The sequence below is a fragment of the Haemophilus sp. SZY H56 genome (genome assembly GCF_054332415.1).
Genome location: NZ_JBTGNX010000003.1, coordinates 1 through 115,343, shown reverse-complemented (window position 1 = coordinate 115,343; position 115,343 = coordinate 1). Strand labels below are relative to the sequence as shown.

Below are 115,343 nucleotides of genomic sequence, written 5' to 3'. Positions count from 1 at the left end.
GAAGCCGATATTGAACCATTCCGTGGTTTATTGCTCGGTCTCTTCTTTATGGGCGTGGGAATGTCGCTTGACCTCAGTTTAGTCTTCAATGATGCGGTTTGGTTGTTAGGTATCGTATGCCTTTACATCGTCGGCAAAGCCTTAGCCGTTTATACCGTGGCGCGTATTACAAAACTTGACCGTACCGAATCGGTTGGACGAATGACCATCATGGCGCACGGTGGTGAATTTGCATTCGTACTCTTCTCTGCTGCGACTACTGCAGGCGTGATGACAAAAGATCAAAATGCGACTTTTACCGCTGCAGTCATTATCTCAATGTTATTCTCACCATTGATTGGCTTATTAATGCGTAAAATCAACCAACGCAAATCAGCGAATCAAGAGGAAAAAGTCGATACTAGCGATCTCGATCCAATTGTGGATTTAGAAGATAGCGTGCTCGTGATTGGTTTTGGTCGTTTCAGCCAAATCGTGTGTCAATCGCTTCTTGTTCGTGGTATTAACGTATCGGTGATTGACCGTAACATCGAAAACATTCGTGCGGCAGCTAAATTTGGTTTTAAAGTTTATTACGGTGACGGTATTCGCCTTGATGTTTTACGTGCAGCGGGTATCGAAAAAGCTAAATGTGTTGTCATCGGGATTAACGATACACAACGTATTGAAAACATCGTTCAGAATTTGAAAGATGCTTATCCGAAACTCCCAATATTGGCGCGAACTTATGACCGCCAAACAACCGTGAGTCTTATTAAGCTAGATGTGGACTTTATTGTACGTGAGACCTTTGAGTCTGCCCTCACGCTCAGTCATGCAGCGTTAATGCAATTAGGTGTAAACAAAATTGAAGCAGATGAAATCATTGCGGAAGTTCGTTATTTAGATCAAGAACGCTTAAATGAAGAAGTTTTACATGGTTTCTCAACAGACATCATCCGAAAATATTGGATGCCTAAACCCTTCATCAAACCACATTCTGATGCTAAAGCATTAAATGAAGAAGCAGCGGAAATCTTAGAAAAAGAAGATGAGATCAATGATGAAGCTGCGGCGAAACCCTTCTTCATGATGATTCTGAAACCGAAAAACAAAAAGAAGTCGAATAACAAAAAAGCCCGATAAATCATTATCGGGCTTTTTATTAGGCTTTCATTGTCACAACCCAGCAGTTGTGGATTTGTTTATTTCGCTCAAAATCAAGCGGTAAGGTTTTCGCTGAAATTTCGACCGCACTTAATCCTAATTCATCTAACGCCTCAAAATCCATTTTAAAACCACGTTTATTGTTCGAGAACACGATGGTGCCGTTAGGACGTAAAATACGCTTAAGATTACGCATTAATTTGATGTGATCACGTTGTACATCCCAACTGTCTTCCATACGCTTAGAATTCGAGAATGTTGGCGGATCCACGAAAATCAAATCAAACTGGCAATCACATTTCTCTAACCACTGCAAACAATCTGCCTGGATGAGCTTGTGCTGCTTGCCTTCAATATCATTTAAAATCAGGTTTTGCTCTGCCCAGTTTAAATAAGTGTTAGACATATCCACGGTTGTTGTCGATTTTGCCCCACCTAATGCTGCGTGAACCGTTGCTGAACCGGTATAAGCAAAAAGATTGAGGAAATCTTTGCCTTTTGCCATTTCACCAAGTATTTTACGGGTTAAACGATGATCTAAGAATAATCCTGTATCTAAATAATCCGTTAAATTCACCCAAAGCTGTGCGCCGTATTCATTTACATAGAAATATTCGCCTTTATTGGCCAATTTTTCATATTGATTGGTGCCTTTTTGTTTTTGACGGACTTTCAAAATCAGTTTATTGGTTTCAATACCAGTGACTTGCAAGGTTGCAGTCACTGCATCCAATAAACGTTGACGGGCTTTATTTTCATCAATATTTTTCGGGGCGGCATACTCTTGCACCACGATATGATCGCCATAACGATCCACCGCTACGTTATATTCCGGTAAATCAGCATCATATAAACGATACGCATCAAGGCCTTGCTGTTTCGCCCATTTTTCAATTTTCTTGATATTTTTTTGCAAGCGATTCGCAAAATCCACCGCGACCGTTGAAGTGCGGTCAAATTCAAGCGGATTTTCAACCGCACTTTCTTTGCGCTCGGAAATTTGATAATTCTTCTGAACACAATCTAATGGGCCATTTTTCGCTTTAAATTGACGATAAGAACGCATACGCAAGCAATCAAGCAACGTAGATTCACTACTGAAAATCGATGCATTCCAACCACCAAATTCATTTTTAAGACGTTGTCCAAAGACTGAATATAGTGCAATCAACGCAGGGGTTGTGCCTAAACGTTCACCGTAAGGTGGGTTACAAATCACTGTTCCCACTTCATCTGGGCTTGGATTCTTTAATGCGGCGACATCACCTTGTTTCCACTGGATTAAATGTGCCACACCTGCATTTTGTGCATTTTTTTGTGCTTTTTTCAGTACGCGATGATCGAGATCGAAGCCATAAAAATGCGGTTTTAGATTTTGATTAAAATAAGTTTCCGCTTGTTGTACCGCCTCTGCTTTCACCTTATCCCAAGCATCTTGATTATGCCCTTTCCAGCAATCAAAGCCCCAATGTAAACGATGTAATTGCGGTGCAATTTGTGCTTCCATCTGTGCCGCTTCAATTAGCAAGGTGCCAGAACCACACATTGGATCCACTAACGGTGTTCCTTTTTTCCAACCTGAACGAAGCACAATCGCGGCGGCTAAGGTTTCACGTAAAGGCGCTTGCCCTGTATCTTCACGATAGCCACGCAAATGCAATGCTTCACCACTTAAATCGAGTGAAACAACGAGTTCTTCTTTATTTAAATAAGCATGAATTCGAATATCCGGATAGTCTTTATCCACATTTGGGCGCGCTTTCCCTTGGCGTTCAAAATAATCCACAATGGCATCTTTCACACGCATCGCACCAAATTGGGTGTGACGAATTTCTTGGTTTGTCCCGTTGAAATCAACAAAAAATGTGGCTTTCTCGTCAAAATAACTTAACCAATCTTGCCCTGTCACAATTGAATACAAGTCTAAATCACTGTATACCTTGCCATTTACAATAGGTAACAAAATACGTGAAGCTAAACGTGACCATAGTAAGCTTCGATAAAGTGTTTCATCATCAGCCTGAAAATGTACGCCGCCTTGTGCAATTTTACATTCTGTTGCACCAAGCTCAGCCAGTTCGACTTTTAAGAGTTCTTCAAAACCACGGGCAGTTGTGGCAAATAGTTGTTTCATGCGTTTTCTCGATAGGGAAAAATTGGGCGGATTATAGCACGAAAGTGCGGTTAAATTTGGGGATATTTCAAGAATATTCCCCCTCTTTTGTAAAGAGGGGGCGAGGGGGAGATTTTTGATTATTTACTTAAACATTGAGCATAGCTATCAGCGGTGGCTTGAAGGAAATTCGCATAAGAATTTGGACCAAGCTGTACATTATCGCCAATAGGATCTAAACGACCAACATTAACTTTTGTGCTTTGTGCAAGCGAATCAATCACTTTTGGTGTGAATTGCGGTTCAGCAAAAAGACAATTTACATGGTGTTCTTCTATTTCTTCTTTGATGTGAGCAATGGTTTTTGCACCTGGTGCCACTAATGGATTAATGGTGAAATAACCGGTTTGATTTAAACCATAAGCCTCATTGAAATAGCTATAAGCATCATGGAACACAAAGAAACCTTTATCTTTGAGTGGCGCTAATTGTGCTTTGATCTTGTCGCTTTGCTCAGTCAAAGTGCGGTTAAAATCGGCTAAGTTTTTCGCAATGAGCTCTTTTTTATCCGGATGTTGTTCCGTTAATTTATCCGCCACTTTCTGTGCCACAATTTGGCTGATGGCTGGTGAATACCATAAATGCCAGTTCACGCTTAATCCATTTTCATCCACGTCGTGGTGATGATGCTCATGGTCATGACCATGTTCGTGCTTATGATCGTGTCCATGTTTATGATCATGACCGTGCTCGTGTTCATCGCCTTCATGATAATGTTCATGATGGACTTTGCTTAAAAGCGGTTTAATTTCTGGAATATCAGAAATATTGATGACTTTTTTACTATCAATTTGGCTAATCGGTTTCGCTAAGAAAGCGTCAATATCTTCACCAACCCAAAGCACTAAATCTGCAGATTTCACTTTTTGCACATCTGAAAGTTTTAAGCTGTAATCATGTGGAGAAGCACCAGCTGGTACTAAAACCTGTGTATCTGTCACACCGTTTGCAATAGATGATGTAATAAAACCGAGCGGTTTCACGGAGGCCAATACATCAGCATTTGCCATCATTGGAAGGGTTAAAAGTGCGGTAGAAATTGCACTCATTTTTAATACTTGTTTCATTTTGTTTCCTTACTTTTATTGGGAATTATTCTCAAACCCAACATAGACTACGCCTTTTTGATAAAATTGCAACATTTCAAATTAAAAAAATGAAGTGATATTTCTTCATCTTATTGAATACTTTTATTCATAAAGAAAAAGCAACGTTTTCACGTTGCTTCATTTCTTTATTTTAATAACTTGTCTATTACCCTAGAAACGGCAAAAAATCCAAAGGTTGCGGTGATCATGGTTGCCGCACCAAAACCATTTGCACAATTCATGGTGGCTGATACTTTACAGCCCTCGCCCATTTTAGGGAAAATCAAAGGCTGGGTTGAAAACACCGCATCAACTGCAAATTTACGTTGTGGATTTTGGGTAAAATTAAAATCCTTACGTAAAACTGACCGCACTTTCGCCAATAATGGATCTTGAATCGTTTTGCTTAAATCAGCAATTTGGATTTTGGATGGATCTGTCTGACCACCTGCGCCACCAATAGTAATAATCTTGATTTTATTACGTTTGCAATAGGCAATCATGGCTGCTTTGGTTTTCACATTATCAATGGCATCAATGACATAATCATAACCACGATTTAAGTATTCGGCTTGATTATCCGGTGAAATGAAATCATCGATAATATTCACCACACATTCTGGATTAATCAGCTTAACGCGTTCTGCCATCACTTCCGTTTTAAGCTTGCCAATATTGCCACTCAACGCAGGAAGCTGACGATTAATATTAGTGACACAAATATCATCCATATCAATCATTGTGATCTGCCCTACGCCACTTCGCGCAAGCGCTTCCACCACCCACGAACCTACACCGCCAATACCAATGACGCACACATGAGCCTGACGCAAACGCGCCAAGCCTTCTGGTGTGTAAAGGCGGCCAATGCCGCCAAAACGTTGTTCGTAGTTATCAACTCGAGCCATTATTGTAGTACCCAAACGCGTCCATAGTGTTTTGATAACCCCGCAATATGACCCGCTTGATCGCCAATACCACGGTATAAGTCAAAGTGGTGACCATTTACTGCTCCGCCCACATCAAGTGCTACCATTAAGTGTAATTTGTGTGTGCCCATCCAGTTACCCTCATTATCAATATCAGGTACTTCAACCAATAATACGGTTCCAGAAGGAATCACATTGCGATCAGAAGCAACAGCAGCCATTGGCACTAAAGGCACACCAGCAGAACCTTTCACTTTACCTGTCGGATCGTTTTTAAAGAAAACATAAGATGGGTTACGTTCTAACAATTCTCGTACTCGAGATGGGTTTGCTTTCCCCCATTCACGAATCGCTTGAATAGACATTTTTTCTTTTGGAATTTCACCATCTTCTACTAACAAACGACCAACCGCTTGATATTTATAACCATTTTGACCCGCATAGGCTAAATAATTTAAATTGCCATCACCGTAATCAACATAGCCACTCCCCTGCACGCCTAGTAGGAAGTTATCCATCATTGAATCACTGTAAGCGAGCTCTAAGCCTTGTCCTGCCAATGCACCATTATAAATTTCTGCACGGCTATAACGTTTATAGCTTGGCATCGCATAAATTGGATGTTGATATTGACCTTGTGCAGTACGGCGTGCATGAATCACTGGCGAATAATAACCTGTCATCAACACGTTTTGATAACCATCGAAACCTTTCATAATCTGTGGGTTGATGCCGTATTGCGCTAATTCATTCACATTGGCCCCTGCAAGTACCCAGTTAGTGATTTTGCCATAATTCGCCGCAAAGCGATTTGTTAATGAATTTGAATAATCACGAACATTCGTCAACTGCGTTAAAAAATCACCTTGGTTAACTACCGCACCTTTGTTCTCCACGGAAGCCACTGGGCTTAAAATAGCTTGTTGATAATTACGTCCGCTATACTTTGCCCCAAATTTTTGTGGATCATCGCCCGTTGCTGTACGCGGCAAGCTAGAATTATTTTTAGAAGAGACTTTACTTGGTGCTGAACCACATGACGCAAGCACCGAAACTGCCGCCATTACAGAGAGCATTTTTACAGCGAGATTTTGACGAAATTTCATTCTTATTTTCCTAAATTAAACTAACTCAATACAAAGGTGCATACGCTATCAAAAATTCCCTTTTAGGACTAGCACTATTTCATAAAATGGTTAATTAATATTCATTTTGTTTATTTTTTTAACAAACGGAAAGTCAAATTCAGTTTAAATCTTGCAATAATTTTTGAAACGAGTATATTACGCGCCATCAGACGCGGGGTGGAGCAGCTTGGTAGCTCGTCGGGCTCATAACCCGAAGGCCGTCGGTTCAAATCCGGCCCCCGCAACCAAATTACAAAGCACCGAAATTTCGGTGCTTTTTTCGTTTTTAAATAAAGGTAAATTTAATCGAAATAAAAAGGCACAATGTCCTGAAACATTATGCCTTTATCTATCAATCTTATTAGATTTGATACTTTGTCTTATCGCCAATATCAAAATGTAATGGCATTCGCCATTTTTGAACCGCTAGAATTAATAATAATCCGCCAACAATCACCGACAAAATTCGGACAATCCAACCACCTTCAAATACCCAAGTAAACCAAAGTGCGGCGACAAATGCAGGTTGTAAATTTAATAGCGGTACTCTAAAACAGAAGTATTCTTTAAAACATAAACCGCCCAGTGTGACCAATGCTCCACCCAGTGCCAATTCATGCCAACCTAAAAGCGCACATAAGAGTGCAAGCCACGTGGCAAATTGGAATGTTAAACGGAAATGCTTTAAATAAATATGAAGGGATGATGCACAACAAGTTGCCGCAATCAACACGGCAATTTGAGCTTGTTGAGGATACCAAGTTAAAGCCAAGATGCTAAATGCCGCAATGACAAAGCCTGTGCGATAAATAATGACAGTGAGTTTATCCCAAACATCCATTAGAGATTGAATATGTGGATCAGCCATGTAATTTCCTTATTTTTGATAATAAAAAGTGCGGTCAAAAACACTCTCATTTTTGACCACACTTAACATTGAGATTATTTTAATCGATCTAAAATCTTTTGATGAATGCCGCCAAAGCTACCATTTGACATCACAAGAATATGATCCGTTGGTTTTGCTTCTGCCACAATCATATCGACTAATTTATCAACATTTCCTGTGTAATGTGCAGGTTGCACACATTGTCCTGCAATTTCAGCCACATCCCATGGAATATTATCTGGTTGTAGCATAAACACCGCATCAGCACGTCCAAGCGCTGGCGCAATTTCATCTTTATGCACGCCCATTTTCATGGTGTTTGAACGAGGCTCTAATACGGCAAGAATACGTACGCCACCGCCTACTTTGTCACGCAACGCAGTAAGTGTCGCCAGAATGGCTTCTGGATGGTGAGCGAAGTCATCATAAACCGTAATACCGTTTACTTCCCCCTTCACTTCTAAACGACGTTTTGCATTGATAAAGCTGCCCAATGCCTGACATGCATCTTCAATTTTGATACCCGCATGGTAAGCCGCCGCAATCGCCATTAACGCATTGTGCATATTGTGCTGTCCGACAATATTCCATTTCACTTCAGCAACTTTTTTACCGTGATGGAATACAGTAAATTCTGAGCAATCATTAGTAATACGTTCCGCAAACCATTCTTTATCTTTACCAATAAACTGCTGTTCTGACCAACAGCCCATATTGAGGGTTTCTTTCACGCTCTGCTCATCTGCAAAAGAAAGAACGCGTCCTGTAGAAGGAATAGTTCGGATCATATGATGGAATTGACGCTGGATCGCGTGAAGATCATCGAAGATGTCAGCATGATCGAAGCTGATATTGTTAATGATCAAGGTTTTCGGATTGTAATGTACAAATTTAGAACGCTTGTCAAAGAACGCCGTATCATACTCATCCGCTTCAATCACAAAGAACTCACTTTCCCCTAAACGAGCAGAAGTACCAAAGTTGCCCGCAATTCCACCGATTAGGAAACCTGGTTTTAAGCCATTTTGTTCTAAAATCCAAGTCAACATCCCCGTTGTTGTGGTTTTACCATGTGTACCTGAAACCGCTAACACCCAACGATTACGCAATAAATGGTCGTGTAACCATTGAGGACCTGATGTGTAAGGCAAGGCATTATCCAAAACATATTCCACACAAGGATTACCACGCTTCATGGCATTTCCGACAATCACCATATCTGGCGCAGGTTGAAGTTGAGCGACATCATAATTAGGAATAATTTCAATGCCCTGCTCTTGTAAAAAGGTGCTCATCGGTGGGTAAACATTAGTATCGGAACCTGTTACTTTATAGCCCATTTGTTTGGCAATCATCGCAACGCCACCCATAAAAGTCCCGCAGATGCCTAAAATATGAATATGTTTCATTATTCTTCTCTAGTTGCTAAAAATGCTGACTATGATAAATCAACTCAAAGATTGAGTAAATAAGGGCTGTTTACATAAACAGCCCTCTTTCTTATTTGATTCGGTCAAAACCCGCTTGAAGATCAGCAATTAATTCATCTGTGTCTTCAAATCCAATATGCAGACGAATTAATGATCCCGTTAATTTACGCTCAATACCTGGGCGAATTTTTGCAATTTCTTCTGGTTGATTGCATAAAATGAGCGATTCAAACCCGCCCCAAGAATAAGCCATTGTGAAAAGATCAAGATGATCCATAAAGGCAGAAAGTTCTTCATCATTTAAACGTTTATGCAATTCAAAAGAGAATAAACCGCTTGCGCCGGTAAAATCACGTTTAAAGTTTTCATGGCCAGGACAGCTTGGCAAAGCAGGATGATACACTGCTTTAACTTGTGGTTGTTCACTTAACCATTTGGCGACTTTCAAACTGCTTTCATGATGTTGTTTTAATCGCACACCTAAGGTACGAATACCGCGTGCTGTTGTATAAGCGGAATCTGCATCAACCATTTGCCCCATTAAATAGGAATGTTCGCGCAATTTATCCCAAGTACGTGCATTAGCCACCGCAGTACCAATCATAATATCAGAATGCCCCACTAAATATTTCGTTCCTGCTTGAATAGAAATATCAATACCGTGCTCTAACGCTTTAAATAATACGCCTGCCGCCCATGTATTATCGATCATAATGACGATTTCAGGACTCACGGCTCGAACGGCTTTAACAATTGCCGGAATATCAGGCACTTCCATCGTTAAAGAGCTTGGCGACTCTAAAAATAAGACTTTTGTATTTGGCTGCACGAGTTTGGCAACATCTGCGCCTATCATTGGATCATAATAGGTCGTATCAATATGCATTTTTTTCAAAATCACATTGCAAAAATCTTGTGTCGGCTCATACGCCGCACCTGTCATTAAAACGTGATCGCCCGTTTCTACAAATGACAAAATAGCGTTTGTTACCGCTGCAGCACCACAGGGATAAAGATAACAACCTGCCCCGCCTTCCATTTCACACATTAAATCTTGAAGAGCAAAGTGTGTTAACGTGCCTCGACGACCGTAAAAAAGCTCTCCCTTGTAACGATTTTTTGTGCAATGTTTTTTATCTGCAATAGTTTCAAACACTAAAGAAGAAGCACGTTGGATCACTGGATTTACAGCCCCTTGGGTAAAACGTTTTTTACGTCCTGCATGAACCAGTGTGGTCGATAAAGTATGATGTTCTGACATATATTTCACCTGTAACTTAGACAATATTAATTAATTTAATAGATAAAAACAGCTGTTAAAGTGCGGTTAATTTTTTTAAAATATTCTCCGCATTTTGCATTCGCAAAATTTTTATTAACATTCATATAGGAATTATGACTATGGTATTAGTAACTCGTCAAGCTCCAGATTTTACTTCCTCTGCAGTTTTAGGCAATGGTGAAATCGTTGATAACTTCAATTTCAAAAAACACATCGAAGGTAAAGCAGCGGTATTATTCTTCTACCCATTAGACTTCACTTTCGTTTGCCCATCTGAGTTAATCGCATTCGACCACCGTTATGAAGAATTCAAAAAACGTGGAGTTGAAGTTGTTGGTGTATCTATTGACTCTCAATTCACTCACAATGCATGGCGTAATACCCCAACTGAAAACGGCGGTATCGGTGCAGTCAAATATGCATTAGCAGCTGACGTTAAACATGAGATCGCGAAAGCATACGGTATCGAACATCCAGAAGAAGGTGTTGCATTACGTGCTTCATTCTTAATCGACAAAAACGGTGTTGTTCGTCACCAAATCGTAAACGATTTACCATTAGGTCGTAACATCGATGAAATGTTACGTATGGTTGATGCGTTGCAATTCCACGAAGAACACGGTGAAGTTTGCCCTGCTCAATGGGAAAAAGGTAAAGAAGGCATGAAAGACAACCCTGAAGGTGTTGCTAAATACTTGAAACAAAACGCTGATAAACTTTAACTTTTAAGAAAAAGCCACACTAAGTGGCTTTTTTTATTTTTGTAGATCCTTTAGAATGAGCGTATCTTTAACCAAAGTACGGTTATTTTTTTATGAAATATAATATTCCTATTTTTCTGACGATTCTCCGAGTGATTTTAATTCCATTCTTCGTCGTGGCGTTTTATTTGCCTATCCCTTCTGCACCTTTTATTACAACGCTTATCTTCTTTATCGCCGGGGTCACTGACTGGTTTGATGGCTATCTTGCTCGAAAATTAAAACAAACAACACGTTTCGGTGCTTTCCTTGATCCTGTTGCCGATAAAGTAATGGTGATCACTGCGCTAGTATTAATTGTAGAATATCAACATTCTTTCTGGATTACTATTCCAGCGATTATCATGATTTCACGTGAAATCATTATCTCTGCTTTACGTGAATGGATGGCTGAATTAGGTGAGCGTAATAAAGTGGCTGTTTCATGGCTAGGAAAAGTAAAAACAACCTCTCAAATGCTCGCTTTAGGTGGATTACTCTGGCGATATAATGTGTATATGGAAACGCTAGCAATTGTATTGCTCTATTTAGCTGCGATTTTAACGGTTTGGTCAATGCTTCAATACTTAAAAGCAGCAAAAGGCAGCTTGTTAGATAACATTGAATTATAGAATTGACTAAATTTTAAATAAAAGGTGCGGTTATTTTAATCGAACCTTTTATTTTTGAACTATTTTTAACCAATCAAAAACTTTTTTTACGAATTTTATTTGACACAATGAGATAAATCCGTAAAATACGCCCCGTTGTTTGGCAACAAGCAAACGCGGGAATAGCTCAGTTGGTAGAGCACGACCTTGCCAAGGTCGGGGTCGCGAGTTCGAGCCTCGTTTCCCGCTCCAATTTGCCCGAGTGGTGGAATCGGTAGACACAAGGGATTTAAAATCCCTCGCCTTTCGAGGCGTGCCAGTTCAAGTCTGGCTTCGGGCACCATTTAAACACCAGTCAAAAGATTTTAAAATTTACTTTAAAATCATCTAGTTGGGTCGTTAGCTCAGTCGGTAGAGCAGCGGACTTTTAATCCGTTGGTCGAAGGTTCGAATCCTTCACGACCCACCAATTCTTTCTTAAGTGGCGATAAAGTGGCGGTTAAATTTCCATTTTTTTACACTTTCATTTATAAATTATTTATCTCAGTGGCGATGCCGCCAATCATTAAAAATGAAATAAAAATTTCTTATTAACTATCACGTAAAAGATAAAAACACCTTATAAATCAATATACTGTAATCTCCTACAAACTTACACAGATCTCTTTTAAGTGAAAAACACTGTAAAACCCCGTAAATTTTACAGTTAAGATCCCTATTCTTTCAGTAAAATGATCTCTTTTACCTCAACTACTTACCCAATTTTACAATCTGAAAATTAACTGAAAAAATGTAAATTTTTAACGCAAATTCAGCGGGGGAGGAAGTGGATTTTCCGTGCCTTGTGTTTTTACGTGAAAAATTTCCGTGGAATTGTTTTATATTGCTTATTACGTAGATTTATTTGTTATAACAATCACTTAGATTTTCCGTGGTTAATGTCTCTGATATACATATCGGAAACATAAAGAAAAGCCGCAACATTGTGCGGCTTTGGTTTTATGTGAAGTGCGGTAGCTATTCAATAATCGGCGTGAGTTTGCCTTTTATTGTTTTTGCTTTGTTTGCCTGCTGGTTGAATATGCTTGCTTGATCTGGCGAAGGTGAACCAGCGTGTGTGTGCGTTGCTAAGGTGCTTACAACTTCTCCCAACAGTTGAATAGTATCTTCCAACAGTCTAAATATGTTTTGCCCTTCAGTACCCACATAACTTAGCGGCGCCACAAATTTATTCTTTTCGTCTGAAACACGTTGCGCCAATCCAACGATTTTTTCTTGTAGCGTGCCACCTGTTCCTACAGTACGATTGCTTGCAGTCGTGTCATTGATACTACCCAATACGCTAACAGTTTTATTTCCGCCTATAGTTTGCGTACTATCTGAATCTACTGTTTTTGTCGATGTACCAATTTGTTTTACTTCACTATCTGTTTCGATGTGTCGTTCAAAGGATTTATCTGTAATCTTCTGATCGGTTTACACAGTGAATTTACTCGATATTATTGTGCATGCAAGAATCCCCTATGCGGACACCGCTTTGTAATGAATATGGAGTTTGGGCATACCACACGCGCCAGTAAGCTGACAAAAGACAAATTGCTTGAGCTTGTTTTGGGTAAATTATCGGACGAAGAAAAAGCCAATTTGAGAAAAATATTAGATGATGAAAAAAGCCGCTAGAAATAGCGGCTTTTATTTTTATGCAGCAAGTAACTTATTTGTAGCAATCTGTGCCAAAAAGTTGCTTCTGTTTTTATATTCGGGATGTGTTGCCACAAAATTATCAATGCGTTTAATTAGAAGACTAGGCAAGGTTACATTGATTTTTTCAGCTTTCCCCATTAGATGCGTTAAATCTACATCCACAAAACTAAACGTAAAGCCTTCATACTCTGGGTTTTTAACATGCTCTTGCAGAGATGTTGGCTGTGGGATTTCCTCTCCATCTTCTAACATGCCTTCAATATGGAAGGCAATTGCCTCTTTTGCGTTGATGAATGCTTCTTCTAATGTATCACCAGCTGAAAAACAGCCTGGTACATCAGGCACAACCACACCGTATGCGTGATTTTCATCGCCCATTTCTATTCCGATTGGGTATAACATATAAAAGCCTTATAGATTTAAAGAAATGTAAAACAAATAAAACTAGTATCTAAGATAATAGACGTAATAAACAATTAATAAAACAAATATAGATAAAAATAGCGATATATAAATTGCAATATAAAAAATAAAATCTTGCAAAAGTAGGGCTTACTTTTTAAGCCCTGCTTGTTTCAATATTGATCTAACTGTATTTAGCGGTAAATCTTTTTTAGGGTGTGGAACTGTGACTCGCCCTATTTTTTTATCATGCTTAAATTGATGATGGCTCCCTTTTATTTCAACAAGATACCAGCCATCTTCTTCAATTTGCTTTATTAATTGTTTACTGTTCACATTATCTTTTACCTCGTAAAATTGTTTATTTAGGGGTATTATAACCCCAAAAAAAATTAAAAGCAAGCATTTTTAGAGTTATTGGAGTTATTTTTTCTTTCATTTCGTGCATAGACACATAAGATGACTTCAAACTGCCGTAAGGGGCTTTTGGCTCAAATAGTACAAGCATTTGTGGCTTGTTATTTTGGTCTGTTTCTTCGCCAGTTTCATTGTTGATGAAAGGGATTCGTGAATTAGTGATATACACGATTTCTTTTGCGTTGCGTACACACATATCAAACCATTTTGTCGAACCATCTACATTAAGCAACATTACCACCGTCTTGTTATGTAACACGCTTTGCTGGATGGCGCGCAACACAAACGGCAACGGCTTGACCGCTGATTAATCGGCGCAATTCACGCTAAACGGAAATTGATGCGCCACCGTAGAATTGGAACTGACGAATGCCCCAACGGCTCGCCCAAGCACGAACGCGCAATGCGTTATCGTATAGAGCAGCGGACTTTTAATCCGTTGGTCGAAGGTTCGAATCCTTCACGACCCACCACTTTAAATCAGCATCTTAATTGGTGTTTTTTTATGCCTAAAATTCAGGATAAAGACTTTCCTACTCTCTTTTCTAAAAAACACATAAAAAAATAACCGCACTTTCGTACGGTTACTTATCTATATTCTTAATATGATTAGCCGTGATAACGTCCTACGCCTAATTCATCTTCTTTACGAGTACGATTCATTACTTCTTGTGGAGATTGTGCAATACGTAATCCCATTTGATCTTCAGTACGCACCACATCGCCACGTAGAGAGTTAGTATAAACATCGGTAATCTTGATATCGACAAACTTACCAATCATATCTGGTGAGCCTTGGAAATTTACAATACGGTTGTTTTCCGTACGTCCTGTTAATTCCATAATATCTTTCTTAGATGGCCCTTCCACCAACACGCGTTGCTCTGTACCAAGCATACGGCGACTATATTGTGCCGCTTGTTGGTTAATACGCTCTTGTAAAAGATAGAGACGTTGTTTTTTCTCTTCTTCGGTTACATCATCTGGCATATCTGCTGCAGGTGTACCTGGACGCGCAGAATAGATAAAGCTGAAGCTCATATCAAAATTCACTTGTGCGATTAGGTTCATTGTTTGTTCAAACTCTTCATTGGTTTCACCAGGGAAGCCCACAATGAAATCTGAGCTGATTTGAATATTTGGACGCACTGCACGTAATTTACGAATAATCGATTTATATTCTAACGCGGTATGACCACGTTTCATCATGGTTAAAATACGGTCAGAACCAGCTTGCACCGGCAAGTGTACAAAATCTACTAATTCTGGTGTGTCGCGATACACGTCAATAATATCATCAGTAAATTCGATTGGGTGACTGGTGGTAAAACGTAAACGGTCGATACCGTCAATAGACGCGACTAAACGCAATAACTCCGCAAATGTACAGATACCGCCATCAAATGTCGGGCCACGATACGCATTTACGTTTTGGCCTAATAAATTGATTTCACGTACACCTTGATCGGCCAACTGCGCAATTTCAAATAATACATCATCAACAGGACGGCTCACTTCTTCACCACGGGTATAAGGCACCACGCAGTAAGTACAATATTTATTACAGCCTTCCATAATAGACACAAACGCTGTTGGGCCTTCTGCGCGAGGCTCTGGTAAGCGGTCAAATTTCTCAATTTCAGGGAAACTTACATCCACCACCGAACTTTTGCCGCCACGGATTTGGTTAATCATTTCTGGCAAACGATGTAAAGTTTGCGGACCAAATACGATATCCACATAAGGTGCACGATGACGAATATGCTCACCTTCTTGTGATGCTACACAACCGCCCACACCAATCACTAAGTTTGGATTTTGTTTTTTTAATTCTTTCCAACGACCTAATTGATGGAACACTTTCTCTTGTGCTTTTTCACGAATAGAACAGGTGTTAAGAAGTAACACATCGGCTTCTTCTGGAATATCAGTTAATTCCAAACCATGTGTATTTAAGAGAAGATCGGCCATTTTTGATGAATCGTATTCATTCATCTGACAGCCCCATGTTTTAATATGTAATTTTTGCGTCATATTGCTTAAAAATAAAGATTAGTAAAAAGATAAAATCGGTCGGCTATTGTACAGATTTGTGGGAATTCTGGCTAGTGTAAAATGGACTTTTACCCCTTTCGGTATAGAAAAAGTGCGGTTAAAATCACCTGAATTTTAACCGCACTTTGTTCAGTATCCTTCTTCCTCCATATTTGGCAAGAACGTTTTGTGTTTGATTCTCTTCACCCTTGTTTCAATTCGCCCATCTGGATGTAGCTCAATTTCACGCCAACCTGGTTGTAAGGTATCTAAAGCAAAATGGTTGCTGTCCGGCTTAAATTGAATACAAGTCGCTGGTGTTGCCATGGTTTGATAACCTTGCCAATAGCCATCGACTTCTTGATGAATATGACCGTATAAAATCCCTCTTACATTGTTGAATTGAGCAAGAACCTCTGAGAATTCATGCGCATTACGTAAGTTATGCTGATCAAGCCATGCTGAATTCGTTGGCAATAGATGGTGATGTAAGACGACTAAGCTATGACGAGCTGGATTTTCGGCTAATTTTGTTTTTAACCAATCTAGCTGATAAGCACTCAATTCGCCATGAGGCACACCAGAAACTTGGCTATCTAACAAAATCACTTGCCAATGTTTGCCAAGAAGTAAATGTTTTGATGCGTTAATAGGTGATTGGCTTAAATGCTCGACCATTTTAGGTTGAAAATCATGGTTACCTGGAAGCCAAAATACTGATTTATTTAACGGTTTAACCATTTCAACAAATCGTAGATAACCTTCGTCGCTACTATCTTGTACCAAATCACCTGTCGCAAGCACGACATCATAATTAAAAGACTCTGCCTGAATTTCTTTTAACACCTGAGAAAAGCTTTCATGCGTGTTGATACCTAATAAGTCTTTGCTTGTATCCTTAAACAAATGAGGATCGGTGATTTGTAATAATTTGACGATCTCACTTGCGGACTCGCATTCAAATGTATTGTTCATGGGACTCCTATTGCCAACGCTGCCGCAATTGGGCGTAATTTAATTGAAGCCATTGCAAGCCCATTACTGCAATACCATTATCAATTTTGCCATCACACATCCATTGGTAGGCTTGTTCACGTTTCACCACATGAACACGGATGTCTTCATTTTCTTCAGCTAAACCATGAATACCCTTGGCTTGCGAGCTATCTACTCGACCGACAAACAGATGAATACGTTCGACGACACCACCCGGGCTATCCCATACACTTAAACAATGAGTAAGATCTTGAACTGAGACAGCCGCTTCTTCTTCACTTTCACGCAAAGCCACTTCTTCAGGTTGTTCCCCCGCTTCGACCATGCCGGCGATCAACTCTAATAACCAAGGAGAACGATCTGAGCCAGGTTGATATGCACCAATACGTACTTGTTCAACCAAAACTACCGAATCTTCTTTCGGATCGTAAGCAATCACGGCAGAAGCGGCACCTTTTACCAATAATTCACGTGTCACCACGCCACTTTCACTACCGGCAAAAAGCTTGTGTTTGAACTGTACTTTCTTAAGTGTAAAAAAACCTTTGTAAACAGTTTCTTCATTAAGAATTTCTATATCATGCTGACTAAACTGTTGAATATCTGACATCATTACTCTCCTAGTATTGAGGTCGCATAATACTCCCATAAAAAAATAAAAAAAACTGAACCATCTATTTTTTTGTTGAAACTTTGAAGCCGGTCACAAAAAAAGAAAACCTATGATGATTTCTTATTCATCATAGGTTTACATTAAGAATCCAGTTAAATTAACAAACGCGGCTGATTATTTCCCCGTCAGCGACTTTCGTTTTAATCATATCGCCTGTTTTGACTTGTTTCACGCTCACAATGGCATGTCCTTTGACATCTTCCGCGATGGAATATCCTCGTGCTAATACTTTTAATGGGCTTAATCCATCCAACTTGCCACACAACGTCGCCAATTTATTTTGACGCTCCGTGACTTGACGATTCGCCCCTAAATTTAACCGCACTTGTAACTGAGCTAAATATTGGGATTGTTTTTGCAATTGATAAGGCAACGGATTTTGCTTTAAGCGCGCGGAAAGTGCGGTCAATTTTTGCTGCGTTTTATCCATTTGACGCTGCATCGCTAATAAGAGACGATGATGTAATTGCGCCGTTCTGGCTTTTTGCATCAATAATTGATTTTGTGGATGTTGATTTTGCAGGCGCAAACGTAACTGTTGCAAACGTTGTTGTTGATGACTAAAAATACGATCTAACGCCATCTCCAAACGCTGTTGTTTATAGGCTAACTGTTGAAGTAATTCCTGCTGATTGCGACTCACTAACTCCGCCGCAGCAGAGGGGGTTGGCGCACGTAAATCAGCCACAAAATCGGCAATGGTGACATCGGTTTCGTGACCTACCGCGCTGATAATCGGTAAATTAGAACGGAAAATCGCACGTGCCACTTCTTCTTCATTAAAGCACCAAAGATCTTCTAAAGAACCACCACCACGGCCGACAATCAATACATCCACTTCTTGACGGGCATTAGCGAGTTCAATCATTTGGACGATTTCAGCCGTTGCTTCTTTGCCTTGCACTGCCGTTGGATAAATCACCACTTTTAAACTTGGATCGCGGCGAGCCAAAATATGCAGAATATCTTGTAAAGCCGCGCCTGTAGAAGACGTAATAATGCCCACTGCTTTGGCAAAGTCTGGCAAGCTTTTCTTCAGGTTTTGTGCAAACAATCCTTCAGCTGCCAATTTCATTTTTAGCGCTTCAAATTGCTGTTGCAATAATCCCTCACCGGCAGGGTGCATGGATTCAATAATCAGCTGATAATCACCGCGAGGCTCATATAAACTGACATTCGCCCGCACCAAGACCTGCATGCCGTTTTGCGGACGAAACCCCACACGCAAATTTTTCATGCGGAACATCGCACCGCGAACTTGGGCATTTTCATCTTTTAGCGTTAAATACCAATGCCCTGACACAGGTTGAGTGAAATTAGAAATCTCCCCTGTAAGCCAAATCTGTGAAAAATTCCCTTCCAACATTTGGCGGGTTGCGCTGTTAAGCTGGGAAATGGAGTAAATGTTTTCAGACATTATTCAATCAACACCCAACCGTCATCTAGCCAGTTACAAATCGAATCAAGTAATAATTCCATTGTACTTTCAGGATCTTCTGTATCATTCACTAAATTATTTAAGAATGCCCAATCTAGCGATTCCCCATCAGAAAGACGTTTCAACACTTCCGCTTCAATGACATTCACTTCATCTAACCATTCGCCATTAGCATAAATGCGGAGCGGATTTTCGGTGTAAAGCAACTTGCAGTTATTGTCCTGCATTAATACACCTTGTTCCTCTTCTAAAATTGACCGCACTTCGTCAGGATCGGACATTTCATCGGATACCAACATTTCATAGCGACGTGAGCTCACTGCACTGGCTACTGCTTGTTTGAACAAGGCATCAAAGGCTTCAGACTCTGCCAATTTCGCTAAGAATTGCTTTTTCATTGCCTGAATATTTTCATCAGCCAATTTGCCCGTACGCTGCTCTGCTTGCGTTAAACGTAACGGTAATTGGAATTCGCTTAAATTCAATTCAGGATCTTGATGACAAAACGCTTTATTCACGTTATCGAAAATATCTGCTAAATTCGGATAACGCAAACCAAAAGAAAAGGTCAAGCAATCATCTTCTGCTACACCGTAATGTGACATACGAGCCGGAATATAAAGAATATCACCTGGATTCATCACTTCATCAATCACCAATTCGCCCATATCATCAAAAATACGAATCGGCTGATTCAGTTTAAATTCTGTAGAAGAATCACACCATTTACCTAACTGCCAACGGCGATGACCATAACCTTGCACCAAGAATACATCATATTCGTCATAATGCTTACCAACGGAACCGCCTTTAGGTGCATAAGACACCATAATATCGTCGCGTTGCCATTGTGGGATAAAGCCAAATTTATTCCAAAGCTGACCTAATTCAGTACTCCATTGCTCTAAATTTTGGACGAGCACCGACCATTTCTCTGGCACATCTGCAAAATCTTCTTCAGATAACGGACTGAAAAACACTTTCCAATTATCATCTGAAAAGGTTTTCACTAAACGTGCCGTCACATCTTCGCCTTGTGCTAATTCGATAATATCGTCAGGCTCGAATTGGCCAACAATTTCAGGCAAGCCATTACGAATAATCAATGGTTTTTTCTGCCAATAATCACGCAGGAAAATTTCAGGGGTAATGCCATCAGGCAGACAATATTGGTTGGAAAGTGCGGTCATTTTTTACTCCTTTTCCTGTTTTTCTTGTTGAGCTTTTTCTTGTGCGGCTTTGGCTTGCTCCGCTGCACGTTTACGACGAATTTCTTTAGGATCGGCTAATAATGGACGGTAAATTTCAATACGATCGCCGTCTTTTAATTGATCTGTTAATTTTGCAGGGCGGGAATAAATCCCCACTTTATTTTCACGCAAATCGATTTCGGTAAACTGTTGTAAAATGCCCGATTGTAAAATAGCCGTTTGGATCATCGTGCCTTCATCCACTTTGAAGGATTTCAAATAATAGCGATCCGGCAAGGCATAGGCGATTTCAATATTAATTTGGTTCATGTCTTATTCTGTCTTAATGAGTTTTCCGTTATTATAGCGGAAAAGTGCAATCAATATTAACGATAAAATAGGAACACATCATGAATTGGGTATTTTTTGCTATTGGTTCAGCCTTTTTCGCTGGACTTACCGCTATTTTAGGTAAATTAGGGGTTGAAGGCATTAACAGTAATCTCGCGACTTTTATCCGTACAATTGTGGTTTTACTCGTTACAGCAGGTATCATTAGCGCACGTAACGAATGGCAACTGCCACAACATATTGCTGCAAAACCGTTTACCTTTTTAATTCTTTCCGGTGTTGCTACGGGCCTATCTTGGCTTTGTTATTATCGTGCGTTACAAATGGCGCCCGCCTCTTGGGTTGCGCCCATTGATAAACTCAGTGTGGTCATTGCCATTATTTTAGGCGTAGTTTTGTTAGGCGAACCCTTAAGCATGAAATTAATCATGGGAAGTTTATTAATCTTAAGTGGCGTTCTAATACTTATACTATAAAAAAGAAAAGACCGTTTAAATCGGCCTTTTCTTCCTATAAAAGAACTAGTCAATCGGTGGTACATAGGTGCCGTTTGCAATTGCATCTTTAATGCGGTTTGCTTCAGCTAAGACTTGAGCTAACAATGCTTTTACATTTTCAAGCGTAGCAATCGGGCTTAATGTCGTCATTTTTAGCGATTGTTTATCGCCAACTTTAGTCACACCAATATTCGCTTCGCCACGGGCAAAGAGTTCATCCGCCACATTTTGGTTTAAGGCATCTAAAAATTCTGCTGGATAGCCTTTTGGCACTACACGGAATAGCACTGATGCAAACTGCGTTGGCACGAGCATTTCTAACTCTTCGGCTTCATTGATATAACCTTCTACTTCTTTGGTCAATTTAACACCATGGTCAATCATTGAAGCATAGAGTGCTTCGCCTAATGCTTCCACAGTAAACCATAATTTTAAGGCATCAAAACGACGCGTTGTTTGTAGAGATTTTGCCACCAAGTTTGGCACACCGTGCTCTTCATCATATTCTGAATTGAGATAATCTGCTTTGTAGTCAATAAAACGATAGTTCGCTTGATCTTTAAGCAAGAATGCCCCACAAGAAATGGTTTGGAAGAAATGCTTGTGGAAATCAAGTGTAATTGAATCTGTTAGCTCAATGCCATCTAAGAAATGACGGAATTCTTGAGAAAGCAATAACGCACCGCCCCAAGCGGCATCAACGTGTAACCATGCTTGGTATTCATCAGCTAGTTTTCTAATCGCTTTGAGATCATCAATCGCGCCAGCATCTGTGGTGCCTGCCGTCGCCACAATACAAGCGACTATTTTACCTTCAGCTTTTAATTGCGCCAAAGTTTGTTCAAGCGCGTTGACATCCATTTGTGCATTGGCATTCGATGGTACAGTAACCACAGATTGGAAACCCATTCCCATCATTGCCATATTTTTTTGCACAGAAAAATGCGCATTCTCTGAACAAATGACTTTAACTTTCTTCATGGCATCAACTGGAATACCATCGCGTTGCACCGACCATTCTGAACCATCTTCATTTTTCCAGTGATTCGCAATCGCCCAATCGCGTGCTAATAATACGCCCATTAAGTTAGACTGCGTACCGCCCGAGGTAAACACCCCAGAAGTGCCTTGGCCATAGCCCACTTTTTGACGTAACCAATCAATCAAATGCTCTTCCATAATTGAACCCGCTGGGCTTTGATCCCAAGAGTCCATAGATTGGTTTGTGGCATTGATTAACACTTCCGCAATTTGGCTCGTTACCATCGTTGGGCAATGTAAATGCGCCAATGAATGGGGGTGATGTACTTTTAAACTTGGATTTAAGAAAATTTCGACGAGGTGATCCAGCGCATTTTCTACGCCCACGCCAGCTTGGCTTGGTTTAAATCCATCAATCAAAGCACGCATTTGTTTGATTGAGCCACCCGTGTACATTTTGTCGTTTTTCAACCAATTTGAGACCGCTTGCACAGCTTTATTCATCGCATTTTCATAGTCTTTAATCGACTGCTCATCGCGACAAAAAAGGGATTGTTTATGTTGTTTAAGATCTGACATAGCCATTCTTTCCTAAAAAATTCCCCTCTTTGACAAAGGGGGGAGCTCAAGCGGTCAAATTTCACAAAATATCTGCAAAATCTGACCGCTCTTGATTAACCACGTACGGCTTTTAATGCATCTGCAACAGATTGTTTAAAGCGTTTAATAAACTCTTCACATTCTGCTTGATTGATGTTTACCGCACAAAGTACACGCACAACGTTACCGCCACGTCCACCACGCTCTAACAATAATTTATTATTAAAGCAGGCTTTTTGGATAGCGACCGCAAGTTCGCCATCTTGTGGGTATGCACCTGTTGCATCTTTGGCTTGACGTTCATCAACAATATCAATCCCCATCATTAAGCCTTTACCACGCACGTTACCGATACATGGGTATTCTTTGCTTAATTCGCGTAATGCATTAGTTAAGTACTCGCCACGTTCTTTAGCATTTTGCGCTAAGTTTTCATTACGCATGATTTTTAGTGAAGCATAACCTGTTGCCATCGCTAATTGGTTACCACGGAAAGTACCGGTATGGCCTGCTGGTTGCCAAGCATCAAATTCTTTTTTGATTGCAAGCACGGCTAATGGCAAGCTACCGCCCACCGCTTTTGACATCACAACGATATCTGGTTGGATGCCTGCATGTTCAAACGCAAACATTTTACCTGAACGACAGAATCCCGCTTGAACTTCATCTACGATCATTAAAATGCCATGTTTTTTGGTTACTTCACGGACTTTTTGTAAGAAGCTAATTGGCGCTGGCACAACACCACCTTCACCTTGAATTGCTTCTAAAATTACCGCAGCTGGTTTTACCACACCACTTTCAACATCTTCAATAAAGTGTTCAAAGTAATGTTCAACGGCTTTTGCCCCAGCTTCGCCACCAATACCAAATGGGCAACGGTATTCGTGCGGATAAGGTAAGAATTGCACGCCCGGCATTAAGTTTTGCACAGCATTTTTCGCACTTAAGTTACCCGTTAACGATAATGCGCCGTGAGTCATACCATGGAAACCGCCAGAGAACGCGATCACGTTACCGCGGCCAGTATAAGTTTTCGCTAATTTAATTGCCGCTTCATTTGCATCTGCGCCTGATGGGCCGGTGAATTGTAAAATGTATTCATCTTTCGGGAAGAACGACAATAATTCTTCAGTGAATGCATCTTTTAATGGGGTGGTTAAATCCAGTGTATGTAAAGGCAAACCGCTATCTAACACATCACGAATCGCCTGCATTAATACAGGGTGATTATGCCCTAATGCTAAAGTGCCAGCACCGGCTAAGAAATCAAGGTATTTGTTGCCTTCAACGTCAGTAACCCAGCAACCTTCTGCTTTTTCATAAGCAAACGGTAATTTACGCGGATAGCTACGAACGTTTGATTCCATTGCATCTTGGCGATCTAAAAAGTGTTTATTGGAAGCAAGAATCGCTTTTACAGGAGTGGTAATTGTCATTGATAAAAACCTTCTAAAAGAGGTGAAAAAAATAAGTCGGGTGCCTTGCGGGAAGCCTAAACTTTCTGTTTCTGAAAAAACAGACGCCATGGGGCATTTGACTCGCTACTTATTAAAAAAAGCGTTTCAGCTTTTTTGTTTTTACCCTAATTGCCCAAAAGAGGTTGGCTAGGTTGGAAACACATCTTAAATATGGGTCATATTTAAAACGTTGCCGCATTTTACATTTCTTTTATAAAAAAGAAAGCCAAACGTTTAAATCGCATAAATTTTTATTAACTCGTCGGATTTCATCAGTTACAACCTAACCTAAAATATGGGAGCTTTACAGCGATGATTGAGAAATTAGCCCTTTTTCGCTACAATACACCACTATTTTTATTCAAGCAGAAAACTATGTCTGAAATTAAACTCATCGTGGGGCTGGGTAATCCTGGCGATAAATATGCAGAAACCCGCCACAATGCAGGGGAATGGCTGATTGAGCGCTTGGCTCGTCGCTTTAATGTTTCGCTTAATGCAGAAAATAAATTCTTTGGTTACGTAGGAAAAACGCTAATTAATGGCAAAGAAGTCCGTTTTTTAGTACCTACGACGTTTATGAATTTAAGCGGAAAAGCAGTAAGTGCACTTGCTAATTTTTATCGTATCAAACCAGAAGAAATTTTAGTGCTACACGATGAATTAGATTTACCGCCAGGCACCGTAAAATTAAAACAAGGTGGCGGACATGGCGGTCACAATGGTTTAAAAGATATCGTGGCACAGCTTGGTAACAGCAACAATTTCTATCGTTTACGCATTGGCATTGGCCATCCTGGACACCGTGATTTAGTTTCAGGTTTTGTGCTTAACAAACCTGCGCCTGCAGAAAGAGAAGCGCTCGATAAAGCTTTAGATGAAGCGACCGATTGCATTGAATTGCTTTTCAAAGAAGGCATGGTGAAAGCCACCAATCGCTTAAACAGTTTTAAAATTTAACTCAAAAGTGCGGTGAAAAAACACCATAAATTTTAACCGCACTTACGCTTACAATAAGGAAAACATCATGGGATTTAAATGTGGTATCGTTGGTTTGCCAAATGTCGGTAAATCTACCCTTTTTAATGCATTAACCAAAGCCGGTATCGAAGCGGCAAACTATCCGTTTTGTACAATCGAACCAAATACTGGCGTGGTACCAATGCCGGATCCGCGTTTAGATGCGTTAGCGGAAATTGTTAAACCTGAACGCGTATTACCCACCACCATGGAGTTTGTGGATATCGCTGGTTTAGTTGCGGGTGCAAGTAAAGGTGAAGGCTTAGGTAATAAATTCCTAGCTAACATCCGTGAAACTGATGCAATTGGTCATGTTGTTCGTTGTTTTGAAAATGATGACATCGTGCATGTTGCGGGTAAAATCGATCCATTAAGCGATATCGAAACTATCAATACCGAATTAGCCCTTGCTGACTTAGACAGCTGTGAACGTGCAATCCAACGTTTACAAAAACGCGCTAAAGGTGGTGATAAAGACGCAAAATTTGAACTCTCTGTGATGGAAAAAATCCTTCCTGTACTTTCTGAAGCAGGCATGATTCGTTCTGTTGAGTTAGATAAAGATGAACTATTAGCAATTAAAAGCTATAACTTCCTCACATTAAAACCAACCATGTACATTGCGAACGTGAATGAAGACGGTTTTGAAAACACCCCATATTTAGACAAAGTACGTGAATTTGCTGAAAAAGAAGGCTCTGTTGTGGTGCCTGTATGTGCGGCGATTGAAGCAGAAATTGCTGAACTTGATGATGATGAAAAAATCGAATTCTTACAAGATCTTGGTATTGAAGAACCAGGCTTAAACCGTGTAATTCGTGCGGGTTATGCCTTATTAAATCTTCAAACCTACTTCACTGCGGGTGTGAAAGAAGTGCACGCATGGACAGTTTCTGTGGGTGCAACCGCCCCTAAAGCAGCGGCTGTAATCCACACAGACTTTGAAAAAGGCTTCATCCGTGCAGAAGTAATTGCTTACGATGACTTCATCCAATTCAAAGGTGAAAACGGTGCAAAAGAAGCAGGTAAATGGCGCTTAGAAGGTAAAGACTACATCGTCCAAGATGGTGATGTTATGCACTTCCGCTTTAACGTATAAAAACGCTTTAGACCGCATGATTATGCGGTCTTTTTGTATTTATAAAAGGAAAAAACAATGTCAGATAAATTAAATCAACTCATCGAATTGTTAAAACTAGAAAAAATTGATGATCTTATCTTTCGTGGTGCGAGTGAAGACTTAGGTTTTCGCCAAGTGTTTGGTGGCCAAGTCGTGGCGCAATCTCTTTCTGCCGCGATGCAAGTTTCCCCAGCGGAGCGTGTACTCCATTCTTGCCATGCTTACTTTTTAGCACCTGGCGACAGTCAACACCCGATTATTTATGATGTAGAAACTTTACGTGAAGGACGCAATTTCTCTGCGTTACGCGTAAAGGCCATTCAACATAAAAATGTGATTTGTCATGTCACAACTTCATTTCAAGTACCCGAAGAAGGCTTTGACCATCAATCAGCCATGCCGCAAGTGCCAGGCCCTGAACAATGCATTGATGAACATGAAATCATGTTAAAAGTAGCACAGACTTTGCCCGAAAGCTTGAGTGAAAAATTTGCTCAAGAGCGACCATTTCAGATTCATAGCCGATATTTGAACAATCCATTTGATGGTCGCGAACTCCCACCCGAACAATATGCTTGGTTTAAAACCAATGGAGAGGCACCACTGGATTTGCAGACTCAACAATGCCTCTTGGCCTATTTTTCTGATTTCCACTGTATTTTGACCGCACTTCACCCACATGGGAAAGGCTTTTTACAGAAAGGGATGAAAGTCGCCACAATCGACCACAGCATTTGGTTCCACCGCCCTTTCAATTTAAATAATTGGCACTTACATGCCATTGAAAGTAATAATGCTTTTGCTGGGCGTGGTTTAGCGAGAGGACAAATTTTTGCTGCAGATGGCACATTAATTGCCACCACACAGCAGGAAGGTTTAATTCGTTATCAAGAATAACCGCTCTTAAAATAAGGTGCAGACTAGCCTTCGTAACCGATATCTTCGAAGGTCGGATTTTCTGCGCCTTGTTTGGCTAATTCATCACAAATTTCATTTTCACGATGGCCTGAATGGCCTTTCACCCACTGCCAATCAATGTTATGGGTTTGAATCGCCTGATCTAACGCAATCCATAAATCTTGGTTTTTTACCGCTTTGCCCGTACTCGCTTTCCAATTGTTTTTCTTCCAATTGTAAATCCATTGTGTGATGCCATTTTTCATATATTGGCTATCGCTATAAAGCGTTACATGGCAAGGCTCTTTTAAGCTATTTAAAGCCTCAATCACTGCTCGTAATTCCATGCGATTATTGGTGGTTTTGAAATACCCTTTTGAAATATGTTTTTCATGCTGTTTATAGCGCAGGACAATCCCTATGCCACCGGCTCCCGGATTGCCGAGGCAAGATCCATCCGTAAAAATTTCAATCTGTTTTTGCATAACTAATTCGAGCTTGTGTAAAATAGACGGTATTTTAAAGGAAACAAATAGGTAGAACAATGATAAATCCGGATCGCCAAATTGTACTGGATACTGAAACCACCGGTATGAACCAAATTGGCGCACATTACGAAGGACATTGCATTATTGAAATTGGTGCTGTGGAAATGATCAACCGTAAATACACGGGCAATAATTTTCACATTTATATTAAGCCGGATCGTTTAGTTGATCCCGATGCTATTAAAGTTCACGGTATTACGGATGAAATGCTGGCGGATAAACCGGATTTCAAAACAATTGCACAGGACTTTATAGAATACATTCGTGGTGCTGAACTGCTGATTCACAACGCCCCCTTCGACGTGGGCTTTATGGACTATGAATTCCGTAAACTTGGGTTAGATATCAAAACGACCGACATTTGCCTCGTTACTGATACATTGCAAATGGCTCGCCAAATGTATCCTGGAAAACGTAATAGCTTAGATGCGTTGTGTGATCGTTTAGGCATTGATAACAGCAAACGAACACTCCACGGTGCGTTACTGGATGCGGAGATTTTAGCCGACGTTTATTTGTCCATGACGGGCGGGCAAACCAGTCTATTTGATGAAGATCATGCGGATAGTTCAATTATCCAAGCTGGCTCCAATATGCAAGATCTTCAAAGTGCGGTCAATTTTTCGCAAAATTTAAAAGTGTTACAACCCACTGATGATGAACTCCAAGCCCATTTAGATTTCCTTAAATTGGTCAATAAAAAAAGCGATGGCAAATGTTTTTGGTCGATTCGTACGGGGGATGAAACCTCACATTAATCGGTTATCTATTAATCAGATAAACATAAAAAAGAAAAAAAAGATTGACGCTTTTAACGTTCATCATTATTATACCCAGCACTTAGCGGAGTGGTAGTTCAGCTGGTTAGAATACCTGCCTGTCACGCAGGGGGTCGCGGGTTCGAGTCCCGTCCATTCCGCCAATTAAGCCGAGATAATGAAGCACCAGAAGGTGCTTTTTTTATGCCCGAATTTTACCTGTCAGCCAACATTCGCTATAATTAACCAAATTTACACTTTACAGAGATATTTTTATGACAACTCCTGTCGTTGCCTTAGTGGGTCGACCAAACGTAGGCAAATCCACCCTATTCAACCGTTTAACCCGTACCCGAGATGCGCTTGTCGCTGACTTCCCTGGTTTAACCCGAGATCGTAAATACGGTCATGCCAATATTTCTGGCTATGATTTCATTGTGATCGATACTGGCGGTATTGATGGCACTGAAGAAGGTGTTGAAGAAAAAATGGCAGAACAATCCTTATTAGCGATTGAAGAAGCCGATGTGGTGCTTTTCTTAGTAGATGCGCGCGCAGGTTTAACAGCTGCAGACATTGGCATTGCCAATTACTTACGCCAACGTACGAATAAAACAACCGTGGTTGTAGCAAATAAAACTGACGGTATTGATGCCGACTCACACTGTGCGGAATTTTATCAATTAGGCTTAGGTGAAATTGAACAAATCGCCGCATCACAAGGCCGTGGCGTGACTCAATTAATGGAGCAAGTGCTTGCACCTTTAGCGGAAAAATTACAAGAAAACGAAGCAGAAAATGACCGCACTTCTGATGAAGAAGAAAAAGATGAATGGGATCACGAATTTGACTTCGATTCAGAAGAAGATACTTCATTGATTGATGAAGCATTAGACGAAGAGCTTGAAGAAGAACAAGATAAAAATATCAAAATTGCGATTGTAGGCCGTCCAAACGTCGGTAAATCCACATTAACCAATCGTATTTTAGGTGAAGATCGCGTGGTGGTTTACGATATGCCAGGCACAACACGCGACAGTATCTACATTCCAATGGAACGCGATGGGCAACAATACACCTTAATTGACACAGCAGGTGTGCGTAAACGTGGTAAAGTGCATTTAGCCGTTGAGAAATTCTCTGTTATTAAAACGTTACAAGCGATTCAAGATGCAAACGTGGTATTACTCACAATTGATGCGCGTGAAAATATTTCAGACCAAGATCTCTCTCTACTTGGCTTTATCTTAAATGCAGGACGCTCACTCGTGATCGTCGTGAATAAATGGGACGGCTTAGATCAAGATGTGAAAGATCGCGTCAAATCTGAATTAGATCGCCGTCTTGATTTCATCGACTTTGCCCGTGTGCATTTTATTTCTGCTTTACACGGCAGTGGCGTGGGGAATCTTTTTGATTCGATTAAAGAAGCTTATGCTTGTGCGACACAAAAAATGACGACGTCCCTTCTCACCCGAATCTTACAAATGGCAACGGATGAGCACCAACCACCAATGATTGGCGGTCGTCGTATTAAATTAAAATATGCTCACCCAGGTGGTTATAACCCACCAATTATCGTGGTGCATGGTAACCAAATGGATAAATTACCGGATTCATACAAACGTTATTTATCTAATTATTATCGTAAGAGTTTGAAAATTATTGGTTCGCCAATTCGCTTGCTATTCCAAGAAGGTTCAAACCCATTCGCGGGTAGAAAAAATAAACTCACACCAAACCAATTACGTAAACGTAAACGCTTGATGAAGTTTATTAAAAAAGCGAAACGCTAATCTTAACAAACAAAGAGCGGTCAAAAATCACTGTGAATTTTGACCGCTCTTTTTATTTTATACTAAAAATAATTCAACATTCATTTCAGCGATTCTAGCTTGAGCATTTTCGGGTAATCCTTTATCACAGATAATCGTATCTAGTGAACTAAGTGGATATAGTAGAAATGTTGCTACTTTGCCATATTTGGATGAATCAGTAACAAGGATATTTTTTTGACTAAATTGGATAATAGCCTTTTTGACAGGAATTTTTTGCTCATCAGGCGTGGTTAGCCCTTTTAAATTCCAAGATGAAGTCGAGATGAACGCAATATCAACTGAAATTTGATGTAGAAATTGGGCAGCAAATTCTCCCACAGAGGAACGATTTGATTTATTAATGAGCCCACCAGTATGCATAATATTACATTGGCTATTGACCATTAAATAATGGGCAATAACAAAATCATTAGTAATTACAAGTAGATCGTTTCGATTAGCGATTTGTTTTGCGATTTCAAGTGTTGTCGTGCCAGCATCTAGATATATAGTGGAATGTTCTTGTATTAACTCAACTGCTTTTTTACTAATAGCCGTCTTTTCAGTCGTTGCTAGTAATGATTTATCGTCATGTGTTGGTTCACTGGATAAACGTTCAAGTAATTGAACCCCCCCCGAAACAGAGATGACTTTTCCATCCTCTTCGAGCTTTTGTATATCACGACGTACGGTCATATGCGATACGCCTAAGATATTGACTAAGTTATTTATACTAATAACGCTTTGTTTACTAATTAAGTTTAATAATGTCTTTTGCCGTTCAGCAGGAATCATCTTTTTCTCCATACCTGATTTCAAATCAGATTATGAGCCCATAACGTTTCATCACAAAAATTAACAAAAAATAACATTTTTTATCATTTTGTGACGTAGATCTCAGATTTAATTTATTGTATCGGCTAATATACAGATAAATTTGGTTAAGATCTATTGGGAGATTAAAAATGGAAAATCAAAATTATTCAGTCGCAGTGATTGGTCTTGGTTCTATGGGTATGGGCGCAGCGGTATCTTGCATTAATGCAGGATTAACGACCTATGGTATTGATTTAAACCCAGTTGCACTTGAAAAACTAAAAGCGGCAGGTGCAAAAGCTGTAGCGGCAAATGGCTATGACTTCGCTCACGAACTTGATGCTGTAGTGGTTTTAGTGGTTAATGCAGCCCAAGCTAACGCAGTATTATTTGGCGAAAATGGTATTGCTAAAAAATTAAAAGCAGGTACAGCGGTGATGGTTTCTTCTACCATGGCGGCTCAAGATGCTCAAATAATTTCACAAAAATTAACAGAATTAGGTTTGATTATGTTAGATGCACCTGTTTCTGGTGGTGCAGCTAAAGCATTAAAAGGTGAAATGACTGTTATGGCATCGGGTTCAAAACAAGCATTTGAGTTGTTACAACCTGTTTTAGATGCCACTGCGGCAAAAGTTTATAACATTGGTGAAGAAATTGGTTTAGGTGCAACGGTGAAAATCGTCCATCAATTATTAGCCGGCGTACATATTGCAGCAGGTGCGGAAGCTATGGCTCTTGCCTCAAAAGCGGGTATTCCACTTGATGTTATGTATGATGTTGTGACCAATGCAGCTGGTAACTCTTGGATGTTTGAAAACCGGATGAAACACGTAGTAGAAGGTGACTATACGCCGCTTTCTATGGTTGATATTTTTGTGAAAGATTTAGGCTTAGTTAATGACACTGCAAAATCACTTCATTTCCCACTTCATTTGGCAAGCACAGCCTATTCTATGTTCACTGAGGCAAGCAATGCGGGTTATGGTAAAGAAGATGATAGTGCAGTGATTAAAATTTTTAGTGGCGTTAACTTACCGAAAAAAGGAGCGTAGCGATGTTAGGTGTTATTGCAGATGATTTTACAGGCGCAAGCGATATCGCCAGTTTTTTGGTTGAAAATGGCTTAAGTACGGTGCAAATGAACGGTGTTCCAACACAATCGTTAAACAGCAAAGTAGATGCCATTGTGATCAGTCTAAAATCACGTTCCAACCCTGTGAATGAAGCCATTGAACAGTCATTAAGGGCTTATCAATGGTTAAAGGAAAATGGTTGTACGCAATTTTATTTTAAATATTGTTCCACCTTTGACAGCACAGCAAAAGGCAATATCGGTCCTGTCACGGATGCTTTACTAGATGAATTAAATGAAGATTTCACCGTTATTACACCAGCCTTACCTGTAAATGGTCGCACTATTTTTAACGGCTATTTATTCGTAGGTGATGTATTGTTGAGTGAATCAGGCATGAAAAACCACCCGATTACACCAATGGTGGACGCAAATTTAATGCGTTTGATGGATGCACAAGCCAAAGGAAAAACAGGCTTAGTCGCTTATGCTGATGTGATTAAAGGTGCGGCACGTGTGAAAGAACGTTTTGCGGAACTCAAAGCCCAAGGCTACCGTTATGCGGTTGTTGATGCCGTGGATAATTCGCAGTTGGAAGTACTTGCTGAAGCGGTGGCGGATTTCAAATTGGTGACAGGCGGTTCTGGTTTAGCAGCATATATGGCGGCGCGTTTAAGTGGTGGTAAAAAAGGCACCAATGCCTTTACGCCAACTAAAGGTAAAACCGTGGTGCTTTCAGGGTCTTGCTCTGTGATGACGAACAAGCAAGTGGAAAAATATAAAGAAAAAGCACCGCACTTACACCTTGATGCGGCGCAAGCGATTAACAATCCAAACTATGTGGAAGAACTCTCTCAATGGGTTATCGCTAATTTAGATTCACCGCTTGCACCAATGGTATATGCCACTGTACCACCTGAAGCATTGAAAGAAATTCAAAATCAATTTGGTGTGGATAAAGCCAGCCATGCTATTGAAAACACGTTTGCTAAATTAGCCGCGAAGTTAAAACAATATGGCGTAACAAACTTTATTAATGCAGGTGGAGAAACTTCTAGCATTGTGGTGCAACAACTTGGGTTTACAGGTTTTCATATCGGTAAACAAATCGCTCCTGGAGTGCCTTGGTTAAAAGCAGTGGAAGAGGATATTTATCTCGCATTGAAATCAGGTAATTTTGGTAAAGACGATTTCTTTGAATACGCACAAGGAATGTTTGTATGACAGATCTTGAACAAAAAGAATTGATGGTACAACTCGGACGTTCTTTTTATGAGCGCGGTTATACCGTTGGCGGGGCAGGCAATTTGTCTGTCCGCCTTGATGAAAATCGTGTATTAGTCACGCCAACAGGTTCATCTTTAGGTCGTTTAAAAGCAGAATGCTTATCCGTGTTAGATATGGATGGCAATGTGTTAGAAGGTGATAAACCCTCTAAAGAATCCGTGTTTCATTTGGCTATGTACAAGAAAAATCCTGAGTGCAAAGCCATTGTACATTTACATTGCACGTATTTGACCGCCCTTTCTTGCCTTGATGGATTGGATGTGACTAATGCAATGAAAGCTTTTACACCCTATTACGTAATGCGTGTAGGCAAACTGCAAGTGATACCTTATTACCGACCTGGTTCGCCAGAGATCGCACGTGAACTCAGTGAACGCGCCTTAACAGGGAAAGCATTTTTACTTGCCAATCATGGTGTTGTGGTGACAGGTTGTGATTTGCTTGATGCAGCTGATAATACGGAAGAGCTAGAAGAAACTGCCAAATTATTCTTCACTTTGCAAGGACAAAAAATCCGCTATCTCACTGATACCGAAGTGAAAGATTTAGAAAATAGAGGAAAATAATTATGCCTAAATTTGCAGCAAACTTAACAATGATGTTTAACGAAGTGCCATTTTTAGATCGCTTTGAAGCGGCGGCTAAAGCAGGCTTTAAATATGTCGAATTCTTATGGCCTTATGATTACCCTGCACAAGAACTCAAAGCAATTTTAGATAAGCATGGCCTAAAAGTTGTGTTATTTAATACCCCAGCTGGTGATGTAAACAAAGGTGAATGGGGTGTTTCGGCAATCCCTGGCCGAGAAGCTGATAGCCATAGAGATATTGATTTGGCTCTTGAATATGCACTTGCATTAGGTTGTCCAAATGTACATATCATGTCAGCAGTTGTGCCAGAAGGTGCAAGCCGTGAAGAATATAAACAAACCTTTATTAAAAACATACGCTATGCATCTGATAAATATAAACCATATGGGATCAAAATTCAGCTTGAAGCTTTAAGCCCTGAAGTGAAACCTAATTATTTACTCAAAAGCCAATTTGATACGCTTGAAGTGGTGGAATTGGTTGATCGTGATAATGTATTTGTTCAACTCGACTATTTTCATGCACAAAATGTAGATGGCAATCTTGCGCGTTTAACCGATAAATTAAATGGCAAATTTGCTCACGTTCAAATTGCTTCTGTACCAGACCGTCATGAACCCGACGAAGGTGAAATTAACTACCAATATATCTTCGATAAACTAGATGAAATCGGTTATACAGGCTATGTTGGCTGTGAATACAAACCACGTGGCGAAACCGTAACGGGATTGGATTGGTTTCAGAAGTATAAATAAATATTCTTAAATTTAACTGCGGTTTTAAAAACATATATTATCTAAGGAGGATAAAATGAAAGTTGTAATTACTGGTGGGCAAGGGTTCTTAGGACAACGTTTAGCCAAAACGCTATTAGCCCAGAATAATATTCATATTGATGATTTAATTTTAATTGATGTTGTTAAGCCTATTGCGCCAAATAATGATCCTCGTGTTCGATGTTATGAAATGGATTTACGTTATCCAACAGGATTAGATGAATTAATTACTGAAGAAACGGATGCTATTTTTCATTTAGCGGCTATCGTAAGTAGTCATGCAGAACAAGATCCTGATTTAGGTTATGAAATTAATTTCTTAGCAACACGAAATATCCTTGAAATTTGTCGCAAAAATAATCCTAAAGTGCGGTTTATTTTCTCTAGTTCTTTAGCCATATTTGGTGGAGAACTACCTGAAACTATTTTAGATAGTACAGCATTCACACCGCAATCTACCTATGGTACACAAAAAGCAATGTGTGAATTGCTGATTAATGATTACTCACGAAAAGGCTTTGTAGATGGTATTGTTGTTCGTTTACCAACCATTTGTATTCGACCAGGCAAACCAAATAAAGCTGCATCCTCATTTGTTAGCAGCATTATGCGTGAACCTCTACATGGGGAAGATGCCGTGTGTCCTGTATCGGAAGAATTACGTTTATGGTTATCTAGCCCAAATACAGTAGTTGCAAACTTTATTCATGCTTTACAACTTCCATCACTTCCATTGCGTAGTTGGCATTCTATTAATCTTCCAGGGTTTAGTGTTACCGTAAAACAAATGTTATCTGATCTCACTCAAGTAAAAGGTGAAGCAATTTTAGAACATATTAAATTTGAGTTCGATGAAAGCATTAACAATATCGTTGCTAGTTGGCCTGCAAGAATTGATAACACCCAAGCATTAGCTCTTGGTTTCAAAGTGGATAGCAATTTCCAAAATGTTATCCAACAGTTTATTGAATATGATATGTAGGAGGCACTATGTTTGGCTTACCGATTCCAATTATTGGATTATTAATCGCTGTATTTGTTCTCGTTTTTCTCGTATTAAGAACGCGAGTTCATGCTTTCATCGCAATGCTAATTGCAGCTTCAATTGCAGGTTTAGTAGGTGGTATGTCAGCTGATGAAACCTTAAATTCCATCACAAAAGGATTTGGTGGCACACTAGGTAGTATTGGGATTGTTATTGGACTTGGTGTAATGATGGGTAGCGTCTTAGAAGTTTCTGGTGCGGCAGAAAAAATGGCATATAGTTTTATCAAAATGCTAGGTCAGAAAAAAGAAGAATGGGCATTAGCTATTACAGGTTACGTAGTGAGTATTCCAATTTTCGTAGATTCTGCATTTGTTATCCTTTATCCAGTAGCAAAAGCTCTCGCAAAAAATGGTAAACGCTCATTATTAACTCTAGGCGTTGCTTTGGCTGGTGGCTTGGTTGTGACACACCACACCGTTCCACCAACACCAGGTCCATTGGGAGTAGCTGGGTTATTTGGTGTAGATATTGGCGCAATGTTACTCACTGGAATGTGTATGGCTGTCTTGCCTGTTGTAGGAATAGTTCTGTATGCTAAATGGTTAGATAAAAAATACCCTAACTTTAATCAAGAAGTGTTCACGGAAGAAGAATTAAAACAAAAATATGATAGTTATATTGAAAGTCGTGAGAAAAAAGAACTTCCTAGTTTAGGGCTTTCTTTACTACCAATTGTATTACCGATAGTATTAATCTTCATTAAAGCAGTTGTACATTTATTCGTTAAAGATGTACCTGAAGCATTGACAAGTATACCTTATCAAATCGTTTCATTCCTTGGTCACCCTGTTATTGCTTTAGCATTAAGCGTATTAATTTCTGTTTACACATTATTACCAAAAGCCGATAAAAATACGACTGCACTTCATCTTGAAGAAGGTGTTAAAACAGCTGGTATTATCTTATTAGTAACAGGTGCGGGTGGTGCATTAGGTGCGGTATTGCGCGATAGTGGTGCAGGAAAACAATTAGCAGAACAGATCGCAAACTTACCTATTTCACCAATTTTAATTCCATTTATCGTATCGACTTTAGTGCGTTTTATTCAAGGTTCAGGTACAGTTGCAATGGTTACAGCTGCTTCAATTTCAGCCCCAATCCTTGCGCAAATACCCGGTGTCAATATGCTATTAGCCGCTCAAGCTGCTACCATGGGATCGCTTTTCTTTGGCTATTTCAATGATAGTTTATTCTGGGTGGTTAACCGTATGATGGGAATTAATGATGTGAAAAAACAAATGGTCGTTTGGTCTGTACCAACCACGATTGCTTGGGGGATTGGTGGTATTTCAGTAATTCTTGCTAACTTGATTTTTGGCAACGATGGCTCTGTATTTGATCTGCTTTTCCCTATTGTCGTGTTAGCCAGCATTTTATTCTATATCAAACTTCAGAATAAAAATCTTTAATTACGGTTAAAATTTAATCAGGAGATCAATGATGTTTATATATTTATCACACACATTAGATCCAAATAATTTAGCTTGGCCTGGCTAACCTGTAGTGAAGTGATACGTTGTACAGATATAAATGAGATAACACCATTTAGCAGTTTTATCTCTAAAATACCAAATCATTGCGGTACACATATGGATGCGTCACGCCACTTTGTAAAAGATGGTTTTAAGTATCAATGAACTGCCAATTAAATTGCTTCTGTACCAGACCGTCATGAACCCGACGAAGGTGAAATTAATTACCAATACATTTTCGATAAACTTGATACTATTGGTTATGATGGCTATGTTGGCTGTGAATACAAACCACGTGGCGAAACCACAGCAGGATTAGATTGGTTCCAAAAATATAAATAATTGATAAAAATTTAACCGCACTTTAAATTTTAAAGTGTTATCTCAGCTAAACGTTCTGCTTTGGCAGAACGTTTTTGAATAAGAGGGCATCTTTATGTCAAATGAAGTTCTTATTTTAATCGGTGTTGTGAGTGTTATCGCGCTTTTGACTTTGATGATTAAAGGTAAAGTTCATCCATTTATTGCGTTAGGGCTGGTGAGTATTGCAGTTTCGCTTTCTGCTGGCATTCCGATGGGGAAAGTTATTCCAACGTTAATTAGTGGTATGGGTGGCACCTTAGGTAGCGTTGCTTTGATTGTTGGTCTTGGAGCAATGTTGGGTAAAGTGATTGAGAAATCTAATGGCGCAGATGTACTTGCGAGTTGGTTGCTTGATAAGTTTGGTGCCAAAAGAGCGCCATTTGCATTAGCAATGACAGGTTTTATTTTTGGTATCCCTGTTTTTGTTGATGTTGGTTTCATTGTATTAATCCCAATTATCTTCAGTGTAGCTCGTCGCCTTGGTGGTAATATGTTGGTCTATGCATTACCAATTGGTTTGTCTATGTTGACAGTGCATGTACTTATGCCACCTCATCCAGGTGTAGTTGCTGGTGCTCAAGTGTTAAATGCTGATATTGGTTTAGTACTAGGATTAGGCTTTGTCGCAGCGCTTCCTGCAGTTTTAATTGGTCAAACATTTATTCCATTTTTTACAAAAAATAATTTTGTGAGCATTCCAACTTCAAGTGATCTACTTGAATATCAAAAACTTCGTTCACAAGAAGATAATGGCTTACCATCATTTGGAACTGTGTTATCAATGATAGTTTTCCCATTAGTATTAATCATGTTGGGGACAGTAACAGCTACAACATTACCAAAAGAAAGTGTTGTTCGTGAATTTTTTAGTATGGTAGGGGCGTCACCGTTTGCTTTAATGATTGCCGTATGCTTATCCTCTTATGTACTTGGTATTAAACGTGGCTGGGGCAAAGATCAATTAGAAGAAATCTTAAACTCAGCATTAGCACCTATCGCGGGCATTATCTTAATTACTGGTGCTGGTGGTATGTTTGGTAAAGTGTTAGATGCGAGTGGCGTAGGTAAAGCATTAGCAGATGTCTTATCCAGTACTGGATTACCTGTCTTATTGCTCGGTTTCATTCTTGCCGCATTGTTACGCGCAGCACAAGGTTCAGCTACAGTAGCCGTAATTACTACAGCAACTATTTTAGCGCCAGCAATTACTACAGCAGGTTATACGGGTATTCAAGCCGCATTAGTTACCGCAGCGATAGGAGCTGGTTCTATGACCTTATCACATGTTAACGATAGCTTGTTCTGGGTATGGACGAAATTCTTTGGCATTACAATTTCTCAGGGACTGAGAACTTGGTCAATTCTCACGACAATTTACGGCACAATCGCATTTGGATTTGTGTGTTTAATGTGGGCTTTTGTTTAATCAATGCTAAGGCAAGTTATGGCAACATAGCTTGCCTTTATTTTATGAGGAACTTTTTATGTTTAAAAATCTCTTCTCATATTATCTTTTGGGGATGACGTAGATTAGCCCTAAATACCACTCCATTTTCGCAATGTTTTAAGTTGTTCTTTTGGTGATCCAAAGTTAAACCAAAATTCACATTTCTTCAATAATAAAGGAAGTTTTTTCGGTCGATGCCATTATATTTTCGGAGTATTCTCTTCGCCTGACTCCAGAAATTTTCTATTCCATTTATGTGGTTTTGTTTCACCGCAAATAGTTCGGAATGATTGATTCGTTCGTGGTGAAATTTGCTCACATCAAGAGCATCATAGCTTCGATAAGTATCGGTATAAACCCAGCTGTCAGGCTTGATTTTTATCATAATAACAGGCATTAATGTCTCTGTTCTGGTATTTTCTACCACCACCGTAAATACTTTTCCTTGTCGCTTTAACAAACCGAATACAGTAACTTTTCCTGCTGCGCCTCGACCTCGTTTTCCTTTACGATGACCGCCAAAATAGCTTTCATTAAGCTCAAGTTGACCATCAACAACCTCATCGGCTTCAAGGGCTAAATGATAGCTAATGACTTCACGAATTTTTCTGTAAAAAAAATCGCTGAATTGGCTTAGATACCGAGTAAATCAGCCGCTGCTCGGGCTGTCACTTCTAATACAAAAAATTCAAGGAGCTTATTTTGTATAGATTTCTTTAATTTACAATGAGTTATATTCATTTTTTATAGACTAGCACACTTACTAATCTACATCATCCCCCAAATAAATTATTCGTCTATAACCACTTTACCAATATAGCCTAGATTACGATAACGTTGAGCGTAATCAATACCATAGCCGACAACAAATTCATCCGGAATAGAAAAACCAATCCATTCAACCGGTACTTCCACTTCTCGGCGAGAAGGTTTATCTAACAAGGTACAAATCGCCAAGCTTGCAGGATCGCGTAAATTTAAAATGCCACGCACTTTTTCAAGGGTGTAACCTGTATCAATAATGTCCTCAACAATTAGCACATGTTCATTACGAATATCGCCTTCAAGATCTTTCGTAATTTTAACATCGTGATTACTTGTCATCCCAGCGCCATAACTTGATGTGGTCATAAACTCCACTTCTACCGGTAATTTTAATTTACGTACGAGATCGGCCATGAACATAAATGAACCACGTAAAAGCCCAACAACAATCAGTTTATCAACGGCTTGTTGTTGATAAAAATGCGTAATTTCTGCGCCAAGTTCAGTAATGCGGCTACGAACATCCGCTTCTGAAATTAAAATATCGACGTGGTGTTTTTTCATGGTCTTTCCCTTTTAATTTAATCGTTTGCGTATTCTACAATAAAAAAGGCTGAAGTTTAAACCTTCAGCCTTTTTAACCCTAACGAATTTACTTTCTACTCTACCTGTTGGAGCAATCTGCAATCGCTGCTAAACAGATGTGCGTATAGTAGCAGAAAGAAATTACATGTCAATAAGAATTATTATCATTTTAAAAAATTTATTAATTTCCTGAAATTTTCATCTTATCTAACAAGATTGAACCTGTTTGAATATTGGAGCGATGTTCAATATCATCTGCTACTGCCACAATATTTTTCAACATATCCTGTAATTGACCGGCAATGGTAATTTCAGCAACTGGATACTGGATTTCACCATTCTCCACCCAGAAGCCTGCTGCGCCACGGGAATAATCCCCCGTCACAATATTTACGCCTTGCCCCATGACATCTGTCACCAATAAACCGGTGCCCATTTGACGTAAAAGTGCGGTCAATCCGCCCGTTAAATTTGGTTTCACAAGCCAGTTATGAATACCGCCTGCATGACCGGTACTTTGCATGCCCATTTTTCTACCGCTGTAACTGGTGAGCAAATAGGTTTGCAATACGCCATCTTGAATAATTTCAAGATCCTGTGTTCGCACCCCTTCGCTATCAAAAGGCGTGGATGCTAAACGTTTTAACAAATGAGGACGCTCACTAATTTGGAACCAATCTGGCAATACTTGTTTTCCAAGATGATCGAGCAAGAAACTGGATTTACGATATAAGCTGCCGCCACTAATCGCGCCAGTTAAATGAGAGATTAATCCTGTTGCCACATCATTTAAGAAAATCACCGGCACTTCACGTGTCGTTAATTTTTGTGGATTTAAACGCGCAATCACTTTTTTTGCACAATTCTGTCCTACCCAATCCGCTGGAGAAAGCGCATCAAACTCACGTGAAACTGTATATTCGTAGTCATTTTCAAGTTGATCTAGCTCGCCACCAATCACCGAACAAGATAAAGAATAGCGGCTAGATAAGTAACTTTGTAGCATGCCGTGTGTATTGCCATAAACACGCACGCCAGTATGCGAATTAAAGCTTGCGCCATTACTATTCACAATTTTAGCATCGTATTCCAACGCTGATTTTTCAGCTTCTAAAGCTAATTTTGTAGCCTGTTCGACATCGACATTTGCACTATGATAAAGCGCTAAATCAGGTGCTTCAAAAGCCATTAGTTCTTTATTGGCTAGCCCTGTGCAATCATCTGGTGAAGTATATTTTGCAATAGCAAGTGCTGCTTCAACGGTATTTTTAATCGCTTCTTCACTTAAGTCTGAGGTAGAAGCATTGCCTTTTTGTTGGCCTAAATAAACAGAAATGCCTAATGCCCCATCATTAGTAAATTCAACATTTTCAATCTCTTGCAGACGGGTTGAAACCGATAAACCACTCACTTTTGTCACACCGACTTCAGCGGTTGCCCCCGCTTTCTGCGCGGTTTCAATCGCAAAACTGACTGCATCACGCAATGTTTGCTCTTGAGATTTTAAAAGTGCGGTTAAATTTTCTGCTGTTTTCATGATGATAATCCTATTAAAAATTTGCGCCATTTTATCTTATTTTGAAAGTTTATGCTAAAATGCACCAAATTTTTCATAAGGTAATAGAATGGCAAAACGTAAGAAAAAAGAAGCCTTTGATTGGGAAGATGAAGACCAAGAAGAGATTATTTGGGTAAGTAAAAGTGAAATCAAACGCGACGCTGAGGATTTAAAACAGCTCGGCGAGAAATTGGTGAACTTAACCAAAGCAAATCTGACTAAGGTTCCACTAGACGATAGCTTGAAAGATGCCATTGAATTAGCGCAACGCCTGCAAAAAGAAGCGCGTCGTCGCCAATTACAATATATTGGAAAGCTCTTACGCTCAATTGATGCTGAGCCTATTCGTGAAGCGTTAGAAAAAATTGAAAACAAACATAATCAGCAGCAAGCGATGTTGCATAAATTGGAAATCTTACGTGATGAGTTGGTTGTGAAAGGTGATGCAGCACTGACTGATTTGTTAAATGAGCATCCTTCTGCAGATCGCCAACAATTACGTAATTTGATTCGTGCAGCACAAAAAGAAAAGGAACAAAATAAGCCGTCAAAAGCTTATCGCGAGATTTATCAGATCTTAAAAACTCTCATTTTAGAAGACTAAAATACAGCTATTTTTGACCGCACTTTGTGTCAAAAAAGTGCTATGATTAGTTACCCTTTTAAGAAGGAAAGAACGTTATTTATGAATATTCGTTGGAATATTATTTTAGGTGTCATCGCCCTGGCTTTATTAGGCTGGTATTATTCGCTTAATCAAGATCATAGCGATTTACAAAGCCTCATTAAAAAACCTGATAGCCCAGAATACGTCGGCAATAAAATGGAAACCACCGTATTCTCGCCTGAAGGCAAAAAGCAATATCTCGCGATTTCCGACAAAGTGGAATATTACACGCAAGACGGTCATACGGATTTTATTTCACCGTTAGTCTATCTTTTTGATGTTTCTTTGGACAATAAAGACAAAGAAGCAAAAACCGATAAAATTCAATTAGAAAAACAAAATTGGAAGCTTAGCGCGAAAAAGGCAAAATTAACAAAAGATCAAATACTCTATCTTGAAGGCGGCGTGGTTGCCGAGAGTCTTGATCCTTTATCTCGCCTGCAACGTGTTGAGACTGAAGCGGCAGTGATTAATTTAAAAACACAAGACATTACTTCCGATACACAAGTAAAAATTAACGGATTAAACTTTAACTCAAGTGGATTGAAGCTCGTCGGAAATTTACGTCAGCAAGTTGCAACTCTAAAGGAACAGGTAAAAACATATTATGAAATCAACAAACAATAAAATTCTGCTTTTAACGGCGTTAATGATGACTTCTTTATCTGCTTTTGCGTTAAAAGACGATACTAATAAACCGATTAATATTGTCTCAGATAATCAATCTTTAGATATGGAAAACAGCGTGGTAACCTTTACAGATAACGTTGTGATTACACAAGGTTCCATTTTGATTAAAGCCAATAAAGTGGTTATTACTCGTCCACCAGAAAATTCAGGTAAAAAAGAAACTGTTGAAGCCTTTGGTAGCCCTGTTACTTTCCACCAACAACTTGATGATGGGAAGCCTGTTGATGGTAAAGCCAATAAAGTTCACTACGATTTAGGCACAGAATTCTTAACATTAACCGGTAAGGCTGAATTAAAACAATTAGATAGCAAAATTAACGGTGAACGCATCACTTATGATGTGAAAAAACAACAGTTAAAAGCCAATGGTAATGGAAAATCACGCGTGCAAACCGTCTTAATTCCAACCCAATTACAACAAAAAGGTAAAAAATAACCGATGTCTGTATTACAAGCCGAATTCCTCGCAAAAAGTTATAAAAGCCGAAAAGTGGTTTCTGATGTGAGTTTAACCGTAAACTCCAATGAAATTGTGGGCCTACTAGGTCCAAATGGTGCCGGTAAAACCACCACTTTCTACATGGTCGTCGGTTTAGTGCGTCACGATCAGGGGAAAATCACCATTGATGGCGATGATATTAGCGTATTACCTATGCATGAACGTGCACGCAGAGGAATTGGCTATTTACCACAAGAAGCCTCTATCTTTCGCCGTTTAACCGTATATGAAAATCTTATGGCGGTATTAGAAATTCGTAAAGATCTCACTGCAGAACAACGCAGAGAGAGAGCGGATGAGTTAATTGATGAGTTCAATATTAGCCATATTCGTGATAGCCTGGGACAATCTCTTTCTGGTGGTGAACGTCGTCGTGTAGAAATTGCGCGCGCCTTAGCAGCAAATCCAAAATTTATTTTATTAGATGAACCTTTTGCGGGTGTGGATCCTATTTCGGTCACGGATATTAAGAAAATCATCACGGATCTCCGTAATCGTGGCTTAGGCGTGTTAATTACTGACCATAACGTACGCGAAACCCTTGATGTTTGTGAACGCGCTTACATTGTTGGTGAAGGGAAAATTATCGCGACCGGCACACCGGAAGAAGTTATGAATGATGAGCACGTTAAGCGTGTCTATTTAGGTGAGCAATTTAAACTATAACCTATGAAATTTACGACCTTACTCTCCCCTGATGATATTCGTCAGGGGGTTGTTTTTTCTAGCAAGAAACGATTATTTGAATCCATTGCAGCTTTCGTTGTGGAGAAACTTCATGGTGAAAATGGCGAGCAGGCTTGTTTTGAATGTTTATTTGAACGAGAAAAATTAGGCAATTCTGGATTAGGTAATGGCGTCGCAATGCCTAAAGCCAAATTACCTAAAAATGTTTTAGATAAAATATTAACCATATTTATGCAGTTAGATAGTCCTGTTGAATATGATTCTGCAGATAACAAACCGGTAGATATCGTTTTTGCGGTACTCGTACCTGAAAATCTCTGCCAAGAATACATCCCAGTTTTGGCTAAGCTCACTGAAAAATTAACCGATAAAAGCTTAATTAAACAACTTCGCTCTGCAAAAAGTGCGGATGAAATTTGGCAAGTTTTTGAATGTGCCGATCATTCTGAAAAAACTAATGATAATAAAAAGTTAGATAAAGTATAATCTCAAAAAATATCACTTAACCGACTAAATTATAAGGAATATCGTAGATGGAAATTATTATTATCAGCGGTCGCTCAGGCGCAGGAAAATCTGTCGCATTACGAGCTTTGGAAGATATGGGCTATTATTGCGTGGATAATCTTCCTCTCGATTTACTTCCTCAACTCACCAATATTCTCGCCAAAACTCAAACGGCTGTCGCCATCAGCCTCGATATTCGAAATCTTCCTCATTCAAGTGCTGACTTAGACAAAATTCTGACCGATATTCAAGGTACTTATTCCGTCAAAATCATCTTTCTGGACAGCGATCGTAGTACACTTATTCGTCGTTACAGCGATTCACGTCGTCTTCATCCACTTTCAGCACAAGATCTCCCGCTTGAGTCAGCGATTGATTTAGAATATCAGCAACTTGAGCCTTTAATTCAACATGCTAATTTTATTATTGATACTGCGCCACTTTCCACTCATGCGTTATCTGAACGTTTAAGGGAAGTTTTACGCGGTAATACAGATAAAGAACTGAAGATCGTAGTTGAGTCATTTGGCTTTAAATATGGCATTCCGCTTGACGCTGATTATGTCTTCGATGTGCGTTTTCTACCTAATCCGCACTGGAATCCAGAACTGCGCCCAATGACAGGGCTTGATGAACCTGTTGCACAATTTTTGCTTGCGCATGATGAAGTGAATAATTTTATCTACCAAACGCGTAATTACATTGAAACGTGGTTACCGATGTTAGAGCAACATAATCGAAGCTATTTAACCATTGCCATTGGTTGTACGGGCGGTAAACATCGTTCTGTTTATATCGCTCAACAAATCGGTGAATATTTCCAAGCTAAAGGTAAGAATGTAAAAATTCAGCATAAATCCTTGGAAAAAAATAAAAAGAATTAATCAATATCATAAAAAACGCAGCGACCTCGCTGCGTTTTTTTGTTAAACCACATATTGTTCAAAAATCTCAGGCAAGTGTGTAATTAACGTTTCTTTTCCATCCACGATTTCATGCTGCCAAACTTTCAATAGTACATCTGGCGTAAATAATTGTGAGGCCTGATCAGCTAAAGGTAAATAGCTAATATGCCAAGGCTCTCGGCCGATTTTTTTACCTTCTGGTTGGCTAATAAAAGGCAAAGCAAAATCAAAGTGCGGTAGATTTTCAGTGAGAAATTCACTAAGTTCAAAGAAATAACCACCCTTTTCATATTCCCAAGGTTCAAGTTGTAAAGATTGACCTTGAGGCAAAAGATCAGGATCAAAAATATCGATTTCACTTCCCCAATGATGACGACTGCCACCCGGAAGCGCTGACCAACGTAAAATAGCTTGTGCTTTTTGCCAATCATCTAACAACGCTAAATCTAATGAATTTCCCGCATCATCATGAACCTTGCGTTCACCGTTAAATTTACCGTTCCAAATGAGTTGTTGACGTTCAAAATCACGAAAGCTACTCGCGGGTTGCAAATTAAAGCCATTTTTGACCGCACTTTGTTGCAATCCTTGAAACGCTTTCATTGCCTCTGCTTGCAAAAAATGATTCAGAGAATGAGGTGTAGGCAAATTGATCAAATGTTCACGAGATTTGCCGGTTAACATTTCGGGCGTTAATTTCATCTTACTTATCCAATAAATTCACTAACATTTGATGATAAATCTGACCGCACTTGGCAAGATCATCAACGTTTACACATTCATTCACTTTATGAATGGTTGCATTAAGCGGCCCAAATTCCACAACTTCAGCACCCATTAATGCAATAAAACGTCCATCAGAGGTACCGCCACCTGTTTCTGCTTGTGGTGTAATACCGGTTGTTTGCTCAATTGCGGTCGTTAATGCATCTAATAATTTACCCGGTTTGGTTAAAAATGGTTTACCCGATAAATTCCAATCCATACGGTATTTCAATCCATGTTTTTCAAGCATTTCTGCCACTTTCTGCTTAATAATTTCGTCTGTAACTTCCGTACAATAACGTAAATTGAATTGCACATAAAGCTCACCAGGGATGACATTATTACTCCCTGTACCCGCATGAATATTTGCAATTTGTAAACTGGTCGGCGGGAAAAATTCGTTACCATTATCCCATTGATAGGCGGTTAATTCCTGCAAGAAAGGCGCCGCTTTGTGAATTGGGTTTTCCGCTAAATGAGGATAAGCCACATGACCTTGAATGCCTTGAATGTAGAGGTTACCTGTAATCGAACCCCGACGACCATTTTTGACTACATCGCCTAATGTTTTCGAGCTCGACGGCTCACCAACCATACAATAAGTAATTTTCTCATCATGCGCCATTAAAGTCTCAACCACTCGCACAGTACCATCTTTTGCAGCGGCCTCTTCATCAGAGGTAATCAATAATGCAATCGTACCCTTATGATTCGGATTGGCTTTTACATATTCTTCTGCCGCAACAATCATTGCAGCAAGGGATCCTTTCATATCCGCCGCACCGCGACCATAAAGCATACCATCAATAATTTCAGCAGAAAACGGAGAATACGACCATTGATTTTCATCACCAGTAGGAACAACATCCGTATGTCCAGCGAAAGCAATAACTGGCTCACCCGCTCCGTGTTTTGCCCATAAATTCAACGTATCATTAAAAGACATCCATTCAATTTGAAAACCTAACTTTTCTAAACGTTCGGCAATAATTTTCTGACATCCCTCGTCATTAGGGCTAATAGAGGGGCGACGAATGAGGTCTTGTGCCAAAAAAATCACTTTTTCTTTCATAAAAACTCCTAAGAAAATAACCGCACTTTAGGCAAAAGCAGCCTGATATTCCTTTTCATTAAATCCAATTAATGCCTTTCCATCTTGTAAAATAATTGGGCGTTTAATTAAGGTTGGATTCTCAGCTAGCACGGAAAGTGCGGTGGTTTTATCAAGGGAATTTTTAACTTGTTCATCCAAATTACGCCAAGTTGTACTGCGTTTATTCATCAACACATCCCAGCCAAATTGAGCTTCTGCCAGAGTTAAAAAATTCGAATCTAAACCATCAACACGGTAGTCGTGAAGTTTGTGTTCAATATGGTGATCCGCCAGCCACTTCAACGCTTTTTTCACTGTATCACAATTTTTAATGCCATAGACTATTAGCATAATATCCCCTAATCTTTCATTTTTTGTTTTAATAAATTTACTATATCTCTTAAAGTTTCTAATTCACTTTCTCTTTGTTTCAATAATTCATCTTTATGTTTTAATTCTAACTTTAATTTTTCTACTTCTAACTCAGCTGATTGATTACCATAATAGTTATTACGAAAATGATTTTGATTATTTTCTCCACCAACTAAAATAACGCCGCTATCATGGGTAGATAACAAATCCAAAAGATCTATTTGTAGGACTGATGCTATCTGTTTCAATTTATGAAGGCTTATATTCGTTTCACCTCTTTCAATTTTTGCATATCCAGCCACAGACATATTCATTCTTTCAGCCATTTCCTCTTGAGACCATTGATTCAACTCTCTGAATAATCTTACTTTCTCATTAACGCTCATTTTAGACCTCATATTTTGTCAAGTAACAAATAGTATAGAACATCATTACAACAACTATCTTTTGCATAATATCCATAAAATTATAATTTCTAAGAATATACACCGCATGAAGATTTTAACCTAAAGTCAATTTAGTGTCGTGTTTTATTCATACTACGTTTAATTTACATTGGAGTATATATGAAAAAAATTGTAATGATTTTATTAGCAACATTTGCTTTAGGTACATTTTCATCTTTTGCTAACGCAGGAAGATGTGATCATTATTGGCAAACCGCAAAAGATGGCTCAGCCTGTGGAGATCGTGCCGCTGATCGTCGCCCAGGCGGACAATAAAAAAAAGAAAAGCCTACATTTATCTTATTTACAACTAAGTAATGAAAATAAGTTAGGTGGTGAAATAAATAAAATAATCTATTCAAAAATAGATTGAAACTAAAAACGCCTTGGAACTACACCAAGGCGTTTATTCATTATGCCAACAACTTATTAATGCGCTTAATAAACGCAGCTAGATTTTCCAAAGATCCGCGCTCTGCTAACATAGCTTGTTCGAGCAACAATTCCACCCAATCAGCAAATTCAATTTCATCTGCAATATCAGCCACTTTTTTCACTAAGTGGTGTTCTGGATTAAGTTCAAAGGTGTATTTTACTTCTGGTACAGGTTGTCCTGCGGCTGCAAACAATTTCGCCATTTGGGTCGTCATTTGATCATTATCCGTAGAAACCACCGCTGGTGTATCCGTTAAATTGTGAGTTAAACGCACCGTTTTCACCCGTTCACCAAGCAAGTTTTTCACACGCTCAATAAAACTACTAAAGGCTTCATCTTGTTGCTTTTGCGTTTCAGATTCTTTATCGGCTAAATCACCTAAATCCAAATCTGCTTTCGTGATACTTTGTAATTGTTTACCGTCGAATTCAGTTAAATAGCTTAACATCCATTCATCAATGCGATCGGAAAGCAATAAAACCTCAATGCCTTTCTTATTGAATAATTCCAAGTGCGGGCTATTTTTCGCTGCGACATAACTATCCGCTGTAATGTAATAGATAGCTTTTTGCCCCTCTTTCATACGCAAGATGTAATCTTCTAAAGAGACAGTTTGCTCGCTGCTATCGTTATGTGTTGAAGCAAAACGCAATAACTTCGCGATAGTTTCTTTGTTAGCAAAATCTTCTGCAGGGCCTTCTTTCAAGACCAAACCAAACTCTTTCCAGAATTGCAGATATTTTTCTGCATCATCTTTTGCTAATTTTTCTAGCATTTGTAATGAACGCTTAGTTAATGCTTTGCGCAATGCCGCAGTAATTTTGTTATTTTGCAAAATTTCACGAGATACATTTAATGGCAAGTCATTGCTATCGATTAAACCACGCATAAAACGTAGATAATTCGGCATAAATTGCTCAGCATCATCCATAATAAATACGCGTTGAACATAAAGTTTTAAGCCATGTTTATGTTCGCGATTAAATAAATCCCAAGGTGCTTTAGCTGGCACATAAAGCAAACTAGTATATGCTTGATTTCCTTCCACTTTGTTATGCGCCCAAGTGACAGGATCCGCAAAATCATGGCTTAAATGTTTATAAAACTCTTTGTATTCCTCATCGGAAATGTCGTTTTTAGAACGTGTCCAAAGGGCATCCGATTTATTGATTTTTTCCCATTTTTCACCGGTTTCTTTGCCTTCGTCATCATATTCTTTGGTGAGCATTTCCACTGGCAAGCCAATATGGTCAGAATATTTACCGATAATTTCACGCAAACGCCATTCGTTTAAAAATTCTTTTTCATCTTCGCGTAAATGTAAAATCACATCAGTACCACGGGATTTTTTCTCAATATCCGCCACGGAATACTCGCCTTCCCCGGCAGATTCCCAAAGCACGCCTTTATCAGTCGCCTCACCTGCCGCACGGGTTTTCACCTTCACTTTATCGGCAACGATAAACGCCGAATAGAAGCCCACACCGAATTGACCGATGAGCTGACTATCTTTCGCTTGATCTTGTCCAAGTGCGGTCAAAAATTCTTTTGTTCCAGATTTGGCAATCGTACCTAAATGATCGATCACTTGTTCACGGGTCATCCCAATCCCGTTATCGCTGATGGTGATAGTGCCTTTATCCGCATCAAAGCTCACGCGCACACGCAAGTCGCCATCACCTTCATATAAAGCAGGGTTGGAAAGTGCTTTAAAGCGTAATTTATCTGCTGCATCAGAGGCATTAGAAATTAATTCACGTAAGAAAATTTCTTTGTTGGAATACAAAGAATGAATCATTAATTGGAGAAGTTGTTTGACTTCAGATTGGAAGCCGCGAGTTTCTTGATTTTGTGACATAATTTTTTCCTTCATAAAGATAAAAATTGAATGTCACAGATATAAGAATAAAAAGAAAGATTTCAAGGGGAAAAGCAAAGTGCGGTGAATTTGATCTGCACCCCAAAAGTTGGACTAAATAAAGTTTGTGGTGTCATTTTGTATTCAGACCAAGGCTGGCAATATCAAATGGTAACTTATCGTCGAATCTTGACTGAACATGGCATCATTCAAAGTATGTCGAGAAAAGGGAATTGCTTGGACAATGCCGCAATGGAAAGTTTCTTTGGGCGATTAAAAACGGAATGTTTTTATGGTCGGGAATTTAAAACAAAAGAAGAGATAGTTGATGCTGTCAGAGATTATTTGGATTACTATAACCACTGACGGATTCAACTAAAATTAAAAGGACTGAGTCCGATACAATATCGAAAACAATCCTTTAAATAACAGTCTAACTTTTGGGGTCAGATCAAAATCAACCGCACTTTTCAAAAGGAAAATTAGAATTCGTAACCTACGCCCACTTTAGCGCCATAGTTATTCACTTTAGTATCGTCAAAGCTACCTAAACGGTTATATTCTAAACCACCGTTTGCATACACCTTTTCGGCTAATTTATATTTAGCCCCTGCTACGACACCATAGCCTACTTTAGTTTCAGAAGAGCTTTTATAGCGTTGATCTGCCCGTTCTTCAAATTTGAAACGGTTAGCCGCAAGACGAGCACCTACATAAGGTTCAATTTGAGAATTGGTATCGAAGTCATAGAACACTGTTGCACCTAAGCCTTGAACTTTAGTGCCTTGAAACTTACCGTGGTGAGTATAATCCCCGGCTACACGTACATTACCTAATTTGTAACCCACTGCAACACGAGGCTCAATTTTAGTTTTGCTTGAACCACCATTGCTTAATTTAGTTCTTGAAAGACCTAGATCACCTTCGGCAAATAAACCAGCATTTGCAGTTGAAGCAACCGCTAATGCACCGACAACGATAGCTAATAATGATTTTTTCATTGGATAACCCCTGTTATTTGATTGAAAACACTGGAAATATATCATATCACTTACTTATTTTCATCATGAAAAAATAATTTTCCTCGGCATTTTCGACATAAATAGATAATTTTGTCGCGTTGAATGCGATTATGCCGACGAATCGTTAAATAATGGGTCTGACATTCACACTGATAAGCAAACATTTTACCTTGTACACTTTCCACATCAAATTGGTGACAAGTATCGGCAGGGAGATTAAATAACTGCGTCATCACCGCTTGCCATTCCTGTCCATGCGGTTTCACTCGCCCAAATACTTGATACACAATAAGGTGGGCTAATTCGTGTGGAACCACCTGACGAATAAATTCATCTGAGTTCTCGAGTAGTAAAGTGCGGTTAAATTTAATCTCATTTTTCTGCAAGTATGCAACGCCAGCCTTTACACCTCGCAAGTCATAACTGATTGTCGGAATAGGAAATTTCCGTTGAAAGTGATTTTCAGTCAGTTGTAATGTTTCTGCAAGTTTGCGCTGTACCTGCATTTTTAAATGCCGAAACTGGGTTTGAGATGACATCATCATGTTAAGTAAACAAAAACCGCTAATTTAGCGGTTTTTATCATACATATTTTATTTATTTAAGACCGGCTGCTGCTCGCAACTCTTCTGCGCGATCCACTTTTTCCCATGGGAATTGTTCACGACCGAAATGTCCATACGCAGCAGTTTGGCGATAAATTGGTTGAATTAAATTTAACATTTTAATTAAACCATAAGGACGTAAATCAAAGAATTCACGCACTAACTTAACCAATAATTCGTTTGATACTTTTCCTGTACCAAAGGTTTCCACCATAATAGAGGTTGGCTCTGCCACACCAATTGCATAAGAAAGTTGAATTTCACAACGATCTGCAAGACCTGCTGCAACAATATTTTTCGCCACATAACGTGCTGCATAAGCAGCTGAACGGTCTACTTTTGATGGATCTTTACCAGAAAATGCACCACCACCATGACGAGCCGCGCTACCGTAGGTATCGACAATGATTTTACGCCCCGTTAAACCACAGTCGCCCATTGGGCCACCAATTACAAAACGCCCTGTTGGGTTAATGAAATATTTTGTTTGTTGAGATAACCATTCGCTTGGCAAAATTGGCTTGATGATTTCTTCCATCACGCCCTCATAAATTTCTTTTTGTGACACTTCTTCACTATGCTGTGTAGAAAGCACTACCGCATCCACGCCCACGATTTTGTTATCTTCATATTTCAAAGTCACTTGGCTTTTCGCATCTGGGCGTAACCACGCGAGTTTTCCACTTTTACGCACATCGGCTTGTTTTTCCATTAAACGATGTGCATAAGTAATCGCTGCAGGCATCAAGACTTCGGTTTCATTTGTTGCATAACCAAACATGATCCCTTGGTCACCCGCACCTTGATCTAATGGATTCTCACGATCCACACCTTGATTAATATCTGATGATTGCTTACCAATCGCATTTAATACGGCACAAGAATTGCCATCAAAGCCCATTTCAGAATGTTTGTAACCAATATCACAAATCACTTGTCGAGTGAGGTTTTCAATATCAACCCATGCTGATGTGGTAATTTCACCACCGACTAACGCCATCCCTGTTTTGACATAGGTCTCACAAGCCACACGTGCTTTAGGATCTTGTTTTAAAATTTCATCAAGTACTGCATCAGAAATTTGATCGGCAATTTTATCTGGATGTCCTTCTGAAACAGATTCAGAAGTAAATAAATAGCTAGACATAAGTTCTCTTCTCTTTTGGATGTGTTGACGTATAGACGTCTATAATACGCTTTTTTGACTAATACGCAAGCATTCCTATCAAGTATTTTTGAAATTTAACCAATTTTGTAACATTTGTTCACCGAATTCTGACATGTAAGACTCAGGATGAAATTGCACAGAAAAAATAGGTAAATTTTTGTGCTGTGTTGCCATCACGATTTCATCATCACAAACAGCTGTAATTTCTAATGTCTCTGGTATACTCTCAGTTTGTACTGCCCAGGAATGATAAAGACCTATTTCAAATTCGGCTGGAAGCCCTAAAAATAAGCCTGAATTTGACCGCACTTTTAAACGGCGTTTCTGCCCATGACGCACACTTGGCAAATTATAGAGTTCTCCGCCAAAGAATTCACAAAGGGTTTGATGTCCTAAACAAACACCTAAAATGGACTTTGTTTGATAAAATCGTTCTAACATCGCAAATAATTGTGGATACGTGCTTGGAACATCTGGTCCTGGAGAAATTAAAATATGTGTATAACCTTCTACACAATCTAATGATAAATCTTCAATACTTACCACATCAAAACGTACCTGTAATTGGCGAATAAGATCCACTAAATTATAAGTAAAAGAATCATGGTTATTGATAACTAAAATTTTTTTCATACGGGCTAGTGCCATAATTCGGTGACTAAATTCATTTCAACATTATAGCGATTCTGCGTTAAAATCCTTTTTATTTTTTTATCTACAAGCCATGCAAACATTTATTCATCAAGCTAATGCTTATGGCGCATTACGCCAACCTTTTTTCTTCTTAATTGATTTTGAACAGAAGAAACCTCTTATTTGTTCTTTTGATGAAAGCATTGAAAAAGGGCTAATTTGGGATATTCAAAGCGTAAAAAATATCCCTGAAAATCAACCGCACTTTGCTTTGTCTATCATTGATAAAAAGCCCATTACATTACATCAATATGAACAAGGATTTCATCTTGTTCAACGCGAATTACAAAAAGGTAATTCCTATTTACTCAATCTCACTTATCCTACCGGAATCAAATTAAGTGGCAATTTAACTCAAATTTTTCACTCGGTTGAAGCACCTTATAAATTACTTTTGAAGGATCAATTTATCTGCTTTTCCCCTGAATCCTTTGTGCAAATTCGACAAAACAAAATTTATACGTATCCCATGAAAGGAACGATTGATGCGAGCCGGCCTAATGCCAAAGCGAATTTGTTAAATGATGAAAAAGAGCAACGAGAACATTACACCATTGTCGATTTAATGCGTAATGATCTTTCAATGGTTGCAAAAAACATCAGAGTATCTCGTTTTCGCTACATCGATAGTATTTACACAGAACGAGGCGAAATACTGCAAACCAGTTCAGAAATTTGTGGTGAACTGGAGAATAATTGGCAAAATAAAATTGGCTCAATATTAGCTGCACTTTTACCCGCTGGTTCGATTAGCGGTGCGCCTAAAGAAAAAACGGTTTCCATTATCCAACAAGCTGAAAAGCAAGAACGAGGTTATTACACAGGAATTTTCGGTATTTTTGATGGCGAAAGTCTAAATAGCGCCGTCGCAATTCGTTTTATTGAACAAAAAGAGAATAAATTTTATTTTCGTAGTGGTGGCGGCATTACCATTCAAAGCCAACTTGAAGATGAATATCAAGAGTTGATTGCCAAAGTTTACCTTCCAATTCAAAAGGAAAAGTAATGTTCCCTTTATTTGAAACCATCGCCATTGAAAACGGCAAAATTCAAAATATTGCTCTGCATCAAGCTCGCTATGAGCGTAGCCTTATCACTTACTATGGAAAAAGTGCGGTCACTTTTTTTAATCTTTTAGATCTAATTCAAGTCCCTAAGGAGCTAGATAATAAGCTTGTTCGCTGTCGAATTGACTACAACGCTCATCAAACCAAAATTACATACCTTGAATATACACCTAAAATACATCGTGTATTCAAGCCCATAGTCTGTAATGAAATTGATTATTCGCTCAAATATACTGATCGTGAACTTATCAACGCATTATTTGCACAAAAGGGAGAGGCTGATGAAATCATTATTATTAAAGGTGGCTTTGTGACGGACTGTTCTATTGGCAATCTCGCCTTTAGAAAAGGCGGTCAATGGTTTACCCCCAATACCCCTTTATTACAAGGCACACAACGGACACATCTATTGCAATCCGGTCAACTTCAAGAAATTGAAATTAGACAAGAACAACTTAAACAGTTTAACGAAATTCGAGTCATTAATGCCTTAAATGGGCTATAAAATGCCCATTCACTTCATTCTATTTGACTAAATCTAACATCTCTTGTGCATTTGCTAAAGCAAGATCCGTAATTTCACTACCACCGAGCAATCTTGCAAGAGCAGGAACGCGCTCTTCTTGAGAAAGTGCGGTCATTTTAGTTTCTGTTTTATCATCAACGGTAAATTTCTCAACATTAAATTGATGATGTCCGTGGCATGCCACTTGTGGTAAATGGGTCACACAGAGCACTTGGCATTTATCACCTAATTGACGCAATAATTTACCCACTACACTCGCAGTTTTTCCACTAATCCCAACATCCACTTCATCAAAGATCAGCGTTGGAATCGCCGATTGATCGGACGTTAAGACTTGAATCGCTAATGAAATACGAGACAATTCACCACCTGATGCCACTTTTGCTAGCGGTTGTGCTTGTTGTCCTAAATTACTGCGTAAAGTAAAAACGATATTATCTGCCCCATTTGCCGCTACTTTAGCTAAATCCGAATTCACTTCAATGAAAAACTCGGCATTTTCCATTGCAAGCCCTTTAATAGAATGTGTCACCTGGCGCGCTAATTTCTCGGCAGCTTGGTAACGGCTTTCATGTAATTGTTTTGCCGTATGTTGCATTTTCTCAAAGGCGGCTTTTTCTTCCAGAATCAGACGTTCTTCACTTTCTGAAAAATCTAAAAGTGCGGTCAATTCTGCTTTTAATTTTTGATGCCATTCCACTAACTCTTCAGGTTTCACATTGTGCTTGCGTGCAAGTTGTAAAGCTTGACCTAAACGCTGCTCAATCTCTTGTAATAACATCGGATCTTGCTCAATATGAGAAGCAAGGTGTTGGACTTCACTTGTCGCCTCTTGCACTTGGATAAGTGCATCATTCAACATCGTTTGAACGGATGCATAGCGAGGATCTAACTCACTTAATTCATCAATATACTGTGTCGCACGATAAAGCATAGAATCGATACTCACAGTCTCATTTTCACTGAGTAGCTGTAAGGCTGATTGTGATAATTGTGTCAGCTGTTCGCTATTTGATAGACGACGTTGATCCTCTTCTAATTCTAAATATTCATTTGGACGAAGGGCAAACTCATCCAATTCTTCTACCTGATATTGTAAAAGTTGTTTCTTCGCTTCATTCTCGGCGACTTGTTGTTGGAAGTTTTTAACTTGTGTTTGAAGATTTTTCCAGGCTCGATAATCTTCTCGCATTTGTGCGAGTAAATCATGGTGATGTGCAAATGTATCCACCAACTGAAGCTGATAATCATTTTTCAATAATAACTGCGAAGCGTGCTGCCCATTAATATGAATAAGATATTGTCCTATTTCTTTTAATTGGGAAGCCGATACAGGCGTGCTATTGATAAAGGCTTTAGAACGCCCATCTGCATTAATGACACGACGTAGAATACAATCGGAGGGATTATCAGGATCTTGCAATTCTTGCTCTTGCAACCACTGATAAGCGGGGTTAGTTAGTTCAATAAAAAATGTCGCGCAAATTTCAGCTCTTTCCTGCCCTTCTCGAACCATAGAGGTTTCAATACGCTGCCCCAAGCATAATCCCAACGCATCAATAGCAATGGATTTCCCTGCGCCGGTTTCCCCCGTAATCACAGACATTCCTTTCGCCAATTCAATTTCTAATTGACGAACAATTGCAAAATTATTGATGGTAAGTTGGATTAGCATAAAAATCTCCTTAACTGTATATCCATATATTACAACTGATATAATATACAGTAAAGAGATTTTTTAACTTTTTGGATTAGAAATTTTTAAGCCAGCCTAATTTCGTGCTTAATACATTGTAATAATTATAATTTTTCAAGTGTAATAGGCGCAGTTTGTGCGGGCTTTTTTCAATATGAACCACATCATCTGGGCAAAAATCGAGTGCCATTTGACTATCACAGCCAACTTCTAATTGAGAAGTATTATGCTCAGCAAAGCGAATGGAAATTTTGCTGTCGCCATCAATGACTAATGGTCGAGAAGAAAGTGTGTGCGGGAACATCGGCACAAGGGAAATCGCATTTAAATTTGGCGTTAAAATCGGGCCACCAGCAGAAAGTGAATAAGCCGTTGAACCTGTTGGAGTGGAAACAATCAACCCGTCTGAACGTTGAGAAAAGGCAAATTTATCGTTGATATAAACATGGAAATCAATCATGTGCGCAATTTTAGCGGGGTGAATCACCGCCTCATTTACCGCATTACCGCTAGAAATAATTTCCCCATTGCGTTCAATTTTAGCTTCCAATAAAAAACGCTCTTCGACAAAAAACTCGCCGCGTTCCAAACAAGCTTCAAGCTGCGCATAAGCATTTTTCGGGTCGATATCGGTCAAAAAGCCCAAGTTACCTCGGTTTATACCAATCATTGGAATATGATATTTAGCCAAAATACGAGCTCGCCCTAGCATATTGCCATCACCACCGATCACTATCACAAGTTGTGCTTGCTTACCGATTTGTTCAACTGTCGCTAACACCTCTTCGGGTAAACCAAATTTTTCACCGACGTCTTTTTCCACTAAAACTCGATAGCCTCTCTCTTTCAGCCATTGATACAAGTTTTTATGCATTTGCAAATTAAGATCGCGACGCGGTTTTCCCATCAAGGCGATGGTTTTAAATGATTTGACTAATTCATCCATAACTATGATTGCTCCCAAGTGCAAACTCACCGATTTCTGACCCCACTTGAATTTAAAATTTTAGCCATTATATTACATAGCAATTCAATTTTGCTAAAATAGCACTAATTTTTGATAAATGGAGAAAAAGATGTCAGAACAAGCACAAAACTTAAATGAAAATGAAGAACTTGTTGAAGAAGTTCAACAGGAAACCACTTCAACGGAAGATCCGTTAGAAGAAGCGATCGCTCGTGTACAAGAGCTTGAAGAACAATTAAAAGCGCAAGTCGAAGAAACCTCTAAAAAAGAACAAGATTTATTGCTTCGCACGCGTGCAGAAATTGACAATATGCGTCGCCGTAGCGAACAAGATATTGAAAAAGCGCATAAATTTGCACTAGAAAAATTTTCAAAAGACATTTTAAATACCATTGATAACTTAGAGCGTGCGCTTTCAACACCTGCTAATAAGGAAGATGAAAGCATCAAAGCGTTATTCGATGGTGTGGAGCTGACTTTAAAAGAGTTACTCTCAACGGTTTCTCGCTTTGGTGTCGAACCTGTTGGTGCAGTGGGTGAAACCTTTAACCCTGATCTCCACCAAGCTATCTCTATGCAACCAGCTGAAGGGTTTGAAAGCAACCAAATCACCACCGTTTTACAAAAAGGCTATACCTTAAATGGTCGTGTGATTCGCCCAGCTATGGTAATGGTTGCAGCTTAATTTCTTTTCTATGACTTAAAGAGCGGACGATTTTTCGTCCGTTTTTTTATTGCCAAAAACTTGATTAAGATCAAATTTATTACAAAATAATTTGAGAATAATTCTCAACAAAAACACTCTTACTTCCCAGATTTATCAAGGTTTCAACTCAATTTCAACCATCGAAAAATACAAAATAACACTATATATTGTGTGTTGAACTATTAAACAAAACTATATATAGTGCTTTCAATTTTTTTCATAGCGACCTTACAGGAGTCATAAAATGAACGCTTTCTTTGTGATTAAGCGTGATGGTTCACGAATTGGGTTTGACCTACAACGCATTACTAATGCAATCAAAAAAGCAGCAAGTGCGGTCAATATTGTTGATGAAATTTATATTCATGAGCTGAGCCAGCGAATTAATACTGAAATTTTTAGTCATTATCAGCATGAAATTGATATCAACCAGATTCAAAAAATTGTTGAAGATCACTTAATGACAAGCAAGTATCCACAAATTGCACGTGCCTATATTGAATATCGTCACGATCGTGATCTTGCACGTGAAAAACGCAGCCAATTAACTAAAGAAATTGAAGGGCTGATTGAGCAAAGCAACGTGGAATTGCTTAATGAAAACGCCAATAAAGATGCGAAAGTTATCCCTACCCAACGTGATTTACTGGCAGGTATTGTGGCAAAACATTATGCCAAACGTCATATTCTGCCAAGAGATGTTGTTGAAGCCCATGAAAAAGGGGAAATCCACTATCACGACTTAGATTATGCGCCATTTTTCCCAATGTTTAACTGCATGCTCGTTGATCTAAAAGGCATGCTTTCACATGGTTTTAAAATAGGCAATGCTGAAATTGAGCCGCCTAAATCTATCGGTACAGCAACAGCGGTTACCGCACAAATTATTGCTCAAGTCGCTAGCCATATTTATGGCGGTACAACCATTAATCGTATTGATGAAGTACTTGCACCTTATGTTCAACTCAGCTTTGAAAAACATTTGAAAAATGCCGCCCAATGGCAAATTCCGGATGCGGAAGGTTATGCGAAAGCGCTAATTGAAAAAGAATGTTTTGATGCGTTCCAATCCCTTGAATATGAAGTCAATACGCTCCATACATCAAATGGTCAAACGCCCTTTGTTACCTTTGGTTTTGGCTTAGGTACAAGTTGGCAAGAACGGTTAATTCAGCAATCGATTTTGAAAAACCGTATTCGTGGCTTGGGTAAAAATCATAAAACGCCCGTCTTCCCTAAACTGGTCTTTACCATTAAAAAAGGCGTGAACCAAAACGAACAAGATCCAAACTATGACATTAAAAAACTGGCATTAGAATGCGCTTCAAAACGCATGTATCCAGATATTTTAAACTATGATCAAGTGGTTAAAGTCACTGGCTCATTCAAAGCCCCAATGGGTTGTCGTAGCTTCTTAGGTGCCTATGAAGAAAACGGTCATGAAGTGCATGATGGTCGCAATAATTTAGGTGTGGTGAGTTTGAATCTGCCCCGTATTGCCATTGAAGCACAAGGAAATGAAGAAAAATTCTACCGCACTTTAGATGAACGCTTAGTCCTCGCGAAGAAAGCCTTACTTACCCGTATTGCGCGCCTAGAAAATACCAAAGCTCGTGTCGCGCCAATTCTCTATATGGAAGGCGCTTGCGGCGTTCGACTAAAAGCCGATGATAATGTTGCGGATATTTTCAAAAATGGACGAGCATCAATTTCTTTAGGCTATATTGGCATTCATGAAACCATCAATGCACTGTATAAAAAGGGACATATTTTTGACGATGAGCAACTGCGTGAAAAAGGCATCGCGATTGTGCGTCGTTTAAGCGAAGCGGTAAAACAATGGCAGAAAGAAACCGGCTATGCATTTAGCCTTTATTCCACACCAAGTGAAAACTTGTGCGATCGTTTCTGCCGTTTAGATACCAAACAATTTGGTGTCATTGACGGCGTTACCGATAAAGGCTACTACACTAACAGCTATCACTTAGATGTAGAGAAAAAAGTCAATCCATACGATAAATTAGACTTTGAAATGCCTTATCCTAAACTAGCAAGTGGCGGCTTTATCTGTTATGGCGAATACCCTAACATTCAACATAACCTCAAAGCACTCGAAGATGTGTGGGATTATAGCTACGATCGCGTGCCTTATTACGGCACCAATACGCCAATTGATGAATGTTACGAATGTGGCTTCACGGGAGAGTTTAATTGCACAAGTAAAGGCTTTGTTTGTCCGAAATGTGGCAACCATGACAGTGCAAAAGTCTCCGTGACCCGACGAGTTTGTGGTTATCTCGGCAGCCCTGATGCTCGTCCATTCAACGCTGGCAAACAAGAAGAAGTAAAACGTCGAGTGAAACACCTATAATGTCGCAGCATTGATTATGATAAAATAGCTCATCAAAAGTGAGCTATTTTTATTTCAATAAATAAGGAAGTACCATGCCAACACTGACACAAATCACGCAATCCATTATGCAAGATCCCGATAATCAATCATTCACAGCAAAAAGAATTGAACCGCTTTTTGCGGCACCAACGACAGCTCGTATTAATATTGTCGGACAAGCCCCCGGAATTAAAGCGCAAGAAAGTCGTTTATATTGGAATGATAAAAGCGGTGATCGCCTACGCAAATGGCTAGGTGTGGATCGCGATACCTTTTATCACTCGGGTATGTTTGCAGTCATCCCGATGGATTTTTATTACCCTGGGAAAGGAAAATCGGGTGATTTACCACCGCGCAAAGGCTTTGCGGAAAAATGGCATCCAGCAATTCTCGCTAACTTGCCCAATATCGAGCTCACCATTCTTATCGGGCAATATGCACAAAAATATTATTTACCTGAAAACGAGCTTAATGTGACTGAGACGGTTCACCATTTCCGTGATTTTCTTCCCCACTTTCTTCCGCTTGTTCACCCTTCTCCACGCAATCAAATTTGGCTCAAGAAAAATCCATGGTTTGAGCAAGAGATAGTTCCAACATTACAAAAGCAAGTGAAAGCGATTTTATCTTATTAGTTTAACATCTGATTTATAAGGTTATCTTTAATAAATTCAATATATTAATAATACTTCTTTATTATGATACTAATCCGTTTTGAGTATGTCTTCTTTTCTGATTAATCTTTCTTGTGCTACAATCGGCGACTATTAACAAATATGAGGAAAAATATGCAACAAACCCCTGTTACTAACTCAAGAGCCAAAGCTTGGAATAAAAATGCGATTATATTCCTCGTCGATGTCGTGCTCTTCTTTGTTTTATTAAACACGCTTCCTTTTGAGCTAGCAGTCAATAAAGGTTTAGCATTATTAGCATTCGTGGCAATTTTATGGCTTACTGAAGCAGTAAATGTCACGATTACAGCGCTATTTGTTCCTATCCTGTCCGTATTATTAGGATTGGTAAATAGTCGTGAGGCCTTGGTGGCTTTTGCCGATCCAACTATTTTCTTATTTTTTGGCGGATTTGCGCTTGCGACCGCATTAAATGTGCAAAAAATTGACCAAATGATTGCCAATAAAATTATGCAATTAGCCAAAGGTCGATTATTCATTGCTGTTCTTTATCTATTCTTAGCCACGGCTTTTTTATCTATGTGGATGAGTAATACGGCTACAGCGGCAATGATGATACCACTTTCCATGACGATCTTAAGCCAATTAGATCGTAATAAAGAACATAACACTTATATATTTGTATTATTAGGCATCGCCTATAGTGCCACTATTGGGGGTATGGGGACTTTGGTAGGAAGCCCTCCTAATGCCATCGCTGCCTCTCAGCTTCATTTAGGTTTTGCTGACTGGTTAATGTATGGCACGCCAGTGATGTTAATTTTATTCCCAATTATCATCGGTTGGTTATACATCGTCTTTAAACCGAAATTAAACCTTCATTTTGAAGCCGAATTTGCCAAAATCCATATGAATAAAAAACGTATTTTAACTTTAGCGATTTTTGTAGCGGTGGCAATTCTTTGGATTTTTGGCGGCTATCTCAATCCCATTATTTCTCAATTATTAGGACTCCCTAAACCAATCGGCAGTTTTGATAGTATGGTCGCACTCTCTGCAGCAATTGTTATTTGTGTAACAGGCATCGCAAGCTGGAAAGAAGTACAAGAAAATACAGAATGGGGCGTACTTTTCCTCTTTGGTGGTGGTTTAACATTAAGCTCGGTTCTTACCCATTCTGGTGCAAGCAAAATCATGGCGGATGGTATAGTCTTCATTATTGAGGGGGGCCACTACTATGTGATGGCATTAATTGTTGCAGCATTTATTGTGATTTTGACCGAGTTTACTTCAAACACGGCAAGTGCAGCCTTACTTGTCCCAATCTTTATATCTATCGCTCAAGCACTCAATATGCCTCCGCTTGGTTTTGCGATGATTATTGGTTTGGGTGCATCTTGTGCTTTTATGATGCCGGTTGGTACACCGCCTAATGCAATTGTGTACGCCACAGGCTTTGTCAAACAATCTGAAATGGTTCGTGTCGGTAAGTTTATTGATTTAACCTGTATAATCGTTATTGCAACTATTGCTTATCTATTCTGGATGTAGCCTTTAAAACAGACAAGAGCGGTTGAAAATAACATGATTTTTAACCGCTCTTTTTTATTTTACCTACGCAAACGTTTGCGTAAATGAGAATTTCACGTATAATTCGCACAATTTTTTTATACTTAAAAGAACCTATGAATAACAACCTACTTTATACCGTGGAAGACAAACCACCTTTCGGATTGAGTTTACTCCTTGCGGCACAACATTTACTTGCTGCACTCGGGGGTATTATTGCCGTACCATTGGTCATTGGTAACGTCTTAAAATTACCGACCGAAGATACCATTACATTAGTTAATGCTGCGCTTTTAATTTCTGGTGTAGTCACGGTTATCCAATGTAAAGGCTTAGGACCTGTGGGCATTCGTTTACCAAGTGTGATGGGAACCAGTTTTACTTTCGTTGCCGCCGCACTGGCCATTGGTTTTAGTGAATATGGTATCGCTGGTATTCTAGGTTCTTCTCTCATTGGTTCCTTAGTGATGATTATCGGCAGTTTCTTCATGCCGTATATTCGCAAATTGTTTCCACCACTTGTGACGGGGACTGTTGTCATGATGATCGGCTTAAGCCTGATTCCAGTTGCGGTTGACTGGTTCGCGGGTGGTCAACGTGGTGATGCGAATTATGCGACGCCAGAAAACTTAATGATGGCGAGCTTTGTGTTGGTGATCGTAGTCGTGCTCGTGCAATGGGGCAAAGGGATTTTCTCTGCCGCAGCAATCGTTATTGGAATGATGACAGGCTATCTCGTTTGTTTAGCCATGGGCTGGGTAAGCTTTGAAGGCGTAAAACAAGCTCAAACTTTTGCGATTCCACAACCACTACACTTTGGCTTAGCCTTCCCAATTTCAGGTATTATCGGCATGTCCATTGCGTATTTAGTGACGATTGTTGAATCAAGCGGTAACTTCCTAGCACTAGGTAATGCTACCAAAACCGAAATCACCGGCAAACATTTACGCGGTGGCGTTTTAGCCGATGGTTTAGGATCTGCCCTAGCTGCCATTATGTCCACCACACCATTCTCTTCATTCTCACAAAACATTGGTGTCATTTCTCTAACGGGCGTGGCAAGTCGTCACGTGGTTGCGCTAACCGGTGTACTTCTAGCGCTAGCAGGCTTATTCCCTGTATTCGGCGCATTAATTGTTTCAATTCCATTGCCTGTATTAGGTGGTGCAGGCTTAATGATGTTCGCGATGATTATCGCTGCAGGTATCCAAATGTTGGATAAAGTGGCACGTAGCAAACGCAATGGTTTAATTATCGCGATTTCCATTGGCTGCGGCTTAGCGGTGACGACTCGTCCAGAATTGCTTGATAAATTACCGCACTTTTTCAAAGAAGTGCTCGGTTCAGGTATTACTGTAGGTTCATTACTTGCCTTAATTCTTAACCTCGTGCTTCCAGAAGATAAAGTGGAAGAAACAAAAGAATAAAAATAGATAGCGAATAAGGGCAGATTAACACTGCCCTTTTCTTTTCCTGTAAAACATTTCTAAAACTGACCGCACTTTGTTAAAATCAGGTATCATTTTCCATTGATCAAGGAATAAAAATGTCAGATTTACCTTTTTTAGTTGAACTCAACGAACAAAATCTTACGGAAACGTTGCAACGTTCCGTCGAAACCCCGCTTGTCATTAACTTTTACGCACCAAGCCATAAAGAATCGGCAGATTTTGCCAATCTATTACAACGCGTGGCAGAACAACACCAAGGACAATTTATTCTCGGCTTAGTCAATTGTGAAACGGAGCAAATGATTGCCGCACAATTTCGTATTCAAGCGTTGCCTACAACTTATCTTTTTAAAGAAGCACAAGCATTAGATGCGTTCCCAGGTGCATTAGATGAAGCCAGCTTATTGCAACGTTTGAGCGCCATTTTGCCAAAAGAAGAAGATTTAAAATTCCAAAAAGCCTTGGACTTTTTACAAGTGGAAGATTACGACTCGGCCCTTCCACTACTGAAAGAAGCCTGGGAGCTTTCAGATAAGAAAAACAGCGATGTCGCATTACTTTATGCAGAAACCTATATCGCCATGAAAAAAACAGAGCCAGCGGCAGATATTTTAGCGCAAATTCCAATTCAGGATCGCGACAGCCGTTGGCATGGCTTACAAGCGCAAATTGAACTTTTAATTAAAGCGGCTGATACACCAGAAATTCAGCAATTACAAGCGGATTATGCGAAAAATCCAACGCCTGAAATTGCGTTGAAATTGGCTGTTCAGCTACATCAAGCCAATCGAAATGAAGAAGCATTGGATTTATTATTTAACATTCTAAAACAAGATCTTTCTGCAGAAAATGGTGAAGTGAAACAACAGTTTTTATCTATTTTATCAGCCATTGGCAATGCAGATCCTATCACCAATAAATATCGCCGATGGCTCTATTCATTGCTTTACTAATACGATCAACTATTTTTTTATGCATGAAGGCTTTATAATGAACGAATTCCAAAAGCCTCATGCTTTATTTTATAAACAAAGGATTCTTTATGTCAGACGTTAAACACAGTAAATTATTAATTTTAGGTTCGGGCCCTGCGGGTTATACTGCGGCTATTTATGCTGCTCGCGCAAACTTAAAACCTGTTTTAGTGACCGGTCTTCAACAAGGTGGGCAACTTACTACCACAGATGAAATTGAAAATTGGCCGGGTGATTTTGAAATGACAACTGGCCCTGGTTTAATGCAACGTATGTTGCAACATGCTGAAAAATTTGAAACCGAAATCGTGTTTGATCATATCAATAAAGTCGATTTATCTTCTCGCCCATTCAAACTTTATGGCGATATGCAAACCTTCACATGTGATGCGTTAATCATCGCAACAGGGGCATCAGCACGTTATATCGGATTAGAATCTGAAACCGCTTATAAAGGCCGTGGCGTTTCAGCTTGTGCAACCTGTGATGGTTTCTTCTATCGCAATAAACCGGTTGCCGTTGTCGGTGGCGGAAATACCGCAGTTGAAGAAGCGCTTTACTTAGCCAATATTGCGTCTGAAGTACATTTAATCCACCGTCGCGATAGCTTCCGTGCGGAAAAAATCTTAATCGATCGCTTATACAAAAAAGTCGAAGAAGGCAAAATCGTGCTTCATACTGACCGCACTTTGAATGAAGTGTTAGGCGATAACATGGGCGTAACAGGTGTACGTTTAGAAAACGTGAAAACTGGCGAAAAAGAAGACGTGAAATTAGACGGTTTATTTATTGCCATCGGTCATGCGCCAAACACTGAAATCTTCCAAGGTCAGCTTGAACTTAATAACGGTTATATCGTTGTGAAGTCTGGTCTTGAAGGCAATGCAACAGCAACGTCTGTGGAAGGCGTATTTGCTGCGGGTGATGTAATGGATCACAACTATCGCCAAGCTATTACTTCAGCAGGTACAGGCTGTATGGCTGCATTAGATGCTGAACGTTATTTAGATGCACAAGAATAAGTGCGCTAAATTCTCATGTAAGGTGCGTAAAACAAGGTTTCACGCACCTATTATTTTTCAAAGGTAGATTTTTTAATCCTCTAGCCAACCCATCCTATCCTAGGATAAACAAAAACAATGGACAAACTTCGCCAAAAATACTTACAAAAATGGCTTCGTGCGCAACAACAACCTGTTAAAAAATTAATGCACACCAATATTGCCCTTGCCACACTTTCTTCCTTAATTCTTGTGGCTCAAACCTATTTTCTTGCGACATTGCTCGACAAGCTCATTATGCAAAATGTCGATCGCACTGAATTGGTTCTCTATTTTATTGCATTAATCATGACTTTTGCTTTGCGTGCGGCCATTTTATGGCTGCGCGAAAAAATTGGCTTTAAAGCTGGTCGATTACTACGCAACGATATGCGCCAAAAGATCTTAGACAAAATCCACCAAGTGGGACCAGCTACCATCAATAATAAACCCGCCGGTAGCTGGGCAAGTATCATGCTTGAACAAGTTGAAAATCTGCATAACTTCTATGCGCGCTTCTTACCACAACAAAGTTTGTCTGCCATTGTACCAATGGTGATTTTAATTGCCGTATTCCCGCTCAACTGGGCGGCTGGATTGATTTTGATGGTCACTGCACCGCTTGTACCAATTTTTATGATTCTGGTGGGGATTGCAGCAGCGGATAGCAGCCAAAAAAATATGGCGACCCTTTCTCGCTTAAGTGCACAATTCTTGGATCGCTTACGTGGTTTAGAAACCTTACGTCTTTTCAACCGCACTTCAGAACAAACACAACATATTGAAAACACAACAGAAGACTTCCGTGAAACGACCATGACGGTACTTAAAATGGCGTTTCTCTCTTCTGCTGTGTTAGAGTTTTTCACCTCCATTTCCATTGCTTTAATGGCGGTGTACTTTGGTTTTAGCTATTTAGGCCAAGTCGAATTTGGCACTTATGGCACTACGCTGACCTTATTTACCGGTTTTTTCTGCTTAATTCTGGCACCAGAGTTTTATCAACCATTGCGTGATCTCGGGACTTACTACCACGATCGTGCAGCTGGTATTGGTGCGGCTGATGCCATTGTTGATTTCTTAGAGGCGGATTATTTAATTGCACATCAAGGCAATGAACAAATTCCAGCGCAAAGTGCGGTCGACATTCAGGCTGAAAATTTAGTGGCGCTTTCTCCACAAGGTCAACCATTAACTAAACCCCTTTCATTCCATATTCCGGAAGAAAGCCATATTGCCCTTGTGGGCCAAAGTGGTGCAGGAAAAACCTCTTTAATCAATGTATTACTGGGTTTCTTGCCTTATGAAGGCTGCTTAAAAATTAACGGTGTGGAACTGAATCAAAGCCGTTTAAGCGACTGGCGTAAACAAATTGCGTGGGTAGGTCAGAACCCATTACTGCTACAAGGCAGAATCAAAGAAAACCTACTTTTAGGTGATATTCAAGCTACTGATGAGCAAATTGAGCAAGCCTTGATTTCTGCTCAAGCGAAAGAGTTTACCGATAAATTAGGCTTAGATAGTGAAATTAAAGATGGTGGGATTGGTGTATCTGTAGGCCAAGCTCAACGCTTAGCGATCGCTCGCGCTTTACTACGCAAAGGCAATTTATTATTACTCGATGAGCCAACGGCTAGCCTGGATGCTCAGTCTGAAAATCTGGTACTTGCTGCCCTTGCAGAAATGAGCCATAACCAAACGACCTTAATGATCACACACCGTATTGAAGATCTAAAACAATGTGACAATATTTTTGTGATGCAAGAAGGTGAAATTGTTCAACAAGGGCATTTCAACCAATTAAAAGATCAAGGCTTCTTTGCCGAATTATTGGCTCAACGAAAAGAGGATATTCAATAATGCGTGCTTTACTTCCCTTTTTACGTTTATTTAAATTCGCCAAGCTGCCTTTATTTTTAGGCTTGGTTTTAATGATCACGGGCCTCGTATCCAGTATTGGCTTGCTGACCACTTCGGGTTGGTTTTTAGCGGCAACGGCCATTGCGGGTCTTGGCACGTTATTTAATTTCTTCTATCCATCTGCTTCTGTGCGTGGGCTTGCTATTAGCCGCACCTTTTTCCGCTATTTTGAAAAGTTAGTGACGCACGATGCGACTTTCCGCATTTTGGCTAAATTACGCGTGCAAGTTTTTGAGAAGATTATTCCCTTAAGCCCTGCGGTGTTAAATCGCTACCGTAACAGCGATTTATTAAACCGCTTAGTGTCGGATGTAGATACCCTCGATAGCCTTTACCTTCGCTTAATTGCGCCATTTATTACGGCTATTTTTGTAATTCTAGCCATGTGTATTGGCTTAAGTTTTGTTAATGCACCTTTAGCCTTAGGTTTAGGTGTGAGCCTGCTTTTATTAGTATTCGTCATTCCAACCGTTTTCTACAAACTGGGTAAAAAATTTGGCGATAAACTCGTGCATTCACGCGCACTTTATCGCACGCAATTCTTAGAATTTATCCAAGCACAAGCGGAATTATTGCTCTTTAATGCTGAAGATAAATTGAAAGATAACATGGCTAAAACTGAAGCTAACTGGCAAGCAGACCAGCAAAAAGAAGCAAATTTAAGCGGATTTTCAACCGCACTTTCACTCTTTTTAAATGGTTTAATTATTGCCGCAATGTTGTGGTTTAGCTCACAAGCGGAGTTTGGTAACGATGAATATCGCATGGCATTTATTGCGCTCTTCACTTTTGCGGCCTTAGCTTCATTTGAAATCTTAATGCCATTAGGTTCTGCATTCTTACATATCGGGCAAGTCATTGCGTCAGCTGAACGCCTGACAGATATTATCGAACAACAACCATTAGTGGCTTTTAATGGCAAAGCGGAGTTCGATCAAAACGCCACAACATTAATTGAAGCCAAAGATCTTTCTTTTACTTATCCTGAACGTCAAAATCGTGCTTTAGAGAATTTGAATTTAACTATTCAAAAAGGCAAAAAAGTCGCAATTTTAGGTAAAACAGGCAGCGGAAAATCCACGTTATTACAGCTTTTAGTGCGTAATTATGATGCTAATCAAGGAGAATTATTCCTTGCTGGAAAACCCATTGCTGATTATTCAGAAGACACATTACGCAACCAATTCTGCTTTTTAACGCAACGTGTTCATGTATTTAGCGATACACTTCGTCAAAATCTGCAATTTGCAAGTGCGGTCAAGATTTCAGATGAAAAAATGATCGAGGTGTTAAATCAAGTTGGTTTAGGCAAATTGTTGGAACAAGAACAAGGTTTAGATATTTGGTTAGGTGATGGCGGCCGTCCACTTTCTGGTGGAGAACAACGTCGTTTAGGCTTAGCGCGTATTTTGCTTAATGATGCGCCAATTTTATTATTAGATGAGCCAACTGAAGGTTTAGACCGAGAAACGGAACGCCAAATTCTGCGTTTAATTCTTGCCCATGCTGAAAATAAAACCTTAATTATGGTGACTCACCGCTTAACGGCGATTGAGCAATTTGATGAGCTTTATGTGATTGATGAAGCAAAGCTAATTGAAAAAGGCACTTATGCAGAATTATTGCAATTAGAAAAAGGGTTCTTCAAACAATTAGTGGAGCGTGTGTAAAACAAGGAAGGATAAGTTGGGTGGAAATCTTCCCAGCTTATTCTCGGCACACAGAAATTCCGACTTTGGCTGCTTTCTTCCGAACCTGACCGAGTAAACCGGACACCGTTGCGAGAGACTGAGAAGATTTCCATTGATATCGCAATGCGATTAGGTGGGCTATTATGCAAGAATTGGCCCGGTATTGCAAAGGTTAATTTATCAATTCGGTGAATTTGACGAGAAAATCAACCGCACTTTTGAGGTAAAACCATGAACTATCTCCAATACTACCCTACCGATGTTGTAAATGGCGAAGGCACGCGTTGTACCCTTTTCGTTAGCGGTTGTACGCATGGTTGCCGTGGTTGCTACAACCAAAAGAGTTGGTCTTTTGATAATGGCGTATTATTTGATGAAGCAATGGAGCAACAGATCATCAATGATTTAAAAGATACGCGCATTAAACGTCAAGGACTTACACTTTCTGGTGGGGATCCGATGCATCCTCGTAATGTTGAAGCCTTACTTCCTTTTGTACAACGTGTAAAAAAAGAATGTCCTGATAAGGATATTTGGGTGTGGACGGGATATAAACTAGATGAACTAGATGATTATCAACGCCAAATGTTACCTTATATTGACGTGCTCATTGATGGAAAATTTATACAAGAACAGGCTGACCCAAGCTTAGTTTGGCGCGGTTCAGCCAATCAAGTGATTTACCGTTTTAAGGTTTAACCGAATAAGGTTAAGCTATTCTGCCAAGCCGTTTCTTTAATTACTTCAGCATTTTCACTTCTTAAACGGCATAACACCTCAAAGGTGTGAACAATCCGTTCTGGTCGATTAGGTTGTCCTTGAAAGCCAAACACTGGCATATCTGGTGTATCCGTTTCTAATACCAGCGCATCTAATGGTAACTTCGCAATCGCTTGGCGGGTTTTATTTGCACGTTCATAAGTAATGGTGCCGCCTACGCCAATTTTATAGCCTAAATCCACAAATCGTTTTGCTTGATCATAACTTCCAGAAAAACCATGCACCACACCACATTTTGGCAAATTAGCCTGTTTTAAAAAACGGAATAATTGCTCGTGGGATTTACGACTATGTAAATTAACCGACAGATTGTATTTCTTCGCTAAATAAAGCTGACTTTCCAAAAAGTGCTGTTGCTTTTGCCATAATTCATCGGTCAATAAATCGGGAATCGCACACTCTAAGCCTATTTCTGCTACGGCTGTACAATTTTGATTACGAATAGATAATGCCGCATCCAATATCTCTAAATCATGCTCTTGATGTTCTTTGATATAAAGAGGATGTAGCCCAAGCCCATAATAAAGATGCTCAGGGAAAAGTGCGTTCATATTTTGGATCGTTTTAAAATCCGATTCTTTTACCGCCACAATCAAGATTTTTTGCACATCAGCTTGCTTAGCGTTCTCCACGAGCTGAGCTAATGGCTCACCAGTGTCATGATGAAGATAATCAAGGTGGGTATGAGTATCGAAGAAAGGCATAATGTTATTTTACTTAAGAAAAAAGGTGTGTAGATTGCGTATCCACACACCGAATTAATTATTCTACAGAAACGGATGTAATCACCACATCTTCTGTCGGCACGTCTTGGTGGAAGCCTTTATTACCGGTTTTTACTTTTTTGATTTTATCAACCACATCCATGCCTTCAACCACTTCACCGAATACGGCATAGCCCCATTCTTGCACAACTTCACGGCCAAACATCTCTTTTGAGCGATAGTTTAAGAAGTCATTATCAGCTACGTTAATGAAAAATTGTGCGGTTGCAGAATGAGGATCAGAGGTACGCGCCATGGCGATTGTGCCACGTTTGTTGCTTAAACGATTATTGGCTTCATTTTGGATCGGTGCGTTTGTTGCTTTTTCACGCATTCCGCTTTCCATACCACCGCCTTGGATCATAAATCCATCAATAACACGATGGAAAATTGTGTTATTATAGAAACCGTTTTTACAATAATTTAAAAAGTTTTCTGCAGTGATTGGCGCTTTATCAAAATCAAGTTGAATTTTAATATCGCCAAAATTTGTGTGTAATGTAACCATGTTGTTTTCCTCTTGAAAATTAAGGCATTCATTATTCCACAAATGGCGAGAAAGTGCCACCATGAGCAGAAAAAGTGCGGTCGGATTCCAATCAGAAGAGAAAAAATATGTTAAAGATCTTTAATACCCTCACTCGTGAAAAAGAAGTGTTCAAACCTATCCATGAAGGAAAAGTGGGTATGTATGTGTGCGGCGTGACCGTTTACGATTTATGCCATATTGGCCACGGCCGTACCTTTGTATGTTTTGATGTGATTGCTCGCTATTTACGCTCTTTAGGCTACGATTTAACTTATGTGCGTAATATCACGGATGTGGACGATAAAATCATTAAACGTGCATTAGAAAACAAAGAAACCTGCGATCAACTTGTGGATCGTATGGTACAAGAAATGTATAAAGATTTTGATGCGTTAAACGTATTACGCCCTGATTTTGAGCCTCGTGCGACGCATCATATCCCTGAAATTATTGAGATTGTGGAAAAACTGATTGCACGTGGTCATGCTTATGTTGCAGACAATGGTGACGTGATGTTTGATGTAGAAAGCTTTAAAGAATACGGCAAATTATCACGCCAAGATCTTGACCAATTACAAGCGGGTGCACGTATTGAAATTAATGAAATCAAGAAAAATCCAATGGATTTCGTGCTTTGGAAAATGTCGAAAGAAAACGAACCAAGCTGGCCATCCCCATGGGGCGCAGGTCGCCCAGGTTGGCACATTGAATGTTCGGCGATGAACTGCAAACAACTTGGTGAACATTTTGATATTCACGGCGGTGGTTCTGATTTAATGTTCCCGCACCACGAAAATGAAATTGCGCAATCTTGTTGTGCTCACGGTGGCCAATATGTGAATTATTGGATCCATTCTGGCATGATCATGGTAGATAAAGAAAAAATGTCGAAATCCCTCGGCAACTTCTTCACTATTCGTGATGTATTAAACCACTACAATGCAGAAGCGGTACGTTATTTCTTACTAACGGCACACTATCGTAGCCAACTCAATTATAGTGAAGAAAACCTGAATTTAGCACAAGGTGCATTGGAACGTTTGTACACCGCTTTACGTGGCACTGATCAAAGTGCGGTCGCTTTTGGTGGTGAAAATTTTGTGGAAGCCTTCCGTGAAGCCATGGACGATGATTTCAATACGCCTAATGCCCTTTCTGTCCTATTTGAAATGGCGCGTGAAATCAATAAATTGAAAACTGAAGATGCAGAAAAAGCCAATAGTCTTGCTGCGCGTTTACGTGAGTTAGCGGGTATCTTAGGTTTACTTCAACAAGATCCAGAAAAATTCTTACAAGCTGGCTCTGACGATGATGAAGTCGCAAAAATTGAAGCGCTCATCAAACAACGCAACGAAGCTCGTGCAGCTAAAGATTGGGCTGCTGCGGATGCGGCACGTAATGAACTCACCGCGATGGGAATTGTGTTAGAAGATGGCGCCAACGGCACAACGTGGCGTAAACAATAATCTCACTTTGATACAAAAACGGCGGTCAATTTGACCGCCGTTTTTCTTTTAAGAAGAAAGCATTACATTTTCGGGTTTTCCATTGTTTTTGCTTTTTTCTTCATTTCTTTTGTTTTCATATCATTAGATTGCATGCCTTCTGATTTCATATTATCCATTTTCATGTCGTGAGATTTCATATCATGAGATTTCATCATTCCATCCGATGCCATTTTGTCGTTTTGCATTGGCATAGCGTCTTTTGTCATCGGCATGGGATCTTTTGCCATCGACATTTCATTAGATTTCATATCGGTCGCATAAAGACTGGTTGCGAAGAAAAGTGCAGCAATAGCGGTAAAGGCTGTTTTTGCAGTAATATTTTTCATTTTGAATCTTCCTTAATTTGTGAATAATTAACGTTATCTAGAAAGGCCTTCCCCTTTCATTATCATTAGACGAATCAGGAACCTTTTTCTTACACATTTTCCAAGGAAAAAATATGGAAACCGGAATTTCCGATAAAGAACTGACACTAATTAGAGAGCAAATGCTGAAATTTGCCACATTACAGGTGGGCGATTCTGTATTGGCTGAAGATTTGGTGCAAGAGAGTTTTTTAAGTGCATTTAACCATCTTGAACAATTTAAACGACAAGCCGCATTTAAAACCTGGGTCTTTGCTATCTTAAAAAATAAAATCATTGATTTTCTTCGCCAGAAAGGCAAATTAGTGCTAGAAACCGAAATTGAAGATGAAGAACAAACCAATCATTTCTTTGATGAAGGGGGACACTGGAAAGCTGAACATTCCCCACTTGATCTTGAACAGAGCGAGAGTGCGGTCTATTCCGAAGAGTTTTGGCTGATTTTTGAAACTTGTTTAACTTGCCTACCGGCCAAACAAGCCAAGATTTTTATGATGAGAGAGTTTTTGGAATTATCTTCCGAAGAAATTTGCCAAGAAAATCAACTAAGTATAAGTAACTTGCACACGACGCTCTATCGTGCCCGCTTACAACTTCAAAACTGCTTATCTCATAAACTTTAAGGAGTGACTTTATGAAATGTCGCCAAGCGACTCGACTCATTTCAGATGCGCAGGAACGCCCATTAATGACCAAAGAAAAAATTGGGCTCAATTTGCATCTTTCCATTTGTACACATTGTCGTAAATTTCAACGAAATTGTGGCACATTGAGAAAATTAATGCTGGATTTCAAAGGATAAAAAAGCGGAAGACAACTTCCGCTTATAGGTCTGTTACTTCACCATTAACGCTGTTACACGTGAAATGACTTCCTTGACTTCATCATCCGTCAATTTACCTTCTTTCACAAATTGCACTTTGCCGGTTTTATCAAGCAAAATAATCACGCTGTCTTTTTCACGTAATCCCCATGCATTTTTGACCGCACTTTTATCATCTAAAATCACTTGGCTGTGGGCATTTTCTTTTTTGCCTTTTTCTGCACTACTTTTCACAAACATGCCTGTGCCCACAACAGCATCATCAGCATTAATAATCGTCGTGGTTTGATATTTAGCTTGGTTAAAATGAGCGGCTTTGATGGCTTCGATCATTGCTTGATTTTTCTCTTTTGCCGCACTTCTGCCTGCAATGTGCTGAATCACACGGACTTTGCCAGGTAATGCCGTTGCGCTCCACGATTTATACGCCACATCATTGCCATTTAAAGTAATTTCACCCTTATCTGAAACCGTTACATTAGCTAAAAGTTGGTTAGGTTGGATATTGTGAGCGAATGCATTAACTGAGATTAAACTCCCCATAACTGCACTCAAAAGCATAATTTTTTTCATAAATACCTCATAAATTCCGTGAAATTGCCCATTTTTGGCGAATAGTCACTTTTTTGTTATACTCCGTGCGCATTATACTTTGCTTAAATCAGATAAAGAAGGAAAAAGAAATGGATCAAATGCCAGCTTGCCCAAAATGTAAAGGCGAATATGTTTATCATGATTCTGTGAATTTTGTTTGCCCTGATTGTGGCAATGAGTGGAATGGTAACGAAACAGTTGAAGCCGATGAAGATCAACTGATTGTTAAAGACAGCAACGGTAACTTGTTAGCCGATGGTGATGATGTGCTTTTAATTAAAGATTTAAAATTAAAAGGTTCATCTGAAGTGTTGAAGAAAGGCACGAAATTCAAAAACATCCGTCTGGTAAACGGTGATCACAACGTTGATTGTGGCAAAATTATGTTGAAATCAGAGTTCTTGAAAAAAGCCTAAAAATTCCCGATAAAAAGAGCGGTCGATTTTAACGTTGTTTTAAATCGACCGCTCTTTTTTATTTTCGTTATACCTTCGCAGGTTTCACAATTTCACTTGGATAACAACCAAGTACTTTCAGATAATTACTGAACTGCTTAAGCTCTTCCAAGGCGATTTGGGTATCAGGATGATGAATATTTCCTTCAATTTCCAAATAGAACATTTCTTCCCAAGGTTTTCCATAAATAGGACGAGATTCAAGCTTGGTCATATTAATACCATGCTTTTTAAACACAAGTAAAGCATCCACCAAAGAACCCGCTTGTTGCGATGTTGTCATCAACAATAAGGTTTTAGTATGAATTTGCGGTGAAACTTCTCGAGCTTGTTTGGCTACCACAATAAAACGAGTAATATTGTTTTCTTGATTCGCAATATTATGTTTTAACACATGTAAGCCGTAAAGCTTGCCGCCATCTTCATTGCCCAGTGCCGCAATATTCGGTTTATTCAAGCTTGACACAAGCTGCATGGCATGAGAGCTACTTTCGCAGTACTCGATATGCACTCGCTCAAGACTTTGAATAAATTGACTACACTGCTGGATCACCTGTGGATGGCTATAAAGTGTATCAATTTTGCTTAAATCATCCTGTTCATTCACTAAAACACAATGCTTGATAGGATAAGCCAACTCGCCTACCAAAGATAAGTTGGTATGTTGAAGTAAATCATAAACTTCATTAATTGCGCCTGATGTGGTGTTTTCTAAAGGAAGTACGCCATAATCAGATTCCCCACTTTCAACCTTTTCAAAAATTTGAGCAAAGGAATCACAGCTGATTTCAGCAAATTGCTGATGGTAGCGAGCAGCATAATTACGCGCAGCCAAATTAGAGTAAGAACCACGCTTGCCTAAGAAAGCGATATGTAACGTTTCTTCTCGTTGCTCATTGAGCTTTTTCTGTAAATACACTTGCTGTGTGAGCACAGAATCTTCAATGATCTTTTGGAAGACTGCGGTAATATATTGCGGTTCAAGCTGATAATTTTGACTTTCAGAAAATTGAATAAGCTCTTGTAACAGTTGCTGCTCGCGCTCTAAATCGCGCAACGCTTTTTGCGTCACTTCTTTGCTTCTTACTACATCATATGCCAGCCGGTGACGCTCTGAAAGCAGCTTTAACAAGCTGCGATCAATTTGCGTAATTTGCTGACGAATTTCGGATAACTCTAATGCCATTTCATTCCTTATTTAAAGGTTACTTCATTATGAGGGATATATTTTTCAGCACTAATAGGTGAATTTTTCTCAAAAAATTCTTTTAAAACATCCGCATCAATAAAACCGGTGTTAACGAAAGTTGGATTTTTTGTCATGACTGGATAACCATCTCCACCGGCAGCATTATAGCTTGGGACAGAAATACGGTAAGTTTTATTTAAATCCAATGGTTTACCTTGAATTTTCACATTTTCAACTTTCTTATCCGCACGATTTACTGTCATGCTGATACCTGAATATTGTGCATAGGCACCCGAATCCACTTCTTTCAATGCCACCACATTTAAATAATCCAGTAATTCTTTACCGGTTAATTCAAAATAGCTCACAATATTACCAAATGGATGGATTTTTAAGATATCTTTATAGGTTACATCACCTTCTTGGATAGAATCACGAATACCACCTGAGTTCATGATACCAATGTCTGCTTTCGCTTTTTGACGTTGTGCTTCTGCAATTAAGTGACCAAGGTTAGTTTGTTCAAAACGAATAATGGTACGATCACCTTCTAACTTACCATTTAATTTCCCCACTTTTTGGCTTAATAAAGCATCACCTTTATCTTGGTAAGACTTTAAAAGTTTTTCCATTTCTGGATCTTGTGGAATCTCTTCGGCATAGTTCACATATTCTGTTTTACCGTCTTCTTTTTTCACTTTTTTCTTCAAGTTCACTGGAATTAATTGATAATTCACTAATTTTAACTCACCATTTTTGAACTCAAAGTCAGCTCGACCAACGTATTTACCCCATTCAAATGCTTGCATAATCCAAGTACCATTTTGGAAATCTGGTTTACATGGTTGAGTTGGTTGATAATCTTTAATCCATACCCCTTTATCATCCACGCAAATCGGATCATGGCTGTGACCACCGATAATCATATCGAATGCGCCTTTATCTAGATTACGCGCAAGACTTACATCACCAGGCGCATTTGAACCATGTTTCGCATCATAGTAATAGCCCATATGTGTTAAAGCGATTTTTACATCGGGCTTAACGGTTTCATTTAGCTCTTTTAATGTAGCTTTTGCTACCGTTGTTGGATCTTCAAATTTCACATTATGAAGGTATTCTGGGTTACCTAATTTTGCAGTATCTTCTGTGGTTAAACCGACCACGGCAATTTTAAGATCTTGTTTATTTAAAATGGTATAAGGTTTAACTAAGGTTTTACCTGTTTTGGTATTAATGACGTTTGCAGATAAGAATGGGAAGTTCGCCCATTTTTCTTGCATATCAAGAATTTGTAGTGGATTATCAAACTCATGATTACCTAATACGGTTGCTTCATAGCCCATCGCATTCATTGCTTTAATGTCAGGTTCTGCTGTTTGCATATCTGACTCAGGTACACCAGTATTAAAATCACCTGCATTTAATAAAACGAGTGAACCACCTTTTTGCTCGACTTCAGCTTTTACGCGATTAACAATTGTTTTGTGTGCAGGAAAGCCATATTCACCTTTTGCATTCGGCCAAAAATGTCCGTGCGTATCATTGGTGTGCAATATGGTAAATTGATAGGTTTTGTCCTGTTCATATGCCATTGCCGCAGAAGTTGCTAGCACAAGAAGAAGCACGGTAAATAATTTTTTCATAGTAAAAACACCTCTATTTTTGACCGCTCTTTACCTTCGCAGAAAACAAAAATAATAGAGCAAGATGGGAAATAAAAAAGCTATACTCCCGAAAGAAGTATAGCTTTTCAACAAAACACTGTTAGATGAGTACCTGCGCAGGCGCAACATAACCTTGTGGAACTTGTTTCTTATCTTCAAAGGTAACAAATTCCCACGCTTCCTGATCGGCAAGTACAGCACGGAGTAACTTATTATTTAAACCGTGACCAGATTTATAAGCTTTGAAATCACCGATGATGTTATAGCCACACATGTAAAGATCGCCAATCGCATCAAGCATCTTATGACGAACTAATTCATCTCTGAAGCGTAATCCATCTTCATTTAAGATACGGTAATCATCTAATACGATAGCATTATCTAAGCTACCACCTAATGCAAGGCCTTGAGATTGAAGATACTCAATATCTTTCATGAAACCAAAGGTTCTTGCACGACTAATTTGATGTACGAATGCTTGTGCTGAGAAATCCATCACGTAATTGCGTACATTTTTACTAATCGCAGGATGAGCAAAGTCAATTGTGAAATCTAAACGGAAACCATTGTAAGGTTTAAACTCTGCCCATTTATCACCGTCTTCTACTCGTACATTTTTCTTAATACGAATAAATTTCTTCGGTGCATTTTGTTCTTCAATACCTGCATCTAAAAGCAAATAAATAAATGGGCTTGCACTACCGTCCATGATTGGAATTTCAGGTGCATCAACTTCAATGATAATATTATCAATACCTAAACCCGCTAATGCTGCGTTTAAGTGTTCTACGGTTGAAACACGCACACCTTGTTCATTCACCAGTGCAGTACAAAGCATGGTATCACGCACTGAATTTGCATTTGCAGGGAAAGTCACCGGCGGATTAAGATCAGTACGGCAGTAAATCACGCCAGTATTCGGCATAGCCGGACGCAACGTTAATGTTACTTTTTTACCGCTATGTAAGCCAACACCTGTGACTTTAATGCTTTGTTTTAATGTTCTTTGTTTAATCATCTTTTTTACCTTATTGTTTCACAACAAGATTATGTACTATTCTTATTTATTTCTCATCACGATTAAATGATGCTGGATTAAAGAAATTAGGGTTATTTCTCAACTGTTCTAAACGACTTGGATCAAGCGGCTTATTCAAATTGCCGTATTGAGAATTCTGTTCCTGTGCAGGCTCTGATTGAGGATTGTGTCTTAATGCATCCAAGCCATGTAAACCAACGGGTGGTTTTGGTTGAATCGTTTCTTGCGCTGCCGATTGTTGTACTGCCGATTGAGGGCGAGTAATTACAACCGGCTCTGCATCAACTACATCACCTAAACCTGTTGCTACGATAGTTACACGGATTTCATTGCTCATTTCAGGGACTAAGCTGGTACCAACGACGATAGTCGCATCATCTGAAGCAAAACTACCAACAGTGCTCCCTACTACGGTAAACTCATCAAAGCCAAGATCCATCCCAGCGGTAATATTAACAAGTATACCTTTAGCATCAGAAAGCTCAACTTTCTCTAGTAAATCATTTTTGATCGCAAGACGTGCCGCTTCTTCTGCTCGACCTGCACCAGGTTCACTTTGAGCCGAGCCAAAACCAATCATCGCCTGCCCCATCTCTGACATAACGGTTCTTACGTCTGCAAAGTCCACGTTAATTAAGCCAGGAGAGGTGATCATATCGGAGATCCCCATAACAGAATTACGTAAAACATCATTAGCCGCAGCAAAAGCATCAATTAACGTTGCATTTTTCGGGAGAACTTTTTGAATTTGTTGATTAGGAATGATGATCATTGAATCCACATATTGGGAAAGATCCTTGATACCAAGCTCAGCAAATTGCATACGTTTTTTGCCTTCGAAGTTAAATGGTTTGGTCACGATAGCAACAGTTAATATACCTAATTCCTTTGCGACTTTAGCGACAACAGGTGCAGCTCCCGTACCCGTTCCGCCTCCCATACCTGCAGCGATGAAAACCATGTCTGCACCTTCAAGCATTTTACGGATTTCTTCTTGATCGTCTTCAGCCGCCTTACGACCTATATTAGGATTCGCTCCCGCCCCAAGACCTTTCGTTGTTGCCCCACCGATTTGTACAGTTTGTTGAACCTGGCTTTTACGTAATGCTTGTGCATCGGTATTTACCGCATAGAATACGATCTTACCGTGTTCATCACTATCAATTGCATTCTCGCCCAAGAAATTACCATTAAATTCTTGTTGCACCATATTAGCAACCATGTGGTTAACTGCGTTACCGCCGCCTCCACCGACACCGACAACCTTTATCAGCGCTCCTGTTTGCTCTTCAAAATCACCATACTCTGGGTATAACATTTGCTGTTCTCCGTTACTGCTAATACTTTGCTAGCACATTAAAAAAGTTAAATTGTTTCTATTCTAAATTAAAAATCTAAATTTTTCAAAATTCTGACTTCACTTTATTAAAAATATTTTTGAGCGATTTCCAAAATTTTGTACCAATCGATTCATCGGAATAATCATTATCGATCGGATCATTATCACTATTTTGATGATGATATTGTAATAAGCCTACAACAGTAGAATATTGTGGACGATTGACATAATCAGTTAATCCAGTAATATTTAGCGGACTGCCGATACGCACTTGGCAACCAAAAACGCTTGCGGCACAACTTTTCAGATCTTCCATCTGTGCGCCACCACCTGTAATCACTATACCTGCGATAAGTTCAAATTTAATATGTCTAGTTTCTAATTCTGCTTTAAGTTTATCTAATTCATCTTTAACCACTCCGAGTAATTCAATATATCTTGCTGAAGTAATTAAAGATAAATCACTCTTGGTTAAAGCACGCGGCGCTCTTCCTCCAATACTCGCCACTTCAATTTTCTTATCACCGTGTAAACGCGCTGGATACAAAGCGCTGGCATAATTCACTTTTATGCGCTCTGCTTCCACCCGAGAAATCGTACAAGCGTGAGCTATATCATTGGTCACAATATTGCCAGCATATGGAATCACTTTACTAAAACGTAACGAACCACTGGTATAAACCATCATATTCATTGTGCCCGCACCAAAATCGACAAGACAAACGCCGAGATCTTTTTCATCCTCTGTCAAAACAGAATGAGTAGCGGCAAAGCCTGAAAATACAACTTTATCCACTTGTAACCCACAACGCTCAACCGCTTTTTTCAAATTATTTTGCCAATCTTGATGACAAGCAATTAAATGTACATTTGCTTTTAAACGAACGCCTCGCAAGCCTAATGGATTTTTTATATTAATCTGTTTATCTACTGCATATTCTTGTGGAATAATATGTAATAAAGAAAGACCTTCTGATAATTTCACCGAACTTGCAGTATGTAAAGCATCATCGATCTGATCCTGGGTGACTTCATTTTCAGAAATAGCAACAAAACCACTTTCATTTAAGCTTTGAATATGTTCACCTGTAATAGCTAGTGTAACACTCATTATCTGACAATCCGCCATTGACTCGGCGGCTTCAATTGCTCGTTGAATAGAATTAACTACGGCATCTAAATCAGTAATGCTTCCGCGATCAATTCCTTTGGAAGGACAACTGCCGACCCCAAGAACATTCACAACGCCATCAGGAAGTACTTCCCCGACAACAGCAACCACTTTTGATGTCCCTACTTCAAGGCCTACAATTACTTTCGGTTCCAATTCTTTTGTCATTTTCTCATTACACCCAATAAATTATTCTTATTTATCTATTAATCCGACCGCTGCAGATAAAGACGCATAACGCAAATCCACATAATTAATGCGCTTTCCTTCTGGAACTTCAATTTGTGGAAAAATCGTTACAAACCGATCCAACTTAGGCTTCCAATCACCCCGCCCAAGTTTTAGTATTATATCGTTATCTAACGTAACTTGCCATGCACCGCGCTCGTCAATCGTGACTCCCTTGACCATTAAATTTTTGGCCTTAAAATCAGCATAAATTTGCCCCCAAGCTTCTAACACTTTTAGATTTTGGTAATCTGGTCCTCCTAAATACGGGAAGGTTTTTTCTTTTAACTTATCCATGGGCAATTGGAAAACTATGCCATCTTTCGTAACAAATTCCGTCTTATTCCAAATTGCAACTGGTTGATATTCAGATAACCAAATACTTAAACGGTTTGGCCAAACTTTTCGAACGACAGCACCTTTTACCCAAGGGATCGTTTCAAGTTGCTCCCGAATTTGCTTCACGTCTTGCGCCCAAAAGCCTTTAAGCTCACCCATTTTTAGCAGCACATCTTGCACATCAGGATAAGTGGTAAACTCATTTTGTCCAACCAATGCATAAGCTGTAATTTTTCTATCACCGTCTAAGCTTTCAAGCCAACTTTGCCAATTTGAATAAACGAAATAACCTAGCCCCGCACAAAGTAACACCAGCACAAGTTTAATCTGAAACATAAAACGGAATTTCCTCTCTCCGTTAGATGAACGTCCCAATTTTATTGGTGATGTATTTTTGCGCTTGATTACATTCATTACGCACTCAACTCCAAAATTTTCACGACGAGTTGTTCAAATGAAATACCGACTGTTGACGCAGATTTAGGGAATAAACTGTGACTTGTCATTCCTGGGTTAGTGTTTACTTCCACTAAACGGAAATTACCTTGAGCATCCGTCATGACATCAATACGGCTCCAACCTCGACAACCCACCACATCATAGGCTCGTTTCACTAATTTCGATAGCTCTTGTTCACGTTCCGTAGGAAGTCCTGCTGGACAAAAATATTGGGTATTATCGGAAATATATTTCGCATCATAATCATAAAACTCACCTTCTGGCACAATGCGAACAGCAGGCAATACTTTGCCACCTAAAACAGGCACCGTTAATTCATCCCCTGCTAACCATTCTTCAATCAAAATGGTGTTATCAAATTTAAGCGCATAATCGACCGCACTTTTTAATTCTTCTACTGCTTTTACTTTTGTCAAACCCACACTTGAACCTTCAAGAGATGGCTTAACCATCAAAGGTAAACCTAGCTTTTTGACCACTACTTCTGGGTTTAGTTCGTGAGCATTTTCTTTCGTCACGATCTCCATATCCGCGACAGGTAAACCAAAAGCTTTCCATAACATTTTAGTACGCATTTTATCCATGGTTAACGCAGAAGCCATCACGCCACAACCCGTGTAAGGCAAACCGATTTGTTCCAATAAACCTTGCATAGTGCCATCTTCACCACCGCGACCATGTAGAATGTTAAAGACGCGATCAAAACCATCTGCTTTTAAATTCGCAACATTATATTCTTTAGGATCAATACCATGAGCATTATAACCTTGGCTTACTAAGGCATTTAACACGGCTGCACCTGAATTAAGCGAAACCTCACGTTCAGCTGATGTGCCACCAAATAACACCGCAATTTTTTCTTGTTTTAAATTCATTTTTTATCCTATTTTATTATCACTAATTGCAATACTTGGAAATTTAACAAATATTTTTTATGCTTTCCAAGACTCAGCTAACCCTCGGGAGATTTTACTTACACTTCCCGCACCTTGGGCTAGAATTAAATCACCATCTTGAATAATTTGATCTAATACATTGCCAAGTTGCTCTGTATCAGAAACTAAGATCGGATCGACTTTCCCTAGATTACGAATGGAACGGCAAAGTGCTTTGCTGTCAGCTCCAACAATTGGTGTTTCGCCTGCTGCGTACACGTCTAACATAATCAATGCATCCACTTGAGATAATACTTGCACAAACTCATCAAATAAATCTCGAGTACGTGAATAACGGTGAGGCTGGAAAATCATCACAATACGTTTATCTCCCCAGCCTTCACGAGCCGCTTTAATTGTTACATCAACTTCTGTTGGGTGATGACCATAATCATCCACTAAGCGTACTTTACCATTTGGACGAATAAACTCGCCTAATTGGTCGAAACGTCTGCCCGCACCTTGGAAATCAGCAAGTGCTTCTAAAATCGCTTCATTGCCAATGCCTTCTTCTTTTGCCACAGCAAGTGCTGCCGTCGCATTTAACGCATTGTGTTTACCTGGTACATTCAATAATACATTAATACGTTCACCACTTGGACAAACTACGGTGTAATGACCTTGGAAACCGGTTTGTTCATAATCTTCGATACGATAATCAGCATGTTCACTGAAACCATAAGTTAAGACTTGACGTCCAACTTGAGGAACAAGCTCCATTAATACCGCATCATCTGCGCACATCACCGCTAAGCCATAGAACGGCAAGTTATGTAAGAATTTTACATAGGTGGCTTTCATTTTCTCAAAATCACCTTCATAGGTATCCATATGATCCGGTTCAATATTGGTCACCACAGAAACCATCGGCTGCAAGTGTAAGAAAGACGCATCACTTTCATCTGCTTCTGCGATTAAATAACGGCTTGCGCCTAAATGCGCGTTTTTACCAGCCGATTTAACTAAACCACCATTGACGAAAGTTGGGTCGAGTTTCGCTTGGGTATAAACCATCGAAATCATGGCTGTCGTTGTGGTTTTACCATGAGTTCCTGCAATCGCAATACCATGACGAAAACGCATAATTTCAGCTAACATTTGTGCACGCTGAATCACTGGAATACGATTTTGTTTTGCGGAGATTAATTCTGGGTTATTTTCATGGATCGCACTTGATACCACAACGACACTTGCCCCTTGCACATTTTCAGCTTGATGACCAATAAAAATTTTTGCACCAGCTTGAGCAAGACGTTGAGTCACGACACCATCTGCAATATCAGAACCAGAGATATCATAACCTTCATTTAATAAAATTTCGGCAATCCCGCTCATACCGGCGCCACCGATACCAATGAAATGAATTTGTTGAACCCGACGCATCTCAGGGATAATCTTTCTAATTTCGTCCGAAATATGTTTCATATTATTTCACCTTTATTTTTAACCGCACTTTTAGATTAAGGATTTATTTATTATCCCTCAACTTCTCTGTTCTTATTTCGCGTTCTCTACAATGACATCTGCTACACGTTTAGCCGCTAATGGTGCTGACATTTTTTTTGCCTTAATCGCCATCGCTAGCAAAGTTTCACGATCTGTTTTTTCTAAGAAATCGACCAACACATCCGCATTTAATTCATTCTGCTGAATGATTTTTGCGGCACCGACATCAGCAAGATATTTCGCATTTAAATATTGTTGTTGATCTTTATGCTGGAATGGTACAAAAATTGCTGGTGTCCCCACTGCTGCTAATTCACATACAGTTAACGCACCAGATCGACAAATCACCACATCTGCCCAAGCGTAGGCTTCTGCCATATCATCAATAAATTCTGTAATTTTGACCAAATCTGCGTGTTCACCATAAAGTGCGGTCACGCTTTCAACAGAACCTTTACCCACTTGATGACGTACTTCTAGTTTATCTGCCAAACGCGCTACTACTTGTGGAATTGTTTGATTGAGTACGCGAGCCCCTTGGCTTCCCCCCACGACAAGTACTCTCAATTTTCCGCTTCTTTCTGAAAAACGTGCTTGTGGTGATGGCATTTCAAATAAATCTTGGCGAACTGGGTTTCCTACCACTTCGGCATCTTTGAATGCCGTTGGGAAAGCTTGCAACACACGTGTCGCAATTTTTGCTAACCATTCATTAGTTAAACCTGCCACCGCATTTTGTTCATGTAAAATAACTGGCACACCGCAAAGTTTTGCAGCAATACCACCTGGGCCGGACACATAACCACCCATGCCTAATACAGCATTAGGTTGATATTCTTGAATAATTTTACGAGCTTGCAATACTGCTCTAAAAATAGCAAAAGGTGCGCCTAGTAATGCTTTAATGCCTTTACCACGCAACCCTGAAATTTGAATAAAACGAATAGGAATGCCATGTTTTGGTACAAGCTGTGCTTCCATGCGATCTTTTGTACCTAACCAGCAAATTTCCCAACCTTCTTTTTGTAAGGTTTGAGCAACAGCGATGGCGGGGAAAACATGTCCACCAGTACCACCTGCCATAACTAATAATTTTTTACTCATAAATATCCCTAATCATCTCTCAGACGAGCTTGACCACCACGTTGTAATCTATTTTCATGGTCAATACGCAATAAAATTCCTACTGTTGCCGACATAATAATGATACTTGAACCACCGTAACTCACTAATGGGAAAGTTAAACCTTTTGTCGGTAACATCCCTAAGGCCATGCCCAGATTGACGAAACCTTGGAAGAAAATCCAGAAGCTAATACCTAAAGCAAAAAAACCTCGGAAACGTTGTTCTAACATAAGTGACTCACGTCCAATTTTCATTGCACGAAAAATCAATAAACCTAAGAGAATCACCACCACCAAAATACCAATAAAACCAAACTCTTCACCAATAATCGCCATGATAAAGTCAGTATGAGCTTCAGGAAGATAATCAAGTTTTTGAATGGAGTTACCCAGTCCTTCCCCACTAATTTCACCACGACCAAACGCCATCAAAGAGTTAGTCAGCTGAAATCCTGTTCCATAAGGATCTTTAAACGGTTCTAAGAAACCGGTAAACCGTTTTAAACGATAAGAGGCTGAAAGGACCAACCAAACAAAGAGAAGTATGCCTGTACCAATTAGCAAAATAAATTGCCAAAAATTTGCACCGACAATAAAAAGCATACCGAAAGTAATAATAAACAGTACAACGGTACTCCCTAAGTCAGGCTGAGCGAGTAAGAATACCCCTAATACTCCCATCACAATGAAAGGCTTAGCTGCACTGAATTTTTTACCTCGAACTTCATCATAACGACGCGTAAAATAGCTCGCGAGAAAACAGGTTAAAGCTAACTTCGCAAATTCCGCAGGCTGGAAATTTAAAATCCCTAAAGAAATCCAACGTTTTGCACCATTAACAGAAGTCCCGATACCGAGAACCAGTATTAATAAAACAATGGCTAATAAGAAAATTTTAGCGTGCCACTTTTCCCATTGAGAAGAAGAAATTTGGAGCGTTAAATAGCAAGTTGCTAAAGAAAGTAAGACATAAACGGCATCACGTTTAGCAAAATAGAATGTATCATTAAATACGCGTGCACTGTAAGGCATTGAAGCAGAAGTTACCGCGACTAAACCAATCAGCAATAGCACGACAAAAAGCCAAAACAATGCGCGATCGTAAAGTAACCCTTGTGGCGTCACTCTCGCCCATTGTTCATAATTTTGTTTAATTTTATTGATAAATTCCATTACTGCCCTAATTCTTTAAGCTAATTTTGCTAAACGAGTAAACTCTTCGCCGCGTTTTTCAAAAGAGGCAAATTGATCCAAACTTGCACAAGCAGGAGATAATAACACCATATCGCCTGCTTTTAAATGTGGACGTAAAAATGAAATAGCTTGTTCCATAGTTTCAAACAAATGACTTTGACTTGAAAGTGCAGCGAGTTGTTTGCCATCACGACCAAAGCAATAGGTTGAAATATAAGGTTGGTTGATTAAATCAGCGAGTTCAGAAAAATCTGCACCTTTACCATCACCACCTAATAAAAGGTGTAATGTTCCCTCAACATATAACCCTGCCAATGCTGCAACGGTGCTACCTACATTAGTGGCTTTAGAATCATTAATCCAACGAACACCATTCGCTTGATGGGCTAATTGGAAACGATGATCTAAGCCTTTAAATTGACGAAGTGTGGTACGAATTGCCTCTAAATTTATACCTACTGCTTGTGCTAACGCTGTCGCCGCTAAAATATTCATGTAATTATGACGGCCAACTAAGGTCGCTTCATCACAAGGTAAAATGACTTCCTCTTTCGCCATTAAGTACTGTTTACCGTTTTCGGTTTTTAGCCAGTAATCCGCTTGATTTTCAGCAAAAGACACCACCTTCTTAGCTTGATTTTCACCTTCGCCAAACGTGAGTTTATCTTCTAAATTCACTACTGCTGTTTCCGCATTGTGGTAAATACGCAATTTGGCTTGGCGATAATCTTCTAAATCAACATAGCGATCCATGTGATCTTCAGTCACATTAAGCACTGTCGCTGCAGCCGCTTTCAAACTATAAGTGGTTTCAAGTTGGAAACTGGAAAGTTCTAAGACATAAAGATCACAATCTTCATTTAATAATGACAACGCAGGAATGCCAATGTTTCCACCCATTCCCACTTTTATTCCGGCCGCTTTCGCCATTTCATAGACCAATGTTGTCACGGTGCTTTTACCGTTAGAACCAGTAATTCCTACAATTGGCTTCGTTGCTGCTCGGCAGAATAATTCGATATCTCCTATTACTTCCACGCCAGCTGAAAGTGCGGTCTGAATTTCAGGTGTTTTTACCGCGAGTCCTGGGCTAATGACAATAATATCGCTTTCAAGTAACCATTGTTGATTTAGACTACCTGTGTGTAAAGGAACATTTTTAGGTAATTGCTCTGCTCCTGCTGGATGTTGACGTGTATCAATCACACGGATATTAGCTTGTTGAGATTGAAGATATTCAACGCAAGAAAGGCCTGTTTTTCCGAGGCCTATGATGGTGATAGTTTTATTTTGATATAGAGTTGTCATGTTGTTTTTCTTCTCTAGTATTCTGGGATCACGCAGGGTGCAACAAGTGCACCCTACAAAAATTATCTTAGTTTGAGCGTTACAAGCCCCATCAACACTAACATCAAGGATATAATCCAAAACCGAATAATCACTCTTGGTTCTGGCCAACCTTTCAATTCAAAGTGGTGATGAATTGGTGCCATTCTGAAAATACGTTGTTTTCTTAATTTGTAAGAACCCACTTGCAAAATCACAGACAAGGCTTCAACAACAAATACCCCGCCCATAATCACTAATAAGAATTCTTGGCGAACAAGGATGGCAACAACACCAAGTGCGCCACCAAGTGCTAGAGACCCCACATCGCCCATAAAGACTTGAGCCGGATAAGTGTTAAACCATAAGAATCCTAAGCCTGCCCCTACGATTGCAGTACAGAATACCACGACTTCAGAACTATATTTGATGTAAGGAATATGTAAGTATTCTGCAAAATTAACGTTACCGGTCGCCCATGCAATCAAAGCAAATGCACCAGCCACTAATGCTGTTGGCATGATGGCAAGACCATCTAAACCGTCGGTCAAGTTTACCGCATTACCTGTACCCACAATTACAAAGTAAGACAACACAATATAGAATAGGCCTAATTGTGGCATGATATCTTTGAAGAATGGAATCACTAAACGAGTTGCATCTGTATCATGACCTAACCAATACAACCAAATGATCGCCACTAATGCGACGACTGACATCCAGAAATATTTCCAACGCGCAATTAAACCATCGGTATTTTTACGCGTGATTTTACGGAAATCATCCACAAAGCCAATTGCACCATAGCCAAATAGCACAAATAAACAAATCCAAACATAAGGATTCGTTAAGTTGGCCCATAATAACGTACTTACGCCGATGGAGAATAAAATCATCACACCGCCCATGGTTGGTGTACCTTTTTTCGCAAAATGACTTTCAGGACCATCATTACGCACTTCTTGGCCAAATTTTAAAATTTGAAGGCGTTTGATCACTTTCGGACCAATCCATAAAGAAATGAAAAGTGCGGTCAATAATGCCAAAATCGCACGTACGGTAATATAGGAAATGGCATTGAATGCCGTTTCATAGTGAACTAAGTATTCAGCAAGCCAAACTAACATAAGCTATCCTTTAATGAATAAATCGTCTCTTCCATTTTCATTGAGCGCGAGCCTTTCGCTAATACGACGACTTTTTGGTTTTCTTGTAATTTCTGTTTAATAATATCTAACGCATAAGCTTTCAATTCAGCTTTATCTTTAAAATGTTTTCCAAAAACAGCTTCAGAAATGACCGCACTTTCTATTCCGTAAGAAAGCACTAAATCTAATTTAGCTTGTTTTGCATGTTCGCCCACTTGTTGATGACATTTTAGGCTATCCTCGCCTAATTCTTTCATATCGCCCACAAGTAGAATACGGAAAGCATCATAACCTTTTAAAACATCAATCGCAGCTTGTAAAGAATCAACATTCGCATTGTAAGTATCATCTAATAAAAGTAGATTTTCATTCACTTGAATCGGGAATAAGCGTCCTTTTACTTGAGAGCGATGTTCAAGACCTGCTTTTACATCAGCAAGACTCGCGCCCACATTCATAGCAAGTGCGGTCGCAGCCAAGGCATTTTTTACATTATGCTCACCTAAATAAGGCAAATTAATTTCAATACTACCTTTTGGCGAAACTAACGTAAACATCGAGCCATTAGGTGCATGTTTGACATTTTCAGCTTTGTAATCACGCCCATTGAAATATTGAATAGCATGGGAACCAATTTCTTTTTGCCATAATTCAATATAATTATGTTCGCTGTTAATAATCGCCACGCCATTTTGAGTTAAACCGCGGTAGATTTCACCTTTTGCACGTGCTACACCTTCAATGGAACCAAAACCCTCTAAATGTGCAGCTGCCACGTTATTCACTAGTGCTGCTTCTGGCTGAGCAAGATGCGTCGTGTAATCAATTTCACCTTGATGATTTGCACCTAATTCAATAACGGCAAATTTATGTTGTTCGGTTAAGCGTAATAATGTGAGTGGTACCCCAATATCGTTGTTGAAATTACCATTAGTGAATAGCACTGCTTCTGCATTACCTGCCGTTTGTTGCAAAATGGATGCTGTCATCTCTTTCACCGTGGTTTTACCTGATGAACCCGTCATCGCTACGGTACGAGGATTAATTTTTTCACGTAACCATTTTGCTAATTGACCAAGCGCTAAACGCGTATCTGCAACAACTAATTGAGGCGTTACTATTTCAGTATTGGCTTGTTGCACAACTAAGGCTGTTGCACCTTGCTCAACGGCTTTATCTAAGTATTGATGGGCATCAAAATGCTCACCTTTTAACGCAAAGAAAAGCGAGTTAGATACCGCTTTGCGCGTATCAGTATTGATATTTTCAACAACGGCCTGCCCATCACCAATCAGTTTGGCATTGAATATTTGGGCAAGCTGTTGGGTAGTAAGTTTAATCATTCTGTTTTTTTATTTTTTCATTAAATAGGCTTCCGCCACTTCTTGATCGGAGAAATGAAGTGTCTTATCACCAATGATCTGATAGTTTTCATGGCCTTTACCGGCAATCACAATCACATCGTTTTCAACGGCATTTTCAATCGTAAATCTGATGGCCTCTTCGCGATCCGGAATGACACCAACATCTTCCATTCGACTAAAACCCGTAAGAATATCTGCCTCAATTTTATTTGGCTCTTCTGTGCGTGGATTATCTTGGGTTACGATCACTAAATCAGCAAATTGTTCTGCAGCTTTTGCCATCAATGGACGCTTGCCTGCATCACGATCACCGCCGCAGCCAAAGATACACCAAAGTTTACCTTTGCAATGCTCACGAGCAGCATTCAATGCTTTTTCTAACGCATCTGGAGTATGCGCATAATCAACGATAACCGTTGGTTTTTCTGCTTTTTTAATAAGTTCCATTCTTCCATTTACTCCTTTTAGTTGTGAAACAGTACGGATAAGATCATCGAAAGAATAACCTAAAGCCAATAAAACAGCCGTGGCTAACAACAGATTACTCACGTTAAAAGCGCCAATTAATGGGCTATGTAATGTGCCATTCCCCCAACTTGATACAAACTCAATGACTGCTCCTTCATGAGTAAAACGAATTTGAGTAGCATAAAGCCATTGTTGAGATGTTGGATGGAAATTGGGGTGACAGCTGACTGCGATACCATTTGGTAATTCATTTAACCATGCGGCCCCAATGGGATCGTCAGCATTAAGAATTTGTAATTCAGATGCTAAATCAACGAAAAAACGTTTTTTAGCTTCGGCATACTTTTCCATTGTTTTGTGATAATCCAAATGATCGCGACTTAAATTGGTAAAAATAGCAGCTTTAAATTTGAGCGCTTCAACACGATATTGAGCTAAACCATGTGAAGACACTTCGATAGATGCAAAATCAGCCCCTTTCTCTACAAAATCAGCGAGGTTTGCTTGAACTTCAACGGCTGAACCTGTGGTATTTTTAGCTTCCTTAACTTGACCTAATAAACCATTACCAATCGTGCCCATAACTGCTGCTTTATGACCTAACAGCGTAGCCCATTGGGCTAACAATTGAGAAACGGTGGTTTTACCGTTTGTTCCCGTGACGCCGACTAAAGTCAATTTTTCTGAAGGATTTTCATAGAATTGACCTGCCAACGCCGAAAGATTGGCAGATAAATGATAATAATGAATCACAGGCACATTATTTTGCCATTGGATGCTCAAATGCTCGTTTTCTAAATCTGTTTCTAAAATAACCGCACTTACACCAGAAGAAATGGCTTGAGGAACAAATTGACTCGCATCAAAACGATGCCCTTTTACTGCCACAAACAAATCACCTTGGGTCACTTTGCGGCTGTCTAACACCATCGCCTTCACATTAATGTCTGAAAGCACCGGAAGATCAAAAAGTGCGGTCAATTTTTTCATTGTTTTGCCTTTTCTTAATTCATTTTTTCAAGTTTTTGATCGCTTAAGCGAACAGTGCGTCTTGCTGTTTTTTCTGTTGGTTCTGCATCTGGCGCAATACCGTTAGCACGCAAGGTATAACCCATAATGCTCGAGAATACTGGCGCAGATATCGCACCACCATAGTACTGTCCTGCTTTCGGATCGTTGATCAAAATAACGAGTGCATAACGTGGATCGCTAATTGGTGCAATACCCGCTGTAAATGCCACATATTTATGAACATAGTGACCATTTTCAACTTTACGCGCTGTACCGGTTTTCGCGCCTACACGATACCCTTCAACCATCGCACGTTTATTTTTGATTGCCACTTTCTCTAACATACCCACGACGTCTTTCGTGATTTTTTCAGAGAAAACACGTTGACCAATAACCGGCGGATCAACTTTAGTGATAGAAAGTGGACGATAAATCCCGAAGCTCCCTAAAGTAGCATAGGCACGCGCAATTTGTAATGGTGTTGAAGTGAAACCATAACCATAAGCCACAGTTGCACGTTCGATATCCGCCCAACGTTTACGGTTTGCATTTAATACACCACGTTGCTCACCAATTAAGCCTAACTCTGTATCTTTGCCTAAACCAGCATTTTGGTAAGTTTCCATTAATGCTGAAGGTGGCATACGAAACGCAAGACGAGTCACACCACGGTTACTAGAGTTAATCAAAATTTCATCTAAGGTTTGTTGTGGGCGAGGTGCCACGTCCACAATTTCTTTACCACTTACGGTAAATGAACCTGTATTAATCACTTCATCACGTCTCGCTGCACCACGTTGAAGAGCGGTCAAAACAACGAAAGGTTTTACTGTTGAACCTGGTTCAAAGGTATCCGTAATCGCACGGTTACGTTTTAATTCATCTTTCACATTAGCCAAGTTATTTGGGTTGTAAGAAGGCGCTGTTGCCATTGCTAATACTTCACCCGTACGCACATCTACCAATACCGCAGTACCAGATTCAGCTTTGTTCTCAGTTACTGCTTTTTTGATTTCGCGGTATACCATTGATTGCAATTTTTCATCGATGCTTAAGGTTACATCTTGTGCATCGTATTTTTTCTCATCTGCAATATGCTCAACCACGTTACCACGTTTGTCTTTACGTACAACACGCGCACCGTCTTTCCCCACTAACATAGAGTTGAAACTTGCCTCAACGCCTTCAATCCCTTTACCATCAATGTTGGTAAAGCCGATTAATTGAGCCGCTTCTTCTACACGTGGATAAAATCGACGTGGTTCAGTCTCTAATGAAATACCTTTAATTTTGAGGTCACGAATATAATTCGCTTTGCTCGCTTCTACTTGACGCGCTAAATACAAAAAACCTGATTTTGCATTTTTCTCAATTTTTTTCACCAACTCAGCTGGTGTCATATTTAATTCGTTAGCAAGGGCTTTAATACGTTCTTTGTCATCTAATGCATTTTCTTTTAGCATTAAACGCGGTTCAGCCACAATTGCACTCATCGGCACACTCACCGATAACAATTGGCCATTACGATCTAAAATTGATCCTCGAACAGAAAGCACGTCATCTTTACGTAATGAACGTTTGTCCGCTTCACCAGAAAGGGTTTCAGAATTAACCGATTGCACATAAGCAGCACGAGCCACTAATGCGCCTAAGCCTAAGAAAATAAAACTTGTCGCGATGAGATAACGACCACGAAGGAAACATTTCTCAAACACCATTTTCGGTTTGTTTGGTTTTACTGACGCTGGTTGAGCCAATTTTCTAATTGTTTTCTTTGGCTTTGCTGGTTTCTTAGAGGAATTAAATCTAACCATTTTATTCAAAATCCCTATTCAAAAATAACCACTTCTTGTTCACTTTGAACACGTTGCATTTTTAATGTACCAATCGCAATGGATTCAACTCTTGTATTATCACTTTCGGTTGCTTCTTGTAATTGCAAATTGCGATATTCGTTTTCAAGGGCTTGATGTTGCAATACCAACTGCCCGTTTTCAGAAATTAGGCCTCGTGTTTGATGTGTCATCCAAATTGTGCCCATTGCAGAAGCTAAAATTAATAAAAGTAAGATAACAATTAATTTATTAGAAGAAAAAATATCTTCAACGAGAATATGTTGTAAAGGATAACGTTCGCTATTTTCTAACATCTTATTTCACCCTTTCCGCAATACGTAAAACCGCACTTCTTGAGCGTGGATTTGCCGAAATTTCTGCCTCACTCGGCTGAATCGCTTTACCAATGATTTTTAACTTTTGATTACGTTGAATTTGATCTTCACGTAGTGGTAAACCTCTTGGAATATCCTCGCCTTTGCTTTGCTTACGCATGAAATGTTTTACCATTCTGTCTTCAAGTGAATGGAAACTGATAATCGATAAACGTCCTTCTGGTGCCAACATATCTAATGCAGAATTTAGTACACTTTCTAATTCATCTAATTCCGCATTAATATAAATTCGAATGGCTTGGAAACTACGCGTCGCAGGATGCTTATGTTTATCTTTAAACGGCACAGCTTGAGCAATTAATTCAGCGAGCTGAGAAGTACGACTTAAACATTCTGTGCCATTTTTGACCGCACTTTTATTGAATTCTACGATGGCAGTAGCAATTCGTTTTGCAAAACGCTCTTCGCCGAAGGTTTTTAACACCCAAGTTAAATCATCAACAGATACTTGTTTTAGCCACTCTGCTGCTGATAAACCTTGTGTGGTATCCATACGCATATCTAACGGACCATCTTTCATAAAACTGAAACCACGATCAGCTTCATCAAGCTGTGGAGATGACACGCCTAAATCCAGCAAAATTCCGTCAACTTTACCAACTAAATCAAGTTTTTGACAGATGTCTGGAATGTGTGAAAAGCTTGTATGTTCGATATGAAAACGAGGGTCTTGAATTTTTTCAGCTTCAGCAATCGCACGAGGATCGCGATCTACCGCAATTAAACGACCATGTTCAGAAAGTTGGGAGAGAATAAGACGAGAATGACCACCACGACCAAAGGTCCCATCGATATAAATTCCGTTTTCTTTCAACGCCAAACCATTCACCGCTTCGTGAAGCAAAACCGTGATATGTTCAGGTGCAGAAAAGGAATTTTGCATAGTCATAAGTAAAAAGTAAATGTTAAATCAAAATCGATAAAGAAAAGATAGAGCGGTACTTGCACCGCTTATCCTGCTAGTGCTGCTGTTCTATAATGACAGCATTTTTAGTTCTTCAGAAGCACCGAATTCAGCACTTGAGCCAATTTCGATATCTTCATCAATTTGTGCATACCATTCGGTATCGCTCCAAATTTCAAATTTGTTCAACTGCCCAACCAACATTAAACCTTTTTCTAATTTTGCGTGTTGGCGCAATGGACCACTTAATAAGATACGACCTTGCGCATCCATTTCACATTCTGTGGCATAACCGAGCATCACACGTTGTAAGCGGCGTTGGTTTGGGTCAAAGTTGGAAAGTGAAAGTAGTTTTTGTTCGATTTTTTCCCATTCATCTAAAGGATAAAGTAATAAACAAGGCTGACGAATATCAACGGTACAAACCATTTGGCCTTGGTTCTTTTCCATGATTTCAGCACGGTAACGCGTAGGAATCGCTACTCGACCCTTTGCATCTAAATTTACCGCTGCTGCCCCACGAAACATTTCTCTAGCTTTAAACCTTTATTTTTAGAAAAAATTGACAGAATTCTCCACAAAATTCCACTTTTCACCACTTTGTGTAAGTTTATCGGTTGTAGCCTTAACTTGCAAGCAATTAAAACGTAAAGATTAGTAAATTCTGGTAATAACATAAACAAAAAAACCGTTTGAGATTTTACTCAAACGGTTTTCAATTTTTAACTCGATTTAATTAGTTATTTACATACGCTTCTTCATCACGATTACCTAATGGTTTAAGCTGTGTGAAGAATAAAACTAAACAAAGTACTGTTAAGCCTAAGCCGATATAAACAGATAATTGATAGTCTAAACCAAAACCGATTTTGTTGTATGCAAGGTAAGTGAAACATACTGTACTGATAAATGCCGCAGGGATTGTACATATCCAGTGGAATTTATTATAGCGATATAAATACGCAGCTGCAGTCCATAACATAACCATCGCAGTAGTTTGGTTCGCCCAAGTGAAGTAACGCCATAAGATAGAGAAATCCACTTTTGATACGATATAACCAACCACGAATAATGGCACAGCAATAATTAAACGTTTAGCTAAGGTTTTTTGTTCTAAATGGAAAAATTCTGCAATAACAAGACGTGCCGCACGGAATGCTGTATCGCCTGATGTAATTGGAAGAACAACCACACCTAATACTGCAAAAATGCCACCAATCAAGCCCAAGAAATGAATTGAAGAGTCATAAACGACCTTAGATGGAGAGCCTGCTTTAATCGCTTCCAATAGACCCGGTAAAGAATCATAAAAACTCAAACCAACCGCACACCATACTAATGCAATTATACCTTCGCCTATCATCGCACCGTAGAAAATGAAACGTCCTTCTTTTTCGTTTTCAGTACAACGCGCCATTAATGGGCTTTGTGTTGCGTGGAAACCAGATAATGCACCACAAGAGATTGTTAAGAACAAGAGTGGCCATAATGGTAAATCCCCACGGGTTTCAAAATTTTGGAAGAATTTCTCAAAAGACATACCGTCCACAGAACGATAGAAAGAAATCGGATCTGCTGAACTAAGATCTGCACTGACTAAACCATATACCATACCAACAGACATAAAGAGCAATAATGCACCAAAGAACGGGTAGATACGACCAATAATTTTATCAACAGGAAGTAATGTCGCAAGAATATAGTAAATGAAGATGATAGCAGTCCAAACACTGATAACCGTCGCTTTATCCATACCCCAAACGGTAATACCACCTGCTTCAACCGCATGATGAATCTCTTCTGCATTGCTGATAGAAAGTCCTCCCGCAGAAGCACCTAATACATCCATTGTAATCGTACCCATTAATTGAGCTGGACTTGCTACAAATACCACTCCCACTAATAATAAAAGAACAACCGCTAAGATGTTAATAAATGCTTTAACCGGACGACCTAAGTATTTACCTGCGAGGTTAGGCATAGATGCTCCGCCATTACGCACACTTAACATTCCGCAGAAATAATCGTGTACTGCACCGGCAAAAATACAACCAATGACAATCCAAAGCATAGCTACTGGTCCATATAACGCACCAAGAATCGGACCAAAGATTGGACCAGTACCCGCAATATTTAATAATTGAATTAACCAAATCTTAGTTTTAGACATTGGCATATAGTCAACGCCATCATTCATGGTATACGCAGGCGTTTGACGATTTGGATTGATCACAAAAATGCGCTCAATCACTCGACTATAAAAGAAATAACCTGCAAGCAATAACGCCACGCAGAAGAAAAACCACAACATAAAAAATACTCCTCAGGAATAAATGAATACCGAAATCTAGCCATACGCTAGACTTCGTCGGCGGTATTCTAAGTTAAAATTCTCAAAATCAAAAATTTTAATTTTTACATTGTTTCAATTTTGTGATCCATGTCACGTTTATCATTACACTTTTTTCACTTACAATAAGCTCATAAATTCAAATAATTAAAAAAGGATCATCAATGGCTCTTACTCGCTGCCCTGAATGTCGTAAAAAAATCAGCGCATCCGCTCAATTTTGTCCAAATTGTGGGTTTTCTTTTAAAGTAGAAGATCTTGAAATTTATAAACAAAAACTCGAAGAACGATGCCAGCAAAATGCCGAAATCAATCGAAAAAGCACTAAACTTCACCTTATCTGGTTCGCTATTTTCACCCTCGTTATTTTGCTCGCAAGCTGGCTGACAGGAGAATAAAAAGTGCGGTCAAAAAACGATAAGAATTTTGACCGCACTTTAATCAGAACCCAATCCGTCGTGTCGTTGAAGAAAACGCTAGTTTCATTTCAATTACCTGTATTGCAATATGTATATTTATCTGTTTATATATACATGTAAATTATTAAGGAAAAGAACATGAATAACCAAAACCCAATTGAAATTTACCAAGCTCAAGATGGCACAACGCAAGTAGAAGTAAGATTTGAAAATGACACCGTTTGGCTTTCCCAAGCGCAGATGTCCATGTTATTTGGTAAGGATATTCGCACCATCAATGAGCACATTACCAATATATTTGATGACGAAGAACTAGAGAAAGAATCAACTATCCGGAAATTCCGGATAGTTCGCCAAGAAGGTAAACGCCAAGTCAATCGTGAAATTGAGCATTATGATTTAGATATGATTATCTCTGTTGGTTATAGAGTAAAATCTAAACAAGGCATTAGTTTCCGCCGTTGGGCAACTGCACGTTTAAAAGAATATCTGACTCAAGGCTATACCATTATTAGGCTTATTATATATGCTTAAGCAGAAACAAGAGAAGTAATGATAAATAGCGACTAAATTCGCTATTTGTTTAAAAAGTGCGGTCGTTTTTCTATGTATTTTTGATGTTCTCTAATAACTCTGCCACCACCTTCGGCACCCCCTCGCCTGCTTTTTCTTTTATGGCAATCACTTGCTTACGAACAAAACCTGTATTGGGATTTGGATCGATCAAGTAAATTGGCGCTTTGCTTGGGGCTTCATTGACCAAGCCATTGGCTGGATATACTTGCAAAGAAGTGCCAATCACTAATACCACATCCGCTTGTTCAACAATATCCACAGCACGTTCTAACATCAGCACCATTTCGCCAAAAAAGACGATGTAAGGGCGCATTGGGTGTCCATTTAGATCTTTATCTTCTAATTTCTGATCGCCAAAACAATCCACAACATAGCTTTCATCAAAACTACTACGAGCTTTATTCAATTCTCCATGCAAATGTAAAACATTTGAACTTCCTGCGCGTTCATGTAAATCATCCACATTTTGCGTGATAATTCTCACATCATAGGCTTTTTCTAGTTCAACTAAGGCGAGATGCGCTGCATTGGGCTTAGCTGCTGCCGCATTTTTACGGCGTTGGTTATAGAAATCGAGCACTTTCGCTCGGTTCTTTTGCAAGGCTTCAGGCGTACAAACTTCCTCCACTTTATGCCCAGCCCATAAGCCATCTTCTGCTCTAAAAGTAGGAATACCACTTTCAGCACTAATTCCAGCACCCGTTAAGACGACACAAATAGGTTTCATAATATTCTCCTCAGCACTTTATATTATAAGCCTGAAAAATAAATTCACTTCGAATTTATAATAAAAATCGGGCAATTTTTAAACTGCCCGATTTGTTTCTATTTTTGACCGCACTTTATGCTTTTGCGGTATCAATACGTTCGAATGACAACACTTTATTTTCTAACTGACGGAGTAATAAAGTGGCGATACCAGTAATGATGAGGTAAATACCGCCTGCAATACCGTAGATAGTGAGCGCATCATATTCAGTACCATAAAGTTGGCGTGCGTATCCCATGATATCCATGATCGTAATGGTAGAAGCTAATGCTGTACCTTTAAATACCAAAATAATTTCATTGGTATAAGAAGGAAGTGCGCGTTTTAACGCATAAGGAATGAGGATTTTTAAAGTCTGCATACGACTTAATCCTAATGCCGCACAGCTTTCCCATTGACCTTTAGAGATCGCTTTTACTGCTCCGTGGAATAATTGGGTTGAATAAGCCGCACTATTCAAAGCCAAAGCTAATGCTGCACAGAACCATGCGTTGGAGAATAATCCCCATAATGGGCTGTCCACCAACCATTGGAATTGACCAGGACCGGCATAAATTAAGAAAAATTGCACTAAAAGTGGGGTACCTGTAAATAAAACAAGGAACAAATTGACCGCACTTTTCACCAATTTATTGCCAATAGAAAGCAAGAAGGTTAAGCCCAATGCGAGGAAAAAGGCAATAAACAATGCGACAACCGTAAGCAACAGGCTAGTCGGAATACCTTGAGCAATAACAGCTAAATACTCTTGAAACATTATTCGACTCCCCGTTCAAATCGAGTGAAACGTAATTCTAATTTGCGAATCCCCGCTTGGCTGATCAACGTAATCACTAAATAAATCAAGGCTGCAATGCCATACCAAGTGAAAGGCTCATGTGTATTGGTATTGATGTATCCTGCTTGACGCATTAAATCATCGACACCAATTAATGATACCAACGCTGTATCTTTTAATAAGACTAACCATTGATTGCTTAAGCCCGGTAAAGCATGTCGCCATACTTGTGGCATGATTAAATTAATGAAGGTATAAGGACGGCTTAATCCTAAAGCTGCACCTGATTCCCACTGCCCTTTTGGAATAGCTTGAATCGCACCACGCAAAGTTTGTGAAGCATAAGAGGCAAAAATCAAAGACAATGCAAATACACCACAATCAAAGGCGCTGAATTCGATATACTCACCCGTCAGCATTTCCACGACTTGAGTTGACCCAAAATAAATCAGTAATACGACTAAGATTTCTGGCAAACCACGTAATAAAGCAATGATAATCGCCGTTGGCTTTGCAATAAATACATACTTATTGGCTTCTAAGGCGGTAAAAACAATGCTGAGTAATAAACCGACAATCAGAGAGCAAATAGCAAGCCCTAAAGTCATTAGGGCTGCGTGTCCAATTAATGTAAGATAATCATAAAACATAGATTATTTAGTCATCCATTTATCATAGATTTTTTGGTATTCGCCGTTTGCTTTCACCGCTTCCAAACCTTTGTTCAAGCTTTCAAGCAATTCTTTGCTTGATTTATTTACCGCGATACCTAAACCATTACCGAAATATTTTTTGTCTGTTACTTTGTCACCTACAAATTGAATTTCAGCTTCTTTTGAAATCATATCTGCTAGCACCGCTGTATCACCAAAGATAATATCAATACGACCATTTTTTAAGTCTAAGATCGCATCTTGAAGGCTAGCATAAGCTTTCGCATTATATTGTTTGCTTTCTGCTGCAGTATATTGTTGGAATGTTGTTCCGTTTTGAACACCAACAGTTTTTGCTGAAGATAAATCTGCTTTACCTTTTAACCCTACATAGCTTGCTGAACTATCATAGTAAGCATTAGAGAATGCCACTTGTTTTGCACGAGCATCCGTAATATCAATCGCAGAAATTGAAGCATCAAAACGTTTAGATTTTAAGCCTGGAATTAACGCATCAAATGCTTGGCTTTTAAAGTGACAAGTTGCTTGAATTTCCTTACAAATTGCATTCGCTACATCCACATCAAAACCGATGATTTCGCCTTTTTCATTCGTTGTTTCAAATGGCGGATAGCTTGGTTCCATCGCGAAAGTGATTTCTTGTGCATTCGCAGCAAAAGCTGAGCCCATTAACATTACGGTTAAAAGTAATTTTTTCATGTTGTGTTTCCTTATTCTGAGTGTGAAAGATATTGTTTAAATTGTTCGGTTTTTGGATTATCAAAGCAATCTGCACTGCCCATTTCAATAATCTTACCTTGTTCCATATAAACGACCTTTGTCGCCACTTTTTGTGCCACATTCACTTCGTGGGTTACAATTACTTGAGTAATGCCTGTTTGTTGAAGTTCTTTAATGATATCAACAACTTGAGCTGTAATCTCTGGATCTAGTGCAGCCGTTGGCTCATCAAACAACAACACTTGCGGTTTCATCATTAATGCTCGAGCAATGGCAACACGTTGTTGCTGACCGCCAGATAAGTGAAGCGGGAAACGATCGGCATGCTCTTCCAAACGTAAACGTTTTAAAAGTTCTAATGCATCTTTTTTCGCTTCTTCCTCGCTAATACCTAACACTTTTTTCGGCGCTTCAATTAGGTTTTCAATCACGGTTAAATGTGGCCAAAGATTGTATTGCTGAAATACCATGCCCACATCTTGACGAAGTTGACGAATAGCTTTCGGATTATTATTCGCCTGAGACAAATCAAAATGGTTATTCGCAATATGCAATTCGCCAGAAGTTGGCACTTCTAATAAATTTAATGTACGGATTAACGTACTTTTCCCTGCCCCACTTGGTCCGAGTAACACCACGGTATCGCCTTCTTGTGCATCAAGATTGATATCAAACAATGCCTGTGATGAACCGTAAAAGAAATTCAAATTTTTAACACTAATCGCCATTTTAAGTTTACTGCTATCCTTGATTGATTCGTAAGATTGAATAAATATTACTTTTTAGTGATTATTTATGCAAGCATTTTTTATAAAAAATCCCAAAAAACTTTTTGGGATCTTTAAATCATTGAATTTTAACCGCGCTTGTCGTGTATTAAGCCTCTTTCGCCATTTCAAATTCAACTAACATCATTAAAATATGGATCACTTTGATGTGGATTTCTTGAATACGATCTGCATAACCAAAGTGTGGCACACGAATTTCAACATCCGCTAGGCCTGCCATTTTACCGCCATCTTTACCTGTCATCGCAATCACTTTCATGCCTTTTGCTTTCGCCGCTTCAATTGCATTTAAGATATTTTTAGAATTGCCTGATGTCGATAACCCGAATAAAACATCGCCTTCTTTACCCACTGCTTCAACAAAGCGAGAGAATACATATTCATAGCCAAAGTCATTACTTACACAGCTTAAATGACTTACATCAGAAATCGCAATTGCAGGATAACCCGGACGATTTTCACGATAACGACCAGTTAGTTCTTCTGCGAAGTGCATAGCATCACAGTGAGAACCACCATTACCGCAAGATAATACTTTCCCGCCATTTTTAAAGCTTTCGGCTAACAATTTAGCTGCTTTTTCAATGAGTTTGATATTGTTATCATCTGAAACAAACTTATTTAATACATCTTGTGCTTCCACAAGCTCCGCTTTAATTTGATCAAAATACATTTTATTCTCCTTAAAAATTAAAATTCGAGATAGTGTTGGCATTGTATAGCGTTCATTTCAAATAATCTAGCGCTCTTTCTTATCTCTCTATTTTCCAGCTTACTTCTCATTATTTTGCGATACGAATCACAAATTCAATTAAAAACGCTGTAAAAAATGACCGCACTTTTTAAACTCAAACAATTTAAAAGGAGAGATTATGCGAGTAGTTTATTTATTACTTTGTATGCTATTCAGTCTGATAACTTGGGCAAATGATAGTGATTTAATGCTATTAAGCACCTATGAGAACCAAGATATTCAAGGTTGGGTAATGTCAGAAAAATTAGATGGGATACGAGGTTATTGGGATGGCAAAGCGCTATTAAGCCGTCAAGGATTACCCTTACCCGCACCCGCCTATTTTACCGCTCAATTTCCACCTTTTGCCATTGATGGTGAGCTATTTAGTGAACGTAATCAATTTGAAGAAATTGCTTCTATTACGAAATCCTTTAAAGGTGATAATTGGGCAAAATTAACACTTTATGTTTTTGATGTACCGAATGCCTCAGGCAACCTCTTTGAACGTCTCAAAACCTTAGAAGATTATTTGAAAAACAACCCTACGTCTTATATCAAGATTATTCCACAAATTCCAATCCAAGATAAAACGCACTTATTCAACTATTTACATGAAGTAGAAGCAAAAAAAGGTGAAGGGGTTGTGTTACGTAATCCTAACGCCCCTTACGAACGGAAACGCAGTACACAAATTTTGAAGCTTAAAACCGCTTATGATGAAGAATGTATGGTGGTTGAGCATCATAAAGGAAAAGGACAATTTGAAAATATACTCGGTTCACTCACCTGTGAAAATCATCGTGGAAAATTCAAAATCGGTTCAGGATTTAATCTGAATGAGCGTGAAAATCCACCACCTATTGGCAGCACGATTACCTACAAATATCGTGGATTAACCAACTCCGGAAAACCTCGTTTTGCCACTTATTGGCGAGAGAAAAAATAAGAACGGCCAAAACATCAAAATTTTTGACCGCTCTTTTATGTTTAATAACTCAATTATAGGTGTTGATTAATAAACGCCGCTAATTGATTTTTTGGTAACGCACCGACTTGTGTTGCAACAAGTTGGCCATTTTTGAAAAGTAGTAAAGTTGGGATACTACGTACACCAAATTGACCTGCCACTAATTGGTTATCATCTACGTTGATTTTAACGATTTTTGCTTTACCTGCGAATTCAGGTGCGATTTCATCTAAAATTGGCGCAATCATTTTGCAAGGACCACACCAAGGTGCCCAAAAATCCACTAATACAGGGATATCTGATTGCACAACCGCAGTTTCGAAATCTGCATCAGTAATATGTAATACTTCGCTCATTTTTATTTCCTTATCTAATAAGATGTTGATTAATTAACACCTAACATTAATTGATGCCGTGCATAATAGCACAAGGTATATAGAATTGCACAGATTAGTTCGATTGATAAAAACTAACTATTTAAGCTGTGCAAATGCCTGTAATAAATCAGCCTTGATGTCTTCCACATCTTCTAAACCAACAGAAAAACGCAACAATGTGTTTGTAATACCACGGGCGACACGTTCTGCTTCAGGAATATCCATATGAGTTTGGGTCGCAGGATAAGTAATAAAACTTTCTGTACCGCCTAAGCTTTCCGCAAAGGTAATCAACTTGATTGATTTTAAGAACGTATTCACCCAATTTTCATCTTTCAAACGGAAAGACAGCATACCGCCTTTGTTTGGATATAACACACTATCAATTTGTGGTTGTTCGCGTAAAAATTCCGCAATCGCCTTCGCATTGTCTTGATGGCGTTTCATACGTAATGAAAGAGTTTTCATACCACGCACGGTTAACCAAGAATCGAATGGCGAAAGTACAGCACCTGCACCATTTTGAATATAGGCGATACGATCACAAAGTTCTTGCCCTTTTGCAATAATCAAGCCCACTAAACTATCATTATGACCCGCAATATATTTTGTACCGCTATGAATGACAATATCTGCGCCTAAATCTAATGGACGAGATAGCACTGGAGTTAAGAAGGTATTATCCACAATCATTAACAAGTTGTGTTTTTTCGCTAACTTCGCAATTTCTGCCACATCACACTCTTCCATTAATGGATTTGATGGGGTTTCAATAAAAATTGCTTTTGTATTCGCTGTAATAGCGGCTTCAATTTCAGTTAAAGAAGCAGTATTCACATAAACGGGTTTCACGCTGTTGTTATTTTTATAGGCAAAATCTAATAAGCGATAAGTTCCACCATATACATCACTTGACACAATCCATTCATCAGGACCTTTAAATAGGTTCATCAACACTTGAATTGCCGCCATGCCGGAGGAAAAGGCAAAACCACGATCACCATTTTCTAATTTTGCTACGGTATCTTCCAAAACACTACGCGTTGGGTTTTTCGTGCGGGTATAATCAAACCCAGTACTTTCGCCAATCCCATGATGACCATAGGCCGTTGAAAGATAAATTGGCGTTGAAACCGCACCAGTGCGTTCATCACTGCGATTCCCCGCTTGGGCTAATAATGTATCGATAGAATATTGTTGTGTCATAATTTACCTCTAAAACATGCAAAAACTTGACCGCACTTTTCTTTATTTAATGGAGAGCAAAACGTTCCAATTTTGTCATAAAGCCACTCACGATAAAAGTAGAAATTGAAAACTCTGTGAAAATTATATTCTTGTGTTAAATTTTGCTGTAATTTCAACCGAAACGAAGATTTTTTCAACATTTGAATTTTTTTTTCAGATCTTCGATTGACAGAATTTCAAATTCCCGTAAAATGCACCGCACTAACAGCGTATGCGGGAATAGCTCAGTTGGTAGAGCACGACCTTGCCAAGGTCGGGGTCGCGAGTTCGAGCCTCGTTTCCCGCTCCAAACTAACGGCGTGTTAGCAAAGCGGTTATGCACTGGATTGCAAATCCATGTAGCTCGGTTCGACTCCGGGACACGCCTCCATAACCACGTAGTTAGTTAATCACTCAATGCCCGAGTGGTGGAATCGGTAGACACAAGGGATTTAAAATCCCTCGCCTTTCGAGGCGTGCCAGTTCAAGTCTGGCTTCGGGCACCATTTAAACACCAATCAAAAGATTTTAAAATTTACTTTAAAATCATCTAGTTGGGTCGTTAGCTCAGTCGGTAGAGCAGCGGACTTTTAATCCGTTGGTCGAAGGTTCGAATCCTTCACGACCCACCAATTCTTTCTTAAGTGGCGATAAAGTGGCGGTTAAATTTCCATTTTTTTACACTTTCATTTATAAATTATTTATCTTAGTGGCGATGCCGCCAATCATTAAAAATAAAATTAAAATTTCTTATTAACTATCACGTAAAAGATAAAAACACTTTATAAATCAATATACTGTAATCTCCTACAAACTTATACAGATCTCTTTTAAGTGAAAAACACTGTAAAACCCCGTAAATTTTACAGTTAAGATCTCTATTCAGCGGCTGCTTATCCCGAATTACTTGATGTCCTACTCCCGTAGAATACTTAGTCTAAAATAAGATAAGCTTATATTATTGAATTTCCTCCTCTTTGCTAAACAACGCTCATAAAAAACGACCGCATTTGCAGTCGTTTCTATTTATAACTCAAAGGATTATTTTAATTTTTCACCTTTAAATTCACCTGTTAAACTTTCTAAGAAAGAGGTAATATCTTCAACATCTTTTTGAGCAGGCTGTTGCACGTTGCTTTGGTATTTCAACATTGCAATAACAGCATCTTTTAAGTCTTTTGCTGACGCATCATGGAAATATGGTGCAGTAAGTGCGACGTTACGTAAGGTTGGTACTTTGAAACGATGCATATCGAATGGATCTTTAGTTTGAGCAAATCGACCTTCATCGGCATCAGTTAATGGCATACCACGATCTTTAAAGTAATCGCCGTAGAGTCCCATGTATTCATAAGATTGTCCGCCCATTGCTACACCAGTATGGCAAGTATCGCATTTATGTTGTTTGAATAACTCATAACCATGAACTTGTTGCTCAGTCAAAGCTGTTTTATCCCCTTTCAAATAACGGTCAAAATCACTATTTGGCGTAATTAATGTTTTTTCATATTCACCAATCGCATGAGTTAAGGTTTCTTTCGTCACTTGTGGATATTCTTTTAAGAATGCTTTTTTGAACTCTTCATCCATTTCAAAACGTGCCACGATGTCATCCCAAGAGTGCGATCCCATTTCTACCGGATTTGTTGGAGGACCTTTTGCTTGATCCGCTAAATCTGCCGCACGGCCATCCCAGAATTGTACAAAGTTGAATGCGGCATTGAATACAGTTGGTGCGTTAATCGGACCTTTTTTACCTTCAATCCCTGTTGAAGTATCAAGTCTATCCACCCCACCTTTATCTAATTGGTGACAAGTATGACATTGAATAGAACCATCGCCTGATAAACGACCATCAAAGAAAAGATCATGGCCTAACGCAACTTTTGCTTCATCTTTCGCAATACTGTCTGGAATCGGTTGCACTAAACGATCAGCATCAACATTGGGTGTTTCTTTTGGTAGAGACATTTTACGTGCTTCACGAATCCAATTAAGCAACACCATTTTTTCTTGCTCATCTGGTTTACTTCCCCAGTGAAGATGTCTGAATTTAGCAATTGGCATTTCGTTATTTTCAAGTACACGTTGTAATTTTGCTAAATCAGCTTGTGATAATTTGCTCGGATCTTTTAAGCCTTCAACTAAACGATCTAAGCGGAAGGCTCTAAGCCCATTCTGAATATCCGATTGCATTTGGTCACCCACAATCGGGAATTTTGAATAAAATGGAAGAGGTGTGTTTGGACTATGACAATATTGGCAGCTGTTATCAAACAACGCTTTTGCCACTTTTTCTTGTTCGCCCGTATAACGATTTTCCATTAAAAGTTGGGTTGCGTTCTCTTTATCAAATTGATGTAGATACCCCCCCCCCCAAATAACCTAATACTGCAATGGCTGCTCCGCCAATAATCAGTTTTTTCATCTAATCCTCCAAATGATCAATAAAATATAAAAAGAAAGAGAAAGCTTAAAAAGCAAGGTGATTATGCCAAAAAATTGGCTTATATTTTATGTGGATTTAATTTGATTTGGCTATGGATGCGATTGATTGCATTACAGGTGTTTTTGCCTTATAAATACAGAGCTCCCTAAAATTCAGTAATAAAAAATGCGGTTATTTCGAACCGCACTTTACGTTTTATTATCTCTCGTTTATTTCTTTGGCGCTTGCATAAAGCGGAAGAAATCACTGTCTGGTTTCAAGATCATCATATTACCTGAACCTTCAAAGCTACTTTCATACGCTTTTAAACTACGAATAAAGCTATAAAACTGTGGTTCTTGAGCAAAAGCTTGAGAATATAATTTCGCTGCTGCCGCATCACCATTACCACGTAATTCTTGTGCAGTTTTATTTGCATTCGCTAAGATCAAGGTCACTTTACGATCCACATCCGCTTGAATGAACGCTGCTTTTTCTTTACCTTGAGAACGGTGTTCACGGGCAACCGCATCACGTTCTGCACGCATACGTTGGTAAATCGAAGAAGAAACTTCATCCGGTAAATTGATTTGTTTTACGCGAACATCGACGACTTCGATACCCAATTCAGATGTACTATCCTGCCCTGAATTTAACGCTTTTTTCGCCCCCGCCATTAATTCACCACGTGTACCTGAAACGATATCTTTAATCGTACGTGTACCAATTTCTGAACGCAGACGGTCATTCACTTTACGGCTTAATAAGCTTGCAGCTTGGTTATAATCGCCGCCACCCGTTGCAGTATAGAAACGACCGAAATCGCTGATTTTCCATTTTACATAGGAATCCACCAACAAGTCTTTTTTCTCGACTGTCACAAAACGAGTAGCTGAACCATCAAGGGTACGAATACGTGCATCAAGCACTTTAATGCTATCAATCAAAGGCAGTTTGAAATGCAAACCTGGTTCATACACCACTACTTTGTTTTCTGCATCACGTTGTACTTTGTTAAAACGCAACATGATGCCACGAGTGCCCTCAGTTACAACCACGACGCTGGAATATAGCACCGCAGCAATCACCACAATAATCGGAAGTAAAAATTTACGCATTAGTTAAATCTCCCTTGGCGAATGCCTTCATTTGATTGAACTGGTTGAGCCGTTTGCGTTTCTACACGACGTTCCTGTATTGAAACAGGCGCAGAACTGACCGCACTTTCAGGCATTGTAGTAGTCGGTTGAGCCGCTTTTTTACCCATTAATTGTTCTAATGGTAATACGGTTAAATTGTTACCATTATTTGCATCTAACATGACTTTCGGCGTATTTGCCATGACTTTTTCCATGGTTTGAATATAAAGACGCTCTTTTAACAAATCAGGCGCAGCTTTAAATTCAGGTAGAAGACGTTGTAAACGTTCCACTTCCCCTTGCGCATCAAGCACAACTCGATCTTTGTAAGCAGTCGCTTCTTCGATAATACGCTGTGCGTCACCGCGGGCGATTGGCTCTTTCTCACGAGCATAAGCTTCAGCTTCACGAATGTAACGTTGTTCGTCTTCCTGTGCTTTAATCGCATCATCGAAAGCATCTTTCACTTCTTCTGGTGGACGCGCAGATTGGAAGTTCACGTCAATAACTTCAAGCCCCATGTCATAAGGTTTAATAATATCGTTCAACGCTTTCCAAGTATTTTCACGCACCACTGCTCGACCCGTTGTCAGAATATCATTCATGGTCATATGGCCGATCACATAACGAAGCGCACTGTCCGTCGCTTGTCCGAGACTATTATCTGCATTGCTCACGCTAAACAAGTATTTTTCTGGATTTTGCACACGATATTGTACGGTCATTTCCACTTTAACCATGTTTTCATCTTTGGTTAACATTGCACCTTGCGTTTTAAGCTCGCGAACTTGTTCTACATTCACTGGAACCACTTTATCAATAAAAGTCGGTTTCCAGTTCAAACCAGGTTGAACGGTAGAATGAAACTCACCAAAACGTAACGTCACACCACGTTCCGCTTCTTTGATAGTGTAAAAACCGCTTGCACCCCAAATAATTCCCCCGATCACCGCGGCGATCGGTAAAATTTTACCTAAATTGAATGAAGGGATATTCGGCGAAGTATTATTTGAACCGCCTTTTTTATTACCTCCACCTAATTTTTTCAACAGATTATTGAATATTTCTTCAATATCTGGTGGTGATTGCTCCTGATTTTTATTGTCTCGCGAGCCCCAGCCATTTTCATTTTGCTTATCTGATGAATTATCTGACTGTTTTGGACCGCTGCTCTGTCCCGGTTTACCCCAAGGATCTTGATCTGGACCGTTTTGCGACATTACGTTCTCCATTTGTCTAAAAATTTTAATGAGTTTATCGAAATAAATGGGGTTAGTCTATGAAAATACAAGTGGCGAATCAAGTTTTATAAAATAAAAAATCCTTGAATATTTTCAAGGATTTTCTTTTATTCATTTACTTGGTAAATCAAGGATTTTTTTATATTTTTTTTGAGTAATTTTTTTCCATTCCAGTGATAAAAGTGCGGTTGAATTTTTGACTGATTTATAAATGCCGCAAAGTAAAAAGGCAATTCATCCGTAAAGAGCAACGCACCTTTCGGACAATAATCTGAAAAGATCTGCAGTTGTTCAGGCAAATGCGTCACACTTGATAACTTCACTATTCCTATGCCTTGTGATTTCAATACAGCTTCACGCAAACACCAACAACGATAAAAGGCCAGGTCTGCATCAGGCTGTTTAGCAAACCATTCTTGTTCTGCTTGTGTCGCAAAATGCGCCATGAGCGCAGAAAAATTCCGTTTTTTTGAAAATTCAATATCAATACCGACCGCACTTTTTTCTGATTCATTAATATGCAGCAATACGGCGACCCAATCACCAGAGTGACTAATATTAAAATCAATATTCTCGACGGGAAATTGTGGTCTATCACTTTGTGTACGATAAATTCGCCCTAAAAGTGCGGTTGATTTTTCCGCTGTTTTTAGCAACTGCCAAAGTAAAAAATGCGCCAATCGACGGCATTGATGACGTTGTGTTATCCGAGAATTTCCCTGCGGTTCTATACACAAATTTTCAGAGACAAGATCCGTAGGGATTTCATCAAAAGAGAAAGGTTGTTGAATATTGGCGTAGGCAATAAAAGTTGTCATAAAAATAATGAATAAACATATCAGTTTGATTGCATTATAAAAGGAAATCCACCGCACGCCAACATAAGCTAAAACTCATCAAAGCAAGGTGTTAGGTTGAAACTGTGAGCGGTTTCACAGATTTTTCTCTTTAAATACGTTACATTTCAAAAAAGTAATCACAGGAGGTTCTATGTTTAAACAACTTCAACAAGTCGGTAAGGCATTCATGTTGCCGATTGCTATTTTGCCTGCTGCAGGTCTTTTACTCGGGATCGGTGGTGCACTTTCCAATAAAGCAACGGTGCAAGCTTATCCAATTTTAAATAATGAGGCGCTGCAAGGTCTGTTTCAGATCATGTCAGCAGCCGGTAGCGTGGTGTTCGCTAATTTGGCCTTATTATTGTGCATTGGTTTAGGTATCGGCTTAGCTAAACGAGACAAGGGTGTTGCTGCTCTTGCTGCGGTTGTCGGGTATCTCATTATGACGGGTACCATTGCCGCATTAATTCCGATTTTCTCTCCTGATGTAAAAAGTATTGATACAGGTGTGATTGGTGCATTGGTGATGGGCTTGATTACCGTTAAATTACACAATCGCTATCACAACATCCAATTACCACAAGTATTAGGTTTCTTTGGTGGTTCTCGCTTTGTGCCAATCGTGACGGCTTTTTCAGCTATTTTCGTTGGATTAGTTTTCTTCCTCATTTGGCCAACTTTCCAGCAATGGCTCGTATCCGCAGGTAAAAGCATCGCATCCATGGGAACATTTGGAACATTCTTATACGGTTTCTTAATGCGATTATCTGGTGCGGTTGGCTTACATCACATGATTTATCCACTATTTTGGTATTCTGAATTAGGTGGTGTGGAAATGGTCAATGGCGAGATGATTGTTGGGGCACAAAAAATCTTTTTCGCTCAATTAGCTGATCCAAATCACCATGGTTTATTTACTGAAGGGACGCGTTTCTTTGCCGGCCGTTTTGATACCATGATGTTTGGCTTACCCGCTGCCTGTTTAGCTATGTATCACTGTGTACCGAAAAAACGTCGTGCACAAATTGGTGGTTTATTCCTTGGTGCAGCCCTAACATCATTCATTACCGGCATTACAGAACCGATCGAGTTCATGTTCTTGTTTGTTGCACCATGGCTTTATGTGTTCCACGCATTCTTAGATGGGGTGTCTTTCTTTATTGCCGATTATTTAAATATCTCTATCGGGAATACTTTCTCTGGTGGTTTTATTGATTTCTTACTCTTCGGTATCTTACAAGGTGATGAAAACACCCATTGGTTGCGTGTCATTTTCGTCGGTATTCCTTGGGCTCTGCTCTATTATTTCTCTTTCGTTTTCTTGATTCGCATCTTTAATGTGATGACGCCAGGACGAGGTGAAGAAACCGAAGAAAATGTAGAACAAGAAACCAGTTCACTGACTGAAAATGCACATAAAATTATTGCAGCATTAGGTAACGCTGAAAATATTGAAAACGTTGATGCGTGTATTACTCGCTTACGTGTTTCTGTTAAGGACGTGAAAGCCGTTGATAAAGCCACATTGAAAAAATTAGGCGCGATTGATGTGCTTGAAGTCGGCGGTGGTGTACAGGCTATTTTCGGTGCTAAAGCCGTACTCTATAAGAGTGAAGTGAATCAAATCTTAGGAAAAGAAGATTAATTCTTAAAAATAAAGGGCGTTTATCCCGCCCTTTTGAGTGATAAAACAAAAGTGCGGTCAAAATTGATCTGCACCCCAAAAGTTGGACTCAACAAACCAACAATTGAGGTGCAGATTTTTTATG

At 39.3% G+C, this 115,343-nt stretch carries 109 protein-coding genes, 9 tRNA genes, 1 other RNA gene and 8 pseudogenes (1 of these 127 running past the window's edge); 56 read left to right on the top strand and 71 right to left on the bottom strand.

The features are described 5' to 3' along the window. Positions 1–1,125, top strand: the 3' portion of a protein-coding gene (locus ACXVWP_RS03595) for a monovalent cation:proton antiporter-2 (CPA2) family protein (RefSeq protein ID WP_297568616.1). It extends 795 nt beyond the left edge of the window; only the last 1,125 of its 1,920 coding nucleotides appear in the window; its start codon lies off the left edge, out of view; its stop codon occupies positions 1,123–1,125. Positions 1,126–1,144: 19 nt separating this feature from the next. On the opposite strand, the gene rlmKL is transcribed toward ACXVWP_RS03595, so the two are convergent. The 4 genes from rlmKL to mltA all read right to left on the bottom strand — a co-directional run bounded on the left by rlmKL (position 1,145) and on the right by mltA (position 6,442). Next, positions 1,145–3,280, bottom strand: a complete 2,136-nt coding sequence (gene rlmKL / locus ACXVWP_RS03590; protein ID WP_289901253.1) for a bifunctional 23S rRNA (guanine(2069)-N(7))-methyltransferase RlmK/23S rRNA (guanine(2445)-N(2))-methyltransferase RlmL — start codon at positions 3,278–3,280, stop codon at positions 1,145–1,147. A gap of 119 nt (positions 3,281–3,399) precedes the next feature. Next, the gene (znuA, locus tag ACXVWP_RS03585; RefSeq protein ID WP_289901254.1) at positions 3,400–4,386 is read right to left on the bottom strand and encodes a zinc ABC transporter substrate-binding protein ZnuA; all 987 of its coding nucleotides are present in this window, start codon (positions 4,384–4,386) and stop codon (positions 3,400–3,402) included. A 167-nt stretch (positions 4,387–4,553) separates the two neighbouring features. After that, the gene (gene tcdA / locus ACXVWP_RS03580; RefSeq protein ID WP_289901255.1) at positions 4,554–5,315 is read right to left on the bottom strand and encodes a tRNA cyclic N6-threonylcarbamoyladenosine(37) synthase TcdA; all 762 of its coding nucleotides are present in this window, start codon (positions 5,313–5,315) and stop codon (positions 4,554–4,556) included. Then, complete coding sequence (gene mltA, locus ACXVWP_RS03575) at positions 5,315–6,442, bottom strand: murein transglycosylase A (RefSeq protein WP_289901256.1); 1,128 nt, start codon at positions 6,440–6,442, stop codon at positions 5,315–5,317. The genes tcdA and mltA overlap by 1 nt, the downstream gene beginning before the upstream one ends. Positions 6,443–6,634: 192 nt before the next feature. Here mltA and ACXVWP_RS03570 point away from each other — a divergent pair. Further along, positions 6,635–6,711 (top strand) — tRNA-Met (locus ACXVWP_RS03570). A gap of 113 nt (positions 6,712–6,824) precedes the next feature. Here ACXVWP_RS03570 and ACXVWP_RS03565 read toward each other — a convergent pair. The 3 genes from ACXVWP_RS03565 to metC all read right to left on the bottom strand — a co-directional run bounded on the left by ACXVWP_RS03565 (position 6,825) and on the right by metC (position 10,043). Beyond that, a complete protein-coding gene (locus ACXVWP_RS03565) occupies positions 6,825–7,331 on the bottom strand; it encodes a DUF2301 domain-containing membrane protein (protein WP_289901257.1) in 507 nt (168 codons plus the stop codon). Between the two features lie 74 nt (positions 7,332–7,405). Continuing rightward, on the bottom strand, positions 7,406–8,761 hold the full coding sequence (gene mpl, locus ACXVWP_RS03560) for a UDP-N-acetylmuramate:L-alanyl-gamma-D-glutamyl-meso-diaminopimelate ligase (protein ID WP_289901258.1): 1,356 nt from the start codon (positions 8,759–8,761) through the stop codon (positions 7,406–7,408). 91 nt (positions 8,762–8,852) lie between these two features. Further along, positions 8,853–10,043 carry a cystathionine beta-lyase gene (gene metC, locus ACXVWP_RS03555; protein ID WP_289901259.1) on the bottom strand — a complete coding sequence of 397 codons (1,191 nt, stop codon included), beginning with the start codon at positions 10,041–10,043 and terminating at the stop codon, positions 8,853–8,855. Positions 10,044–10,183: 140 nt separating this feature from the next. On the opposite strand from metC, the gene ACXVWP_RS03550 reads away from it, so the two are divergent. From ACXVWP_RS03550 to ACXVWP_RS03530, 5 genes are all read left to right on the top strand, one after another. Beyond that, entirely contained in the window at positions 10,184–10,786 is a 603-nt protein-coding gene (locus ACXVWP_RS03550) for a peroxiredoxin C (protein ID WP_049363646.1), read from the top strand. Positions 10,787–10,878: 92 nt separating this feature from the next. Further along, a complete protein-coding gene (gene pgsA, locus ACXVWP_RS03545; protein WP_054418055.1) occupies positions 10,879–11,436 on the top strand; it encodes a CDP-diacylglycerol--glycerol-3-phosphate 3-phosphatidyltransferase in 558 nt (185 codons plus the stop codon). A gap of 155 nt (positions 11,437–11,591) precedes the next feature. Then, positions 11,592–11,667, top strand: a tRNA-Gly gene (locus ACXVWP_RS03540). Positions 11,668–11,671: 4 nt separating this feature from the next. Further along, positions 11,672–11,758 (top strand) — tRNA-Leu (locus ACXVWP_RS03535). Positions 11,759–11,808: 50 nt separating this feature from the next. Then, a tRNA-Lys gene (locus ACXVWP_RS03530) sits at positions 11,809–11,884 on the top strand. Between the two features lie 548 nt (positions 11,885–12,432). Here the strand turns inward: ACXVWP_RS03530 and ACXVWP_RS03525 are convergent. After that, positions 12,433–12,891 (bottom strand): annotated as a pseudogene (locus ACXVWP_RS03525) (hypothetical protein); the annotation flags it as partial. Here ACXVWP_RS03525 and ACXVWP_RS03520 point away from each other — a divergent pair. After that, on the top strand, positions 12,853–13,095 hold the full coding sequence (locus ACXVWP_RS03520) for an ogr/Delta-like zinc finger family protein (RefSeq protein WP_225852607.1): 243 nt from the start codon (positions 12,853–12,855) through the stop codon (positions 13,093–13,095). The pseudogene ACXVWP_RS03525 and the gene ACXVWP_RS03520 overlap by 39 nt on opposite strands. A gap of 18 nt (positions 13,096–13,113) precedes the next feature. Here ACXVWP_RS03520 and ACXVWP_RS03515 read toward each other — a convergent pair whose 3' ends face one another. From ACXVWP_RS03515 to ACXVWP_RS03475, 9 genes and pseudogenes are all read right to left on the bottom strand, one after another. After that, positions 13,114–13,521: a type II toxin-antitoxin system HicB family antitoxin gene (locus tag ACXVWP_RS03515; protein ID WP_128787541.1), complete on the bottom strand. Its 408-nt coding sequence runs from the start codon at positions 13,519–13,521 to the stop codon at positions 13,114–13,116. 150 nt (positions 13,522–13,671) lie between these two features. Further along, on the bottom strand, positions 13,672–13,857 hold the full coding sequence (locus ACXVWP_RS03510) for a type II toxin-antitoxin system HicA family toxin (RefSeq protein ID WP_149785882.1): 186 nt from the start codon (positions 13,855–13,857) through the stop codon (positions 13,672–13,674). 25 nt (positions 13,858–13,882) lie between these two features. Next, positions 13,883–14,233 (bottom strand): annotated as a pseudogene (locus tag ACXVWP_RS03505) (DNA N-6-adenine-methyltransferase); the annotation flags it as partial. Positions 14,234–14,547: 314 nt separating this feature from the next. After that, positions 14,548–15,972, bottom strand: coding sequence for a tRNA (N6-isopentenyl adenosine(37)-C2)-methylthiotransferase MiaB (gene miaB, locus ACXVWP_RS03500; protein ID WP_005698299.1), 1,425 nt, complete (start codon positions 15,970–15,972; stop codon positions 14,548–14,550). A 150-nt stretch (positions 15,973–16,122) separates the two neighbouring features. Further along, positions 16,123–16,947, bottom strand: a complete 825-nt coding sequence (cpdA, locus tag ACXVWP_RS03495) for a 3',5'-cyclic-AMP phosphodiesterase (protein WP_297568605.1) — start codon at positions 16,945–16,947, stop codon at positions 16,123–16,125. 7 nt (positions 16,948–16,954) lie between these two features. Next, positions 16,955–17,578 carry an ADP-ribose diphosphatase gene (nudF, locus tag ACXVWP_RS03490; RefSeq protein ID WP_149785906.1) on the bottom strand — a complete coding sequence of 208 codons (624 nt, stop codon included), beginning with the start codon at positions 17,576–17,578 and terminating at the stop codon, positions 16,955–16,957. 160 nt (positions 17,579–17,738) lie between these two features. Next, positions 17,739–19,058, bottom strand: a complete 1,320-nt coding sequence (xseA, locus tag ACXVWP_RS03485) for an exodeoxyribonuclease VII large subunit (protein WP_297568601.1) — start codon at positions 19,056–19,058, stop codon at positions 17,739–17,741. After that, positions 19,058–20,269, bottom strand: coding sequence for a ribosomal protein uL16 3-hydroxylase (locus ACXVWP_RS03480; RefSeq protein ID WP_297568598.1), 1,212 nt, complete (start codon positions 20,267–20,269; stop codon positions 19,058–19,060). The genes xseA and ACXVWP_RS03480 overlap by 1 nt, the downstream gene beginning before the upstream one ends. 3 nt (positions 20,270–20,272) lie before the next feature. Continuing rightward, positions 20,273–20,599, bottom strand: a complete 327-nt coding sequence (locus tag ACXVWP_RS03475) for an RnfH family protein (protein ID WP_005696455.1) — start codon at positions 20,597–20,599, stop codon at positions 20,273–20,275. A gap of 80 nt (positions 20,600–20,679) precedes the next feature. Here ACXVWP_RS03475 and ACXVWP_RS03470 point away from each other — a divergent pair, with 80 nt between their 5' ends. Continuing rightward, the gene (locus ACXVWP_RS03470) at positions 20,680–21,096 is read left to right on the top strand and encodes an EamA family transporter (protein WP_128787546.1); all 417 of its coding nucleotides are present in this window, start codon (positions 20,680–20,682) and stop codon (positions 21,094–21,096) included. A gap of 45 nt (positions 21,097–21,141) precedes the next feature. On the opposite strand, the gene ddc is transcribed toward ACXVWP_RS03470, so the two are convergent. Both ddc and ACXVWP_RS03460 read right to left on the bottom strand, forming a co-directional pair. Next, positions 21,142–22,677, bottom strand: coding sequence for an L-2,4-diaminobutyrate decarboxylase (gene ddc, locus ACXVWP_RS03465; protein WP_128787547.1), 1,536 nt, complete (start codon positions 22,675–22,677; stop codon positions 21,142–21,144). Positions 22,678–22,772: 95 nt separating this feature from the next. Then, entirely contained in the window at positions 22,773–24,137 is a 1,365-nt protein-coding gene (locus ACXVWP_RS03460; RefSeq protein ID WP_128787548.1) for a diaminobutyrate--2-oxoglutarate transaminase, read from the bottom strand. Positions 24,138–24,533: 396 nt separating this feature from the next. Here ACXVWP_RS03460 and pth point away from each other — a divergent pair, with 396 nt between their 5' ends. The 3 genes from pth (at position 24,534) to tesB (ending at position 27,195) form a co-directional block, all read left to right on the top strand. Further along, positions 24,534–25,118: an aminoacyl-tRNA hydrolase gene (pth, locus tag ACXVWP_RS03455; RefSeq protein WP_297568585.1), complete on the top strand. Its 585-nt coding sequence runs from the start codon at positions 24,534–24,536 to the stop codon at positions 25,116–25,118. A gap of 67 nt (positions 25,119–25,185) precedes the next feature. Next, positions 25,186–26,277, top strand: a complete 1,092-nt coding sequence (ychF, locus tag ACXVWP_RS03450) for a redox-regulated ATPase YchF (protein WP_458473254.1) — start codon at positions 25,186–25,188, stop codon at positions 26,275–26,277. Positions 26,278–26,334: 57 nt separating this feature from the next. Then, complete coding sequence (gene tesB, locus ACXVWP_RS03445; RefSeq protein WP_297568581.1) at positions 26,335–27,195, top strand: acyl-CoA thioesterase II; 861 nt, start codon at positions 26,335–26,337, stop codon at positions 27,193–27,195. Between the two features lie 23 nt (positions 27,196–27,218). Here the strand turns inward: tesB and rnhA are convergent, their stop codons facing one another. Continuing rightward, positions 27,219–27,680 carry a ribonuclease HI gene (gene rnhA / locus ACXVWP_RS03440; RefSeq protein ID WP_005699219.1) on the bottom strand — a complete coding sequence of 154 codons (462 nt, stop codon included), beginning with the start codon at positions 27,678–27,680 and terminating at the stop codon, positions 27,219–27,221. A gap of 59 nt (positions 27,681–27,739) precedes the next feature. On the opposite strand from rnhA, the gene dnaQ reads away from it, so the two are divergent. From dnaQ to der, 3 genes are all read left to right on the top strand, one after another. Beyond that, complete coding sequence (gene dnaQ, locus ACXVWP_RS03435; protein ID WP_070853170.1) at positions 27,740–28,501, top strand: DNA polymerase III subunit epsilon; 762 nt, start codon at positions 27,740–27,742, stop codon at positions 28,499–28,501. Positions 28,502–28,588: 87 nt separating this feature from the next. Further along, positions 28,589–28,665 (top strand) — tRNA-Asp (locus ACXVWP_RS03430). A gap of 111 nt (positions 28,666–28,776) precedes the next feature. Beyond that, positions 28,777–30,297, top strand: a complete 1,521-nt coding sequence (der, locus tag ACXVWP_RS03425) for a ribosome biogenesis GTPase Der (RefSeq protein WP_049384377.1) — start codon at positions 28,777–28,779, stop codon at positions 30,295–30,297. A gap of 57 nt (positions 30,298–30,354) precedes the next feature. Here the strand turns inward: der and ACXVWP_RS03420 are convergent, their stop codons facing one another. Next, entirely contained in the window at positions 30,355–31,113 is a 759-nt protein-coding gene (locus tag ACXVWP_RS03420; RefSeq protein ID WP_015702000.1) for a DeoR/GlpR family DNA-binding transcription regulator, read from the bottom strand. 170 nt (positions 31,114–31,283) lie between these two features. Between ACXVWP_RS03420 and ltnD the strand changes: the two genes are divergently transcribed. From ltnD to ACXVWP_RS03375, 9 genes and pseudogenes are all read left to right on the top strand, one after another. Beyond that, positions 31,284–32,189: an L-threonate dehydrogenase gene (ltnD, locus tag ACXVWP_RS03415; protein WP_288329693.1), complete on the top strand. Its 906-nt coding sequence runs from the start codon at positions 31,284–31,286 to the stop codon at positions 32,187–32,189. A 2-nt stretch (positions 32,190–32,191) separates the two neighbouring features. Further along, positions 32,192–33,433: a 3-oxo-tetronate kinase gene (gene otnK, locus ACXVWP_RS03410; RefSeq protein ID WP_288329695.1), complete on the top strand. Its 1,242-nt coding sequence runs from the start codon at positions 32,192–32,194 to the stop codon at positions 33,431–33,433. Beyond that, positions 33,430–34,062, top strand: a complete 633-nt coding sequence (gene otnC, locus ACXVWP_RS03405; protein ID WP_297568575.1) for a 3-oxo-tetronate 4-phosphate decarboxylase — start codon at positions 33,430–33,432, stop codon at positions 34,060–34,062. The genes otnK and otnC overlap by 4 nt, the downstream gene beginning before the upstream one ends. Before the next feature lie 2 nt (positions 34,063–34,064). Continuing rightward, complete coding sequence (gene otnI / locus ACXVWP_RS03400; RefSeq protein WP_297568573.1) at positions 34,065–34,841, top strand: 2-oxo-tetronate isomerase; 777 nt, start codon at positions 34,065–34,067, stop codon at positions 34,839–34,841. A 55-nt stretch (positions 34,842–34,896) separates the two neighbouring features. After that, a complete protein-coding gene (denD, locus tag ACXVWP_RS03395) occupies positions 34,897–35,844 on the top strand; it encodes a D-erythronate dehydrogenase (protein ID WP_297568570.1) in 948 nt (315 codons plus the stop codon). An 8-nt stretch (positions 35,845–35,852) separates the two neighbouring features. Continuing rightward, complete coding sequence (locus ACXVWP_RS03390; protein ID WP_297568567.1) at positions 35,853–37,319, top strand: GntP family permease; 1,467 nt, start codon at positions 35,853–35,855, stop codon at positions 37,317–37,319. Positions 37,320–37,350: 31 nt separating this feature from the next. Further along, positions 37,351–37,575: pseudogene (locus ACXVWP_RS03385) on the top strand (cyclase family protein); the annotation flags it as partial. Next, positions 37,560–37,724, top strand: a pseudogene (locus ACXVWP_RS03380) (TIM barrel protein); the annotation flags it as partial. The pseudogenes ACXVWP_RS03385 and ACXVWP_RS03380, both read left to right, overlap by 16 nt. Positions 37,725–37,818: 94 nt before the next feature. Continuing rightward, entirely contained in the window at positions 37,819–39,171 is a 1,353-nt protein-coding gene (locus tag ACXVWP_RS03375; protein ID WP_297568565.1) for a GntT/GntP/DsdX family permease, read from the top strand. Positions 39,172–39,281: 110 nt separating this feature from the next. Here the strand turns inward: ACXVWP_RS03375 and ACXVWP_RS03370 are convergent. The 3 genes and pseudogenes from ACXVWP_RS03370 to pmbA form a co-directional block, all read right to left on the bottom strand. Further along, positions 39,282–39,933, bottom strand: a pseudogene (locus ACXVWP_RS03370) (IS1595 family transposase). Between the two features lie 48 nt (positions 39,934–39,981). Then, a complete protein-coding gene (hpt, locus tag ACXVWP_RS03365) occupies positions 39,982–40,521 on the bottom strand; it encodes a hypoxanthine phosphoribosyltransferase (protein WP_297568558.1) in 540 nt (179 codons plus the stop codon). Positions 40,522–40,723: 202 nt separating this feature from the next. Beyond that, complete coding sequence (pmbA, locus tag ACXVWP_RS03360; RefSeq protein WP_297568548.1) at positions 40,724–42,079, bottom strand: metalloprotease PmbA; 1,356 nt, start codon at positions 42,077–42,079, stop codon at positions 40,724–40,726. Between the two features lie 88 nt (positions 42,080–42,167). On the opposite strand from pmbA, the gene yjgA reads away from it, so the two are divergent. The 6 genes from yjgA to rapZ all read left to right on the top strand — a co-directional run bounded on the left by yjgA (position 42,168) and on the right by rapZ (position 46,034). Next, on the top strand, positions 42,168–42,704 hold the full coding sequence (gene yjgA, locus ACXVWP_RS03355; RefSeq protein ID WP_297568545.1) for a ribosome biogenesis factor YjgA: 537 nt from the start codon (positions 42,168–42,170) through the stop codon (positions 42,702–42,704). Between the two features lie 81 nt (positions 42,705–42,785). After that, positions 42,786–43,394: an LPS export ABC transporter periplasmic protein LptC gene (gene lptC, locus ACXVWP_RS03350; RefSeq protein ID WP_297568544.1), complete on the top strand. Its 609-nt coding sequence runs from the start codon at positions 42,786–42,788 to the stop codon at positions 43,392–43,394. Then, complete coding sequence (gene lptA, locus ACXVWP_RS03345; RefSeq protein ID WP_297568542.1) at positions 43,375–43,893, top strand: lipopolysaccharide transport periplasmic protein LptA; 519 nt, start codon at positions 43,375–43,377, stop codon at positions 43,891–43,893. The genes lptC and lptA overlap by 20 nt, the downstream gene beginning before the upstream one ends. A 3-nt stretch (positions 43,894–43,896) precedes the next feature. Next, complete coding sequence (lptB, locus tag ACXVWP_RS03340; RefSeq protein WP_049364392.1) at positions 43,897–44,622, top strand: LPS export ABC transporter ATP-binding protein; 726 nt, start codon at positions 43,897–43,899, stop codon at positions 44,620–44,622. A gap of 3 nt (positions 44,623–44,625) precedes the next feature. Then, positions 44,626–45,129, top strand: coding sequence for a PTS IIA-like nitrogen regulatory protein PtsN (gene ptsN / locus ACXVWP_RS03335; protein WP_289901271.1), 504 nt, complete (start codon positions 44,626–44,628; stop codon positions 45,127–45,129). Between the two features lie 47 nt (positions 45,130–45,176). Next, on the top strand, positions 45,177–46,034 hold the full coding sequence (gene rapZ, locus ACXVWP_RS03330) for an RNase adapter RapZ (protein WP_289901272.1): 858 nt from the start codon (positions 45,177–45,179) through the stop codon (positions 46,032–46,034). Between the two features lie 42 nt (positions 46,035–46,076). On the opposite strand, the gene ACXVWP_RS03325 is transcribed toward rapZ, so the two are convergent. Genes ACXVWP_RS03325 through ACXVWP_RS03310 form a run of 4 tightly spaced genes read right to left on the bottom strand, consistent with a single transcriptional unit; the run spans position 46,077 to position 48,671 of the window. Beyond that, positions 46,077–46,757, bottom strand: coding sequence for a M15 family metallopeptidase (locus tag ACXVWP_RS03325; RefSeq protein ID WP_289901273.1), 681 nt, complete (start codon positions 46,755–46,757; stop codon positions 46,077–46,079). A 1-nt stretch (position 46,758) separates the two neighbouring features. Next, positions 46,759–47,892: a succinyl-diaminopimelate desuccinylase gene (dapE, locus tag ACXVWP_RS03320; protein ID WP_458473248.1), complete on the bottom strand. Its 1,134-nt coding sequence runs from the start codon at positions 47,890–47,892 to the stop codon at positions 46,759–46,761. 27 nt (positions 47,893–47,919) lie between these two features. Next, positions 47,920–48,264 carry an ArsC family reductase gene (locus tag ACXVWP_RS03315; protein WP_289901275.1) on the bottom strand — a complete coding sequence of 115 codons (345 nt, stop codon included), beginning with the start codon at positions 48,262–48,264 and terminating at the stop codon, positions 47,920–47,922. 8 nt (positions 48,265–48,272) lie between these two features. After that, positions 48,273–48,671 (bottom strand): helix-turn-helix domain-containing protein, encoded by a 399-nt coding sequence (locus ACXVWP_RS03310; RefSeq protein ID WP_297568537.1) that lies wholly within the window; start codon positions 48,669–48,671, stop codon positions 48,273–48,275. Between the two features lie 180 nt (positions 48,672–48,851). On the opposite strand from ACXVWP_RS03310, the gene ACXVWP_RS03305 reads away from it, so the two are divergent. Continuing rightward, positions 48,852–49,007, top strand: coding sequence for a hypothetical protein (locus tag ACXVWP_RS03305; protein WP_162836956.1), 156 nt, complete (start codon positions 48,852–48,854; stop codon positions 49,005–49,007). 137 nt (positions 49,008–49,144) lie between these two features. Here ACXVWP_RS03305 and htpG read toward each other — a convergent pair whose 3' ends face one another. Beyond that, entirely contained in the window at positions 49,145–51,025 is a 1,881-nt protein-coding gene (gene htpG / locus ACXVWP_RS03300; protein ID WP_297568531.1) for a molecular chaperone HtpG, read from the bottom strand. A 135-nt stretch (positions 51,026–51,160) separates the two neighbouring features. Here htpG and ACXVWP_RS03295 point away from each other — a divergent pair. After that, positions 51,161–51,454: pseudogene (locus ACXVWP_RS03295) on the top strand (transposase); the annotation flags it as partial. 53 nt (positions 51,455–51,507) lie between these two features. Here the strand turns inward: ACXVWP_RS03295 and ACXVWP_RS03290 are convergent. The 4 genes from ACXVWP_RS03290 to ACXVWP_RS03275 all read right to left on the bottom strand — a co-directional run bounded on the left by ACXVWP_RS03290 (position 51,508) and on the right by ACXVWP_RS03275 (position 54,468). Continuing rightward, on the bottom strand, positions 51,508–52,026 hold the full coding sequence (locus tag ACXVWP_RS03290) for an opacity family porin (RefSeq protein ID WP_289901278.1): 519 nt from the start codon (positions 52,024–52,026) through the stop codon (positions 51,508–51,510). Between the two features lie 50 nt (positions 52,027–52,076). Continuing rightward, on the bottom strand, positions 52,077–52,592 hold the full coding sequence (locus ACXVWP_RS03285) for a SprT family zinc-dependent metalloprotease (protein ID WP_289901279.1): 516 nt from the start codon (positions 52,590–52,592) through the stop codon (positions 52,077–52,079). A 52-nt stretch (positions 52,593–52,644) separates the two neighbouring features. Beyond that, a complete protein-coding gene (metK, locus tag ACXVWP_RS03280; RefSeq protein ID WP_289901280.1) occupies positions 52,645–53,799 on the bottom strand; it encodes a methionine adenosyltransferase in 1,155 nt (384 codons plus the stop codon). Positions 53,800–53,877: 78 nt separating this feature from the next. Beyond that, a complete protein-coding gene (locus ACXVWP_RS03275) occupies positions 53,878–54,468 on the bottom strand; it encodes an anthranilate synthase component II (protein ID WP_289901281.1) in 591 nt (196 codons plus the stop codon). A gap of 76 nt (positions 54,469–54,544) precedes the next feature. Between ACXVWP_RS03275 and ACXVWP_RS03270 the strand changes: the two genes are divergently transcribed. Both ACXVWP_RS03270 and ACXVWP_RS03265 read left to right on the top strand, forming a co-directional pair. Further along, the gene (locus ACXVWP_RS03270; protein WP_289901282.1) at positions 54,545–55,519 is read left to right on the top strand and encodes an aminodeoxychorismate synthase component I; all 975 of its coding nucleotides are present in this window, start codon (positions 54,545–54,547) and stop codon (positions 55,517–55,519) included. Continuing rightward, positions 55,519–56,085: an aminotransferase class IV family protein gene (locus ACXVWP_RS03265; protein ID WP_289901283.1), complete on the top strand. Its 567-nt coding sequence runs from the start codon at positions 55,519–55,521 to the stop codon at positions 56,083–56,085. Before ACXVWP_RS03270 ends, ACXVWP_RS03265 begins: the two co-directional genes overlap by 1 nt. Positions 56,086–56,104: 19 nt before the next feature. Here ACXVWP_RS03265 and recN read toward each other — a convergent pair whose 3' ends face one another. Beyond that, the gene (gene recN, locus ACXVWP_RS03260; RefSeq protein WP_289901284.1) at positions 56,105–57,781 is read right to left on the bottom strand and encodes a DNA repair protein RecN; all 1,677 of its coding nucleotides are present in this window, start codon (positions 57,779–57,781) and stop codon (positions 56,105–56,107) included. A gap of 76 nt (positions 57,782–57,857) precedes the next feature. Further along, positions 57,858–58,748, bottom strand: a complete 891-nt coding sequence (locus ACXVWP_RS03255) for an NAD(+) kinase (protein ID WP_297568517.1) — start codon at positions 58,746–58,748, stop codon at positions 57,858–57,860. A gap of 130 nt (positions 58,749–58,878) precedes the next feature. On the opposite strand from ACXVWP_RS03255, the gene grpE reads away from it, so the two are divergent. The 9 genes from grpE to cydC all read left to right on the top strand — a co-directional run bounded on the left by grpE (position 58,879) and on the right by cydC (position 71,126). Beyond that, on the top strand, positions 58,879–59,454 hold the full coding sequence (grpE, locus tag ACXVWP_RS03250) for a nucleotide exchange factor GrpE (protein ID WP_289901286.1): 576 nt from the start codon (positions 58,879–58,881) through the stop codon (positions 59,452–59,454). A gap of 265 nt (positions 59,455–59,719) precedes the next feature. Then, positions 59,720–61,846, top strand: a complete 2,127-nt coding sequence (gene nrdD / locus ACXVWP_RS03245; protein ID WP_289901287.1) for an anaerobic ribonucleoside-triphosphate reductase — start codon at positions 59,720–59,722, stop codon at positions 61,844–61,846. 74 nt (positions 61,847–61,920) lie between these two features. Beyond that, positions 61,921–62,502, top strand: a complete 582-nt coding sequence (locus tag ACXVWP_RS03240) for a uracil-DNA glycosylase family protein (RefSeq protein WP_289901288.1) — start codon at positions 61,921–61,923, stop codon at positions 62,500–62,502. A 153-nt stretch (positions 62,503–62,655) separates the two neighbouring features. Beyond that, positions 62,656–64,053 carry a DASS family sodium-coupled anion symporter gene (locus ACXVWP_RS03235; protein WP_289901289.1) on the top strand — a complete coding sequence of 466 codons (1,398 nt, stop codon included), beginning with the start codon at positions 62,656–62,658 and terminating at the stop codon, positions 64,051–64,053. Between the two features lie 134 nt (positions 64,054–64,187). Beyond that, complete coding sequence (locus ACXVWP_RS03230) at positions 64,188–65,498, top strand: nucleobase:cation symporter-2 family protein (RefSeq protein ID WP_289901290.1); 1,311 nt, start codon at positions 64,188–64,190, stop codon at positions 65,496–65,498. 119 nt (positions 65,499–65,617) lie between these two features. Continuing rightward, the gene (locus ACXVWP_RS03225) at positions 65,618–66,475 is read left to right on the top strand and encodes a co-chaperone YbbN (RefSeq protein ID WP_289901291.1); all 858 of its coding nucleotides are present in this window, start codon (positions 65,618–65,620) and stop codon (positions 66,473–66,475) included. Between the two features lie 89 nt (positions 66,476–66,564). After that, on the top strand, positions 66,565–67,518 hold the full coding sequence (gene trxB, locus ACXVWP_RS03220; protein WP_005699879.1) for a thioredoxin-disulfide reductase: 954 nt from the start codon (positions 66,565–66,567) through the stop codon (positions 67,516–67,518). A 117-nt stretch (positions 67,519–67,635) separates the two neighbouring features. Continuing rightward, positions 67,636–69,396 (top strand): heme ABC transporter permease/ATP-binding protein CydD, encoded by a 1,761-nt coding sequence (cydD, locus tag ACXVWP_RS03215; protein ID WP_289901292.1) that lies wholly within the window; start codon positions 67,636–67,638, stop codon positions 69,394–69,396. After that, a complete protein-coding gene (gene cydC / locus ACXVWP_RS03210; RefSeq protein WP_289901293.1) occupies positions 69,396–71,126 on the top strand; it encodes a heme ABC transporter ATP-binding protein/permease CydC in 1,731 nt (576 codons plus the stop codon). The genes cydD and cydC overlap by 1 nt, the downstream gene beginning before the upstream one ends. 26 nt (positions 71,127–71,152) lie before the next feature. Here cydC and ffs read toward each other — a convergent pair. Next, an RNA gene (gene ffs, locus ACXVWP_RS03205) (signal recognition particle sRNA small type) lies at positions 71,153–71,251 on the bottom strand. A 127-nt stretch (positions 71,252–71,378) separates the two neighbouring features. Here ffs and nrdG point away from each other — a divergent pair. Further along, entirely contained in the window at positions 71,379–71,846 is a 468-nt protein-coding gene (nrdG, locus tag ACXVWP_RS03200; RefSeq protein WP_005696501.1) for an anaerobic ribonucleoside-triphosphate reductase-activating protein, read from the top strand. On the opposite strand, the gene ACXVWP_RS03195 is transcribed toward nrdG, so the two are convergent. Next, a complete protein-coding gene (locus tag ACXVWP_RS03195) occupies positions 71,843–72,631 on the bottom strand; it encodes a TatD family hydrolase (protein ID WP_289901294.1) in 789 nt (262 codons plus the stop codon). The two genes, nrdG and ACXVWP_RS03195, sit on opposite strands and share 4 nt — an antisense overlap. 58 nt (positions 72,632–72,689) lie before the next feature. After that, positions 72,690–73,199: a peptidylprolyl isomerase gene (locus tag ACXVWP_RS03190; RefSeq protein ID WP_289901295.1), complete on the bottom strand. Its 510-nt coding sequence runs from the start codon at positions 73,197–73,199 to the stop codon at positions 72,690–72,692. Between the two features lie 107 nt (positions 73,200–73,306). On the opposite strand from ACXVWP_RS03190, the gene cysS reads away from it, so the two are divergent. After that, positions 73,307–74,686: a cysteine--tRNA ligase gene (gene cysS / locus ACXVWP_RS03185; RefSeq protein WP_289901296.1), complete on the top strand. Its 1,380-nt coding sequence runs from the start codon at positions 73,307–73,309 to the stop codon at positions 74,684–74,686. A 62-nt stretch (positions 74,687–74,748) separates the two neighbouring features. Here the strand turns inward: cysS and ACXVWP_RS03180 are convergent, their stop codons facing one another. Continuing rightward, positions 74,749–75,054 carry a hypothetical protein gene (locus ACXVWP_RS03180; protein ID WP_289901297.1) on the bottom strand — a complete coding sequence of 102 codons (306 nt, stop codon included), beginning with the start codon at positions 75,052–75,054 and terminating at the stop codon, positions 74,749–74,751. A 113-nt stretch (positions 75,055–75,167) separates the two neighbouring features. Here ACXVWP_RS03180 and ACXVWP_RS03175 point away from each other — a divergent pair, with 113 nt between their 5' ends. Further along, on the top strand, positions 75,168–75,716 hold the full coding sequence (locus ACXVWP_RS03175) for a sigma-70 family RNA polymerase sigma factor (RefSeq protein WP_289901298.1): 549 nt from the start codon (positions 75,168–75,170) through the stop codon (positions 75,714–75,716). A gap of 11 nt (positions 75,717–75,727) precedes the next feature. Next, positions 75,728–75,895, top strand: coding sequence for an anti-sigma factor family protein (locus ACXVWP_RS03170; protein ID WP_289901299.1), 168 nt, complete (start codon positions 75,728–75,730; stop codon positions 75,893–75,895). A 33-nt stretch (positions 75,896–75,928) separates the two neighbouring features. On the opposite strand, the gene ACXVWP_RS03165 is transcribed toward ACXVWP_RS03170, so the two are convergent. After that, positions 75,929–76,489, bottom strand: a complete 561-nt coding sequence (locus ACXVWP_RS03165; protein WP_289901300.1) for a YtfJ family protein — start codon at positions 76,487–76,489, stop codon at positions 75,929–75,931. A 110-nt stretch (positions 76,490–76,599) separates the two neighbouring features. On the opposite strand from ACXVWP_RS03165, the gene ACXVWP_RS03160 reads away from it, so the two are divergent. Next, entirely contained in the window at positions 76,600–76,926 is a 327-nt protein-coding gene (locus tag ACXVWP_RS03160) for a zinc ribbon domain-containing protein YjdM (protein WP_005699889.1), read from the top strand. 67 nt (positions 76,927–76,993) lie between these two features. On the opposite strand, the gene pheA is transcribed toward ACXVWP_RS03160, so the two are convergent. From pheA to ACXVWP_RS03065, 19 genes are all read right to left on the bottom strand, one after another. Then, a complete protein-coding gene (pheA, locus tag ACXVWP_RS03155) occupies positions 76,994–78,151 on the bottom strand; it encodes a prephenate dehydratase (RefSeq protein WP_289901301.1) in 1,158 nt (385 codons plus the stop codon). A gap of 8 nt (positions 78,152–78,159) precedes the next feature. Beyond that, complete coding sequence (ushA, locus tag ACXVWP_RS03150) at positions 78,160–79,800, bottom strand: bifunctional UDP-sugar hydrolase/5'-nucleotidase UshA (RefSeq protein WP_458473245.1); 1,641 nt, start codon at positions 79,798–79,800, stop codon at positions 78,160–78,162. A 121-nt stretch (positions 79,801–79,921) separates the two neighbouring features. Next, positions 79,922–80,839 (bottom strand): UDP-3-O-acyl-N-acetylglucosamine deacetylase, encoded by a 918-nt coding sequence (gene lpxC / locus ACXVWP_RS03145; RefSeq protein WP_289901303.1) that lies wholly within the window; start codon positions 80,837–80,839, stop codon positions 79,922–79,924. A gap of 46 nt (positions 80,840–80,885) precedes the next feature. Continuing rightward, positions 80,886–82,178 carry a cell division protein FtsZ gene (ftsZ, locus tag ACXVWP_RS03140; RefSeq protein WP_289901304.1) on the bottom strand — a complete coding sequence of 431 codons (1,293 nt, stop codon included), beginning with the start codon at positions 82,176–82,178 and terminating at the stop codon, positions 80,886–80,888. Between the two features lie 85 nt (positions 82,179–82,263). Then, positions 82,264–83,538, bottom strand: a complete 1,275-nt coding sequence (gene ftsA / locus ACXVWP_RS03135) for a cell division protein FtsA (protein ID WP_369866729.1) — start codon at positions 83,536–83,538, stop codon at positions 82,264–82,266. A 27-nt stretch (positions 83,539–83,565) separates the two neighbouring features. Continuing rightward, on the bottom strand, positions 83,566–84,351 hold the full coding sequence (locus tag ACXVWP_RS03130; RefSeq protein WP_289901306.1) for a cell division protein FtsQ/DivIB: 786 nt from the start codon (positions 84,349–84,351) through the stop codon (positions 83,566–83,568). Beyond that, positions 84,351–85,271: a D-alanine--D-alanine ligase gene (locus ACXVWP_RS03125; RefSeq protein ID WP_289901307.1), complete on the bottom strand. Its 921-nt coding sequence runs from the start codon at positions 85,269–85,271 to the stop codon at positions 84,351–84,353. Before ACXVWP_RS03125 ends, ACXVWP_RS03130 begins: the two co-directional genes overlap by 1 nt. Before the next feature lie 57 nt (positions 85,272–85,328). Continuing rightward, positions 85,329–86,756: a UDP-N-acetylmuramate--L-alanine ligase gene (gene murC, locus ACXVWP_RS03120; protein WP_297568491.1), complete on the bottom strand. Its 1,428-nt coding sequence runs from the start codon at positions 86,754–86,756 to the stop codon at positions 85,329–85,331. 72 nt (positions 86,757–86,828) lie between these two features. Continuing rightward, a complete protein-coding gene (gene murG / locus ACXVWP_RS03115) occupies positions 86,829–87,881 on the bottom strand; it encodes an undecaprenyldiphospho-muramoylpentapeptide beta-N-acetylglucosaminyltransferase (RefSeq protein ID WP_369866728.1) in 1,053 nt (350 codons plus the stop codon). Positions 87,882–87,889: 8 nt separating this feature from the next. Then, positions 87,890–89,074, bottom strand: a complete 1,185-nt coding sequence (gene ftsW, locus ACXVWP_RS03110) for a putative lipid II flippase FtsW (protein WP_049356601.1) — start codon at positions 89,072–89,074, stop codon at positions 87,890–87,892. Positions 89,075–89,089: 15 nt separating this feature from the next. Further along, on the bottom strand, positions 89,090–90,403 hold the full coding sequence (murD, locus tag ACXVWP_RS03105; protein WP_458473242.1) for a UDP-N-acetylmuramoyl-L-alanine--D-glutamate ligase: 1,314 nt from the start codon (positions 90,401–90,403) through the stop codon (positions 89,090–89,092). A 62-nt stretch (positions 90,404–90,465) separates the two neighbouring features. Further along, positions 90,466–91,548, bottom strand: coding sequence for a phospho-N-acetylmuramoyl-pentapeptide-transferase (gene mraY, locus ACXVWP_RS03100; protein WP_329504333.1), 1,083 nt, complete (start codon positions 91,546–91,548; stop codon positions 90,466–90,468). Next, positions 91,542–92,912, bottom strand: coding sequence for a UDP-N-acetylmuramoyl-tripeptide--D-alanyl-D-alanine ligase (gene murF / locus ACXVWP_RS03095; protein WP_297569998.1), 1,371 nt, complete (start codon positions 92,910–92,912; stop codon positions 91,542–91,544). Before murF ends, mraY begins: the two co-directional genes overlap by 7 nt. A gap of 9 nt (positions 92,913–92,921) precedes the next feature. Continuing rightward, positions 92,922–94,391: a UDP-N-acetylmuramoyl-L-alanyl-D-glutamate--2,6-diaminopimelate ligase gene (gene murE, locus ACXVWP_RS03090; protein ID WP_297569999.1), complete on the bottom strand. Its 1,470-nt coding sequence runs from the start codon at positions 94,389–94,391 to the stop codon at positions 92,922–92,924. Positions 94,392–94,405: 14 nt separating this feature from the next. Continuing rightward, positions 94,406–96,226, bottom strand: a complete 1,821-nt coding sequence (locus ACXVWP_RS03085) for a penicillin-binding transpeptidase domain-containing protein (RefSeq protein ID WP_458473240.1) — start codon at positions 96,224–96,226, stop codon at positions 94,406–94,408. Positions 96,227–96,240: 14 nt separating this feature from the next. Beyond that, positions 96,241–96,561: a cell division protein FtsL gene (ftsL, locus tag ACXVWP_RS03080; RefSeq protein WP_302482248.1), complete on the bottom strand. Its 321-nt coding sequence runs from the start codon at positions 96,559–96,561 to the stop codon at positions 96,241–96,243. Position 96,562: 1 nt separating this feature from the next. After that, positions 96,563–97,531 (bottom strand): 16S rRNA (cytosine(1402)-N(4))-methyltransferase RsmH, encoded by a 969-nt coding sequence (gene rsmH / locus ACXVWP_RS03075; protein WP_458473239.1) that lies wholly within the window; start codon positions 97,529–97,531, stop codon positions 96,563–96,565. Positions 97,532–97,615: 84 nt separating this feature from the next. Continuing rightward, positions 97,616–98,074: a division/cell wall cluster transcriptional repressor MraZ gene (gene mraZ, locus ACXVWP_RS03070; RefSeq protein WP_005696540.1), complete on the bottom strand. Its 459-nt coding sequence runs from the start codon at positions 98,072–98,074 to the stop codon at positions 97,616–97,618. A gap of 208 nt (positions 98,075–98,282) precedes the next feature. Further along, positions 98,283–99,857 carry a carbon starvation CstA family protein gene (locus tag ACXVWP_RS03065; RefSeq protein ID WP_289901316.1) on the bottom strand — a complete coding sequence of 525 codons (1,575 nt, stop codon included), beginning with the start codon at positions 99,855–99,857 and terminating at the stop codon, positions 98,283–98,285. 203 nt (positions 99,858–100,060) lie between these two features. Here ACXVWP_RS03065 and ACXVWP_RS03060 point away from each other — a divergent pair, with 203 nt between their 5' ends. Next, positions 100,061–100,294, top strand: coding sequence for a zinc ribbon domain-containing protein (locus ACXVWP_RS03060; RefSeq protein ID WP_289901317.1), 234 nt, complete (start codon positions 100,061–100,063; stop codon positions 100,292–100,294). Between the two features lie 159 nt (positions 100,295–100,453). Continuing rightward, positions 100,454–100,825 (top strand): annotated as a pseudogene (locus ACXVWP_RS03055) (virulence RhuM family protein); the annotation flags it as partial. A 94-nt stretch (positions 100,826–100,919) separates the two neighbouring features. On the opposite strand, the gene ACXVWP_RS03050 reads toward ACXVWP_RS03055, so the two are convergent. The 6 genes from ACXVWP_RS03050 to lpcA form a co-directional block, all read right to left on the bottom strand. Next, complete coding sequence (locus ACXVWP_RS03050; RefSeq protein ID WP_289901318.1) at positions 100,920–101,618, bottom strand: SIR2 family NAD-dependent protein deacylase; 699 nt, start codon at positions 101,616–101,618, stop codon at positions 100,920–100,922. 115 nt (positions 101,619–101,733) lie between these two features. Beyond that, positions 101,734–102,417, bottom strand: a complete 684-nt coding sequence (artM, locus tag ACXVWP_RS03045) for an arginine ABC transporter permease ArtM (RefSeq protein WP_049375226.1) — start codon at positions 102,415–102,417, stop codon at positions 101,734–101,736. After that, the gene (gene artQ, locus ACXVWP_RS03040) at positions 102,417–103,088 is read right to left on the bottom strand and encodes an arginine ABC transporter permease ArtQ (RefSeq protein ID WP_289901319.1); all 672 of its coding nucleotides are present in this window, start codon (positions 103,086–103,088) and stop codon (positions 102,417–102,419) included. Before artQ ends, artM begins: the two co-directional genes overlap by 1 nt. Positions 103,089–103,091: 3 nt before the next feature. Beyond that, the gene (locus ACXVWP_RS03035) at positions 103,092–103,811 is read right to left on the bottom strand and encodes a lysine/arginine/ornithine ABC transporter substrate-binding protein (protein ID WP_289901320.1); all 720 of its coding nucleotides are present in this window, start codon (positions 103,809–103,811) and stop codon (positions 103,092–103,094) included. 11 nt (positions 103,812–103,822) lie between these two features. Continuing rightward, positions 103,823–104,560, bottom strand: coding sequence for an arginine ABC transporter ATP-binding protein ArtP (gene artP / locus ACXVWP_RS03030; RefSeq protein WP_005696556.1), 738 nt, complete (start codon positions 104,558–104,560; stop codon positions 103,823–103,825). A 148-nt stretch (positions 104,561–104,708) separates the two neighbouring features. Then, on the bottom strand, positions 104,709–105,293 hold the full coding sequence (lpcA, locus tag ACXVWP_RS03025; RefSeq protein WP_014065007.1) for a D-sedoheptulose 7-phosphate isomerase: 585 nt from the start codon (positions 105,291–105,293) through the stop codon (positions 104,709–104,711). A gap of 199 nt (positions 105,294–105,492) precedes the next feature. Here lpcA and ACXVWP_RS03020 point away from each other — a divergent pair, with 199 nt between their 5' ends. Continuing rightward, a complete protein-coding gene (locus ACXVWP_RS03020) occupies positions 105,493–106,302 on the top strand; it encodes a DNA ligase (protein ID WP_289901321.1) in 810 nt (269 codons plus the stop codon). Between the two features lie 53 nt (positions 106,303–106,355). Here ACXVWP_RS03020 and trxA read toward each other — a convergent pair whose 3' ends face one another. Together trxA and ACXVWP_RS03010 are read right to left on the bottom strand one after the other, a co-directional pair. Continuing rightward, positions 106,356–106,679, bottom strand: a complete 324-nt coding sequence (gene trxA, locus ACXVWP_RS03015; protein WP_049364449.1) for a thioredoxin TrxA — start codon at positions 106,677–106,679, stop codon at positions 106,356–106,358. A 117-nt stretch (positions 106,680–106,796) separates the two neighbouring features. Continuing rightward, positions 106,797–107,906, bottom strand: a complete 1,110-nt coding sequence (locus tag ACXVWP_RS03010) for a methionine biosynthesis PLP-dependent protein (RefSeq protein WP_289901322.1) — start codon at positions 107,904–107,906, stop codon at positions 106,797–106,799. A gap of 255 nt (positions 107,907–108,161) precedes the next feature. On the opposite strand from ACXVWP_RS03010, the gene ACXVWP_RS03005 reads away from it, so the two are divergent. The 4 genes from ACXVWP_RS03005 to ACXVWP_RS02990 all read left to right on the top strand — a co-directional run bounded on the left by ACXVWP_RS03005 (position 108,162) and on the right by ACXVWP_RS02990 (position 108,559). Further along, positions 108,162–108,237: transfer RNA gene (locus tag ACXVWP_RS03005), tRNA-Gly, on the top strand. Between the two features lie 7 nt (positions 108,238–108,244). Next, positions 108,245–108,318 (top strand) — tRNA-Cys (locus ACXVWP_RS03000). A 28-nt stretch (positions 108,319–108,346) separates the two neighbouring features. Further along, positions 108,347–108,433: transfer RNA gene (locus ACXVWP_RS02995), tRNA-Leu, on the top strand. A 50-nt stretch (positions 108,434–108,483) separates the two neighbouring features. Beyond that, positions 108,484–108,559: transfer RNA gene (locus ACXVWP_RS02990), tRNA-Lys, on the top strand. A gap of 409 nt (positions 108,560–108,968) precedes the next feature. On the opposite strand, the pseudogene ACXVWP_RS02985 reads toward ACXVWP_RS02990, so the two are convergent. The 4 genes and pseudogenes from ACXVWP_RS02985 to ACXVWP_RS02970 form a co-directional block, all read right to left on the bottom strand. Next, positions 108,969–110,355: pseudogene (locus ACXVWP_RS02985) on the bottom strand (cytochrome c peroxidase). Positions 110,356–110,585: 230 nt separating this feature from the next. After that, complete coding sequence (gene hflC, locus ACXVWP_RS02980; protein WP_049367835.1) at positions 110,586–111,473, bottom strand: protease modulator HflC; 888 nt, start codon at positions 111,471–111,473, stop codon at positions 110,586–110,588. Next, a complete protein-coding gene (gene hflK / locus ACXVWP_RS02975; RefSeq protein ID WP_297570228.1) occupies positions 111,473–112,714 on the bottom strand; it encodes an FtsH protease activity modulator HflK in 1,242 nt (413 codons plus the stop codon). Before hflK ends, hflC begins: the two co-directional genes overlap by 1 nt. A 128-nt stretch (positions 112,715–112,842) precedes the next feature. Then, positions 112,843–113,553, bottom strand: coding sequence for a 4'-phosphopantetheinyl transferase family protein (locus ACXVWP_RS02970; RefSeq protein ID WP_297570225.1), 711 nt, complete (start codon positions 113,551–113,553; stop codon positions 112,843–112,845). 172 nt (positions 113,554–113,725) lie between these two features. On the opposite strand from ACXVWP_RS02970, the gene ACXVWP_RS02965 reads away from it, so the two are divergent. Continuing rightward, positions 113,726–115,219, top strand: a complete 1,494-nt coding sequence (locus ACXVWP_RS02965; RefSeq protein ID WP_070591435.1) for a PTS transporter subunit EIIC — start codon at positions 113,726–113,728, stop codon at positions 115,217–115,219. Positions 115,220–115,343: the final 124 nt, after the last annotated feature.

Bases quoted from the DNA above. Each gene is read 5' to 3' on its own strand.
- ACXVWP_RS03010 (WP_289901322.1), bottom strand. From the start codon at position 107,906: ATGACACAACAATATTCTATCGATACATTATTAGCCCAAGCGGGGAAT.
- ychF (WP_458473254.1), top strand. From the start codon at position 25,186: ATGGGATTTAAATGTGGTATCGTTGGTTTGCCAAATGTCGGTAAATCT.
- ddc (WP_128787547.1), bottom strand. From the start codon at position 22,677: ATGTCAGATCTTAAACAACATAAACAATCCCTTTTTTGTCGCGATGAG.
- murD (WP_458473242.1), bottom strand. From the start codon at position 90,403: ATGACAACTCTATATCAAAATAAAACTATCACCATCATAGGCCTCGGA.
- cydD (WP_289901292.1), top strand. From the start codon at position 67,636: ATGGACAAACTTCGCCAAAAATACTTACAAAAATGGCTTCGTGCGCAA.
- ftsZ (WP_289901304.1), bottom strand. From the start codon at position 82,178: ATGTTATACCCAGAGTATGGTGATTTTGAAGAGCAAACAGGAGCGCTG.
- rnhA (WP_005699219.1), bottom strand. From the start codon at position 27,680: ATGCAAAAACAGATTGAAATTTTTACGGATGGATCTTGCCTCGGCAAT.
- lptB (WP_049364392.1), top strand. From the start codon at position 43,897: ATGTCTGTATTACAAGCCGAATTCCTCGCAAAAAGTTATAAAAGCCGA.
- hpt (WP_297568558.1), bottom strand. From the start codon at position 40,521: ATGAAAAAACACCACGTCGATATTTTAATTTCAGAAGCGGATGTTCGT.
- nrdD (WP_289901287.1), top strand. From the start codon at position 59,720: ATGAACGCTTTCTTTGTGATTAAGCGTGATGGTTCACGAATTGGGTTT.
- ACXVWP_RS03325 (WP_289901273.1), bottom strand. From the start codon at position 46,757: ATGAAATTAACGCCCGAAATGTTAACCGGCAAATCTCGTGAACATTTG.
- mraZ (WP_005696540.1), bottom strand. From the start codon at position 98,074: ATGTTTCGTGGGGCAGCAGCGGTAAATTTAGATGCAAAGGGTCGAGTA.
- lpxC (WP_289901303.1), bottom strand. From the start codon at position 80,839: ATGATTAAACAAAGAACATTAAAACAAAGCATTAAAGTCACAGGTGTT.
- dnaQ (WP_070853170.1), top strand. From the start codon at position 27,740: ATGATAAATCCGGATCGCCAAATTGTACTGGATACTGAAACCACCGGT.
- trxB (WP_005699879.1), top strand. From the start codon at position 66,565: ATGTCAGACGTTAAACACAGTAAATTATTAATTTTAGGTTCGGGCCCT.
- ACXVWP_RS03515 (WP_128787541.1), bottom strand. From the start codon at position 13,521: ATGTTATACCCAATCGGAATAGAAATGGGCGATGAAAATCACGCATAC.
- ACXVWP_RS03390 (WP_297568567.1), top strand. From the start codon at position 35,853: ATGTTTGGCTTACCGATTCCAATTATTGGATTATTAATCGCTGTATTT.
- artQ (WP_289901319.1), bottom strand. From the start codon at position 103,088: ATGTTTTATGATTATCTTACATTAATTGGACACGCAGCCCTAATGACT.
- rlmKL (WP_289901253.1), bottom strand. From the start codon at position 3,280: ATGAAACAACTATTTGCCACAACTGCCCGTGGTTTTGAAGAACTCTTA.
- tesB (WP_297568581.1), top strand. From the start codon at position 26,335: ATGTCAGATAAATTAAATCAACTCATCGAATTGTTAAAACTAGAAAAA.
- lpcA (WP_014065007.1), bottom strand. From the start codon at position 105,293: ATGTATTTTGATCAAATTAAAGCGGAGCTTGTGGAAGCACAAGATGTA.
- miaB (WP_005698299.1), bottom strand. From the start codon at position 15,972: ATGACGCAAAAATTACATATTAAAACATGGGGCTGTCAGATGAATGAA.
- cpdA (WP_297568605.1), bottom strand. From the start codon at position 16,947: ATGAACAATACATTTGAATGCGAGTCCGCAAGTGAGATCGTCAAATTA.
- ACXVWP_RS03230 (WP_289901290.1), top strand. From the start codon at position 64,188: ATGAATAACAACCTACTTTATACCGTGGAAGACAAACCACCTTTCGGA.
- ACXVWP_RS03375 (WP_297568565.1), top strand. From the start codon at position 37,819: ATGTCAAATGAAGTTCTTATTTTAATCGGTGTTGTGAGTGTTATCGCG.
- murG (WP_369866728.1), bottom strand. From the start codon at position 87,881: ATGAGTAAAAAATTATTAGTTATGGCAGGTGGTACTGGTGGACATGTT.
- otnI (WP_297568573.1), top strand. From the start codon at position 34,065: ATGCCTAAATTTGCAGCAAACTTAACAATGATGTTTAACGAAGTGCCA.
- ACXVWP_RS03190 (WP_289901295.1), bottom strand. From the start codon at position 73,199: ATGGTTACATTACACACAAATTTTGGCGATATTAAAATTCAACTTGAT.
- murF (WP_297569998.1), bottom strand. From the start codon at position 92,912: ATGATTAAACTTACTACCCAACAGCTTGCCCAAATATTCAATGCCAAA.
- ftsW (WP_049356601.1), bottom strand. From the start codon at position 89,074: ATGGAATTTATCAATAAAATTAAACAAAATTATGAACAATGGGCGAGA.
- ptsN (WP_289901271.1), top strand. From the start codon at position 44,626: ATGAAATTTACGACCTTACTCTCCCCTGATGATATTCGTCAGGGGGTT.
- artP (WP_005696556.1), bottom strand. From the start codon at position 104,560: ATGGCGATTAGTGTTAAAAATTTGAATTTCTTTTACGGTTCATCACAG.
- ltnD (WP_288329693.1), top strand. From the start codon at position 31,284: ATGGAAAATCAAAATTATTCAGTCGCAGTGATTGGTCTTGGTTCTATG.
- ACXVWP_RS03240 (WP_289901288.1), top strand. From the start codon at position 61,921: ATGCCAACACTGACACAAATCACGCAATCCATTATGCAAGATCCCGAT.
- cydC (WP_289901293.1), top strand. From the start codon at position 69,396: ATGCGTGCTTTACTTCCCTTTTTACGTTTATTTAAATTCGCCAAGCTG.
- hflK (WP_297570228.1), bottom strand. From the start codon at position 112,714: ATGTCGCAAAACGGTCCAGATCAAGATCCTTGGGGTAAACCGGGACAG.
- otnK (WP_288329695.1), top strand. From the start codon at position 32,192: ATGTTAGGTGTTATTGCAGATGATTTTACAGGCGCAAGCGATATCGCC.
- htpG (WP_297568531.1), bottom strand. From the start codon at position 51,025: ATGTCACAAAATCAAGAAACTCGCGGCTTCCAATCTGAAGTCAAACAA.
- hflC (WP_049367835.1), bottom strand. From the start codon at position 111,473: ATGCGTAAATTTTTACTTCCGATTATTGTGGTGATTGCTGCGGTGCTA.
- ACXVWP_RS03170 (WP_289901299.1), top strand. From the start codon at position 75,728: ATGAAATGTCGCCAAGCGACTCGACTCATTTCAGATGCGCAGGAACGC.
- ACXVWP_RS03225 (WP_289901291.1), top strand. From the start codon at position 65,618: ATGTCAGATTTACCTTTTTTAGTTGAACTCAACGAACAAAATCTTACG.
- ACXVWP_RS03255 (WP_297568517.1), bottom strand. From the start codon at position 58,748: ATGGATGAATTAGTCAAATCATTTAAAACCATCGCCTTGATGGGAAAA.
- trxA (WP_049364449.1), bottom strand. From the start codon at position 106,679: ATGAGCGAAGTATTACATATTACTGATGCAGATTTCGAAACTGCGGTT.
- ushA (WP_458473245.1), bottom strand. From the start codon at position 79,800: ATGAAAAAATTATTTACCGTGCTTCTTCTTGTGCTAGCAACTTCTGCG.
- lptA (WP_297568542.1), top strand. From the start codon at position 43,375: ATGAAATCAACAAACAATAAAATTCTGCTTTTAACGGCGTTAATGATG.
- lptC (WP_297568544.1), top strand. From the start codon at position 42,786: ATGAATATTCGTTGGAATATTATTTTAGGTGTCATCGCCCTGGCTTTA.
- yjgA (WP_297568545.1), top strand. From the start codon at position 42,168: ATGGCAAAACGTAAGAAAAAAGAAGCCTTTGATTGGGAAGATGAAGAC.
- ACXVWP_RS02965 (WP_070591435.1), top strand. From the start codon at position 113,726: ATGTTTAAACAACTTCAACAAGTCGGTAAGGCATTCATGTTGCCGATT.
- ACXVWP_RS03470 (WP_128787546.1), top strand. From the start codon at position 20,680: ATGAATTGGGTATTTTTTGCTATTGGTTCAGCCTTTTTCGCTGGACTT.
- tcdA (WP_289901255.1), bottom strand. From the start codon at position 5,315: ATGGCTCGAGTTGATAACTACGAACAACGTTTTGGCGGCATTGGCCGC.
- rsmH (WP_458473239.1), bottom strand. From the start codon at position 97,531: ATGACTATGCAAAATTCCTTTTCTGCACCTGAACATATCACGGTTTTG.
- ACXVWP_RS03310 (WP_297568537.1), bottom strand. From the start codon at position 48,671: ATGAGCGTTAATGAGAAAGTAAGATTATTCAGAGAGTTGAATCAATGG.
- ACXVWP_RS03275 (WP_289901281.1), bottom strand. From the start codon at position 54,468: ATGGCACTAGCCCGTATGAAAAAAATTTTAGTTATCAATAACCATGAT.
- ACXVWP_RS03270 (WP_289901282.1), top strand. From the start codon at position 54,545: ATGCAAACATTTATTCATCAAGCTAATGCTTATGGCGCATTACGCCAA.
- ACXVWP_RS03130 (WP_289901306.1), bottom strand. From the start codon at position 84,351: ATGAATGTAATCAAGCGCAAAAATACATCACCAATAAAATTGGGACGT.
- artM (WP_049375226.1), bottom strand. From the start codon at position 102,417: ATGTTTCAAGAGTATTTAGCTGTTATTGCTCAAGGTATTCCGACTAGC.
- mpl (WP_289901258.1), bottom strand. From the start codon at position 8,761: ATGAAACATATTCATATTTTAGGCATCTGCGGGACTTTTATGGGTGGC.
- ACXVWP_RS03285 (WP_289901279.1), bottom strand. From the start codon at position 52,592: ATGATGATGTCATCTCAAACCCAGTTTCGGCATTTAAAAATGCAGGTA.
- otnC (WP_297568575.1), top strand. From the start codon at position 33,430: ATGACAGATCTTGAACAAAAAGAATTGATGGTACAACTCGGACGTTCT.
- mraY (WP_329504333.1), bottom strand. From the start codon at position 91,548: ATGTTAGTTTGGCTTGCTGAATACTTAGTTCACTATGAAACGGCATTC.
- ACXVWP_RS03020 (WP_289901321.1), top strand. From the start codon at position 105,493: ATGCGAGTAGTTTATTTATTACTTTGTATGCTATTCAGTCTGATAACT.
- ftsL (WP_302482248.1), bottom strand. From the start codon at position 96,561: ATGTTAGAAAATAGCGAACGTTATCCTTTACAACATATTCTCGTTGAA.
- ACXVWP_RS02970 (WP_297570225.1), bottom strand. From the start codon at position 113,553: ATGACAACTTTTATTGCCTACGCCAATATTCAACAACCTTTCTCTTTT.
- metK (WP_289901280.1), bottom strand. From the start codon at position 53,799: ATGTCTAGCTATTTATTTACTTCTGAATCTGTTTCAGAAGGACATCCA.
- pth (WP_297568585.1), top strand. From the start codon at position 24,534: ATGTCTGAAATTAAACTCATCGTGGGGCTGGGTAATCCTGGCGATAAA.
- ACXVWP_RS03290 (WP_289901278.1), bottom strand. From the start codon at position 52,026: ATGAAAAAATCATTATTAGCTATCGTTGTCGGTGCATTAGCGGTTGCT.
- ACXVWP_RS03460 (WP_128787548.1), bottom strand. From the start codon at position 24,137: ATGACAATTACCACTCCTGTAAAAGCGATTCTTGCTTCCAATAAACAC.
- ACXVWP_RS03060 (WP_289901317.1), top strand. From the start codon at position 100,061: ATGGCTCTTACTCGCTGCCCTGAATGTCGTAAAAAAATCAGCGCATCC.
- pgsA (WP_054418055.1), top strand. From the start codon at position 10,879: ATGAAATATAATATTCCTATTTTTCTGACGATTCTCCGAGTGATTTTA.
- nrdG (WP_005696501.1), top strand. From the start codon at position 71,379: ATGAACTATCTCCAATACTACCCTACCGATGTTGTAAATGGCGAAGGC.
- pmbA (WP_297568548.1), bottom strand. From the start codon at position 42,079: ATGAAAACAGCAGAAAATTTAACCGCACTTTTAAAATCTCAAGAGCAA.
- ACXVWP_RS03180 (WP_289901297.1), bottom strand. From the start codon at position 75,054: ATGAAAAATATTACTGCAAAAACAGCCTTTACCGCTATTGCTGCACTT.
- ACXVWP_RS03315 (WP_289901275.1), bottom strand. From the start codon at position 48,264: ATGCTAATAGTCTATGGCATTAAAAATTGTGATACAGTGAAAAAAGCG.
- grpE (WP_289901286.1), top strand. From the start codon at position 58,879: ATGTCAGAACAAGCACAAAACTTAAATGAAAATGAAGAACTTGTTGAA.
- ACXVWP_RS03475 (WP_005696455.1), bottom strand. From the start codon at position 20,599: ATGAACCAAATTAATATTGAAATCGCCTATGCCTTGCCGGATCGCTAT.
- ACXVWP_RS03085 (WP_458473240.1), bottom strand. From the start codon at position 96,226: ATGGTTAGATTTAATTCCTCTAAGAAACCAGCAAAGCCAAAGAAAACA.
- recN (WP_289901284.1), bottom strand. From the start codon at position 57,781: ATGCTAATCCAACTTACCATCAATAATTTTGCAATTGTTCGTCAATTA.
- ACXVWP_RS03265 (WP_289901283.1), top strand. From the start codon at position 55,519: ATGTTCCCTTTATTTGAAACCATCGCCATTGAAAACGGCAAAATTCAA.
- ACXVWP_RS03125 (WP_289901307.1), bottom strand. From the start codon at position 85,271: ATGAATTTAAAACAAGAAAAAATTGCGGTGTTATTTGGTGGCACATCA.
- dapE (WP_458473248.1), bottom strand. From the start codon at position 47,892: ATGAAAGAAAAAGTGATTTTTTTGGCACAAGACCTCATTCGTCGCCCC.
- ACXVWP_RS03305 (WP_162836956.1), top strand. From the start codon at position 48,852: ATGAAAAAAATTGTAATGATTTTATTAGCAACATTTGCTTTAGGTACA.
- ACXVWP_RS03035 (WP_289901320.1), bottom strand. From the start codon at position 103,811: ATGAAAAAATTACTTTTAACCGTAATGTTAATGGGCTCAGCTTTTGCT.
- metC (WP_289901259.1), bottom strand. From the start codon at position 10,043: ATGTCAGAACATCATACTTTATCGACCACACTGGTTCATGCAGGACGT.
- ftsA (WP_369866729.1), bottom strand. From the start codon at position 83,538: ATGACAAAAGAATTGGAACCGAAAGTAATTGTAGGCCTTGAAGTAGGG.
- ACXVWP_RS03565 (WP_289901257.1), bottom strand. From the start codon at position 7,331: ATGGCTGATCCACATATTCAATCTCTAATGGATGTTTGGGATAAACTC.
- ACXVWP_RS03065 (WP_289901316.1), bottom strand. From the start codon at position 99,857: ATGTTGTGGTTTTTCTTCTGCGTGGCGTTATTGCTTGCAGGTTATTTC.
- der (WP_049384377.1), top strand. From the start codon at position 28,777: ATGACAACTCCTGTCGTTGCCTTAGTGGGTCGACCAAACGTAGGCAAA.
- pheA (WP_289901301.1), bottom strand. From the start codon at position 78,151: ATGGCATTAGAGTTATCCGAAATTCGTCAGCAAATTACGCAAATTGAT.
- ACXVWP_RS03420 (WP_015702000.1), bottom strand. From the start codon at position 31,113: ATGATTCCTGCTGAACGGCAAAAGACATTATTAAACTTAATTAGTAAA.
- ACXVWP_RS03195 (WP_289901294.1), bottom strand. From the start codon at position 72,631: ATGCCTTTCTTCGATACTCATACCCACCTTGATTATCTTCATCATGAC.
- xseA (WP_297568601.1), bottom strand. From the start codon at position 19,058: ATGTCTGAAAACATTTACTCCATTTCCCAGCTTAACAGCGCAACCCGC.
- znuA (WP_289901254.1), bottom strand. From the start codon at position 4,386: ATGAAACAAGTATTAAAAATGAGTGCAATTTCTACCGCACTTTTAACC.
- ACXVWP_RS03165 (WP_289901300.1), bottom strand. From the start codon at position 76,489: ATGAAAAAAATTATGCTTTTGAGTGCAGTTATGGGGAGTTTAATCTCA.
- murE (WP_297569999.1), bottom strand. From the start codon at position 94,391: ATGAAAAAATTGACCGCACTTTTTGATCTTCCGGTGCTTTCAGACATT.
- ACXVWP_RS03160 (WP_005699889.1), top strand. From the start codon at position 76,600: ATGGATCAAATGCCAGCTTGCCCAAAATGTAAAGGCGAATATGTTTAT.
- ACXVWP_RS03235 (WP_289901289.1), top strand. From the start codon at position 62,656: ATGCAACAAACCCCTGTTACTAACTCAAGAGCCAAAGCTTGGAATAAA.
- murC (WP_297568491.1), bottom strand. From the start codon at position 86,756: ATGAAACATATTTCGGACGAAATTAGAAAGATTATCCCTGAGATGCGT.
- denD (WP_297568570.1), top strand. From the start codon at position 34,897: ATGAAAGTTGTAATTACTGGTGGGCAAGGGTTCTTAGGACAACGTTTA.
- ACXVWP_RS03175 (WP_289901298.1), top strand. From the start codon at position 75,168: ATGGAAACCGGAATTTCCGATAAAGAACTGACACTAATTAGAGAGCAA.
- nudF (WP_149785906.1), bottom strand. From the start codon at position 17,578: ATGTCAGATATTCAACAGTTTAGTCAGCATGATATAGAAATTCTTAAT.
- rapZ (WP_289901272.1), top strand. From the start codon at position 45,177: ATGGAAATTATTATTATCAGCGGTCGCTCAGGCGCAGGAAAATCTGTC.
- ACXVWP_RS03050 (WP_289901318.1), bottom strand. From the start codon at position 101,618: ATGAAACCTATTTGTGTCGTCTTAACGGGTGCTGGAATTAGTGCTGAA.
- ACXVWP_RS03550 (WP_049363646.1), top strand. From the start codon at position 10,184: ATGGTATTAGTAACTCGTCAAGCTCCAGATTTTACTTCCTCTGCAGTT.
- mltA (WP_289901256.1), bottom strand. From the start codon at position 6,442: ATGAAATTTCGTCAAAATCTCGCTGTAAAAATGCTCTCTGTAATGGCG.
- cysS (WP_289901296.1), top strand. From the start codon at position 73,307: ATGTTAAAGATCTTTAATACCCTCACTCGTGAAAAAGAAGTGTTCAAA.
- ACXVWP_RS03480 (WP_297568598.1), bottom strand. From the start codon at position 20,269: ATGACCGCACTTTCCAACCAATATTGTCTGCCTGATGGCATTACCCCT.